At 56.5% G+C, this 114,707-nt stretch carries 113 protein-coding genes, 1 tRNA gene and 1 pseudogene (1 of these 115 running past the window's edge); 58 read left to right on the top strand and 57 right to left on the bottom strand.

The genetic code is table 11. The features are described from left to right. Positions 1-1,132: 1,132 nt before the first annotated feature. The 3 genes from rplS (at position 1,133) to DL239_RS04515 (ending at position 2,737) form a co-directional block, all read left to right on the top strand. Complete coding sequence (rplS, locus tag DL239_RS04505; RefSeq protein WP_167682763.1) at positions 1,133-1,507, top strand: 50S ribosomal protein L19; 375 nt, start codon at positions 1,133-1,135, stop codon at positions 1,505-1,507. An 11-nt stretch (positions 1,508-1,518) separates the two neighbouring features. Beyond that, positions 1,519-1,740 (top strand): 50S ribosomal protein L31, encoded by a 222-nt coding sequence (gene rpmE / locus DL239_RS04510; protein WP_167682765.1) that lies wholly within the window; start codon positions 1,519-1,521, stop codon positions 1,738-1,740. A 187-nt stretch (positions 1,741-1,927) separates the two neighbouring features. Next, a complete protein-coding gene (locus tag DL239_RS04515) occupies positions 1,928-2,737 on the top strand; it encodes a division plane positioning ATPase MipZ (protein WP_167682767.1) in 810 nt (269 codons plus the stop codon). 192 nt (positions 2,738-2,929) lie between these two features. Here the strand turns inward: DL239_RS04515 and DL239_RS04520 are convergent, their stop codons facing one another. Beyond that, entirely contained in the window at positions 2,930-4,150 is a 1,221-nt protein-coding gene (locus DL239_RS04520; RefSeq protein WP_167682770.1) for an adenylate/guanylate cyclase domain-containing protein, read from the bottom strand. Positions 4,151-4,200: 50 nt separating this feature from the next. Next, positions 4,201-4,641 carry a MarR family winged helix-turn-helix transcriptional regulator gene (locus DL239_RS04525; protein ID WP_167682772.1) on the bottom strand — a complete coding sequence of 147 codons (441 nt, stop codon included), beginning with the start codon at positions 4,639-4,641 and terminating at the stop codon, positions 4,201-4,203. Between the two features lie 72 nt (positions 4,642-4,713). Between DL239_RS04525 and hmgA the strand changes: the two genes are divergently transcribed. The 10 genes from hmgA to maiA all read left to right on the top strand — a co-directional run bounded on the left by hmgA (position 4,714) and on the right by maiA (position 13,403). Beyond that, the gene (gene hmgA, locus DL239_RS04530) at positions 4,714-6,075 is read left to right on the top strand and encodes a homogentisate 1,2-dioxygenase (protein ID WP_167682774.1); all 1,362 of its coding nucleotides are present in this window, start codon (positions 4,714-4,716) and stop codon (positions 6,073-6,075) included. A gap of 54 nt (positions 6,076-6,129) precedes the next feature. Next, positions 6,130-7,002 (top strand): MBL fold metallo-hydrolase, encoded by an 873-nt coding sequence (locus DL239_RS04535; RefSeq protein ID WP_167682777.1) that lies wholly within the window; start codon positions 6,130-6,132, stop codon positions 7,000-7,002. Further along, positions 7,002-8,258: a fumarylacetoacetase gene (gene fahA, locus DL239_RS04540; protein ID WP_167682779.1), complete on the top strand. Its 1,257-nt coding sequence runs from the start codon at positions 7,002-7,004 to the stop codon at positions 8,256-8,258. Before DL239_RS04535 ends, fahA begins: the two co-directional genes overlap by 1 nt. Before the next feature lie 3 nt (positions 8,259-8,261). Then, a complete protein-coding gene (locus DL239_RS04545; RefSeq protein WP_167682781.1) occupies positions 8,262-8,627 on the top strand; it encodes a VOC family protein in 366 nt (121 codons plus the stop codon). After that, positions 8,624-9,157, top strand: a complete 534-nt coding sequence (locus tag DL239_RS21625) for a dihydrofolate reductase family protein (protein WP_167682783.1) — start codon at positions 8,624-8,626, stop codon at positions 9,155-9,157. The genes DL239_RS04545 and DL239_RS21625 overlap by 4 nt, the downstream gene beginning before the upstream one ends. 4 nt (positions 9,158-9,161) lie before the next feature. Continuing rightward, the gene (locus DL239_RS04555) at positions 9,162-10,112 is read left to right on the top strand and encodes an MBL fold metallo-hydrolase (RefSeq protein WP_167682785.1); all 951 of its coding nucleotides are present in this window, start codon (positions 9,162-9,164) and stop codon (positions 10,110-10,112) included. 218 nt (positions 10,113-10,330) lie between these two features. Further along, a complete protein-coding gene (locus tag DL239_RS04560; protein ID WP_167682787.1) occupies positions 10,331-11,941 on the top strand; it encodes an FAD-dependent oxidoreductase in 1,611 nt (536 codons plus the stop codon). Positions 11,942-11,945: 4 nt separating this feature from the next. After that, positions 11,946-12,149: a DUF2783 domain-containing protein gene (locus tag DL239_RS04565; RefSeq protein ID WP_167682789.1), complete on the top strand. Its 204-nt coding sequence runs from the start codon at positions 11,946-11,948 to the stop codon at positions 12,147-12,149. A 4-nt stretch (positions 12,150-12,153) separates the two neighbouring features. Continuing rightward, entirely contained in the window at positions 12,154-12,696 is a 543-nt protein-coding gene (locus DL239_RS04570; RefSeq protein ID WP_167682791.1) for a VOC family protein, read from the top strand. Between the two features lie 68 nt (positions 12,697-12,764). After that, complete coding sequence (gene maiA, locus DL239_RS04575) at positions 12,765-13,403, top strand: maleylacetoacetate isomerase (RefSeq protein ID WP_167682793.1); 639 nt, start codon at positions 12,765-12,767, stop codon at positions 13,401-13,403. 67 nt (positions 13,404-13,470) lie between these two features. Here maiA and DL239_RS04580 read toward each other — a convergent pair whose 3' ends face one another. The 3 genes from DL239_RS04580 to DL239_RS04590 form a co-directional block, all read right to left on the bottom strand. Then, a complete protein-coding gene (locus DL239_RS04580; protein ID WP_167682795.1) occupies positions 13,471-15,093 on the bottom strand; it encodes a thiamine pyrophosphate-binding protein in 1,623 nt (540 codons plus the stop codon). Between the two features lie 200 nt (positions 15,094-15,293). Beyond that, positions 15,294-16,049 (bottom strand): sulfite exporter TauE/SafE family protein, encoded by a 756-nt coding sequence (locus tag DL239_RS04585; RefSeq protein ID WP_167682797.1) that lies wholly within the window; start codon positions 16,047-16,049, stop codon positions 15,294-15,296. Between the two features lie 39 nt (positions 16,050-16,088). Further along, positions 16,089-16,907, bottom strand: a complete 819-nt coding sequence (locus DL239_RS04590; RefSeq protein WP_167682799.1) for a sulfotransferase family protein — start codon at positions 16,905-16,907, stop codon at positions 16,089-16,091. Positions 16,908-17,056: 149 nt separating this feature from the next. Between DL239_RS04590 and DL239_RS04595 the strand changes: the two genes are divergently transcribed. After that, positions 17,057-18,634 carry a DUF5928 domain-containing protein gene (locus DL239_RS04595; protein ID WP_167682802.1) on the top strand — a complete coding sequence of 526 codons (1,578 nt, stop codon included), beginning with the start codon at positions 17,057-17,059 and terminating at the stop codon, positions 18,632-18,634. Positions 18,635-18,709: 75 nt separating this feature from the next. Here DL239_RS04595 and DL239_RS04600 read toward each other — a convergent pair whose 3' ends face one another. The 14 genes from DL239_RS04600 to DL239_RS04660 form a co-directional block, all read right to left on the bottom strand. Beyond that, complete coding sequence (locus tag DL239_RS04600; protein ID WP_167682804.1) at positions 18,710-19,075, bottom strand: hypothetical protein; 366 nt, start codon at positions 19,073-19,075, stop codon at positions 18,710-18,712. Positions 19,076-19,224: 149 nt separating this feature from the next. After that, positions 19,225-19,872 (bottom strand): DUF1523 family protein, encoded by a 648-nt coding sequence (locus DL239_RS04605; protein ID WP_167682806.1) that lies wholly within the window; start codon positions 19,870-19,872, stop codon positions 19,225-19,227. An 11-nt stretch (positions 19,873-19,883) separates the two neighbouring features. Further along, positions 19,884-20,150 carry a hypothetical protein gene (locus DL239_RS04610; protein ID WP_167682808.1) on the bottom strand — a complete coding sequence of 89 codons (267 nt, stop codon included), beginning with the start codon at positions 20,148-20,150 and terminating at the stop codon, positions 19,884-19,886. Continuing rightward, on the bottom strand, positions 20,151-21,533 hold the full coding sequence (locus tag DL239_RS04615) for a DUF6638 family protein (protein ID WP_167682810.1): 1,383 nt from the start codon (positions 21,531-21,533) through the stop codon (positions 20,151-20,153). After that, positions 21,530-21,946 carry a GIY-YIG nuclease family protein gene (locus tag DL239_RS04620; RefSeq protein WP_206188345.1) on the bottom strand — a complete coding sequence of 139 codons (417 nt, stop codon included), beginning with the start codon at positions 21,944-21,946 and terminating at the stop codon, positions 21,530-21,532. The genes DL239_RS04615 and DL239_RS04620 overlap by 4 nt, the downstream gene beginning before the upstream one ends. An 84-nt stretch (positions 21,947-22,030) precedes the next feature. Continuing rightward, entirely contained in the window at positions 22,031-22,381 is a 351-nt protein-coding gene (locus DL239_RS04625; protein ID WP_167682812.1) for a hypothetical protein, read from the bottom strand. Then, entirely contained in the window at positions 22,378-24,315 is a 1,938-nt protein-coding gene (locus DL239_RS04630) for an AAA family ATPase (RefSeq protein WP_167682814.1), read from the bottom strand. The genes DL239_RS04625 and DL239_RS04630 overlap by 4 nt, the downstream gene beginning before the upstream one ends. Beyond that, complete coding sequence (locus DL239_RS04635; RefSeq protein ID WP_167682816.1) at positions 24,312-24,728, bottom strand: hypothetical protein; 417 nt, start codon at positions 24,726-24,728, stop codon at positions 24,312-24,314. Before DL239_RS04635 ends, DL239_RS04630 begins: the two co-directional genes overlap by 4 nt. A gap of 90 nt (positions 24,729-24,818) precedes the next feature. Continuing rightward, positions 24,819-25,940 (bottom strand): hypothetical protein, encoded by a 1,122-nt coding sequence (locus DL239_RS04640; protein ID WP_167682818.1) that lies wholly within the window; start codon positions 25,938-25,940, stop codon positions 24,819-24,821. A gap of 500 nt (positions 25,941-26,440) precedes the next feature. Beyond that, a complete protein-coding gene (locus DL239_RS04645) occupies positions 26,441-27,523 on the bottom strand; it encodes a coiled-coil domain-containing protein (protein ID WP_167682820.1) in 1,083 nt (360 codons plus the stop codon). Positions 27,524-27,710: 187 nt separating this feature from the next. Next, positions 27,711-28,127, bottom strand: a complete 417-nt coding sequence (locus DL239_RS21630; protein ID WP_240931737.1) for a nuclear transport factor 2 family protein — start codon at positions 28,125-28,127, stop codon at positions 27,711-27,713. 84 nt (positions 28,128-28,211) lie between these two features. Next, the gene (locus DL239_RS21635) at positions 28,212-28,511 is read right to left on the bottom strand and encodes a hypothetical protein (RefSeq protein ID WP_240931738.1); all 300 of its coding nucleotides are present in this window, start codon (positions 28,509-28,511) and stop codon (positions 28,212-28,214) included. A 178-nt stretch (positions 28,512-28,689) separates the two neighbouring features. Continuing rightward, positions 28,690-29,898 carry an aminopeptidase P family protein gene (locus DL239_RS04655; protein WP_167682822.1) on the bottom strand — a complete coding sequence of 403 codons (1,209 nt, stop codon included), beginning with the start codon at positions 29,896-29,898 and terminating at the stop codon, positions 28,690-28,692. 140 nt (positions 29,899-30,038) lie between these two features. After that, positions 30,039-30,824 (bottom strand): hormone-sensitive lipase, encoded by a 786-nt coding sequence (locus DL239_RS04660; RefSeq protein WP_167682824.1) that lies wholly within the window; start codon positions 30,822-30,824, stop codon positions 30,039-30,041. A 190-nt stretch (positions 30,825-31,014) separates the two neighbouring features. Here DL239_RS04660 and DL239_RS04665 point away from each other — a divergent pair, with 190 nt between their 5' ends. Continuing rightward, a complete protein-coding gene (locus DL239_RS04665; protein WP_167682826.1) occupies positions 31,015-32,487 on the top strand; it encodes an NAD-dependent succinate-semialdehyde dehydrogenase in 1,473 nt (490 codons plus the stop codon). Positions 32,488-32,579: 92 nt separating this feature from the next. On the opposite strand, the gene DL239_RS04670 is transcribed toward DL239_RS04665, so the two are convergent. Then, on the bottom strand, positions 32,580-32,918 hold the full coding sequence (locus DL239_RS04670) for a globin domain-containing protein (RefSeq protein ID WP_240931739.1): 339 nt from the start codon (positions 32,916-32,918) through the stop codon (positions 32,580-32,582). Positions 32,919-33,290: 372 nt separating this feature from the next. Here DL239_RS04670 and DL239_RS04675 point away from each other — a divergent pair, with 372 nt between their 5' ends. After that, positions 33,291-33,827 (top strand): RNA polymerase sigma factor, encoded by a 537-nt coding sequence (locus DL239_RS04675; RefSeq protein WP_167682830.1) that lies wholly within the window; start codon positions 33,291-33,293, stop codon positions 33,825-33,827. Then, the gene (locus DL239_RS04680) at positions 33,824-35,815 is read left to right on the top strand and encodes a vWA domain-containing protein (RefSeq protein WP_167682832.1); all 1,992 of its coding nucleotides are present in this window, start codon (positions 33,824-33,826) and stop codon (positions 35,813-35,815) included. The genes DL239_RS04675 and DL239_RS04680 overlap by 4 nt, the downstream gene beginning before the upstream one ends. A gap of 167 nt (positions 35,816-35,982) precedes the next feature. Here DL239_RS04680 and DL239_RS04685 read toward each other — a convergent pair whose 3' ends face one another. The 7 genes from DL239_RS04685 to DL239_RS04715 form a co-directional block, all read right to left on the bottom strand. Then, positions 35,983-36,447, bottom strand: coding sequence for an Hsp20 family protein (locus DL239_RS04685; RefSeq protein ID WP_167682834.1), 465 nt, complete (start codon positions 36,445-36,447; stop codon positions 35,983-35,985). A gap of 131 nt (positions 36,448-36,578) precedes the next feature. Further along, entirely contained in the window at positions 36,579-37,397 is an 819-nt protein-coding gene (locus DL239_RS04690; protein WP_167682836.1) for a trypsin-like serine peptidase, read from the bottom strand. Further along, positions 37,394-38,188 carry a trypsin-like serine peptidase gene (locus tag DL239_RS04695; RefSeq protein ID WP_167682838.1) on the bottom strand — a complete coding sequence of 265 codons (795 nt, stop codon included), beginning with the start codon at positions 38,186-38,188 and terminating at the stop codon, positions 37,394-37,396. Before DL239_RS04695 ends, DL239_RS04690 begins: the two co-directional genes overlap by 4 nt. Before the next feature lie 124 nt (positions 38,189-38,312). Further along, positions 38,313-39,635, bottom strand: coding sequence for a glycolate oxidase subunit GlcF (gene glcF, locus DL239_RS04700; protein WP_167682840.1), 1,323 nt, complete (start codon positions 39,633-39,635; stop codon positions 38,313-38,315). A gap of 2 nt (positions 39,636-39,637) precedes the next feature. After that, positions 39,638-39,877 (bottom strand): CPCC family cysteine-rich protein, encoded by a 240-nt coding sequence (locus DL239_RS04705; protein WP_167682842.1) that lies wholly within the window; start codon positions 39,875-39,877, stop codon positions 39,638-39,640. Next, on the bottom strand, positions 39,874-40,986 hold the full coding sequence (locus DL239_RS04710) for an FAD-binding protein (protein WP_240931741.1): 1,113 nt from the start codon (positions 40,984-40,986) through the stop codon (positions 39,874-39,876). Before DL239_RS04710 ends, DL239_RS04705 begins: the two co-directional genes overlap by 4 nt. A 41-nt stretch (positions 40,987-41,027) precedes the next feature. Beyond that, positions 41,028-42,473: an FAD-linked oxidase C-terminal domain-containing protein gene (locus tag DL239_RS04715; protein WP_167682844.1), complete on the bottom strand. Its 1,446-nt coding sequence runs from the start codon at positions 42,471-42,473 to the stop codon at positions 41,028-41,030. An 80-nt stretch (positions 42,474-42,553) separates the two neighbouring features. On the opposite strand from DL239_RS04715, the gene DL239_RS04720 reads away from it, so the two are divergent. Continuing rightward, positions 42,554-43,264, top strand: a complete 711-nt coding sequence (locus DL239_RS04720) for a DUF599 domain-containing protein (RefSeq protein WP_167682846.1) — start codon at positions 42,554-42,556, stop codon at positions 43,262-43,264. A gap of 35 nt (positions 43,265-43,299) precedes the next feature. Further along, the gene (locus DL239_RS04725; protein ID WP_167682848.1) at positions 43,300-43,653 is read left to right on the top strand and encodes a hypothetical protein; all 354 of its coding nucleotides are present in this window, start codon (positions 43,300-43,302) and stop codon (positions 43,651-43,653) included. Between the two features lie 71 nt (positions 43,654-43,724). Here the strand turns inward: DL239_RS04725 and rlmH are convergent, their stop codons facing one another. Together rlmH and rsfS are read right to left on the bottom strand one after the other, a co-directional pair. Beyond that, on the bottom strand, positions 43,725-44,195 hold the full coding sequence (gene rlmH / locus DL239_RS04730; RefSeq protein ID WP_167682849.1) for a 23S rRNA (pseudouridine(1915)-N(3))-methyltransferase RlmH: 471 nt from the start codon (positions 44,193-44,195) through the stop codon (positions 43,725-43,727). A gap of 57 nt (positions 44,196-44,252) precedes the next feature. After that, on the bottom strand, positions 44,253-44,672 hold the full coding sequence (rsfS, locus tag DL239_RS04735) for a ribosome silencing factor (protein WP_167682850.1): 420 nt from the start codon (positions 44,670-44,672) through the stop codon (positions 44,253-44,255). A 145-nt stretch (positions 44,673-44,817) separates the two neighbouring features. Here rsfS and DL239_RS21640 point away from each other — a divergent pair, with 145 nt between their 5' ends. Genes DL239_RS21640 through leuD form a run of 3 tightly spaced genes read left to right on the top strand, consistent with a single transcriptional unit; the run spans position 44,818 to position 47,107 of the window. Further along, positions 44,818-45,033 (top strand): hypothetical protein, encoded by a 216-nt coding sequence (locus DL239_RS21640; protein ID WP_240931742.1) that lies wholly within the window; start codon positions 44,818-44,820, stop codon positions 45,031-45,033. 53 nt (positions 45,034-45,086) lie between these two features. Further along, complete coding sequence (leuC, locus tag DL239_RS04745) at positions 45,087-46,490, top strand: 3-isopropylmalate dehydratase large subunit (RefSeq protein WP_167682851.1); 1,404 nt, start codon at positions 45,087-45,089, stop codon at positions 46,488-46,490. Between the two features lie 11 nt (positions 46,491-46,501). Beyond that, complete coding sequence (gene leuD, locus DL239_RS04750; protein WP_167682852.1) at positions 46,502-47,107, top strand: 3-isopropylmalate dehydratase small subunit; 606 nt, start codon at positions 46,502-46,504, stop codon at positions 47,105-47,107. Positions 47,108-47,181: 74 nt separating this feature from the next. On the opposite strand, the gene DL239_RS04755 is transcribed toward leuD, so the two are convergent. Next, a complete protein-coding gene (locus tag DL239_RS04755; RefSeq protein ID WP_167682853.1) occupies positions 47,182-47,466 on the bottom strand; it encodes a hypothetical protein in 285 nt (94 codons plus the stop codon). A 233-nt stretch (positions 47,467-47,699) separates the two neighbouring features. Between DL239_RS04755 and DL239_RS04760 the strand changes: the two genes are divergently transcribed. The 3 genes from DL239_RS04760 to DL239_RS04770 all read left to right on the top strand — a co-directional run bounded on the left by DL239_RS04760 (position 47,700) and on the right by DL239_RS04770 (position 50,439). Next, on the top strand, positions 47,700-48,221 hold the full coding sequence (locus tag DL239_RS04760; protein ID WP_167682854.1) for an HdeD family acid-resistance protein: 522 nt from the start codon (positions 47,700-47,702) through the stop codon (positions 48,219-48,221). A gap of 332 nt (positions 48,222-48,553) precedes the next feature. Further along, entirely contained in the window at positions 48,554-49,387 is an 834-nt protein-coding gene (locus DL239_RS04765) for a hypothetical protein (RefSeq protein WP_167682855.1), read from the top strand. Continuing rightward, on the top strand, positions 49,384-50,439 hold the full coding sequence (locus tag DL239_RS04770) for an endonuclease/exonuclease/phosphatase family protein (protein WP_167682856.1): 1,056 nt from the start codon (positions 49,384-49,386) through the stop codon (positions 50,437-50,439). Before DL239_RS04765 ends, DL239_RS04770 begins: the two co-directional genes overlap by 4 nt. Here the strand turns inward: DL239_RS04770 and DL239_RS04775 are convergent. Beyond that, positions 50,368-51,291: a sugar nucleotide-binding protein gene (locus DL239_RS04775; RefSeq protein WP_167682857.1), complete on the bottom strand. Its 924-nt coding sequence runs from the start codon at positions 51,289-51,291 to the stop codon at positions 50,368-50,370. The two genes, DL239_RS04770 and DL239_RS04775, sit on opposite strands and share 72 nt — an antisense overlap. 92 nt (positions 51,292-51,383) lie before the next feature. On the opposite strand from DL239_RS04775, the gene DL239_RS04780 reads away from it, so the two are divergent. From DL239_RS04780 to DL239_RS04815, 8 genes and pseudogenes are all read left to right on the top strand, one after another. Continuing rightward, complete coding sequence (locus tag DL239_RS04780) at positions 51,384-52,277, top strand: LysR family transcriptional regulator (RefSeq protein ID WP_167682858.1); 894 nt, start codon at positions 51,384-51,386, stop codon at positions 52,275-52,277. Between the two features lie 198 nt (positions 52,278-52,475). Then, complete coding sequence (gene leuB / locus DL239_RS04785) at positions 52,476-53,579, top strand: 3-isopropylmalate dehydrogenase (RefSeq protein ID WP_167682859.1); 1,104 nt, start codon at positions 52,476-52,478, stop codon at positions 53,577-53,579. Between the two features lie 147 nt (positions 53,580-53,726). Next, entirely contained in the window at positions 53,727-54,533 is an 807-nt protein-coding gene (locus DL239_RS04790; RefSeq protein ID WP_167682860.1) for a nucleotidyltransferase domain-containing protein, read from the top strand. 172 nt (positions 54,534-54,705) lie between these two features. Then, on the top strand, positions 54,706-55,650 hold the full coding sequence (locus DL239_RS04795) for a DMT family transporter (RefSeq protein ID WP_167682861.1): 945 nt from the start codon (positions 54,706-54,708) through the stop codon (positions 55,648-55,650). Between the two features lie 56 nt (positions 55,651-55,706). Then, positions 55,707-55,783, top strand: a tRNA-Pro gene (locus tag DL239_RS04800). Positions 55,784-56,336: 553 nt separating this feature from the next. Further along, a pseudogene (locus DL239_RS04805) lies at positions 56,337-58,199 on the top strand (DUF3604 domain-containing protein). A gap of 63 nt (positions 58,200-58,262) precedes the next feature. Next, the gene (locus DL239_RS04810; protein ID WP_167682862.1) at positions 58,263-59,093 is read left to right on the top strand and encodes a peptidylprolyl isomerase; all 831 of its coding nucleotides are present in this window, start codon (positions 58,263-58,265) and stop codon (positions 59,091-59,093) included. Continuing rightward, on the top strand, positions 59,093-60,106 hold the full coding sequence (locus tag DL239_RS04815; RefSeq protein ID WP_167682863.1) for a HupE/UreJ family protein: 1,014 nt from the start codon (positions 59,093-59,095) through the stop codon (positions 60,104-60,106). The genes DL239_RS04810 and DL239_RS04815 overlap by 1 nt, the downstream gene beginning before the upstream one ends. A 133-nt stretch (positions 60,107-60,239) precedes the next feature. Here DL239_RS04815 and DL239_RS04820 read toward each other — a convergent pair whose 3' ends face one another. The 5 genes from DL239_RS04820 to DL239_RS04840 all read right to left on the bottom strand — a co-directional run bounded on the left by DL239_RS04820 (position 60,240) and on the right by DL239_RS04840 (position 66,855). Then, positions 60,240-61,508 (bottom strand): ABC transporter permease, encoded by a 1,269-nt coding sequence (locus DL239_RS04820; RefSeq protein WP_167682864.1) that lies wholly within the window; start codon positions 61,506-61,508, stop codon positions 60,240-60,242. Then, entirely contained in the window at positions 61,505-62,425 is a 921-nt protein-coding gene (locus DL239_RS04825; RefSeq protein WP_167682865.1) for an ABC transporter permease, read from the bottom strand. Before DL239_RS04825 ends, DL239_RS04820 begins: the two co-directional genes overlap by 4 nt. Before the next feature lie 11 nt (positions 62,426-62,436). Further along, a complete protein-coding gene (locus tag DL239_RS04830) occupies positions 62,437-63,549 on the bottom strand; it encodes an ABC transporter ATP-binding protein (protein ID WP_167682866.1) in 1,113 nt (370 codons plus the stop codon). A 147-nt stretch (positions 63,550-63,696) separates the two neighbouring features. Then, a complete protein-coding gene (locus tag DL239_RS04835) occupies positions 63,697-64,821 on the bottom strand; it encodes an extracellular solute-binding protein (protein WP_167682867.1) in 1,125 nt (374 codons plus the stop codon). A gap of 351 nt (positions 64,822-65,172) precedes the next feature. After that, positions 65,173-66,855 (bottom strand): Na/Pi cotransporter family protein, encoded by a 1,683-nt coding sequence (locus DL239_RS04840; protein WP_167682868.1) that lies wholly within the window; start codon positions 66,853-66,855, stop codon positions 65,173-65,175. A 254-nt stretch (positions 66,856-67,109) separates the two neighbouring features. Between DL239_RS04840 and DL239_RS04845 the strand changes: the two genes are divergently transcribed. Together DL239_RS04845 and DL239_RS04850 are read left to right on the top strand one after the other, a co-directional pair. Further along, complete coding sequence (locus DL239_RS04845; protein ID WP_167682869.1) at positions 67,110-68,654, top strand: sulfatase-like hydrolase/transferase; 1,545 nt, start codon at positions 67,110-67,112, stop codon at positions 68,652-68,654. A gap of 31 nt (positions 68,655-68,685) precedes the next feature. Further along, entirely contained in the window at positions 68,686-69,945 is a 1,260-nt protein-coding gene (locus tag DL239_RS04850; protein WP_167682870.1) for a glycerate kinase type-2 family protein, read from the top strand. A 92-nt stretch (positions 69,946-70,037) separates the two neighbouring features. Here the strand turns inward: DL239_RS04850 and hpaR are convergent, their stop codons facing one another. Further along, the gene (gene hpaR, locus DL239_RS04855; RefSeq protein WP_167682871.1) at positions 70,038-70,472 is read right to left on the bottom strand and encodes a homoprotocatechuate degradation operon regulator HpaR; all 435 of its coding nucleotides are present in this window, start codon (positions 70,470-70,472) and stop codon (positions 70,038-70,040) included. Between the two features lie 113 nt (positions 70,473-70,585). On the opposite strand from hpaR, the gene DL239_RS04860 reads away from it, so the two are divergent. The 7 genes from DL239_RS04860 to DL239_RS04890 all read left to right on the top strand — a co-directional run bounded on the left by DL239_RS04860 (position 70,586) and on the right by DL239_RS04890 (position 77,454). Continuing rightward, positions 70,586-70,984: a 5-carboxymethyl-2-hydroxymuconate Delta-isomerase gene (locus DL239_RS04860; protein ID WP_167682872.1), complete on the top strand. Its 399-nt coding sequence runs from the start codon at positions 70,586-70,588 to the stop codon at positions 70,982-70,984. Continuing rightward, complete coding sequence (gene hpaE / locus DL239_RS04865; protein ID WP_167682873.1) at positions 70,977-72,488, top strand: 5-carboxymethyl-2-hydroxymuconate semialdehyde dehydrogenase; 1,512 nt, start codon at positions 70,977-70,979, stop codon at positions 72,486-72,488. The genes DL239_RS04860 and hpaE overlap by 8 nt, the downstream gene beginning before the upstream one ends. A gap of 38 nt (positions 72,489-72,526) precedes the next feature. After that, complete coding sequence (gene hpaD / locus DL239_RS04870) at positions 72,527-73,507, top strand: 3,4-dihydroxyphenylacetate 2,3-dioxygenase (RefSeq protein WP_167682874.1); 981 nt, start codon at positions 72,527-72,529, stop codon at positions 73,505-73,507. Between the two features lie 104 nt (positions 73,508-73,611). After that, positions 73,612-75,024, top strand: a complete 1,413-nt coding sequence (locus DL239_RS04875; protein WP_167682875.1) for a pyridoxal phosphate-dependent decarboxylase family protein — start codon at positions 73,612-73,614, stop codon at positions 75,022-75,024. Beyond that, entirely contained in the window at positions 75,024-75,875 is an 852-nt protein-coding gene (locus DL239_RS04880; protein WP_167683048.1) for a fumarylacetoacetate hydrolase family protein, read from the top strand. Before DL239_RS04875 ends, DL239_RS04880 begins: the two co-directional genes overlap by 1 nt. After that, entirely contained in the window at positions 75,872-76,672 is an 801-nt protein-coding gene (gene hpaH / locus DL239_RS04885; protein ID WP_167682876.1) for a 2-oxo-hept-4-ene-1,7-dioate hydratase, read from the top strand. Before DL239_RS04880 ends, hpaH begins: the two co-directional genes overlap by 4 nt. Positions 76,673-76,683: 11 nt before the next feature. Then, complete coding sequence (locus DL239_RS04890; protein WP_167682877.1) at positions 76,684-77,454, top strand: aldolase/citrate lyase family protein; 771 nt, start codon at positions 76,684-76,686, stop codon at positions 77,452-77,454. Between the two features lie 166 nt (positions 77,455-77,620). Here the strand turns inward: DL239_RS04890 and DL239_RS04895 are convergent, their stop codons facing one another. The 4 genes from DL239_RS04895 to DL239_RS04910 form a co-directional block, all read right to left on the bottom strand. Then, positions 77,621-79,264 (bottom strand): DUF4139 domain-containing protein, encoded by a 1,644-nt coding sequence (locus DL239_RS04895; RefSeq protein ID WP_167682878.1) that lies wholly within the window; start codon positions 79,262-79,264, stop codon positions 77,621-77,623. A gap of 273 nt (positions 79,265-79,537) precedes the next feature. Further along, positions 79,538-79,870, bottom strand: coding sequence for a hypothetical protein (locus tag DL239_RS04900; protein WP_167682879.1), 333 nt, complete (start codon positions 79,868-79,870; stop codon positions 79,538-79,540). Between the two features lie 676 nt (positions 79,871-80,546). Next, on the bottom strand, positions 80,547-80,882 hold the full coding sequence (locus tag DL239_RS04905; RefSeq protein ID WP_167682880.1) for a hypothetical protein: 336 nt from the start codon (positions 80,880-80,882) through the stop codon (positions 80,547-80,549). A 132-nt stretch (positions 80,883-81,014) separates the two neighbouring features. Continuing rightward, a complete protein-coding gene (locus DL239_RS04910) occupies positions 81,015-82,037 on the bottom strand; it encodes an aspartate-semialdehyde dehydrogenase (RefSeq protein ID WP_167682881.1) in 1,023 nt (340 codons plus the stop codon). A 224-nt stretch (positions 82,038-82,261) separates the two neighbouring features. Here DL239_RS04910 and DL239_RS04915 point away from each other — a divergent pair, with 224 nt between their 5' ends. Beyond that, positions 82,262-83,407, top strand: coding sequence for a DUF3095 domain-containing protein (locus DL239_RS04915; RefSeq protein ID WP_167682882.1), 1,146 nt, complete (start codon positions 82,262-82,264; stop codon positions 83,405-83,407). A gap of 53 nt (positions 83,408-83,460) precedes the next feature. On the opposite strand, the gene DL239_RS04920 is transcribed toward DL239_RS04915, so the two are convergent. Further along, a complete protein-coding gene (locus DL239_RS04920; RefSeq protein WP_167682883.1) occupies positions 83,461-84,111 on the bottom strand; it encodes a carbonic anhydrase in 651 nt (216 codons plus the stop codon). Positions 84,112-84,265: 154 nt separating this feature from the next. Here DL239_RS04920 and DL239_RS04925 point away from each other — a divergent pair, with 154 nt between their 5' ends. The 3 genes from DL239_RS04925 (at position 84,266) to DL239_RS04935 (ending at position 86,860) form a co-directional block, all read left to right on the top strand. Then, a complete protein-coding gene (locus DL239_RS04925) occupies positions 84,266-84,646 on the top strand; it encodes a hypothetical protein (protein WP_369410537.1) in 381 nt (126 codons plus the stop codon). 91 nt (positions 84,647-84,737) lie between these two features. Further along, complete coding sequence (locus DL239_RS04930) at positions 84,738-86,120, top strand: leucyl aminopeptidase family protein (protein WP_167682884.1); 1,383 nt, start codon at positions 84,738-84,740, stop codon at positions 86,118-86,120. Further along, on the top strand, positions 86,117-86,860 hold the full coding sequence (locus tag DL239_RS04935; RefSeq protein ID WP_167682885.1) for a C40 family peptidase: 744 nt from the start codon (positions 86,117-86,119) through the stop codon (positions 86,858-86,860). The genes DL239_RS04930 and DL239_RS04935 overlap by 4 nt, the downstream gene beginning before the upstream one ends. A gap of 108 nt (positions 86,861-86,968) precedes the next feature. Here DL239_RS04935 and DL239_RS04940 read toward each other — a convergent pair whose 3' ends face one another. The 3 genes from DL239_RS04940 to DL239_RS04950 all read right to left on the bottom strand — a co-directional run bounded on the left by DL239_RS04940 (position 86,969) and on the right by DL239_RS04950 (position 89,873). Beyond that, complete coding sequence (locus tag DL239_RS04940; protein ID WP_167682886.1) at positions 86,969-87,313, bottom strand: DUF2794 domain-containing protein; 345 nt, start codon at positions 87,311-87,313, stop codon at positions 86,969-86,971. A 126-nt stretch (positions 87,314-87,439) separates the two neighbouring features. Beyond that, positions 87,440-88,129: an ArsR/SmtB family transcription factor gene (locus DL239_RS04945; RefSeq protein ID WP_167682887.1), complete on the bottom strand. Its 690-nt coding sequence runs from the start codon at positions 88,127-88,129 to the stop codon at positions 87,440-87,442. A 64-nt stretch (positions 88,130-88,193) separates the two neighbouring features. After that, positions 88,194-89,873: a Y-family DNA polymerase gene (locus DL239_RS04950; RefSeq protein WP_167682888.1), complete on the bottom strand. Its 1,680-nt coding sequence runs from the start codon at positions 89,871-89,873 to the stop codon at positions 88,194-88,196. 134 nt (positions 89,874-90,007) lie between these two features. Here DL239_RS04950 and DL239_RS04955 point away from each other — a divergent pair, with 134 nt between their 5' ends. After that, on the top strand, positions 90,008-90,484 hold the full coding sequence (locus DL239_RS04955) for a c-type cytochrome (protein WP_167682889.1): 477 nt from the start codon (positions 90,008-90,010) through the stop codon (positions 90,482-90,484). Positions 90,485-90,499: 15 nt separating this feature from the next. On the opposite strand, the gene DL239_RS04960 is transcribed toward DL239_RS04955, so the two are convergent. Then, complete coding sequence (locus DL239_RS04960; protein ID WP_167682890.1) at positions 90,500-91,117, bottom strand: TetR/AcrR family transcriptional regulator; 618 nt, start codon at positions 91,115-91,117, stop codon at positions 90,500-90,502. Between the two features lie 138 nt (positions 91,118-91,255). Between DL239_RS04960 and mbfA the strand changes: the two genes are divergently transcribed. From mbfA to DL239_RS04995, 7 genes are all read left to right on the top strand, one after another. After that, entirely contained in the window at positions 91,256-92,230 is a 975-nt protein-coding gene (gene mbfA, locus DL239_RS04965; RefSeq protein WP_167682891.1) for an iron exporter MbfA, read from the top strand. Positions 92,231-92,542: 312 nt separating this feature from the next. Beyond that, on the top strand, positions 92,543-93,484 hold the full coding sequence (locus DL239_RS04970) for an AEC family transporter (protein WP_167682892.1): 942 nt from the start codon (positions 92,543-92,545) through the stop codon (positions 93,482-93,484). A gap of 121 nt (positions 93,485-93,605) precedes the next feature. Then, the gene (gene fghA, locus DL239_RS04975) at positions 93,606-94,439 is read left to right on the top strand and encodes an S-formylglutathione hydrolase (protein WP_167682893.1); all 834 of its coding nucleotides are present in this window, start codon (positions 93,606-93,608) and stop codon (positions 94,437-94,439) included. A gap of 3 nt (positions 94,440-94,442) precedes the next feature. Then, positions 94,443-95,912: a Si-specific NAD(P)(+) transhydrogenase gene (sthA, locus tag DL239_RS04980; RefSeq protein WP_167682894.1), complete on the top strand. Its 1,470-nt coding sequence runs from the start codon at positions 94,443-94,445 to the stop codon at positions 95,910-95,912. Then, positions 95,912-96,367, top strand: a complete 456-nt coding sequence (locus DL239_RS04985) for a YaiI/YqxD family protein (protein ID WP_167682895.1) — start codon at positions 95,912-95,914, stop codon at positions 96,365-96,367. The genes sthA and DL239_RS04985 overlap by 1 nt, the downstream gene beginning before the upstream one ends. Positions 96,368-96,441: 74 nt before the next feature. Continuing rightward, positions 96,442-96,837, top strand: coding sequence for a RidA family protein (locus DL239_RS04990; RefSeq protein ID WP_167682896.1), 396 nt, complete (start codon positions 96,442-96,444; stop codon positions 96,835-96,837). Between the two features lie 18 nt (positions 96,838-96,855). Continuing rightward, on the top strand, positions 96,856-97,476 hold the full coding sequence (locus DL239_RS04995; RefSeq protein ID WP_167682897.1) for an HAD family hydrolase: 621 nt from the start codon (positions 96,856-96,858) through the stop codon (positions 97,474-97,476). Between the two features lie 62 nt (positions 97,477-97,538). On the opposite strand, the gene DL239_RS05000 is transcribed toward DL239_RS04995, so the two are convergent. Continuing rightward, positions 97,539-98,789: an MFS transporter gene (locus DL239_RS05000; protein ID WP_167682898.1), complete on the bottom strand. Its 1,251-nt coding sequence runs from the start codon at positions 98,787-98,789 to the stop codon at positions 97,539-97,541. A gap of 160 nt (positions 98,790-98,949) precedes the next feature. Here DL239_RS05000 and zapE point away from each other — a divergent pair, with 160 nt between their 5' ends. Next, a complete protein-coding gene (gene zapE / locus DL239_RS05005) occupies positions 98,950-100,020 on the top strand; it encodes a cell division protein ZapE (protein WP_167682899.1) in 1,071 nt (356 codons plus the stop codon). A 107-nt stretch (positions 100,021-100,127) separates the two neighbouring features. Here the strand turns inward: zapE and DL239_RS05010 are convergent, their stop codons facing one another. The 3 genes from DL239_RS05010 to DL239_RS05020 all read right to left on the bottom strand — a co-directional run bounded on the left by DL239_RS05010 (position 100,128) and on the right by DL239_RS05020 (position 103,416). Next, positions 100,128-101,402: a bifunctional folylpolyglutamate synthase/dihydrofolate synthase gene (locus DL239_RS05010; RefSeq protein WP_167682900.1), complete on the bottom strand. Its 1,275-nt coding sequence runs from the start codon at positions 101,400-101,402 to the stop codon at positions 100,128-100,130. 106 nt (positions 101,403-101,508) lie between these two features. Beyond that, positions 101,509-102,465 (bottom strand): acetyl-CoA carboxylase, carboxyltransferase subunit beta, encoded by a 957-nt coding sequence (gene accD, locus DL239_RS05015; protein WP_167682901.1) that lies wholly within the window; start codon positions 102,463-102,465, stop codon positions 101,509-101,511. A 60-nt stretch (positions 102,466-102,525) separates the two neighbouring features. After that, complete coding sequence (locus DL239_RS05020; protein ID WP_167682902.1) at positions 102,526-103,416, bottom strand: CPBP family intramembrane glutamic endopeptidase; 891 nt, start codon at positions 103,414-103,416, stop codon at positions 102,526-102,528. Between the two features lie 278 nt (positions 103,417-103,694). Between DL239_RS05020 and DL239_RS05025 the strand changes: the two genes are divergently transcribed. Both DL239_RS05025 and DL239_RS05030 read left to right on the top strand, forming a co-directional pair. Beyond that, the gene (locus tag DL239_RS05025) at positions 103,695-104,456 is read left to right on the top strand and encodes a DUF6478 family protein (RefSeq protein ID WP_167682903.1); all 762 of its coding nucleotides are present in this window, start codon (positions 103,695-103,697) and stop codon (positions 104,454-104,456) included. 10 nt (positions 104,457-104,466) lie between these two features. Beyond that, a complete protein-coding gene (locus DL239_RS05030) occupies positions 104,467-104,844 on the top strand; it encodes a hypothetical protein (protein ID WP_167682904.1) in 378 nt (125 codons plus the stop codon). On the opposite strand, the gene DL239_RS05035 is transcribed toward DL239_RS05030, so the two are convergent. From DL239_RS05035 to DL239_RS05060, 6 genes are all read right to left on the bottom strand, one after another. After that, positions 104,841-105,593, bottom strand: a complete 753-nt coding sequence (locus DL239_RS05035) for an isocitrate lyase/PEP mutase family protein (protein ID WP_167682905.1) — start codon at positions 105,591-105,593, stop codon at positions 104,841-104,843. The genes DL239_RS05030 and DL239_RS05035 overlap by 4 nt on opposite strands. Further along, positions 105,590-106,648 (bottom strand): bifunctional transcriptional activator/DNA repair enzyme AdaA, encoded by a 1,059-nt coding sequence (locus tag DL239_RS05040; protein WP_167682906.1) that lies wholly within the window; start codon positions 106,646-106,648, stop codon positions 105,590-105,592. The genes DL239_RS05035 and DL239_RS05040 overlap by 4 nt, the downstream gene beginning before the upstream one ends. A gap of 142 nt (positions 106,649-106,790) precedes the next feature. Next, positions 106,791-108,122, bottom strand: coding sequence for a S41 family peptidase (locus DL239_RS05045; RefSeq protein WP_167682907.1), 1,332 nt, complete (start codon positions 108,120-108,122; stop codon positions 106,791-106,793). 16 nt (positions 108,123-108,138) lie between these two features. After that, positions 108,139-109,263, bottom strand: a complete 1,125-nt coding sequence (locus DL239_RS05050; RefSeq protein ID WP_167682908.1) for a murein hydrolase activator EnvC family protein — start codon at positions 109,261-109,263, stop codon at positions 108,139-108,141. Continuing rightward, positions 109,260-110,777: a 2,3-bisphosphoglycerate-independent phosphoglycerate mutase gene (gene gpmI / locus DL239_RS05055; RefSeq protein ID WP_167682909.1), complete on the bottom strand. Its 1,518-nt coding sequence runs from the start codon at positions 110,775-110,777 to the stop codon at positions 109,260-109,262. The genes DL239_RS05050 and gpmI overlap by 4 nt, the downstream gene beginning before the upstream one ends. A 162-nt stretch (positions 110,778-110,939) precedes the next feature. Continuing rightward, on the bottom strand, positions 110,940-113,828 hold the full coding sequence (locus DL239_RS05060) for an error-prone DNA polymerase (RefSeq protein ID WP_167682910.1): 2,889 nt from the start codon (positions 113,826-113,828) through the stop codon (positions 110,940-110,942). Between the two features lie 208 nt (positions 113,829-114,036). On the opposite strand from DL239_RS05060, the gene DL239_RS05065 reads away from it, so the two are divergent. Next, positions 114,037-114,501 carry a DUF1203 domain-containing protein gene (locus tag DL239_RS05065; protein ID WP_167682911.1) on the top strand — a complete coding sequence of 155 codons (465 nt, stop codon included), beginning with the start codon at positions 114,037-114,039 and terminating at the stop codon, positions 114,499-114,501. A 120-nt stretch (positions 114,502-114,621) separates the two neighbouring features. Here the strand turns inward: DL239_RS05065 and DL239_RS05070 are convergent, their stop codons facing one another. Further along, a protein-coding gene (locus tag DL239_RS05070) for a DUF6428 family protein (protein WP_167682912.1) crosses the window boundary here: on the bottom strand, positions 114,622-114,707 show its final stretch. Its footprint extends 406 nt past the window's final position; 86 of the gene's 492 nt are visible here — the last part of the coding sequence; its start codon lies off the right edge, out of view; the stop codon is at positions 114,622-114,624.

The following is a 114,707-nucleotide window of genomic DNA, read 5'->3' on the forward strand; positions in this document are numbered from 1 at the left end:
ACTGCACTTGGCATCCCCAAGACAGAGGCGATAGGCTAAATCCGTCCGGTGTCAGGGGAGGTCCGACCTCAACCCTATTTGTGCAACAAAGCCGGGCAATACCCATATTCAGCTTCCATTTTCATCCAGCATGGTAATCCACGAACTGTTTTCAATTGGCCGGTAAAACCAGCGAATTTAGAGGGAAGTCTCGCAGACATTTTCCTATCCAACCCGGCATACTTTGCCACTGTAGATGCATCAAGCCAAAGTAAAACGTGGCTACCAGCATTGAGCAATCAGAACGAGGGATTGCCTACATCCAGTTCACCCCAATTGCTCATCTTATTTGTGTTCAAAGGTCGAGCCTAGCAAAGGCTACTTGTGCAGGGCGAAAAGCAGAACTCCACTGCAGATGAGGGGATGGTTGTGTCACGCCGAAAATGGGTTGATCGGACTTCGACTTACCGTGATTTATTGCAGCGTTGGCGTTCTATTCGGGGAATGCCGGTTAGAGGTATTGAAATCTGGGTGATTACCCACATGTGCCTAGTGCGCGGCGCGCAAGCCGAGCCCAAATGACGCAATAGAAAGCGAGTCTCAATATGAGCCGAATAATACTCTCGATAATGGCGATCGGATTTCTGACGGCATGCGATGCTAACGGACCTCAAGGAACACACACTCCACCAAAGACTGAGACACCTCAAAAGTCGGGCGTGACAATGTCAGGCAATGCTCGGGTTGGCGTAGTCTTCTGACCCTACCACTGCACAAGGCGCGCTCTGCGCGTAGCTGCCATTTGAGCAAACCGCAGCATGCAACAAATTGGGCTCAAACCAGACATTTCGAGATCGAAGCATGCCCCGTTCTCTTTGAACTTCCCGAACCCCCACAATTGCCCCTTGCCACCCTACGCTACCAGGCCTAAAAGGCGCTGTCTGGAATCACTTTGGTGGCTCCGGGCCGTTTGGTTTTGGAAGCTCATCTACTGCCCTGCCTTCTTCGGTTAATGCAGCGGGTCGTGAACCAACACACAGGAATGGACGGATCGAACTCTGGCGGGCGCTGTGGCGGACCCGGTGAAGACCAAGAGCTCTCGGACTGCATTAATCTTCGTGGAAACCCACGATCTAATAATTAGGAGTTTGCGATGAACCTGATCGCACAGCTAGAGGCGGAACAAGTTGCCGCCCTGGGAAAAGATATCCCAGATTTCAAAGCCGGTGACACCGTACGTGTTGGCTTTAAAGTGACCGAAGGGTCGCGCACCCGTGTTCAGAACTACGAAGGCGTTTGCATCTCGCGCAAGAACGGCCACGGCATTGCCGGTTCGTTCACCGTTCGCAAGATCTCCTTCGGTGAAGGCGTTGAGCGTGTATTCCCTCTGCACTCGACCAACATTGACAGCATCACTGTTGTTCGCCGCGGCCGTGTCCGTCGTGCGAAACTGTACTACCTGCGCAGCCGTCGCGGTAAGTCTGCTCGTATCGCCGAAGATACGAACTACAAAGCCAAAAAAGCGTAAGGAGTGGTATCATGAAAAAAGACATCCATCCCGAGTACCACACCATCAACGTCAAAATGACCGATGGTACCGTTCTGGAAATGCGCTCGACCTGGGGCAAAGAAGGCGACCAGCTGGCGCTGGACATCGACCCTTCGGTTCACCCTGCCTGGACTGGTGGCAACACCCGTCTGATGGACGCCGGTGGCCGTGTATCCAAGTTCAAAAAGAAATACGAAGGTCTGGGCTTCTAAGCTTACAACCTTTTCGGTTTCAGAAACGCCGCTCCATCGGGGGCGGCGTTTTTTTTGGCACTACATCCGTTAAAATGCGTGAAGATAGGCCCTAATAAAGGGGAAAGTGCGCTTTTCATCAAATCCAACCGCTTCTATAGTCGCGCCAGCAAACGCGCAGCATGGCGCGGCAACGAAGGGACATCAGATGGCGCATATCATTGTCGTCGGAAACGAAAAGGGTGGCGCAGGCAAATCCACCGTGTCGATGCATCTGGCAACCGCGCTGGCGCGGCTTGGCCATAAGGTGGCCACACTGGACCTGGATCTGCGTCAGCGTTCGATGGCGCGGTATCTTGAAAACCGACGCGATTTCATGAAGCTGTCCGATCTGGATCTGCCAACAGTGCAGTGCCACGATCTACCAGAAATCGACCCGTCCACGCTGCAGCCGGGTGAGAACATCTATGATCACCGCCTGTCTGCCGCTGTTGCCAAACTGGAGCCGGACAACGATTTCATCCTTATCGACTGCCCTGGATCACACACGCGTCTTAGCCAGGTTGCGCATTCGCTGGCAGATACGTTGATCACGCCGCTGAATGACAGCTTTGTCGATTTCGACCTGCTGGCACACATCGACCAAAAAGGCGAAAAGATCCTTGGCCCGTCGGTTTATTCAGAAATGGTCTGGAACGCCCGTCAGTTGCGCGCCCAAGCCGGATTAAAGCCGATCGACTGGGTGGTGATCCGCAACCGTGTGGGCACCCAGCGGATGGTCAACAAGGAAAAGATGGAACGCGCCATCACCATGCTGTCCAAACGTATCGGTTTCCGGGTTGCCCCCGGTTTCTCCGAGCGGGTGATTTTCCGCGAACTGTTCCCGCGCGGGCTGACCTTGCTGGATCTGAAAGACATCGGCGTCAAGCAGTTGAACATTTCCAACATCGCCGCCCGGCAAGAGCTGCGCGACATGATGAAGGCAGTGAACCTGCCCGGCGTAGACGTCGAAATCTAATCAGGACGCTGGCCGAGGGAGAAGTGGCTCCCAATCAGGCAAACACTGTTAAGTCGTGAGGGCTGTGCCCGACTTTGGGGGAGGTGCAAAGCGCCTTCCCGGGGGGAAGGTCAGGCGCAGCCCGGCATGTCGGCCAGGCTAAACATCAGAGGATTGAGAGCCTTCACTCTCTAAACCCTAGCTTAGCGCGGCTTACGCTGCCCCTTCAAAAATCGTGTACAGCTCAATCGGCTCGGCAACGCCGCGCAACATGTACCGTCCCAGTGACACCAGATCATGAGGTGACGGATGAGCGGCGCGCTGCACGACCTCTGACACGATAATGCTTTGGCCCACCTCACGGTGCTGTCCGGAAATGCGCGATGTCAGATTTACCGCAGGTCCAATTGCCGTGAAATCCAGCCGGTTCTCTGCGCCGATGTTGCCATACAGAATCTCGCCCGCATGCAGGGCCAGAGTGAAATCGGCAATCGGCAGGCCAGCTGTGGCGCGCTCGATGTTGCGCTCTGCGATTTTCGCCTTCAATTCACTGGCCGCATCCAACGCAGCCTTTGCGTCTGCCTCTATGCTGCCAAGATCGAACATGGTCAAAATGCCGTCACCCATGAATTTCAAGATATTGCCGCCATGGCATTGGATCGTTGCCACAGCGATCGCGAAGTAATCATTCAGCATGTCGATCAGATCCGGGCCCGGCAGCTGTTCGGCTAGACGGGTGAACCCCTTTAGATCAAAGTAGCAAATGACCGCATTGATCTGCTGCGAAGAGCCACGCTGAATTTCACCCGATAAAACCCGGCGTCCAGCGTCACGCCCCAGATAGACCTGTAGCAGATCACTGGCCATTTGCCGGTGCGACGAGGATTTCAGCGCCAACCCCAGATGAGGCAACAAAGTCCGGAACAGTGACAGGTGTCCGTCCGAAAACCCGCCCTCTAGATCCGATGTCCAGGACACCATCATTCCCTCAGACGGCGCATCGGGATCGGTCGGCACGTCCATCGGCTCGCCGAACATTTGCCGGGTGGCAAAATAGTCAGTAGCACCTGTTTCGGACAGGTCCTTCAACACTGGAAAATCAGTCACATCATCCGTGCCAAAAGACGACCGGAACTCTTCGTTGTCCATTTGCAGCATCCGGTAGAACGGGCTGCGCAACCAGGCGTCAATCGGGGTTTCCTGACGTTGGAAATGTTGATGTGTCAGACCTTCGGCGCGGGTCCAGCTGAATCCGATCCCACCGAATTTTGGGTGATAGGCACGTTGGGCCAGATGAAACCGTAGCAGGGGGATGTCGGCCTGAACCAGACGCTCGCAATATCCCCGTAGAATATCCTCACGACTGACACCCTGTAATCCTTGTTCGGTAATCCAGGCGATCAACGGCGCCGCAATCTTGTCAGTCTCAGTCATTCAGGCCTCTTTTGGTTAGCCCGTCATGTAGGCATGCCTAGTCGATTATACTACGTCTCTATCCCGGATAATTTCTTAAGCAAACGACGCAAAAGGACAGCCTCATCTTCACTAAACCGAGACGTCAGTTTGTCGTCATATTCTCTCGCAACTGACCGAAGGTCTCGATACGCCATTTCCCCGGCCGGTGTCAGGGCCAAATGTTCTGCACGGCGATCATTTTCATCACGGTTTCGTGTCACAAACCGGCGCTCCGCCAGTTTAGCCACAGCCCGACTAATCTTGGTCTTGTGAATCTTGGCTCGCACGCCAATTTCTTTGGCAGTCAAGCTGCCATAGATCCCCAGATGAAACAGCACCCGCCATTCCGTTCGAAGCATACCGTACCTGTTCTTGTACTCCCCTTGAAACTCAAGCGAGCACTCCTCGGCGGCTCGGTTCAGAAGGAAGGGCAAAAAATCTTGCGGCGTAAAGTCATCTTTTTCCATCATCCGGGCCTTCTATCCCTTGTTAGTTACAAAATCAACTATTATCGAAATGCTTAACAAAGGAAGGAACGCGCGATGACTCACCCTGTAGCTCCCCATAAGATGACCCAGGCACCCTCGCTTGAAGGTCCGCACGAAGGCTATATGCCCGGCTTTGGCAACGACTATGAAACCGAAGCCCTGCCCGGTGCCCTGCCCCAGGGCATGAACTCGCCGCAGAAATGCGAATATGGACTGTATGGTGAGCAACTGTCGGGCACCGCGTTCACCGCGCCCAGCCACCAGAACGAGCGCACCTGGTGCTATCGCATCCGCCCCTCGGTCAAGCACAGCCATCGGTACAATAAAATTGACCTGCCGCAGTGGAAATCAGCCCCAAATGTTGATCCAGATGTGATCTCATTAGGTCAGTACCGTTGGGACCCGCTGCCACACAGTGACACCGGCCTGACCTGGCTGACCGGCATGCACACCATGACCACGGCGGGTGACGTGAACACTCAGGTTGGCATGGCAACACATATCTATCTGGTCACCGAGAGCATGGTCGACAGCTATTTCTTCTCGGCTGATTCCGAACTGCTAGTCGTTCCACAAGAGGGTCGCCTGCGGTTCTGTACCGAGCTGGGGATCATCGACGTAGAGCCGCAGGAAATCGCCATTATCCCACGCGGATTGCTGTACCGGGTAGAGGTGCTGGAAGGCCCAGCCCGTGGCTTTGTCTGTGAAAACTACGGACAGAAATTCGAACTCCCCGGTCGTGGACCAATCGGCGCCAACTGCATGGCCAATCCTCGTGACTTCAAGGCCCCGGTAGCAGCTTTTGAAGACCGCGAAGTCGAATCAACCGTGACCATCAAGTGGTGCGGCCAGTTTCACGAGACCACAATCGGCCAATCTCCGCTGGATGTGGTCGCCTGGCACGGCAACTATGCGCCGGTGAAATACGACCTGCGCACCTATTGCCCGGTGGGCGCGATCCTGTTCGATCACCCGGACCCATCCATCTTTACCGTGCTGACTGCGCCATCAGGCCAGCCCGGCACCGCCAACATCGACTTTGTCCTGTTCCGCGAGCGCTGGATGGTGGCCGAAGATACATTCCGTCCACCGTGGTACCACAAGAACATCATGTCCGAGCTGATGGGCAACATCTATGGTCAGTACGACGCCAAGCCCAAAGGCTTTATCCCCGGCGGCATGAGTCTGCACAACATGATGATCCCACATGGCCCGGACAAGAACGCCTTTGAAGGTGCGTCGAATTCCAACCTTGGCCCCGAGAAACTGGACAATACCATGTCCTTCATGTTCGAAACCCGCTTCCCGCAGCATCTAACTTCATTTGCAGCCAATGACGCGCCGTTGCAGGATGACTATATCGACTGCTGGTCCGACATCGAAAAGAAGTTCGACGGCACTCCGGGCAAGAAGTAATGATCCTAGACAGGTCGTGCCACCAAACAGCGGCCTGAAGGGAAAGGGATATTCATGAGCAAGAACCAAGTTGTACTATTGGGCACCAAAGGGGGTCCAGCGATCCGCCCAGGTACGCGGATGCCGACCTCCATTCTGGTACAGATGGACGGGCAGACAATTCTGGTAGATGCCGGTCTTGGGGTCACGCGTGGCATCTGCGACGCAGGTGTCAAGCTGACCGATCTGGATGCAATCGTGATTACCCACCTGCATTCCGATCATTACCTGGAACTCGGCCCCCTGCTGCACACGGCCTGGACCGCAGGCCTGGCCCGGCCAATCCCTGTCATCGGCCCCAAGGGGCTGGACGCCTATTGGGCAGGGTTCCAGCAATCGATGGCGTTCGACATTTCACTGCGCCTAGGCGATGAGGGACGACCAGATTTTGCCCCCTTGGCCGACATTCAGGTGATTGAACCGGGGCAACATCAACTTGGCCCGCTAACCATGGACGTCATCCGAAATGAGCACCCGCCAATCGACGACAGCTTTGCCCTGCGCCTGACAGGAACCGACCACAGCGTTGCCCTGTCCGGTGACACTGCCCCGATCCCTGAAATGGTCGACTTTGCCAAAGGCGCTGATCTTCTGGTGCACGAAGCCATGCTCTCAGCCGGTATCGACGCGCTCTGCGCCCGCGTTGGCAACACCGACGACCGCCTGCGCCACCACCTGGAACGCTCGCACAGCCCCGCTGATCAGGTAGGCCGCATCGCCACCCAAGCAGGCGTTAAACGTCTCGCCCTAAATCACCTTGTCCCCTGTGACGATCCCGACTTTACTGAAACAGACTGGCGGGCCGAAACCTGCCGTGAATGGTCAGGTCCGCTGTTTATCGGAACCGACGGACTGGCCATTTCTCTCGACCAAAAGGAAACATCGTAATGCCTTTGATGAAAAGCTGGGTGGCCTCGGCCAACGACGCCGCGCACCCGTTTCCACTGAACAACCTGCCCTATGGTGTCTTTTCAACCGGCGAAGAAGACCCCCGCTGCGGCGTTGCCATTGGCGACATGATCCTGGACATGCAAGCCGCCGAAGAAAGCGGTTTGATCGCGCTGACCGATGAGCCGCTGTTCGAAGTCCCCTATTGGAACGACCTGATGGACGAAGGCCCCGCCGTCTGGGCCGCACTGCGCAACCGCTTGACGGATCTGCTGGCCAAGGGATCTGCGGATCAGGCCAAAGTTGAACCTCTGCTGGTGCCAATGGCGGATGCAGACATGCACATGCCGATGGCCGTCAGCGAATACACTGACTTCTACGCTGGTCGTCACCACGCCACCAATGTGGGCACCATGTTCCGTGGCGCTGAAAACGCGCTGCCACCCAACTGGCTGCATATCCCGATCGGCTATAACGGCCGCGCCTCCTCCGTTGTGGTGTCGGGCACCGAAGTCCGTCGCCCTTGGGGTCAACTAAAAGGTCCAAATGATGCAGCGCCTCGCTGGGCTCCCTGCGCACGGTTCGATATTGAACTGGAAATGGGCGCCATTGTCGGCACCACATCCGACGGCCCGATCACCGTGCAAGAAGCCGACGACAATATCTTTGGCTATGTACTGCTGAACGACTGGTCCGCTCGCGACATTCAGGCTTGGGAATACCAGCCATTGGGGCCGTTTCAGGCCAAGGCAACTGCCACCTCCATCAGCCCATGGATTGTCACCAGGGCCGCGCTGGAACCATTCCGCTGTGACACACCCGAGCGCGAGGTTGAATTGTTGGATCACATCAAAGACTGCGGTCCGATGCTGTACAACATTGACCTAGAGGTCACGATGGCACCCGAAGGCAAAGACGCCACCACCATTGCCCGCACCAACTATAACCAGATGTATTACTCGGCCGCGCAACAGTTGGCGCATCACTCGACATCTGGCTGCCCGATGAATGCGGGTGACCTGCTGGGGTCCGGCACCATTTCCGGCCCAACCAAACCCGAGCGCGGCTCGCTGCTGGAACTCAGCTGGGGCGGCAAAGAGCCGCTGACGCTGGATACCGGCGAAGAGCGGTCCTTTATCGCCGATGGCGACACACTGACCCTGAAGGGTGCAGCCAAAGGCAAAGGCTATACCATCGGATTTGGTGACTGCACCGGCACCGTGATCGCCGCACTTGACGACCCATACGCGCGCTAAGTGATGCTAGCAATTGACCATATCCAGATTGCGATCCCCAAAGGGAACGAAGATGAATGTCGCGCCTTTGGGGGTGATCTGGTCGGCCTGCGTGAAATCCCCAAGCCCGAAGCGCTGCAAGCGCGCGGCGGGTTGTGGTTTGCGCTGGCTGGCAGTGAATTGCATCTGGGTGTGGAAGAGCCGTTTGCTCCGGCGAAGAAAGCCCATCCAGGCTTTCGCTCCAACGACATTACCGCGCTGGCAGCGCGGTTTGAAACAGCAGGCCAAGACATGGTCTGGGACACCGCAATTAAGGGGCGCCAACGGTTCTTTGCAAATGATCCGTTTGGTAACCGTCTCGAATTCCTACAAGAGGAGACATCACAGTGACGGCTCCTAAGTATGTAGGCTATATCGCTATGAGCTTGGATGGGTTCATTGCCGACGCTAATGGCAGTGTCGCTTGGCTGGACCCATTCAACAAGGTGCTCGCCTCGGATGGTGGTGACGGTGGCTATGGTGACTTCATCGCCCCCATCGACGCCTTGATTATGGGCCGAACCACCTATCAGCAAGTCATGGGCTGGGGATGGCCCTATGAAAAGCGGCCCAGTTATGTCCTGACCCGCAATACGGGTTTCACGGGCGATCACATTGCGGCGGCGGGCGACATCAACATATTGCGCGCGGCCATCGAAGGCGCCGGACACAATAACGTCTGGATCATGGGCGGTGGTGAAACCCAACGTGCGGCATTGGATGCCGGGTTATTCGACACGCTGAGGGTTTTCATCATGCCGACACTACTTGGTCAGGGGCTGCCTTGTTTCGCCCCCGGCAAGCAACACAATTTGAAATTGACCTCCTCGGAACAAAAACCGGGCGGCATTCTGCAAATCGACTACGACATCGAGGACTGAACACATGGCCAAAGCATTTGCGTCCCAAGGGGACATGACGGAAAAGAAAATCACCTTCGACGAAATCGGTGAAGGGCTCTATGCCTTTACCGCCGAAGGCGACCCGAACTCGGGTGTGATTATCGGTGATGATAGCGTGATGATTGTTGAGGCGCAGGCGACACCGCGTCTGGCCAACAAGGTCATCGAATGTGTGCGCTCGGTCACTGACAAACCGATCAGCCACGTTGTACTGACCCACTACCACGCGGTACGGGTACTGGGTGCCAGTGCCTTTGGTGCCCAACAGGTCATCATGGGCGACACCGCCCGTTCAATGGTTGTTGAGCGCGGCCAAGAGGACTGGGACAGCGAATTCCAACGCTTCCCCCGCCTGTTCGAAGGTCACGAGAGCATTCCCGGTCTGACATGGCCAACGACCACATTCAGCGAAGACATGACCGTTTATCTGGGCAACCGCCGCGTTGACCTGATGCATCTGGGTCGCGCCCATACAGCGGGCGACATCGTCATTCACGTACCAGATCAGAATGTCATGTTCACCGGTGACATCGTCGAAGATCATTCCGCCTGTTACTGTGGTGATGGTCACTTTGCGGATTGGGGCGATACGCTGGACAACATCGCCTCCTTTGACGTCGACGCAATTGCGCCGGGTCGTGGCGGTGCGTTGATCGGCAAAGAAGCCGTAGCTCGCGCCATTGAAAGCACTCGTGACTTTGTCGAAAGCACCTATCGCCCAGCCGCCAAGGTTGCCGCCCGCAATGGTACATTGAAAGAAGCATGGGACGCGGTGCGGGCCGAGTGTGATCCAAAGTTCAAGGATTACGCCATCTACGAGCACTGCCTGCCGTTCAACGTTGCCCGCGCCTTTGATGAGGCCCGTGGCATCGATCACCCCCGCATCTGGACCGCCCAGCGCGATCTGGAGATGTGGGACGCACTGCAAGGCTGAAGCTGAAGGGCACTTATCAGCTTCGCCCTTAAGGCCCGAATTATCTCGGGTTTCCGCCTTCCAGGCGGAAAAATGCCAATAAAACAGGCGCAAGGCATTGATCCAGATCGTGTCGCCATAGCCTGAATAATGAGAAAATAAGCTAATACTCCCGGCGGCCTGCCGCCGGGAAACAGAGGAATTGCGTGTTGTGCACGCTCATCTAGGGAGGAGACCAGATGAACAAGATTTTTGAAGTTCCCGTGTACCCGTATGAACGCCATGCGGATCAGGATGCATCCGCGCCTGTGCGCCACAAGGTCATCGTAATTGGTGCCGGCCCCATTGGCCTGGGCGCTGCCATCGACCTGGCCCAGCAGGGCATCGAGGTTGTTGTGCTGGATGACAACGACAAGGTCAGCTTTGGTTCGCGGGCCATCTGCTTTGCCAAGCGACCACTAGAAATCCTAGACCGGTTAGGCTGCGGCCAACCCATGGTCGACAAGGGTGTGCAGTGGAATGTCGGCAAGGTGTTTTTTGATGACCGTGAAGTCTATGACTTCAACCTTCTGGACGAGGAAGGCCACAAGCGTCCCGCCTTTATCAACCTTCAGCAATACTATTTCGAAGAGTACATGGTTCACCGGGTCCGCCAGCTGCAGGCACAGGGTGCACCAATCGAAATTCGAGGCCGCAACAAGGTGTCGGCCATTGGCACTCATCCCGATCACGTCACCATCGAAGTCGACACCCCCGAGGGATCTTACAACCTCGAAGCTGACTGGCTGATTGCCTGTGACGGGGCCGGATCACCGACACGGGCGATGCTGGGCAAGGATTTCGTTGGCCGGGTGTTCGAGGACAACTTCCTGATCGCTGATGTGGTGATGGAGGCCGACTTTCCAACAGAACGCTGGTTCTGGTTTGATCCGCCGTTCAACAAGGGTCAGTCCGCCCTTCTGCACAAGCAGCCTGACAACGTTTGGCGTATCGATTTGCAGCTAGGTTGGGACATCGACAAGGAACGCGAAAAGCGGCCTGAAAATGTCATTCCACGCCTGAAGGCAATGCTAGGCGATGATGTTGAATTCGAGCTGGAGTGGGTCTCGATCTATACCTTCCAGTGTCGCCGCATGGAGAAGTTCCGCCATGGTCGGGTGTTGTTTGCCGGCGACGCCGCGCATCAGGTTTCGCCCTTTGGGGCACGTGGGGCCAACTCGGGTCTGCAGGATACCGATAACCTGTGCTGGAAACTGAAGCTGGTGATTGATGGCAAGGCTCCTGAAAGCCTGCTGGACAGCTATGATGACGAGCGGATCCATGGTGCGGATGAGAACATCCTGAACTCTAGCCGCTCGACCGATTTCATCACACCAAAATCAGAAACCTCGCGCCTGTTCCGCGATGCGGTTCTGGATCTGGCCGAGCAGTATGAGTTTGCCCGCCCGCTGGTCAACTCAGGCCGTCTGTCTGTGCCCTGCACCTATGACGGGTCACCACTGAATTCGGCGGATGCATTGGCTGGCCCCGACTACACACGCCCCGGATCAGCCTGCCCGGATGCACCGCTTGGGGATGAATTCCTGCTGCCGAAACTGGCCGACAAGTTCACCCTGCTGACCATTGATGCCGATGCCACTGACGTCATCGAAGAAGCCGGCATCACGGTGGAACGGCTGGCACTGTCGGTCAAAGACGACAAGACGCTGGCGCTAAAGGACCGTTACCTTGGCGAGCTCGAAAGTGGTGTCTACCTGATCCGTCCGGATCAGCACGTTGCGGCCCGTCGACCATCCTATGATGAAAACCTGTTCCGCGCTGCCATTCGCCGCGTCACAGGCCAGGAGTGATATCATGACAGATCAACTGACACTGACACCGAACATCGACGGAGGTGATGACTTCTATGCAGAACTCCTCGCCACTCACGAGGGCCTGAGCAAGGCAGACAGCGATGCGTTGAACGCGCGGCTGATCCTGGTGATGGCCAACCAGATTGGCGACCGCGCCATCCTATCCCAAGCGCTGGCTGCGGCCGCTCTGAAATCGGAGGAATAACGACATGAAAATCGAACAGATCCACCATGTTGCCTATCGCTGCAAAGACGCCAAGCAGACGGTGGAATGGTATAACACCATGCTCAAGATGGACTTTGTTCTGGCGATTGCCGAGGACCACGTGCCGTCTACCCACGAACCGGACCCCTACATGCATATCTTTATGGATGCAGGGAACGGCAATGTGCTGGCGTTCTTTGAGCTGCCGACGAAACCGGAAATGGACCGTGATCGCAACACGCCGATCTGGGTGCAGCACATTGCGTTCAAGGTCAAAGACCGCGACACTTTGCTGGAGTTCCGGGATCATCTTGTGGCCAATGATGTCGAAGTTCTGGGTGTGACTGATCACTCGATCTTCCACTCAATCTACTTCTTTGATCCCAATGGCCACCGGGTTGAACTGGCCTGCCCAGATCCCGCCGAAGAAGCCATGCTGGCCAAACTGGACGCGGTGAAATGGGACATGCTGGAGGAATGGTCAAAGACCAAGAAGGCACCCAAACATGCTGAATGGATGCACTCAAAAGAGTTGAGTGACGTTTAAACTAGACAGGGGTGCTTGGCAGCACGCACCCTACACAGGCTGATTGTGACACGGGTGGAGACCAAGGAATGAGTGAGACAGTTCTGTATGATTATTGGCGGTCATCAGCCAGTTATCGTTTGCGCATTGCGCTGAACCTAGCAGGTGTTCCTTATCGGGCTGTTTCGATTGATCTGGTCAAGGGCGAGCAAAAGTCGCCCGCCCATCTGGCCCGCAATCCACAAGGTCTGGTGCCGGTTCTTGAAATCGACGGGCTGCGACTGACCCAGTCGCTGGCTATTCTCGACTATCTGGACCAAACCCGCGAGATGGGCCTGCAGCCCGAAAATCCCGCGCTGCGAGTGCAGGTTCAGGCCCTGGCCCACTCGATCGCGGTGGATATTCACCCGGTGTGCAACTTGCAGGTGGTTGCCCATGCCGCGTCGATTGCCGCCGATCAGACCGGCGTCCGCGAGTTCTGGATGGCGCGGTTCATCCGGCCGGGGTTAGAGGCATTTGAGAGCTTGTTGGGCGCATTTCACCAGCAGCCCTACTGCGTTGGTCAGGAACCGGGGTTGGCTGACATCTGCCTGATGCCACAGCTGTATAACGCCCGGCGTTGGGAGGTCGATTTCTCTGATCTATCCCGGATTGTCGCAGTAGAAACAGCCTGCGCGCAGCATCCTGCCTTTTTGGCAGCACATCCAGATGCAGTTAACAACGCTTAGTCGCAATTGATGTGAACCATAGCAAGCGCCCCTTGGGGCGCCTGCCTGTATGTCTCTATCGCGCGGGTTAAATGCGCATACGTGGCACGTCGTGTGGATCAAGGCGAAGTTCGATCAGCACCGGACCTTTGCGGGTTTCAAGCGCCGTCAGAGCGGTTTCCAGTTCCTCGGCAGAGCGCACCTCAAATCCCTGACCACCTAGCGACGTGGCAATTCCGGCGAACGAAGGCCAATGGAATTCGGTCAGGCTGGGATCCATCTTGCGATCCAAGAACTGGATATGCTCGGCGCCATAGGCGGAGTCGTTGGCAACGATCACGATCAGGTCAAGGCCAAGGCGCACGGCGGTGTTGAACTCGTTGATGCCGCCCATCATGAACCCACCATCACCACTAAACATAACCACTGGCCGGTCAGGGGCCGCCAGCCCAGCACCGACAGCTTCCTGCAGGCCAAGCCCGATGGAACCAAAGTTCGCTGTAACCACAAAGCTTTGCGGATCAGGCGCCGAGATACGGCACCAGACTTCGGTCATGAAACGACCGCCGTCGGTAACCAGCACACGGTCCTTTGGAAGCGCGGTTTCCAGCCGTTCCAGCGCGTGGACATAATTCACACAGCCCTCGGCTGTTTTGTCCGGCCCGGTGGGGTGCAAGGTAAGTGTCTCGATGTCCAATTCGCGGGTAAAGCCACTGGCCGCGATTTCAGCCTCGTCCAGCCAGTACAGAATGGTTTCAGCCGTTAGCCCCGCATCGGCCACCAGTGCTGCATCAGGGTGCAACCCGCCACCAATGGCGGTTGGCTCTACATCCACCTGCACGATCCGCTTGTCCTTCATCAACTTGCCACGGTCGGTGGTAAAGTCATGCAGCGCAGTGCCGAAACAGACGATACAATCCGACTGGGCGATCAGGTCATAGGCGGCTGGCGTGGACAGGGTTCCAAAGATGTCGATGTTGTAGGGATGGTCGTTGAACAGCCCCTTGGCCTTTAGTGTTGTGGCCAGTGGGGCCTCTAGCCGGTCGGCCAGCTTGATCAACTGATCCCGTGCCGAAACAGCACCGCCACCAGCCAAGATCAGCGGACGGCGAGCCGAGGCGATCATGCCGATCGCCTCGTCCAGCGTATCGCCCTCGGCCACGCCACCGGGCGCGGTGAATACGTCGAGCACCTGTGTCTTGTGGCTTGTTGTCTCCCACATGAAATCTGCAGGCATATTCAAAACGATTGGGCGGCGTTCAACCTGTGCCCGGTAAAAGGCCCGCGCAACGTCCATTCCAACAGTGTCGGGGGCGCGCAACTGCACAAACCCAGCGCCGGATGCTTTGACCACTTCGCGCTGATCAATGCCCTGCAGGTGACGCGGGTTGGCCACCGGAGTATCCCCAGCCAGCAGAACCATTGGGATATGTCCCCGCACACCTTCGGTCAGAGCTGTCATGCAATTGGTCAGCGCCGGGCCATGGGTCACAGATGCTACGCCGACTTTGCCTGAAACTTGGGCATAGGCCAGCGCCATCAGCACCGAGCTGCCCTCGTGAGCGGCCGGAACAAACCGCCCGGCACATTCCCGCACAAAGCTGTCCACGATGAACAGGTTGGCATCGCCCATCAGCCCAAACATCGTCTCAACCCCGTGGTCACTCACCGCACGGGCAATGGCCTGATAGACATGCATTTCGCTACTCATCCGAATTCTCTCCTGTCGCGTTTGCATCCCTAATAGCTGAAAGCGCATGCGTAGAATGCGCAAATTGAAGCCCCGCGGGCGAAATAATGCAGGGATTATCCGCAAAATCACATATTGACGCGCGAATCCCGCACCCAGATCTTCATGGCTAGAAATTCGGCGCAAATCACAGGGGTCTTCGTATCATTCCCGGCGCTATCTTAGCCTAGATAGCCAGATACCCCGTCCCACAACAGTTTCAAGGCTGTGACGCACAACAGCAGATAGCAAAGACGGTAAAGTTGCGCCTGATCCAAACGTTCATGCAGCCGCCACCCCAGCCATACCCCAAAGGGAATGATCGGCAGCGACAGGCCCATCAGAACCCAAGTGGCAGCAGAGGGCTGCGCCACCCACAGCCACGGCACCACTTTGACCAGGTTTCCCGCAGTGAAGAACAGGCTTGTCGTTCCGGCATAGATTGCCTTGGGCAACCCGAGCCCCAGCATGTACAGCGCCAATGGCGGCCCACCGGAATGAGCAACCATAGTTGTGATCCCAGACCCAACACCCGCCGCTATCGCTTTGGGTGTACTGCGGGGTTTTGGTTTAATGGTTCCACCCTTGCGAAACCACATTGCCGCAAACGTCAAAGTTATCACTGCCATTGCAATTGAAACGGCTCGTGCATCCAGATGATCCAACACAATGGTGCCTATGGCTATGCCAACCAACAAGCCGGGCAACAGCAGTTTCAGGTCAACCTTGGACCAAGTTGACGGGCTCCAATACCGCAGCGCGACAACATCCATGACGACAAACAAAGGTGCCAACAGTGCGCCGGCCTGAAACGGGTCCATCACCAGTGCCAGCAACGGGATGCCAACAATTGCAAAACCGCCGCCAAAACCGCCCTTCATAAAGGCTATGACAAAGACCCCCGATAGGGTCAGCAGAATGGTTCCCGCATCAAGCATTTGGCGGCAGAGACTCTTTGCAGCTATGGTAAGAGGGCCTTAGTCGCCCAGTTTCGCGTGGACCTCGTCCAGATCAATCTCGCCAATCGGCATCTTGTTTGACGGGTCTTCGAAGTCATATTTGAACAGATCGAAATCACGTTTGTAGATCTCATAGATCAAGTGCATCGACAAATCGTCAAAGTAATCCTCGACCGGGTGCGCCCGTTTAGGGCCGTGGCCTTCGCTTTCGTTGAAACGCGGGATTGCCGTCAGATCAACCGGATGCGGAGTGTCGATTGCGCCCAGAACATCGGCCATGCCGTCGTTAAAGCTTTCGGTCCAGATGATCTTGTCATACTTGCCACCGTTCCAGATGAACGTGGACACATGGCCCGACATGGCGGACCAGTGAATGTCAGGATCCATCGGGCGGCGATAGCGAATGGTGTCACGCACAAACAGCAGGAACCGGCGGAAGCTTCGGATCTGGTCAAACTCTTGTTTGCCGTCATCACCACCAACCTCGATGCCATATTCATAGGTCAGCTTGGGAACCAGATTGCCGCGATAACGTCGTCCATTACGTTGGATGCCGCAAATTTTATCAAAGAACGAGCTGAGGACGCGGGTATAGGGATTGCGCACGCAGGTAAAGGCATAAGACTTATGCGCCTGCACATTGCGGGTGATGGGGCCCTGGCTTTCGTCCAGCGCCCATTTGTGCATGCCAGATTTGGCGTCGTGGATATCACCGTCAAAGAATTCGCCGTGATCGGAGTAATACATGATCTGACCAATGGTCGAGCAGGCGCATTTTGGGACCACGCGGTACACAACGCTTTCACTGTCCGTCATCCAGGTCCCTGGAAATCCCATATGTCCTTACCTCCATCCGTGCTGCATTTCGCGGTTCCTGACGATTGCAGACATCTATATGCAAAAACCAGAACTAACTGGTTTATTCAATCAGACTTCGCCCTTATCAAGGGATACAAAGCAAAGAAATCAGGTGTACTGTCCCTAAAATGGCAAAAATCGCATATATTCTGCTCTGCCATAAAGATCCCGAGGCAATCATCCAGCAGGCTGAGCAACTGACTGCGGTTGGTGACTACATGTCGATCCACTTTGACGCCAGCGCAGCGCCTGCAGACTATGAAGCGATCCGCGAGGCGCTGGATCACAACGACAATGTCACCTTTGTACGCAACCGCATCAAGTGTGGCTGGGGTGAATGGTCACTGGTTCAGGCGACCTTGCTTGCCGTTGAGGCCGCCGCAGAGGAATTTCCCCGCGCCACCCATTTCTACATGCTGTCCGGCGATTGCATGGCCATCAAAACCGCCGAATTCGCGCACAAGTTCCTGGACGAGAACGACAGGGATTACATCGAAAGTTTCGATTTTTTCGAAAGCGACTGGATCAAAACCGGGATGAAGGAAGAGCGGCTGATTTACCGCCACTTCTTTAACGAGCGCACACATAAGAAACTGTTTTATGCCGCGATGGACCTACAAAAACGTCTGGGGCTAAAGCGTGAAATCCCTAGCGACATTCAGGTCCAGATCGGCAGCCAGTGGTGGTGCCTGCGCCGTCGAACCATTGAGTGGATTCTGGAATTCACCCGCAAGCGCAAAGACGTGATGCGTTTTTTCCGCACGACGTGGATTCCGGATGAAACCTTCTTTCAGACGCTGGTTCGCCATCTGGTCAAAGAAAGCGAAATTGATAGCCGGACGCTCACGTTTTTAATGTTCACCGACTACGGAATGCCGGTGACATTTCACAACGACCACTACGACCTCCTGCTGAGCCAGGATTTCCTGTTCGCGCGCAAAATTAGCCCCGGTGCCAAACGGCTGAAATCCCGGTTGGGCCGGTTGTATGCCTCTCGCGATGTCGATTTTCAGATCTCTAACGAAGGCCGTAGCCTGTTCAAATTTCTAGCAGACCAAGGTCGGTCTGGGCGTCGGTTCGGGATGCGGTTCTGGGAGACCGAAAGCTCGCTTGGGCGGGAACGTGAGTTGATGATCGTTGTCTGCAAGAAGTGGCATGTAGCCAAGCGTTTGGTCGAGAACGTCAGCAAAATAACTGACATCCCAACTATCGAGTATTTGTTTGACGAAGAAAGCACCAACCTGCCCGATTTGGGGGGCATTCAATCCTCTCTGGGCAAGCGCACCCGTCACCGCCGCGCGCTGATGCGGATGCTGTTTGAGTATCATGAGAGCGACAGGCTGGTTGTCTGTATGGATCCGGCGAACCTGGACCTGATGCACGACTTCTTTTCCGACCGGTCCCTGACGCGGCTGTTGCAGATCGAATGCGAATTCACCGACGACTACCTGAGCGGCCATGCACGACGGGTTGGTCTGGCGGGTGAGCGGACATCGCAAGCCACTCTGGACCGGCTGATGCCGACGATACGCAATGACATCACCTACGAAGCTGATCGCATTCGTGACGCTGGTTTTAACCGGCATTTTCGCATCAGGCAGTCCGATAGCGCTGAAATCAATGCTACCAAGCTGACCGATTTCTTTCGTGTATCACAAGATACGGCAATGCAACTTGCGCAGACGCGCCATTTGTTTGACGACTGATGCAATCCGTTTTGACTGTCTACCGAGTAAAGTCCTTTATCCCGTGAAACGGCCCTACGGTTTTCTATTGGCTGCCTAGTCTGCCAATTCGCTAATCAGCCCCATCACAGCCAGAACTTTCATCGTGTCCGACACTCTGAGTATTTCATTGTCAACTTTGATGTACTTCTCACCACCAGACAGCGGCTTGAGTTTCCATTTGGATAGATCAGAAATTGGGTCAAAATTCACGTCGCCAGGCAGCTTTGCCCCACGGGTGTAACGTTTGATCTGCCCCGGAGGGATAGCCTTGGCGGCATTTCCGTTCCCTGCCCCAATCGAAATATTCTTGCCCGGCTTACCCCGGCCATTATTCGCGTTTTTCGCCTCAGCCAGTTCTGCAGCACCAAACGTAAATAGGCTTACAGCCGCAACCAGACCGGTCATCATCGAACGTTTCATCGTCAAACTCTCCTTAATTCAAAATCTCACTATTTAACTGAGTTCGCTCGAACTTACCTTTACCTCACTCCAGAATAACGGGGAGGTGCTTGGGCGGAAACTGATCTCATCAGTCCCACTGCAAACAAGCACCTCTCCGCCGGTTCTGATCACTTTTTCTTCCAAGTATCCAACCAGCGCCGCATGCCACTGCGCTTTTCGGAAATAGCATCACCAGCCGCATACAGACTGTCTTCCATGTCTTCGATCACCGGATCAATCCGCGCCTTGCGGAACCGCCGCCAGCGCACATAGATGGCCCAGAAAAACGCCGCCAGCAGGGTCAGGAAAACGATGTTGAACCAGTTGATAGCCGAGTAGTCAGGCCCATCCACCGGTTTGACCGCCACTGTGTTAGGGTAGATCGAATAGAATTCATTGCGCCAGCCATAGTGGCGCAGCACGACCCACTGTGGGTCAGCCTTGGTAGACGCCAAATCAGTAAGCTCGGCCTGAAGATTAGAGCTGTCGAGCTTGAAATACGGCGGCCAGCCCCAGCCGGTGTCTTCGTTGCGAAACACCATTGGGCGGCCATTTTCATAGAATGTTTCAACAAAGCGCACGTCGCGATTTATTCGTGTCGCACCTTCCTGCGCGGTGTCTTGCTGTGCCCAGAACAGTGAATTCTCACCGAAATCAACCCGGCGCACATCTGTGCCGACAATCCGCACCACATCGTGCTGTGGCAGAGTATAGTGCAACACAGACACAAACAGCACCCAGAAGGTGATCGTAAACACCCATTTGACATAGACCATCTGTGGTCCCCTCACATGAAATTCATGACATAAACCAGCAGCGCAATCGCCCCCAGTGGTATGATGTAAACCAGCAGGATCAGCTTGCGCCGGATCGAGCCATCGTATTTTTTCAACCCGCGCCGAACATAAGCATCCCGGTCCACTTTCAGGCCCTTCTGCTTCCAGTGCCGCTTCAGCTTGGACTTGCGCACGGCCCGCGAGTACAGTGAGACCACCACATAGACAACCGTCAGAACGACCAGCAGTTCGAACAACAGTATCAGCGGCGTAATCATCTAGCGTTTCCTTTCGCGGGTCACGGCACCCCATGGGCCAACCCGGTCGATCATCCGTTCACGGGACCGGACCTTGGGCATAGCACGCGGCAGTTCAGGCGCGTCGTCCCCAGACATATCAGGTTCATGACCAAAAAGCGCGTCGCGCGCGCCGGCCTTGTCCACCGCGTATTCATTGGCCAGAAAGTGCACCACATAGGCCTTCTTTTCCTCGGGCCAACTGCGGTACTGCTGATAGAACAGTGTCTTGTGACAGATGAACAACTGACGCACATCCAGCGGGCTTAGCTCGGCCAGCAGCATATTCACCAAGTTCCGATCCGGCGTGTCCGCCGCCCGCAGACTATAGAAATAGGCCGGATGATCCGAGCTGATCCGAGGCCAACGACCGCCGCTCTCGGCCCAGCGCACCATGGCTGCCAGCCCTTCATATTCTTCGGGCAAATCATGCGCATGTTTCGCCGTCAGCCGTCGCAGTTTTGATCGGTGCATCCCGGTCAGGTCATGCCCCTTGGCCGCCAGCGCATCAGCGGCGATAAAGTCCATCTTCTGCCGCAGGATCGCCGCGCCATCAACGCCACGCGCCTTGACCACCGGTTCGGTCAGTCCGTTGTAGTCGAGGAACTTAGCAATCCGGTTCCGCTCAGCCATATCAAACACATATTTGATCGGCAGTTCATCCTTGGGCTTATCGCCGCTGGCAATCACCGCCGGGTGCTCGACCCCCTGAAACAGATACAGCCCACCAAAATGCGCGGTCCAGTAATTGTCCTGCTGAAACGCCTCGTGCTTTAGCTTTACCGGGTTGCGGGTGATATCGCCCGTCTGCTTGGCGGTGCTGATCATCTCGGCAATCAGCACATCATCAAACCAGGCGTCATCCTCGCCCTTGAACCGGTCCACCAGCTCGCTCAGATGCTCGGCATGGCGCAGGGTCCCCTTGGTGGTGTCCGCCTCTATCTCGATCTTATGAATGTCAAACAACCGCGCTGGGGTGTCGATTTCGAACACCGAATTCACCAACTCACCCGCCACCGCATCGGTCGCGGTCAGGGCAAAGAGCTGGCGTTCGTTATCACTGATAAAGCGCCGCAGGATATCGCGATTGACCGAGAACTGTGCGTTCAACAGCGGTGATCGTTTCTGTTCGGTGCTCAGCAAGATAAACTGCCGGTTCACGCCCGCATGGTTCAGGTACAGATCATCGCCCAATTCATCGCCGATTTCGGGCGAGTAGCCCGAGATGTCCACATGGAAATCTGTCAGCGCGGTGGTTTTGCCGGTCAGATGCTGCAGGGCACGGTTATAACGCTCCACCAAGGCAGGTGAGGCCACATGGAACAGGTTGCCGAACATCAGGCCGTGTTGGATGAGACGTTTCATGTGTCATTGCTCCGCTCTGATAATTCGGTTTGATACTTGGGCACGCGGTTATAACCCTTGCACGGATTGTTTGCTTCTAGCTCCAAGATCAGTTCAATTTCTCGTTTCCCCACTTCACTAGGGTCGGAACTTTCAAACAAAATCTCTTTGCGAACAATGAAGTTCGCCAACTCATCTTTGGTAAAATCTTGCTCAACCAAAGCCGCATTCCACGAACCAAAATATCTAATACTGTGCCCTCCTTTACCGATGTCTTTTCCGACGTATATTTTGCCATTCGGAAAGGTCACTTTATAGACCACATGCAAGAAGCGATTTACCCCCATCCGCTCACCCCAATCCCACAAACCAGCGCGGCTGTGCCGTGCAGCCCCCTCCGTTCGAGGCGAAACGCTCCCCCAGAGCGTTTCCAAGTGCCTCTCACCCCACATGGGGAGGGGGCTTGGGTGACACTTGGCAGGTCATATCGTGATGCGGAAATGCAAATCATGCTTTTCTCATACCGCCACCCGTTTCCGCAACAGACGGACCTCCCAGACAAATGCACCCACCGTGACCGGCAGCCACAACATTGACAGGAAACTAAAAGCCTCGGGAATCTCAGGCGCCGAGGGCGCCGCTGCTCCGGTGAAAATCAGCAGGAACACCACTAGGAAATTATACACAACGTAAAGTGCGATGATCGTCACCAGCCCCAATAGCAGATAGGCCCCGCCACACAGGATCGCTGGCAGTCTGGACAACAGGGCATTAGTTGAGCGCACAAGTATCTTTGCCGCAAACACCGCAATAATCACCATGATCACTGCAATCGCAACAAACATCCCTGTATAGAACACTGAACTCATTTCTTCTCCTTCAAGTATCTTTTCTTGGCCTCTTCCTGACGGCCAAAGTCGCGCACCATGCCCTCAATCGCCACCTCGTCGGACTTGTCGGCATAGCGGAACTCGCTATCGGCATAACGGTTGATCTCCTGGATCACCATCTCCACCGTGATCGGCACCCGCAGCTCCTCGATCATCGCTTTTTTGGCGTCGTAGTCTTTGAACAGGAACAGCTCGGGGTTCTCCATCCATTCATCCGGCAGCTCAAAATCCATCGCCCGCACCTTGACCGCGTCGGTGATGTTCTTGATCGCACGGCCGGTAAACCGCTCGTCCGCCTGCTGGATCATCTTCAGATAGCTGCCCAGCTTGGCGATGGTATCAAGGCCGCCAATCTGGTTCTCGGCGCGGTCAAACACGTTCATCAACCCCGGTTCCTGCGGCTTGGCATGGGCCTCAAACGATTTGGCGACCGCCTTCTTGATCTCTTGCGCGGCGAACGGTTCGTGCTCACCCAGAGGGATACTATGGTTCTTGCCCATCAGCAGGTTCAGGATGTCGACATAATCCTCGCGCGTTTGCGGCCCATCCACCAGGAACCGCGCCCCGGCCCGCTGGCGCAGCGCGTCATCGACGTTTTCTGGATAGTTCGAGAACATGCCAAAGGTACAGTTGCCCCGCACCACCGTATTGGCCCCGGCAAAGCTTTCCATCAGCACCGCCGTGATTTCTAGCTGCCCCGCACTGGACTGCCGATCGCCGCGTTTACCCGCCAGTTGGTCAATGTCGTCAATGGTGCCAAAGCCGATCACACCGGGGTCAATGATCGAGTTGATGAATGTCTTGGCGTTCTGCCCCGACTTGCCCTGATAGCTGTCGATATTATCGGTGCTCAGGTTTTGATAGCGGAACGGATAGCCCGCCACCTGACAGTAGTCATTGACCAGCCCCGCCATCATCTGGATCAGCGTGGTCTTACCCGTGCCCGGCTTGCCATCCCCCATAAAGGTAAAGATAAACCCGCCCAACTCGGCAAAGGGGTTCAGGCGGCGGTCAAAGTCATAGGCCATCAGCATTTTCGACAGCTTCATCGCCTGATATTTGGCGATATGGTTGCCCACCACCTCGTGCGGTTTCTTAAACGTCATGGTCAGGGTGGTCGACTTGGCCTTGGCCGCAGGCTCAAAACCGCGAATGGTCAGATCATCCGCCTCGATATGCCAGGCCGCATCGGTAAACGGAGCCAGCCGCGGCGCGTTCTGCGCCCGCAACGCCGCCTTCTCCATCAACTGCTCGGCATAGGCCGCGATGGCTGCAATCAGGGCCGCATCATCCGGCGCGAACTGCGCCAGTTTCTGATCCAGCTCCCACAGCGCACCATGCAGGGCCAGCTGCGCATGATCCGTCAGCAACTCCTCAGCATCGCCCACTTCCACTTGTGTCTCGCTAGCATGGGGGGCCATTAAATAGGCCGATGCATTGGCAAAGACATGCGCCACCGCCAGTGCCTCTGCGGCCAGCAACTCACCAAACTCCCCCTTGCGCCCTGCATCCAGCGACCCCGCTAGATTAGCCCGCTTTAGCTCACTCAGCCCAGACGCCTCGGAATAGGCCTCGCCCACCGCCAAAGCCACCGCCAGCGCGCGCCGCAACACATGCTGCGCCGTCGCCTGTAGCGGCGATGTCAACGGGTCATCATCATCAGCCGCCTCGATCCGCGCCACCAAATGCACACCTTCAGGCCGCGCGGTAGACCGTGTTACCAACCCCGGAGTTGTGGACCGAAATCGCCGCGTGCGCGCAACACCCGGTGAACGTTCGGGCGCTGCCGCCTCAACCTTGGATTTGGCAATTCGTGGCGTGTGATCGAACCCCTCCAGCATCGCCGCCGCAGCGCCGTAATGCTTCTGGATCTCATCCTCACGCAGTTCCATCTGATCGCTTGTCAAACTCATTGTTTCATTGTCTCCAATGTCTCATTTGAAACTCTAAAATCACTGCCGTCCTGATAATCTGCCGCTCTCATGTCGACCGGATAAACTTCGGTCCACCGAAGCCGAAAGGAAACACCCGACAGCACGATAGGTTGCTCATCCCCCGCAAAACAAACCCGCACAAGAACGGCCCCGGCCAGCATGTTTCCACTACTCTTCCCAAAACAGGGACCTGTCGTGGGCCACGGACCCCCTGCCCCCTCACGATCCAATTGCCGATACCCGCGCCGCAACAACCATTGCTGATGCGCTTCAACATCCAAGTCGGGTTCCGCCAACCGTTGCGCCAATACGTCTGCCGAGGGCCGAACCACCGGCGTACATGCAGCGGCCAACCCCAACAGCGCAAGCACGAGCAAGTGACGTCGCTTCATAAATGAATTCCCCTCAAACATCTGGCATAACGCTTTCAATGTATGCCCAACTTCATCTGGCCAAAAATATCCCCGCCGGAGGCCTAAAATCTAATAGCGCAACACTTGCCCGCTATCGCTGACCACAAATTTGCGCACATCGCCAAAGCCGGGCGGGTCCTGTTCGGCCAGCACCTGGAACGGACGCTGTGGCAGGATGATCGACCGCTGCGTTCGCGTCGCCCCAGTATCGGCCCCACGCCCACCAAAGGGATCCAGCGCAAAGACCTCGCGTTCCACCTTGCCAAACCAGCCTGACCGCTCTTGCCGAACATCCTCGCTGGTCAGCTCCTCCATGGTCCAGGCCATTGCCCAGTCTTGCCCAGTCGGAGCATCCGCGTCCTCCAACACCCGGCGCAACGGGCCGGACTGCTCGGTATAGGCCGAGGAATACATCGGCCCCACGTGATAGCGCCGCAGCCGTTTGGGGTGCAGGTCGTCAAAATCCTCGTCAAATCCCTTGGCGATGGTCAGCAGTTTCAACCCCGCCAAACCCTGCGCCATCAAATGCGCCTGCACCTCGGGCCAGCGATATTGGTCCTTGGGTAGCGATGTTTTGCCGCTGTCCTCCAGCTCCATCAGGTAGATCACCGGCAGGTTGACCTGACTGTCATAGGCGGCCCAATGCAGCAGGAACTTGCGCCGCTCGCCATCCGCCTTGCCCAGCCATTGGCATTCGGGGTCGTTCTGGGTCCAGAACAAATCGCCCTTTAGCAGCTCCTGATAATACAGCCGTTGCGACAGGGCGAATTGTAGCTTGGTCGGCACCTCTTGGTCGGCGATGATCTTCCGGACCATGTCGTCTTTTAACTGATCCTCGGACGGCATATTGGCCAGATGCCCCTCGGCCTGCTGCGCGTCATTGGCCATGGTCATCAGCTCAGCCGCCACCGGAAAGCCGCTGTCGCGGGTGTCCATCGCCAGCGATCCAAAGAACCGCCCAGTATCGCGCCCAACCAGCAGATATTTCATGCTGAGCGCGCGAAAAGTGAAGTTCAGCCGCATCAGATAACCGGTCAACGCCTTGACGTCATGTTTGTCCAACGCGCCCTCGGCCTGCATCGTGCCGGCCACACGGGTCAGATGCTCGGTGATAATCTCAAACTTCTTGAAATACCGACGCGAGGCAAAGGTATCGCTTAGGCCGGTGTGGTCTTTGGCTAGGTCAGTCATGCTTCCCTCTTCCGTGTCGCTTGCGGCACGGACAGCGCCCGTCCGCCCCCGTCAAACCGCAGGTTTGCCTCTGGCAAAACGGCGGGCGCTTCGCTTCCGCCCGCGGACCGGCTGACATGATCTTGGGTGGGATCAATTCCGGCCACGTACAAACTTTCTATATCTAGTCCAGTCCTGACCCAGAAATCCAAAATGTTCCCGTAAGACACGTACCGCCTGTGTCACGGGCACTCCGTTATTTCTAAGCAGAGCTTCTTTCAAGTTGACCAAAGCAATCCAAATAAGTGGAAACCAAATCCGGATTACAAAATAAGCCGATATAGGAGCTTGAAGAGCTAGAAACACAACCACTAAGCCCATTAAACTATCCGGTGGCAGTCCTACAAACGTGAGCATGTTGGACATGAGCACCAGTAAACTCAATACACCTACAATTGCCCCACCATACAAAAGCATCGGCCCGTATATCAGGATAATTAATATCAGGATAGCTACCACGCTTATCCCCCATACAGGTTCTTGTCATGCTTCTCGACGATCTTAGCAAACCGGCGGGCAAAGCGCTCATCCGCCTTGGCCTTCTTCTCCAGAACGTCGCGGGCAAACACCATGTGATCCTCGTGCGCGTCCAGCATGTCGGCCATCTTCTGGTTTGTCGCCGTACCGATCGAGGCCATCGCGGTCTGCGCCTCTTGGTCGGTCTTTACGCCAATCTCGTTGATCCGGTGCGCCACATCCTGCTGCTGCGCGGTCTTCAGTGATTTGGTCAGCGCATCATAAAGCACCACCCGCTGCTGGGTGTCGGTTTGCAGCTTGTTGATCAGCACCATCTGCGTCGCCGCCTGGTTTTGCAGTGAATCGACCCAAGTTTTACCCTTCTCGATGTACCGCTCCAACGTCTGGCTCTTGGCCAGTTTGACCTGCTCGTCCTGCACCATGGCGTTATAGCCCGCGTTCAGGTCCGCCAGTTCAGTCTCCAGCTTGGTTCGCGCCGCCGCGTCCTGCTCAACCGAGATCTTGTTTTCCAACTCAATAATCTTGGGGTCCAGCGCCAGGATTTCGGCCCGCACGTTCTCTAGCTCTTGTACAGTCGCTTCACGATCATCCAGCGTCTCGGTCAGGTTCACCTGAACCTTTTCCTTCTGCTCATCCAGAACAGCCAACTGGCCCTCTAGCAGCTGAACGATAGTGTCAGACTTGGCGATCAAATCCTGCAGCTTGTCATCAATACTGGCGGTGCGCATGCGTTCTTGGCGCATCGAATCCGATTTACCAGCGCTGAAAATACCAACAAAGCTCTCCCAACCGGTCTTGTTGCGCATCTCGTCAAAGTCCTGCGAGAACGCCGAGGTCACATCATCCAGACCCATGATCAGCTCAGCAATATTGCTGTTCATCACTTCGGTATGGGCGTGCACGTCTTCGAGCGTGGCATTTTCGATATCGATGTCTGCCGCTTCACCTGCCGAGATCTTGTCGCGCGCGGCCTCGATCCGAGAGGTCAGGCCAGCAATCTTGGCCTGCGACTCTTTCACCTTGCTCTGGGTGTCTTCAACCATATCCTCAAAATTCGAAAACGACATAATCCCTGTTCCTCCCACAAAATTCTTTGCCCTCTACATAGGTATGTAAATCAAATTTACATCCCCTCGGGCCTTCTAAATCGATAATTTTAAGCAGAGTTTCGCAGACAAGGTCGCCAAAGGAAAGCCTTGGGTACAGATGGGCGGGCCACGGCCCGTGTACCGCTGGCGCACTCGGTGACCAAACCTAGAATTTGCCGTTGTCGTTTTTCCATTCGCTCTGTGGCACGACCTTTTCAGTGGTATCCCAGTGTTCCACCACTTTTCCGTCAGCGATGCGGAACAGGTCATAAAAGGCGCTGTGGTTGCCACCCAGCGTTCCCTCGCTAACGGACAGCACAAAACTGCCCTGCGCCAGAACACGATGCAGCCGCTGGTAATGGATATGTCTTTGGGTGTTGTCACCCGCCGCAAGCGCCGAGCGAAGGCTCGCACCACCGTCAGTCAAGCGCGGGTTATGCTCCACATAGGCTTCTTCATCGACAAAATCACCCAGCTGCTCAAACCGCCCTGCTATCAGAACCGTCTCAACAAAGTCCCGTACCAGCGCTCGGTTCTGTTCGGTCAGCGCCAGATCCGTCGCCTGCACTGGCCCATCCACCATACTGTGACCCGACGGGTTCGGCGGCTGACGTTCCTGAATGTTGTCCCAATGCTCAACGGCCTGACCATCCTCGAACCGAAAGACCTAGAAGCAGATCTTTCGACTGGCAAAGTCGTATTCCATATGGGCAAAAACATAATCCCCGTCCTCAAACCCGCGCACCATATTGACCCGAGGCCCTGTTTTCGACAGCCGTTGGAACAGCTGCGCCAGCCCCTCGCTGCCCTCATGGGTCTGCGGGTTGTGCTGAATATACTTGGCCTCATTGACCACAGAGATAGGACCGGGGGCGCCGGTCTCGATGCTTTTCAACAGGTCTCGAATTTGGTCTACCTTGCTCTCGGCCACTGGCTTGCGCTCCTGTTCAACGAAACAGGTAACCATAGCCGCCGCCCAACAATACCCCAAATACTAATCGCAAAGCTATCCAGAGCACATCCGCAAACCCTGCCCTGACCTTCGTCCCTAGGCACTGCGCCATGCGCAGTGCCACGCCCAACGGGAGGAACGCATCTAAGATGCGTGATCGACGGGCGGGTGAGGCCCGTCGACAGGGCGGGTGTTACCCGACTACGTTGAACTCAGGTCCATATGGGTACTTGGTGACATTCTCGTTGTCGTCTTCGTGGATCACCAGGATATCATGCTCGCGGTAACCACCGGCTCCGGGCTGACCGTCGGCAATGGTCAACATCGGCTCCATCGAGATCACCATGCCAGGTTCCAGCACTGTGTCGATGTCTTCGCGCAGTTCCAGACCAGCCTCACGACCATAGTAATGCGACAGCACACCAAACGAGTGACCATAGCCAAAGGTGCGGTATTGCAGCAGGTCGCGCTCTTCAAAGAAGGCGTTGATCTTGTGGGTGATCTCGGCGCAGCTCGCACCCGGCTTTAACAGTGAAATGCCGTATTCATGAGCCGCCACGTTGGCTTCCCAGGTCTTCAGGCTTTCGGCATCCACTTCTTTCACGAACATGGTCCGTTCCAGCGCAGTGTAATAGCCGGAAATCATCGGGAAAGTGTTCAGCGACAGGATATCGCCACGCTGCAATTTGCGGGCTGTAACCGGGTTGTGGGCGCCATCGGTGTTGATGCCCGACTGGAACCAGACCCAGCTGTCGCGGTATTCGGCATCTGGGAAGCGCTTGGCGATCTCCAGCTCCATCGCATCACGACCGGCCATCGCCACGTCGATCTCGCGCACGCCTTCTTTGACCGCATCGCGAATGGCAAAGCCACCTACGTCAGCAACTGCCGCGCCTTGGCGGATCATCTCGATCTCGGCCTCAGACTTTGCCATCCGCTGCACCATGGTCGCCTCGTACAGGTCCACGGTGGATTTCGGGTTCAGGTAGTGTTCTAGCTTACCTTTTTGCAACAACGACAGGTGATCGCTTTCATAGCCTACGACTGCATCTGGGCCTGATACGGACAGAATCGCCCGCCAGTAGTTGTCGCGCTGCCAATCTGTGTAGGTGATGTTGTCGCCATAGCAGCGTCGCCAAGGCTGACCGGCGTCGATACCGGCGGAAATTGTCACGCATTCATCAGCGGTGACAACCAGCCCATAGGGGCGGCCAAAGGCACAGTAGGTAAAGCCAGAGTAGTAGGAGATGTTGTGCATCGAGGTGAAAACAGCGGCGGTAACGCCTTTGTCCACCATGATTTTGCGCAGGCCCGCAACGCGGTTGGCATATTCAGCCTCGGTAAACTGCAAAGGTGCTTTTTCACCATTGTGAAAACGATACATTTCAGGACGTGAAGTCATATTCGACCCTTCCTTCTTACAAGAAAGGTCCCGGCGTTCAGGACGGTTTATAAGATATCTGGGCAGCATGTTGTTATGCGGCGACGCCATCGCCTGGCCCTTGGCTGGAAATTGCGGCGGATTTCTCCGCCGCGCAAGTTTTATTTTGTGAGAATTGCCACCACCTCACTGTCGATGTCGCTTAGCGCATCTATAATGTCGAAATGATGCTTTCCGGGATCGATTTTCTGATCGCACCCCCAGGCATCTGCCAGCCATTGGGCCTGATCCAGGAACGAAGGACGCTCATCTGCGCCGACCCAAACAGTGACCGAGGCTTCATAACGATCCTGCATCAGAACCGGGCTCTCGGCCTCAGCAGCGGCTTCGTCCAGCTTGAACTTCTCGTTCATCGAGGTCCGCATCAGCGGGCGTAGGTCCGACAGCGGCGAAATCGGCATCACAGTACGCAGCCTATTCCCGACCTCTGGTGCAAGCAGGCCCTTGTCCAGCATCCGCGCCACTAGGTGGCCACCAGCCGAATGCCCGGCCAGTGAGATCGGGCCCTCAACTTCCTGAGCGGCTCGCGTTACCGCCGCTGCGATTTGGGCTGTGATATCGGCGATCGAGACGTCTGGGCACAGGTCATACGACGGCATCGCGACGGCCCAGCCCTGCGCCAAGGCTCCAGCAGCCAAATGCGACCAGCTGGATTTGTCGAATAACAGCCAATAGCCACCGTGAACAAAGACAAACAGCCCTTTGGGCTTACCCTCAGGCAGGAACAGATCAAACTTGTGACGCTCACCGTCGCCATATGGAATATCCAGTTTCGCCCGTTCCCCCAGCGATGCCCGCAGCACCGCAGCCTCAGCCGCCCAACGCGGCGGATACCCATCAGCCCCGTCGATATAGGCGCCGTTGCTATATGCATCATCCAGTTCCATATCCATCCCCCAAGAATTCCTTTAAACCTAAAGGATATCCGCTGCGTCCAAATGTCAAATACTCTTACTGATCGTGCACTATCAAAAATTGTAGCACGAATATTTGATCAAATTCTGGACTCATGGTTCTTTCTGGACATATCTAGGCACAACTGTTCTGCATCCGACAAATCAATTCCGGGAGGCACCCATGCTTGACACCACCACCGAACTTCGTTCCCTTTTGAAAGACCCCAGCCTGCTGGAACACCGCGCCTATATTGGCGGGCAATTTGTCGACGGCGACGGCACCTTTGACGTCACCAACCCCGCGCGTGGCGATGTGATCGCCCAGGTTGCAGACATCAAACGCCCACAGGTCGCTGGTGCTATTGCTCAGGCAGAAGCAGCGCAAAAAGACTGGGCCAAGTGGACCGGCAAGGAACGCGCTGGCGTATTGCGCAAGTGGTACGACCTGATGATGGCGAACCAGGAAGATCTGGCCGTCATTCTGACTGCTGAAATGGGCAAGCCGCTGGCCGAAGCCCGTGGTGAAATCGCCTATGGCGCATCCTTCATCGAGTTCTTTGCCGAGGAAGCCAAGCGCATCTACGGCGAGACCATCCCCGGCCACCAGCGCGACAAGCGTATCACTGTGCTAAAACAGCCGATTGGTGTTGCCGCCTCGATCACGCCGTGGAACTTCCCCAACGCGATGATCACCCGCAAGGCCGGCCCTGCCTTGGCCGCTGGCTGTGCCTTCGTCGCCCGCCCCGCTGAACTGACGCCATTGTCGGCCACCGCGATTGCCGTATTGGCTGACCGCGCTGGCATTCCGGCGGGTGTGTTCAACGTTGTGCCATCCTCCAACGCCTCGGAAACCGGGTTGGAATTCTGCGAGAACAACGCAGTGCGCAAACTGACCTTTACCGGATCAACCGAAGTCGGCCGCATCCTGATGCGTCAGGCTGCTGACACAGTTATGAAATGTTCGATGGAGCTGGGCGGCAACGCTCCGTTCATCGTGTTCGACGACGCCGACATCGACGCCGCAGTCGAAGGCGCGATCATGTGCAAGTTCCGCAACAACGGTCAGACCTGCGTTTGTGCCAACCGGATCTATGTGCAGGCTGGTGTCTACGACGAATTCGCCGCCAAGCTAAAAGCTGCTGTTGAAAAGATGAACATCGGCGATGGTTTGGACGACGGTATCCACTTTGGCCCACTGATCAACGCCAAGGCCGTGACCAAGGTTCAGGACCACATCGCCGATGCCACCGCCAAAGGTGCCGAGGTTATTTTGGGCGGCAACCCGTCCGAACTGGGTGGCACATTCTTCCAGCCGACCATCGTGACCGGCGCCTCCAAGGACATGCTGTTCAGCACCGATGAAACATTCGGCCCACTGGCACCACTGTTCAAGTTTGAGGACGAAGACGAAGTGATTGCGCTGGCCAATGACACCATCTTTGGTCTGGCGTCATACTTCTACGCCAAGGATCTGAGCCGCGTGTACAAGGTGGCGGAAGAGCTGGAATATGGCATCGTTGGCGTCAACACCGGCATCATCTCAACCGAGCTGGCCCCATTTGGCGGCGTCAAGCAGTCGGGTCTGGGCCGCGAAGGCAGCCACCACGGCATCGAAGACTATCTGGAGATGAAATACATCTGCATGTCGGTCTAATCGACCCTTTGCCAAAACCTGTCGCGCATAGCGGCAGGCTCGCGTCTGCCCCACGGCAGGCGCATTCAGGCCAGAGTTTCACTGACTATATGTTAGTCAGTTGAACCGGCCATTTTGCCGACCAGCATCGTTGCTGCCTCGCGCCAAGCCGCATCTTCCTTTGCGGAGAAATCATCCTGCAGAACCTCTCGGAACGACAGCATCAAGGCATCGATTGCGGCTTGCCACTGATCCGCACTGATCGCCAGTGCGTCATGCTGCTCGCGCAACTTGTCGGTCAACAAATCAAGCGACTTCGGCTGCTCCAAGGTGCGCACAACCATCGTCAATATGGACGAAAATATCTCTTTCTGAATGCCGAAGTTCTGTGTGAACATGCCCTCGACTTCGGGGCGAGACAGAAAAAGATGGTGATAAAAGCTAGTGGTCAATTCCGCTTTTTTTGCAAAAACCCGCGAAAAACTAGATCGAACAGCCTCAGCTTGTTCCGTCATTCCAATTAACCCTTCCAATTCAGACATTAGATCCAGACCAAATCAACCGTTTACCTCACTACAGTGTAAGCACCGAACAGGTAATCCGTAGCGGAATAAAGTTGTGTTTCAAATATATAATAGTAAGTAAATTGCTGAATTTGCTTCAGAAAGCAGGAAAATCTCCCTCGCGTCGGCGATTTACATCCCCACGTTGAAACATACAGTAAGCGTACCACCTACCAAGACTATCCCATCGATAAATTCGCAATAAACCTGATCCGCACCAAGAAACTGGCATCGGCCTGCGTTACAATTTACGTAATGCGTATGACGGTGGATGATCAGCAACTGGCTGCGGCAGCGGCAAATGGCGACGCAGAGGCTTTTTCGGCCCTGCTGGGTCGTCACTATGATCGTGTCTTTGGCCTGGCCTTTCGGATGACCGGTCAGCGCGCCGAGGCCGAGGACCTGACTCAGGACATCTGCGCCGCGCTGCCTGACAAGATGGCGCATTATCAGCCCAGCGCTCGTTTTAGCACTTGGCTCTACCGGGTGGTGGTCAACGCCGCCCACGACCGCCGCCGCCGCGCTGCGACGCACACCAAGGCGGCCAGCGGCTGGGGCGACTGGGAGGTCGACCGACAGGCCGCCATCGCAGATACCAATAGCCAGCTTGATTGGCTAACCCGCGCTATGCAGGCATTGCCCGATGATTTGCGCGACACTCTGGCATTGATACTAGACGACGTGACCCACGCGGATGCCGCCGAGATCCTTGGCATCTCACCCGGCACTGTCAGCTGGCGAGTATCCGAGGCCAAAAAACATCTACGCGCCCTAAAAGAACAGGAGGACGCATCATGAGCGACCCCTTTGACGACCTAGACGATTTGAAAGACGCAATGCGCGCCGCCACCCCGGCGCCTGACGCCGCGCGCAAGGCAGAAAATATCGCACTAGCGGAAAAAAACTTTGCCACCCGCCAAGAAACAGCGGCGCAGGTCCGTTTCACCTCTGATCGCCCAAAACAGGGTTTCTTCAGAGGAGTATTTTCGATGTTCAAAGCTATTTCCACCCGCCAGGCGCTTACCGCTTCAACCGCTCTCGTTGCCATTGGCCTGTTTGTCTACCTGCCCGCGCTGCAGCAACCCGCCGACGTCCTAACGCCTCCACACCCTGAACCAACAATCGTCGATTCCATTGCTGGAACCCTAGAAGCCGACAGCCGTGTCCGGGTACAGGCCGAAGGCGAAGCCGAGGAAATGCTTGTCGCTCCAATGGAAGCCCCGGTAATGGCAGAGGTCGCAGACATGGCTGCGCCAACGGGGCAACTCTCGGGCGCTGCTCCGTCACCTTCGCTTTTGGCCCGACCTGCCGCCACGGCCAAACTAGAGCGGCGTAGCTTGATCGCCCCACCACCTCCTCCGGGGTATGCCGACGACACCCAAGTACGGATAGAACCCGATACCGAGGCCTTCGCCGAGGCAGAGCCCAACCCATTGAAGATCACCACCGAAGAACCGGTTTCCACCTTCTCGATTGACGTAGACACCGCCTCTTATGCGATCCTACGTTCCAGCCTGAACAACGGCCAACTGCCCAATGCGGAACAGGTGCGGATCGAGGAAATGGTGAACTATTTCCCCTATGACTATGCCACCCCATCGGACGGCGCACCGTTTTCCACTCGTGCCACAGTAATCGCGACACCGTGGAACCCGGAAACACGGCTTGTCCACATCGCGCTCCAAGGCGAGAAGCCCGCGCTGGATGAACGCCCGCCGCTGAACCTTGTTTTCCTGATCGATACCTCAGGCAGCATGGACGCCCCCAACAAACTGCCGCTGCTGAAGCAAAGCTTTCAGTTGATGCTGGCCCAATTGCGCCCCGAGGATAAGGTCGCCATTGTCGCCTATGCCGGTTCCGCTGGTCAGGTTCTGGAACCCACACAGGCCAGTGAGCGCGCTACTATTATGGCCGCCCTCGACAGGTTGGACGCCGGTGGCTCAACTGCTGGTCAGGAGGGGTTACAACAGGCCTACTCCACAGCCGAAGCCATGAGTGAAGACGGCGATGTCAGCCGGATCATTCTGGCCACTGACGGTGATTTCAATGTGGGCATCTACGACCCGGACGAGCTGAAGGACTTCATCGCTAAGAAACGCGAAACCGGAACCTACCTGTCAGTGCTTGGCTTTGGCCGTGGCAACCTGGACGATGCCACCATGCAGGCGCTGGCGCAGAACGGAAACGGTCAGGCCGCCTATATCGACACCCTGTCCGAGGCACAGAAAACACTGGTCGACCAGCTTGGCGGTGCCCTGTTCCCCATCGCCAATGACGTCAAGATTCAGGTTGAATTCAACCCCGCCCAGATCGCCGAATACCGGTTGATCGGCTATGAAACCCGCGCGCTGAAACGCGAGGATTTCAACAACGATCGCATTGATGCCGGCGAAATCGGTGCTGGTCACGCGGTGACTGCGATATATGAGGTCACACCGGTTGGCAGCCCTGCCCGGCTGAGTGACCCGCTGCGCTATCAGCCTGCGGAAGTGGCCGCGACCAGTGAAGAGTACGGTTTCCTGCGGCTGCGCTACAAACGCCCTGGCGAAGACACCAGCAACTTGATCGAAACCCCGATCCTGCCGGGCGGCGAGGCAACACCAGACATGCAGTTCGCCACAGCCATCGCCGGCTTTGGGCAGCTACTGCAGAACAGTCCGTATCTGGGTGATTGGTCTTACACTCAGGCCATTGATCTGGCCAACGGAGCCAAGGGGGACGATGCCTTTGGATATCGGTCACAGGCGGTGCAGTTGATGCGTCTGGCTGACAGTCTCAGCCAATAGATCGCCCCCTTACAACGGGAAAATCCCCTTGGTGGGCAACCAAGGGGATCCAGTCCCGGTCAACTAGGGAAAGAAGTATAGCCGGTCCTTACACGATCTCTGGCAGAAGATCGATCTGAAGCGTTCCCAGTTCATTCCGAACCGTTCCCACTACAGCTGGGAACGCGTTAATTAACTGTTTTATCCTCTACCAGATTAGACTTAGTACGCTTCGTCGAAATCTCAATACGTCGGGGTTTCAGCGCCTCGGGCACCTCGCGTTGCAGGTCGATATGCAGCATGCCATCCACATGGCTGGCCCCGGTCACCCGCACATGATCGGCCAAGGTAAACCGACGCTCAAATGCGCGGGTGGCGATACCGCGATGCAGGTAGCTGCGTTCCTCCACATCCTGGGCTTTCTTGGCGGTCACAATCAGCCCGTTTTCCTTCACTTCCACATTCAGGTCCGCCTCAGAAAACCCGGCGACAGCAATCGAAATGCGGTAGGCATCGGCATCCGTCTTTTCGATGTTGTAAGGGGGGTAACTGGGCTGCGCCACATCTGTGGTTAGGGCCCGATCCATCAGATCCGCGATCTGGTCAAAGCCAATAGAAGCTCGGTTTAGTGGTGCAAAATCAAAACTACGCATAATTCATCCTCAATCAGAGCGATACATGTTGCGCCTTCCCACATTGGGACAGGCATCTCAGATCCGAACCCCGTTAGCGGCGATCCGGATGACACTGAGATAATTACGCTATCGCGCCTTTCAAGAGGGGGTCAGCCGCCGGGCCGGACGAATTTGGCACCACCCGCGTTCATGCCGCTACCGACCCGTATCCGTTTGATCCGCCGGTCGGGTGCCGCCACCGGGTTACGACGCAGCAGCGCCTTCAGCTCGGCCACTCGATCAGCCAGCTTCATACCATAGGCAACCCTGCGCCCCTGATAGGTACCGCCACTAGAGATCACCGATAGGATCCGCCCACGCCCACCAACCATCGAAAACACCGGCGCACCGGATGAGCCAAAGGTCACATTGCAGTCAATCATCATCACCTGCTGGTATTCGCCCATCAGATTGCAGCGACGTTGCCGCGATGGGGCGGACTCGCGCCCCATACCATAAGATGTGACAGAGATTTCGTCGCCGTAGTTGCGCCCTGAATGCAATACAAATGGATCCGCCTCTGAACTGCTAATCGGGCTTTCCAGTCGGATCAGCGCCACATCATGGGTGATGTTTTCAATATTGGAATTCTGCTCGGACCGGTAACCGGGATGGGCGGCAATTTGCAGTGCCTGCCGTTCTGCAATGGCGCTGCCTTCCTGCAGTCCGGCCCTGAACTGAATCTGGTCCACGGCGCGCATTTGCCCGTCTCGGTCATAGACGCAATGGGCGGCAGTCAGCACCAGATCAGGCGCAATCAAGGTACCACTGCAATAGCCCTGCCCAGCAAAATCCAACCGTCCTACAGCTTCCCAGCCCAGCAAATCCTCGCGGTCAGAAAGCGCGCGCAGGCTGGTGCTTCCAGCCAAGGCGCCCCCGGCCAAAGACATCGCGACACATGTAGCAAGAGCTTTCAAACCTGCGCTCATTGCTTAATGAACTTTGCGCCAGTGTTGTTACGCCCATCACCAACCGTCACCCGCCCTACACCGGGCGGCAACCGGCTGCCCACCTGAACTTCGCTCAATTGGGCCTGCAGCAGCTCCAACTCTTCGGCCAGCGCCGATCCAAGAGATACCTGCTCGCCGTCGACCTCGGCCTTGGCGGAAACAACCGACACGATACGTGGGGTGCCATTGTCAAAGGAAAAGACCGGTGCGCCGGATGAGCCAAAGTCAACATCACAAGACATCACAAGAACCCCCTGCTGGCGGGCCATCACGGCACAGACCTCTTGCAACGCTGGCGCTTCGGCGCGGTCATGCGCGTAAGATACCACTCCGATTCGCGCGCCCTTGCGCGGGCGGACATCGGTTTGAAACGGAGTAACCGTGGTATTGCGAATGGGGCGCTGCAATTGCAGCAGGGCGATATCGTTGCGCACCCTCTCGGTCGAAACCTGACCATCATAGATATAGTCCGGATGCACAACAGCCCGCCGCACGGTGCGATAGGCCGAGGCACGCCCATTCCGCCAACCAGCCAAAAACTCAATGGTATCAGGGCGAAGCCGGGTCTTGGTTCGATTGTCATACAAGCAATGCGCCGCCGTCAGCACCAGATCAGGCGCAATCAGCGCTCCGGTGCAAAACCCATCGCCGTTGACGTCCAACCGGCCCACAGCCTGCCACTGGCGGCCTGCATCGGTGGTATCCATCCGCAACAAACGGCTGTCCTGTGCGGCGGCCATCATAGGCACCAAGGCCATTACACATACCATCAGCAAATGTCGCAAATACTCACCTCCAACGCTTTGTGACACGCAGGCTAGAGGCGTCTCACGGCAAAATTACGGCAAAGCGCAGATGAATGCAGGTGATTCCTGTATTTTGGTATGTGTTATGTCAGCGTAGTTGTGGAATTGTCGGCGCGCGCTTTCCCGGTTCGGTCATCGCAGGCGGTTGCGGCCCCCCGGTTGCCCAATCCAGCAGCTCCACCGTGTGCATAATAGGCAGCTCTGTCGCCGACCCGATCTGCATCATGCATCCTATATTGCCCGCCGCAATCACGTCTGGCATCTTGGCCTCCAGCGTCCGCACCTTACGGTCCTTCAACTGCCCGGAAATTTCGGGCTGCATCAGGTTATAGGTACCAGCTGATCCACAACACAAATGACTGTCCGCAGGTTCTACCACCTTGAACCCCGCGCGTTTCAGCAATGTTTTAGGGTGCGTCTTGATTTGCTGGCCATGCTGCAATGAACAGGCTGCGTGATAGGCAACCGTCAGCCCCTTGTCCGCGCTGATGGGCAGGTCCAACTGCATCAACAGCTCCGAAATATCCATCGCACGTTCCGACACCCGCGCCGCATCCGCAGCTAGCGGATCATTGCGGAACATATGGCCATAGTCCTTGACCGTGGTGCCACAGCCGCTGGTATTGATGACAATCGCATCCAACCCTTTGCCATCAATTTCACTGCTCCAGGCCCGAATGTTCTTGGCCGCCGCCGCGTGGCTCTCATCCTCGCGCCCCATGTGATGGGTCAGCGCACCGCAACACCCTGCGCCCTCGGCCACCACAACCTCACAGCCCAATCGGGTCAGCAACCGAATGGTGGCATCGTTGATGTCCGTATTCAGAGCCTTCTGCGCACAGCCCGTCATCAGCGCTACACGTTTCTTGCGTGGCTCCACGGCGGCAAAACTCTGCGGATCATCATTGCGACTAACTGGTGGAATGTGCTTTGGCGCCATCTCCAGCATCGCCTTTAGCCGTGGATCAGGCATCAGGTTGCGCAACGGCCGCGCAATTTTGGCCCCCAGCAGCGCCAACCGGAACCGCGCCGGATAGGGCAAGATCCGAGACAGGATCCACCGCAGGGCACGATCACTAAACGGTCGTTTATAGTTCGCCTCAATATAGGCCCGCGCATGGTCCACCAGATGCATGTAATGCACCCCACTTGGGCAGGTGGTCATACAGGCCAGACAGGACAGGCACCGGTCGATGTGCTTGACCGTCTTCTCATCCGGCACACGCTCATTTTCCAGCATATCCTTGATCAGATAAATCCGCCCGCGCGGGCTATCCAACTCATCCCCCAGCACCTGATAGGTCGGGCATGTCGCTGTGCAGAACCCACAATGCACACAGGACCGCAGGATCTCATTGGACCGCTGGGTCGCAGGATCATTCAACTGCTCTTTGGTAAATGTCGTTTGCATGCTTATTCCGATTGGTTTGTCTGACGATGAGAGTGAACAGGATCACTGCAACCATGGTTCAGATAATTGGTACTCGCCTGATTGAGCGACAGGTCGTTCGCCCCACCTTCGTAATCCGGCTGTTCTCTTTGGATCGGATCATCCTGCCAGCCACAGACATTACAGATCTCATGATGGCCTACCTCCTCAAACGCGCCCAGCGCGCCACGACAGGGGCAATAGCAACACTGCGAACGTTTCATCCCATCAGCCCCGAATTAAGGATCCCTCGTGGATCAAATTTCGCCCGCAACCCCGCTGAAATCGCCGCCAACGGTGCAGGCTGTGGATGGAACTGCCCCAAACGCATCCGTGTCTCGGCACTGCCACGCACCAGCGTCGCATGCCCCGAAACGCCCATACGCGCCCTCAGATCAACACCCTCCGGGACCAAGGCCCAAACCAATCCCCCGCCCCAATCAAACTGAAGCGCATCCGCCTGCAACTGGTCGGCCAGCGCCACAGCATCCGATGGCTTGACCGAGATCCGCCAAACATCCCCCTCTCGCCCATAAAACGCACTGACGTCCCGAATACCCCGCCACAGGTCCGCACTTCTTTCAACCTGCTGTGTCTCACCAAACTGCGCCAGATCAGCGCTCAACCGATCTGCCCGATAGGCAACCGAACTCGAAAAACCTTCGATCCGTACATAAGCCTTACGCGTGTCAGGGTCATACCCTGCCCCAGTCACATCATAGGGCGACCCCAACGCCGCAGACATCACTTGCACCGCCACCGACAGGCCGACATCACCAACCTGAACAGTTGCCTCGGCCTCCGGCTCCGGCAGCACCTTGAACGACACCTCGCTCAGCGCCCCCAATGTGCCATGCGCCCCTGCCATCAGCTTGACCAAATCATAGCCGGTGACATTCTTCATCACTCGGCCACCGTTCTTGACCACATGCCCAGCGCCATCGACGAACCGAACCCCCAACAGAAAGTCCCGCGCGGCCCCACATTGAATACGCCGAGGACCTGATACATTGGCAGCAAAGACACCCCCGATTGTCGGCTCCCCATCACTGCCCAACAGCCCACGATGATCCATCGGCTCAAACGCCAACCGCTGGCCGCTCTGCGCCAACAGCGCCTCAATCTCAGCCACCGGCGTTCCCGCCCGCGCCACCATCGTCAACGCACCCGGTTCATACAGCTCGACACCGCTTAACCCTCGGGTGCTTAACACCTCACCATCACTCGCAAACCCTCGGGTGCCCCCACCCTGAATGCACAGCGGGCCACCTGCATCAGCAATCACTTCTACCAATTCAGTCTCGGATTTCGGCTTCAACATCATCTTCTTCATCTGGCCCTAAATATCCTGGGGGTTTGGGGGCAAAGCCCCCATCACTTGCTCAGCTCCACAGCGCGTCGCCCTTCGGTCACCGACAGCGGAAACACCTTGGCGGGGTTCAACAGCCAATGCGGGTCAAACACATCCTTGACCTTCAACTGCGCTTCCAGATCCTCGGGGGAATATTGATGCAACATCAGATCCCGCTTCTCGACTCCGACACCATGCTCACCGGTCAGACAACCGCCAACCTCAACACAAAGCTTCAGGATATCGGCACCCATGTCCTCACACAGCTCCAGATCCCCAGGCTTGTTGGCATCAAACAGGATCAGCGGATGCATATTGCCATCCCCGGCATGAAACACATTGGCCACCCCCAGCCCATATTGCTTACTCAATTCACCAATCCGCCGCAGCACATAGGGCAGCTCGGTCACCGGGATCGTCCCGTCCAAACACATGTAGTCGTTGATTTGCCCCATCGCGCCAAACGCCGATTTGCGGCCCAACCAGATCCGCCCAGCCTCATCCGCGTCCTGCGCCTCGCGCAGCTCTACCGGATTGTGCGACCGCGCTATTTCGATGATCAGCCCCAACTGATGATCAATCTCTTCAGGGCTGCCCTCGACCTCAATGATCAACAGCGCTTCGCACATCGGATAGCCCGCCTTGGCAAACGCCTCACAAGCCTCGATACACGGCCGATCCATGAACTCGATCGCCACCGGCAAAACCCCAGCTTTGATGATATCACTGACACAGGCCCCGGCCACCTCATTGCTGTCATAGCCAATCAACACCGGCCGCGCGCCCTCGGGCTTGCGCAAAATTCGCAAAGTCGCTTCGGTCACCACACCCAACTGGCCCTCACTGCCGCAGATCACACCCAACAGATCCAATCCACCGGCATCCAGATGCGCGCCGCCAATCTCAACCACGGTACCATCCATCATCACCATGGTCACGCCCATCAGGTTGTTGGTGGTCACGCCGTATTTCAAGCAATGTGCCCCGCCTGAATTCATCGCGATATTGCCGGCAATCGCACAGGCCAATTGCGACGACGGGTCCGGTGCATAGAAAAAGTCCTCTTCCTCTACCGCGCCCGACACGCTCAGATTAGTGCGCCCAGTCTGCACCCGGATCACCCGGTTGTCATAATCCGCCTCCAGCACTTCGTTCATCCGGGCCACCCCCAAGATCACGCAGTCGGCAGTGGGCAGCGCTCCACCCGCTAGCGATGTCCCCGCCCCACGTGGCACCACTGGCACACCCATCTGGTGACAAATCCGCAAAACGTCCGAGACTTCCTGCGTGCTACGCGGCAACACCGCCAACATCGGCGGACAGCGATAAGCCGTCAGTGCATCACATTCATAGGCCCGCGTCTCGGCCTCGTCCTGTATCAACGCATCCCCCGGCAAGACTGCCGCCAGTTTAGCAACCAACTCGGCTTTGCGCGCTAGAATCACAGCACTGGGGGATGGCATATCCATGTCGGCTCTCCTTTTGGTAAATTAATATTACCAATTTATACCCTCTGGCAAGAACCATATTGTCGCGTTAGGCTGACCTCATGACATGGACAGACCGCCTTAATCTCTTTTCCTCCTTTGATTTAGTAGCTTTAGCCATTCTGATCGGAGGCTGGTTTTGGATTGGCTGGCGCATCGAGAGCCCCGCGCCTACGCGCCCTTCGGTCTCAGTCCTGATGGAGGACTTCCGCCGCGGTTGGATGCATCAGATGGTATCCCGTGATCCACGGGTCTTTGATGCCCAACTGATCGGCAGTCTGCGCCAAGGCGCCACCTTCTTCGCCTCGGCTGCGATGATCGCCATTGGTGGCGGCCTCGCTCTGATCGGCAACACCGAACAGCTCGAAGGCGTTGTTAGCGATCTCACGCTCGGTCAGGCACCGGCCTTTGTCTGGGAGATCAAACTGCTTCTGGTGCTGATGTTTCTTGCCAATGCCTTTCTGAAATACGTCTGGGCCCATCGGCTGTTTGGTTATTGTTCGGTCCTGATGGCCGCAGTTCCAAACAAACCGGACGGCGACCAAGCCTACCCGCGCGCAGCGCAAGCGGCAGAGATCTGCATCAATGCCGCCCGCAGCTTCAATCGCGGCATGCGCTCCACCTATTTTGCACTAGCCGCCGTCGCCTGGCTGGCCGGCGCCTTCGCCCTGATCGGCGCAATTCTGGTCACTCTGGCCATGCTCTATCGCCGAGAGTTCGTGTCACAGTCACGCGAAACCCTGCTGCGTATCCCGCCAGACACAACAACGTGAATCCTCTCTTCTCTCTACCCCGCTAGAGTGCGGACATGCAACATTTCATTGCCCTCATTCTCGCCACCGCTGCGTTGCCTGCCTTTGCCGACGATCCCACTGTTGAGAACGTAAGCGCACAACACTCTGGCAGCGGCTGGCAATTCCACGTCACGATTTCGCATCCCGACACAGGCTGGGATCACTATGCCGATGGCTGGCGCGTGCTGGATATGAATGAAACTGAGCTGGGCCTGCGGGTCCTCGCCCACCCTCATGAACAGGAACAACCCTTTACTCGTTCGCTGGGTCGCGTCCAGATTCCTAAGGGAACTCGGCAAGTCCAAATCCAAGCCCGCTGCCTAACCGACGGCTGGGCCACAAAAACATATCTGGTCCGCCTACCGTAACACGCCCGTACTTCTTTTTGCTAAAAATACTCGCGCCGCAGGCACGCGCCATAAGGCGCGTCCAAAGCCCCTCAGACCCGATGATACGGGCTACCACCCAATATGGTCGCCGCGCGATAGACCTGCTCGGCCAGCATCACCCGCACCAACATGTGTGGCCAGACCATCTTGCCAAAGGATATCGAAAAATCGGCTTCAGCCCGTAGGCTGGGGTCAATTCCATCGGCCCCACCGATGATCAGCGCCAAGTCCTGACGCCCCGTATCGCGCCAGCCAGCCATCTTTTGCGCGAAATCAGGCGAGGACAGCACCTTGCCGCGCTCATCCAGTGTGCAGATCACCGCGCCTTTGGGCAGCGCCTTGCGCAGCAATGCAGCCTCGGCTGCCATACCGGCGTTTTTCTTATCCTCGACCTCGACCACCCGCGCAGGCCCAAGCCCCAGGGCACGGCCACTGCGGTCAAACCGGGTCAGATAGTCATCGATCAGAGTTTTTTCAGGGCCAGCCCGCAGGCGGCCAACAACACAGAGATGTACACGCATGGTGACCTACCTCAGCAGCAGCCCGCGCGAATGCACGGGCCGATCCCCTTGTTAGGCTTAAACGGCGCTATCGCCGCCCAGCCACATTTTTTCGATCTGGTAGAACTCGCGCACTTCGGGGCGGAAGACATGGACGATGACATCGCCGGTATCAACCAAAACCCAATCGCCAGTATCACGGCCTTCGGTCTTGCAGGTAAATCCATACTCTTGCTTGATCCGCTCAGTCAGCTTTACCGCCAGCGCGGAAACCTGGCGGGTCGACCGGCCGGTGGCAACGACCATGTGGTCGCCGATAGCCGTTTTACCGCGCAGATCAATCTGCACCACATCTTCGGCTTTGTCTTCGTCAAGCGAGGACAGGATAAAGGCCAGCAGTTCATCGCTGGAAGGTCGAGGTTGAGCCGCCGTCACGGCTGCCCCACGGTCAGCGGCATCAGTCGCTTCAGATTCAGGTGACAGGACTCTGTCCTCCATTTTGGGCGCCGTCCGTCCCCCGGCGCTGGGGATAGGACAAAAATAGCAAGCCTCAGACCTGCTTTCAACGCGGCCGATAAGATTTGAGGCGAATCAAGGCGCCTCTGTGCCCGATCTGCACGGCAGAGTGAAGAGGGTAGCAGCCATGCACATAAGGAAATCGCGCAATGTTCGCTATGTTTACCGCACTTGGGCCTGTCTTTACCCCAGTTGGGCCCGTCGAACCCTTGATTGCCTAGGCCACCGCCTGTATCTGACAGCCATGATACCCGTATTGGCGCAAAAAATCGAACTGCAAGATCGCACCCGACTGCGCGAGCGATTCTTTGGTGCTGCCCGCTCGGTTTTGGCTCGGCTATAACGCCTTCCCGCCCCTCAGCCAGCTTATTGAAATACACAACGGGAGAGGACCCCATGTCCCCCAAAACGCTCTATGACAAAATCTGGGATGCGCATGTTGCGCATGAAGCCGAAGACGGCACCAGCCTGCTGTATATCGACCGCCACCTGGTTCACGAAGTAACCAGCGCCCAGGCATTCGAAGGCCTGCGCATGGCCGGCCGCAAAGTTCGCGCGCCAGAAAAGACCATTGCTGTGCCAGATCACAACGTCCCGACTACGCCAGACCGCGTTGACGGCATCAAGAACGAAGAAGGCCGCATTCAGGTTGCCGCTCTGGATACCAATGCCAAGGAATTTGGCATTCATTATTACCCAATGAACGACATCCGTCAGGGCATCGTGCACATCGTTGGCCCCGAGCAGGGCTGGACCCTGCCCGGCATGACCGTGGTCTGCGGCGACAGCCACACCGCGACTCACGGTGCGTTTGGCGCGCTGGCACACGGCATCGGCACCTCCGAGGTTGAGCACGTTCTGGCCACCCAGACACTGATCCAGCAGAAGTCCAAGAACATGAAGGTCGAAATCACCGGCAAGCTGAAGCCCGGTGTGACCGCCAAAGACATCACTCTGGCTGTCATCGGCGAAACCGGCACTGCTGGCGGCACCGGCTATGTCATCGAATATTGCGGCGAAGCGATCCGTGATCTGTCGATGGAAGGTCGTATGACCGTCTGCAACATGGCCATCGAAGGCGGCGCCCGCGCTGGCCTGATCGCGCCAGACGAAACCACCTTTGAATATGTCAAAGGCCGCCCCCACGCCCCTAAAGGCGCCCAGTGGGAAGCTGCGATGGACTGGTGGAAAACACTCTACACCGACGAAGGTGCCGAGTTTGATCTGGTTGTCACCCTGAAAGGTGAAGACATCCAGCCGGTTGTCACCTGGGGCACCTCGCCCGAGGACGTTCTGCCGATCACCGCAACTGTTCCGTCGCCCGAAGACTTTACCGGCGGCAAGGTTGATGCGGTCAAACGCGCGCTGGACTACATGGGTCTGACCTCTGGCCAGAAACTGACCGACATCGAAATCGACACAGTCTTCATCGGCTCCTGCACCAACGGCCGCATCGAAGACCTGCGCGCCGTGGCTGACGTGGTCAAAGGCAAAAAGATCAAAGATGGTATGCGCGCCATGATCGTTCCGGGTTCCGGCCTGGTCCGTGCACAGGCCGAAGAAGAAGGTCTGGGCGACATCTTTGTCGAGGCAGGCTTTGAATGGCGTCTGGCCGGTTGCTCTATGTGTCTGGCAATGAACCCCGACCAGCTGTCCGAGAACGAGCGCTGTGCCTCGACCTCGAACCGTAACTTCGAGGGTCGCCAAGGCTATAAGGGTCGCACCCATCTGGTGTCCCCTGCCATGGCCGCCGCTGCTGCCCTGACCGGCAAGCTGACCGACGTACGCGAGCTGGTATAAGGAATACGTACATGGAAAAGTTTGAAAAACTTCAGGGCATCGCTGCCCCTATGCCGCTGGTCAATATCGACACCGATATGATCATCCCTAAGGTCCACTTGAAATCAATCAAGCGGACCGGTTTTGGCAAGAACCTGTTCGACGAAATGCGGTTCAACCGTGACGGCACCGAGATCGCTGATTTCGTGCTGAACAAGCCGCAGTACCGGGATGCTGACATTCTGGTGGCCGGTGATAACTTTGGCTGCGGCTCGTCGCGCGAACACGCACCTTGGGCGATTGCTGATTTTGGCATCAAATGTGTGGTTTCGACCTCGTTTGCTGACATCTTCTTCAACAACTGCTTCAAGAACGGCATCCTGCCAATCGTTCTGCCGCAAGAGCAGGTCGACATTCTGATGGCTGACGCTGAAAAAGGCGCCAACGCGCGGATGACTGTGGATCTGGAAGCCCAGGAAATCACCACATCCGATGGTGACGTGATCAAGTTCGACGTCGACGCCTTCAAAAAGCACTGCCTGCTGGAAGGTCTGGATGACATCGGTCTGACCATGGAAAAAGCTGCGTCAATCGACACATTCGAAGAAAAGGCCGCTCAGTCACGCCCTTGGGTCTGAACTGGCGATACGCCTAAGACAAACAAAAGGCCGCTCAGAAATGGGCGGCCTTTTTTAGTACCGTCTCTGACAGATCAGTTGCTGGCGAACACTTCCCCCGCGTGAACACCTTCCATGGTCATGGTAAATTCACCTGCCGCCTGTTTTCGAACCTCAGCAATTTTCTCCTGAGCCGCTGCGGCGGTTTCAGCATCTGAATACTGGGTAATCACACACATCGTTAAATCGCCAGTGCGCACCATTTGCACACCAGTTGCCCCAACTGACATAACCAGCGGAACGTATTTCTCATTGGCAGTAGCGATCATTTCGTCTGACATTTCACTGGCAGACCAAAGGGTCAAAGTAACATAGGCCAAAACTTATTACTCCTCTCAACAAATCGACGAATCAATACGCCGAATGGCTGATCGTAGCATGAGCGCCGCAACACCTGCTGGCAGTGCGCAGCATTCAGCCGAGTCAGTAGTATACTGTCCTGGCAAACATTCCCCCTGCACGTGGCTAACAAATTAGGCCATAGTACACCCACATTGACCTCAATCACTTTGGATTGGCAGGTTTAGTAGAATGAATTTTTAGGAGAGATAATATGTCAGACTCAGCGAAATGGATGCTGCTTGGCGCTCTGTCACTGGTTTTCAGTATTCTGGTGCTAGGCAATACCGTCATCGCGACCATGGCAGTCACCACCCTAACCGGCGCAATGCTGATGGTGTCCGGCGTGTTTCAAGTCGTCGGCGGCGTTACCAGTGACGAATCGATGGGCAGCAAATTATTCGGGATACTGATGGGTCTTTTGATGGGGGTTCTTGGCACCAACTTTCTATTCAACCCACTGGAAGGGGCTATATCGCTGACCATGCTAATTCTCATCCTGCTTGCCGCTAGCGGTATTGTGCGGTTGGTCTTTGCGTGGAAGCTGCGCAGCACTGGATACTTTTGGCCAATGATCCTGTCTGGCGCCATCTCTGTACTGCTGGCAGGATATATCTGGACCAACTTCGCAGCCGCATCTTTGACTTTCCTAGGCATAATGCTGGGCATCGAATTGATGATGAACGGGTTCGGTTTGATTGTAATCGGGCTTTCAAGCCGCAGCCAAAACAACTGAGCCGGTCAATTATGACCATACATCCAGTCAGGCGGCCACTGTCATAGGTTGCCTGACCCTCCCTATGGAGAACAGGGTCAGTACCACCAGATGTAGTAGTGAAAACGAAATACCTCTAGATGCAGGGCGCTCATGATGCATTCCCGCACCACTTCCCTAACCATAACCCCGACCCAAAGCGATATTTTCCGCCCAGATCTTGAGAGGAATCGCGAAACAAGGCACAAATAAGGCGCAAATGAGGCATGGCAATCTTAATTCATCAGGGTTGCGTCAAGTTGGAACAAAGGTTCGGCAACGTATCGACCTGTCCAGTTTGAAGGGAACGAACAGTGATAACACGGATAACTGGCGCAGCAATGCGCGGCATACTTGTGGCGTTTCTGATCGCCATGCCGTCTTTGCTATTACCCAACTCGGCAACAGGTACGACCGAAATTGTAGCACTGATGGCCCTATTGGGCGGCATGCTGACATTTGCCGAATACTACTCCAGCTTCCCCAGTTTCATCGAATTCCGCGAGGCACCGCCGCTGAACCGCATGCGGTTCCTGTCGATGCTGCTGACGCTCGGCGCTCTTTGCCTGATGGCACGACACTCGTTTGACCCAACCGGCCTAACATCACTGGTGCATGGTCTGGGACTCATGCTTGGAAATGCGTTGGATTTCTCATACTCGCCAGTGCACCTGATCACCCTGATGCTGCCCGCACATACCCAGCCGGAAACCGTGAACATGGTCCGCTCGGCTGCTGGGCTGTCTTATGTAATCGGCCTAATCAGCATTGCCTGCTTCTTCTTTGCCATCCACGTCCGCAACTGGCCAGTCGCCAACGGCGCATTCAATGTCTGGGTCAACCTACCATTGTTCGACCCCACCACTGGCGGCGATGTCGTTCAACGGCTTCAGCGCGACGGTCGCGTCAACATGGTGATTGGCGTCCTTTTGCCCTTTGCCATTCCAGCCATAGTTAGCCTGCTGTCAGCAGTGCTGAACCCAGCAATATTGAACAACCCGCAAACTCTGGTCTGGATGATCGGAGCCTGGGGCTTTCTACCCGCCTCGATGCTAATGCGCGGTATGGCAATGCTGCGTGTGGCAGACCTGATCGAACAGAAACGCCGCCGCGCCTATGCCAATGCACAGGCACTGCAAGCCGCATGAGGGGATGGGCCGCAGGTCTACTGCTGCTCTTCTTTGCCCTTCCTGTCAAAGCTGATACCCTGCGCATCGCCACGTTCAACACCGAACTATCGCGTAATGGCCCCGGCGTTCTGCTACGCGATATTCAACGCGGCAAAGATCCTCAGATCAAAGCAGTCATAGATCAAATCGCTACAGTGAACCCTGATATACTGGTTCTTCAAGGTATCGACTGGGACTATGAAAAGCGTACCCTTCAGGCCCTGCAACTCCGCCTGAAACAAGCCGGAGCCACCTACCCGCATTTATTCGCCCAGCAGCCCAATTCTGGAATGGCCAGTGACTTGGATCTGGATGGCGACGGTCGCCTTGGCGGCCCAAGGGACTCGCAAGGATACGGCAGCTTCACCGGCCAAGATGGCAATGCGGTGCTGTCGCGACTGCCCATAGATCGCGATGCGGTACGGGACCTTAGCCCACTGCTGTGGCGCGACCTGCCCGGCGCCCAACTGCCACAGCACCCTGACGGCTCGCCGTTTCCATCTGCAAAAGCCCTGCGAGCCCAACGCCTGTCCAGTACGGCACACTGGGTGATACCACTAAAGACACAAGACGGCGGCACTCTGTCTCTGCTCACCTTTCAGGCCACCCCACCACTGTTCGACGGAGCCGAGGATCGCAACGGTAAACGCAATGCAGACGAAATCCGCCTGTGGCAACTGCTGTTAGACGGAGCCCTTGGCCCTACCCCTAAAACACCCTTGGTCATCGCAGGCGGTGCCAATCTTGACCCACACCGTGGCGACGGCCAACGCAGCGCCATCACCGCGCTACTGGCCGACCCACGCCTGCAAGATCCCCGCCCTACCAGCTCTGAAGCCGAGGAAAACACCGTTGAATGGGAAAACGCTGGCCGAATGAGAGTCGACTACCTGCTGCCCTCTGCTGACCTGCAGGTGCTTGATGCTGGCGTCCACTGGCCCACAATATCAAATCAGACCTCAGACCAGTCCGACTTTCTCGCCAGTCGCCACCGTCTGGTCTGGCTGGACATCTCGCTGGACCAACGCTGACGGCAGCGCCGAAGCAATTGCCTGATCCAACGGAGTGTGACGAAAGCCCGGTAACAGCGCCTCAAACCTAGCTCCATCCAACCGGTGCCCTGTGTTCCACAGATACCGCATCTCCAACAGCCCCCGCGCCATTGCCCAAAACGGCCGCGCTAGTTGCAGCGGCAACCAAGACATCGATTTCAACCTGGCCTGCTGCGAGCTCACCCGGTTCACCGCCGCCAGAAGCTCTCGTCCCGTCAGCGTATACCCTGCAAACGGCACATCCGTGAAAACGGGCAGGGCCGCACGTTTTTCAGCCAGCGCAACCGCCGCCCGCGCAAGATCAGGCAAATACCCCCAGGCATGCGGCAAATCAGGATCACCGGGATAGGTAAACCGCCCTTTGGCCAGATCCTTAATCAGGATCATGTCGAACCAATTGCCTGACGCCTGAGTGTCCAAGAAATCCCCTGCCCGCAACAAGATGGTCCGCACCCCCGACTGACGATAGGCCTTCTCCATCTCAACCCGGATTTTCCCCAGTGGGTTTTCAGCGTGATGCGGTGTGCTTTCCGACCAAGGCCCCGGCGTGTGCTGCCCAAACACATAGACATTTCCCGGCACAATCACCGTCGCCCCAACTGCGCGCGCCGACGCAATCACCTGCGCATGCAGTTCAGGCACCTGTTCGGCCCAGTCAGGATAGTTGGGATTCCAGCCATTCACGATCACCTGCGCGCCTCTGGCCGCCTGCATCAATTGGCCTGACTTGCGATCAAAATGCCTCACCTCCCATCCCGCTTGGGAAAAGGCTTCGGAACAGGCGCGGCCAATTCGACCAGTGGCGCCAAGGATCAAAACAGTGCCAGTCATTTGATAATCTCCATATTGCGTCTGACACCAAGGTAAGCATTCATAACAATATGGATATTGTCAGAATTTGCAGCTCTGCTATTCATTATCGAATGGATAACTCAACCACCCTCCCCGATTGGTCCCTGATCCAAAGCTTCCTTGCTGTGGCCGAAACCGGCTCGCTCTCTGCTGCGGCCCGTCAGCTGAACCGCAGTCAGCCCACCCTGGGCCGTCATATCCAAACGCTAGAGCAGGATCTGGGTTGCCAACTGTTTGATCGCCACCCACGCGGCCTTCAACTGTCGCCCAGCGGCACCCAACTGCTGCCAATGGCGCGCGAAATGCATGCCCAGATGAACGCCATCGCCCTCAGCGTGGCAGGCCAGTCGCAGCAGCTCAGCGGCACCGTACGCATCACAGCAAGCGTCTTTGCCTCGCATTACGTGCTGCCTCCTATCCTGGCCCAGATCCGCCAGCAAGAACCCTCGATCGATCTGGAACTGGTCCCCTCTGATAGCAGCGAAAACCTGCTGTTCCGCGCAGCAGATATCGCCGTGCGTATGTACCGACCCACGCAGCTCGACATCATCATCCGCCACGTCTGCGACCTGCCCCTTGGCGTCTTTGCCGCCCATAGCTACCTAAACCGCCGTGGCACCCCCGAAACCATTGATGAACTGCTCCAGCACGACCTTGTCGGGTACGACAGCAACGACCTGATCCTGCGCACCACCCGATCATTGGGCTGGACGGTCGACCAACATGACTTTGCCACCCGCTGCGATAATCAGGCTACCTACTGGGAGTTGGTCCGCGCCGGCTGCGGCATCGGTTTCTCGCAAACAGGCGTCGGACGACACGACCCATTGGTTCAGGAACTAGATCTGGGGCTAGAAATCCCTCCGCTTCCAGTCTGGCTGGCAGCCCATCAAGCCATGCGCCAAACCCCACGCGTCTCACGGGTCTGGACCCTCCTCGCTCAGGGCCTGACCGACCGCCAATAACCCACCCCACCTTCTTCTTGTCTATAATACCTCTGCCAGAGGCCCCCGAGGTGGCAGCCGCAAGGCTGCCGCCAAGACAAACAGCGCGCCAAAGGCGCACATTTTAACGCCCATCACCCCGGAACCGCACCCTAGCCTCATTGACCACAAGGGCCTCAACGGGTACCCCCCCTTAAAGCTTTTTCTAGGAGTATCCGCATGTCCAACCCATCGATTCTGATTCTGCCCGGCGACGGCATTGGCCCCGAAGTCATGGCGCAAGTCACCCGGATCATCGACTGGTATGGCGAAAAACGGGACCTGGCCTTCGATGTCAGCACCGACCTAGTTGGCGGCGCCGCTTATGACGCTCACGGGGTTCCATTGCACGACGACACAATGGCCAAAGCCATGGAAGTTGACGCTGTTCTGCTGGGTGCCGTTGGCGGCCCAAAATACGACAACCTCGACTTCTCGGTAAAGCCCGAGCGCGGCCTGCTGCGTCTGCGCAAGGAAATGGATCTGTTCTCCAACCTGCGTCCAGCTCAGTGCTTTGACGCCCTGGCCGATTTCTCGTCGCTCAAGAAAGATCTGGTTGCCGGTCTGGACATCATGATCGTGCGCGAGCTGACCTCGGGCGTGTATTTTGGCGAACCGCGCGGCATTTTCAACGAAGGCAACGAGCGCGTCGGCATCAACACCCAGCGTTACACCGAGTCCGAGATCGAGCGCGCAGCCCGCTCCGCCTTTGAACTGGCCATGGTGCGCAGCAAGAAACTGTGCTCGATGGAAAAAGCCAACGTGATGGAAAGCGGCATCCTGTGGCGCGAAGTTGTCAATCGCGTTGCTGCCGACTACCCCGAAGTTGAGCTGTCCCACATGTACGCCGACAACGGCGCCATGCAGCTGGTCCGCGCACCCAAGCAGTTCGACGTAATCGTCACCGACAACCTGTTCGGCGACATCCTGTCCGACTGTGCCGCCATGCTGACCGGTTCGCTGGGTATGCTGCCATCCGCCAGCCTTGGCGCCCCAATGGACAATGGCCGCCCACGCGCCATGTACGAGCCCGTACACGGCTCGGCCCCTGACATCACCGGTCAGGCCAAAGCCAACCCAATCGCCTGTATCCTCAGCTTTGCCATGGCCCTGCGCTACAGCTTTGCCGAAGGCGCCGAGGCTGACCGCCTAGAGGCCGCTGTAGAAGCCGTACTGGCCGACGGTGTCCGCACCGCCGACCTGCTGGGCGAAGAAGGTGTAACACCTGTTTCCACCAGCGAAATGGGCGACGCGATCCTGGCCGCACTGGACGCCAGCCTGTAATAGCCAGCTACAAAACAACAGACCCAGCCCCGCCTGCCCGTCAGCGCGGGGCTTTTTCTTGTCGACACCGCACAACCATAGATTTATAATCTCGACAATCGCCTGCAAGTGAATGACCAACGCAACGCACAATCTGGAAAGATTGAGATGGATCACCTTGAAGTCATTGAAACTATCAGATCTTCTCTTTCAACCGCCCCGAACGTACGTGCGCTGTACCTAAGCGGCAGCCATGGCAACGGCCTTGCGGATGAATATAGTGACATCGATTTTGTCATGGTCACAACCGACGGCGCCACCGACGAAGTTTCTAAGTTGTGGCAGGAAGCCGTTAGCAAGATCGGGGAAATTGTCCTGTGGAGGGACAGAACCACACGTCCGGTTCTGATCAATGCGATCACTGACGACTGGACACGCATCGACGCGCTGATCCTGAAACCGGATCAGATGGGACTACAAACGCAGGACAGCCTGAAGCCGCTATTTGACCACGCCGGCATTTTCGACAGCCTGGCAAAATCCGCTACTAACAAGGGGCCAAACCGCGCCCGTTTCAAATACCAGTTTGAAGAGTTCATTCGTATCCTGGGCCTTCTTCATCTGGCAGCGGGTCGCAAGGAATACATCAACGGCGTCTTAGGTGTATTCCACCTGCGCAATCTCCTCGTTGACCTTCTGATCGAGGAAACAGGTGCCCCTAATCGCGGTGGAGTACTGCACCTGAACCGGCTCATCTCAGACGAACAGAAAGAGCTGCTTACCTCGCTGCCACCCGCCGTTCCAAATCTGGACGCAATGGTAACCGCCCACTTGGCCTATGCCGCGGCCTATCTTCCACGCGCGCGCAAACTAGCACAGCAGTGGGACATCGAATGGCCGGAACGGTTTGAGGCCGCGACATGGGCGCAGCTCAACAGATCTATGTCAATTGAGCCTCCATATTCCCTCGATTAGCCCTATTGGCTCAGCAATGGGCCCTTCGCCTGACCGGCTTTCTACATGTGATAACTAATCACCTCGATCAGCATCAATTCACCTATACATAAACATTTCATATTCCCAAGTTCATGTTAGCGCTATACATGGCGACGAAACACACTCCAAAACCTTCATTCTGGTGACGCCCATGAACCTGAAAGCCGCTCTACTGGCCCTGTTGGCCTATGCGATTTTTGCGACCCATGATGTTGTGGTGAAATACCTTGGCGCCAGCATGTCACCCTTTCAGCTGGTGTTCTTCAGCAGCCTGCTGTCATTTCCACTGGTGACAGTCATGCTAGTGCAGGACACGACGTTTGGCAATTTACGCCCGATCCATCCTTGGTGGGTGGCCCTGCGATCTGCGACCATGTCAGTTGTTCCCGCCAGTGCCTTCTACGCCTTTGCGCATCTGCCGCTGGCACAGGTCTATGCCCTACTATTTGTAACCCCGTTGCTGATCACCCTGCTGTCGATTCCGATCCTGCAGGAGAAGGTAGGTCTGCCACGGATGCTGGCGGTTCTGGTCGGATTTGCTGGCGTGCTTGTGGTGCTACGCCCCGGAGGCGTCGAGTATGGTTTGGGCCACGCGGCAGCCCTGTTCGCGGCCCTCGGCTCGGCGTTCCAATCCGTGATTCTGCGCAAGATCGGCAACGAAGAACGCCGTGTTGTGATGATGGTCTATCCCCTGGTCGCCACCTTTGTGGTGATGGGCCTGGCGATGCCCTTTGTCTATGTTCCGTTTGACGCATCGGCACTCGGCGGACTTGGCATCGTCGCGATTTTTGGCTTTTGCGCCACTTTGATGATGGTCAGTGCCTTCACCATGGGTGAGGCCGCGATCGTCGCCCCCATGCAATACTCGCAAATCATCTGGGCCACATTGTTTGGCGTACTGCTATTCGACGAACAAGTTGACCTGATGACCCTAGTCGGCGCCGGTATCATTATCGCCAGCGGTATTTTCATCGTTATCCGCGAAGCCGCAGGCGGCCATTCGGACAACACACCGGTGCTGCGCACACGCACTCGGGGCTACGCGCCGGGTAGCTTTAACATCTCATTATTCCTGAAACGGAAGAGATCGAAATAACTGTCGAAAAATGGGCTTGCATATCCCATTCCAAGCGACTATTCCGCCCACACGGTCGGGCTATGGCGCAGTCTGGTAGCGCACCTGTTTTGGGTACAGGGGGTCGGAAGTTCGAATCTTCCTAGCCCGACCAATTTCCCCAACAAGACCAGCATTGACTGGCAGACACCCGCAGTGGCCGGAGTTCTGGGTATTGTTCAGAGTGAGCCCAGTCGGGCTCCTGATGTGACTTTCCTTAGTCAAATAGCCCCCCTAACACCCTGAAATTACACATCTAAAGATTATTGTTTGAAAGCAGTAGCTTGTGGTACGTGGGAACGGCTTCATTTCAGCTCACCTCCCTGTAAGATCTTACAATAAATCACTGCAAAAAATTGTACCCCTCCTGTTTTCAGTCCTACGCAATACAAGAGGGGTACATTGTATCCCCATTATCGCCGCTACCGCAAAGAGCACACAAACAATCCCTGATTGCATCAAGTTTTGTATCCCTTTCGCCTGACCTTGCTCCAGAACCCTTTAGACGGTACCGTTCGGGCAGCCTGTGCTACTTGGAAGTAGTAAATTTGTTTCATTGGGCTTTGTTCTTATCGATTGTCTGGAGGTTACCGATGCAAAAAATTCTGTTGTCTACAACTTGCTTAGCTCTCACTCTCGCATCTCCCCAAATTGTATCAGCACAGGAAATGAGCGCAGCTGAGGGTCAGCTCAATGAGCTTTTCCCCGAAGGCTCGCCCTACTCCCCATACGCAGATCGCAATTTTCCCGAACGTCCACTCTGGGGTGACAGTCACCTGCACACGTCTTTATCAATGGACGCTGGTGGATTCGGAAACCGCCTCGGCCTGGACGCGGCCTATCGCTTTGCCCGCGGCGAACAGGTCACCGCATCGTCCGGCCAAGAGGTGCGCCTGGCCCGCCCCTTGGATTGGCTGGCAATCACCGACCACTCTGACGGAATGGGGCTCATCACCGACATTCTGGCTTCAGCTCCTATCGTCACCCAATACGAACAAGGCGCACGCTGGGCCGAAGGGTTCAATGCAGGTGGTCAAACCGCCGTGGATGCAACCCTCAATCTGATCGGCACGTTTTCACAGGGGCAAATGGACCCCGAAATGTTCGCCAATTATTCGCCCGGTGCCCGCCGCTATGCGACCATCTGGGGTGACGTGATTGACGCTGCCGAACGGCACAATGATCCAGGCAACTTCACTGCCTTCATCGGCTTTTAATGGACGTCCCTGGTCAAGGGCGGCAACATGCACCGCAACGTGATCTTCCGCGACAACGGCGACCGCGCCCGTCAAGTGGTGCCTTACACCACACAAGAACCAGTGGGCAGCCCCGACCCGCTCAAGCTTTACGAGTATCTAGAAAACTACGAGGCCAAGACCAACGGCGCGGCTATGGCCTTTGCCCATAACGGCAACCTCGCCAATGGCATCATGTTCCCGGTGGATGCCCAATACACCGGTCGCGAAATCGATGAGTTCTATGTCGAGCAGCGCGCCAAGTGGGAACCCATTTACGAGGTCACCCAGATCAAAGGCGACGGCGAGGCCCACCCCTTCCTGTCCCCCGACGATGAATTCGCCGACTACGGCACCTGGGACCTTGGCAATCTGGACCTGTCCGAGGCCAAGACAGATGATATGCTGGCCGGTGAATACGCCCGCGAAGCTCTCAAAAACGGCCTATTGCTAGAAGAGCGTTTAGGCACCAACCCCTATCAGTTCGGCATGATCGGCGCGACGGATTCCCACAACTCTCTGGCAGCCGTCGAAGAAGAGAATTTCTTTGGCAAACACTCCGGGTATGAGCCCAACGCCGAACGCCTATCGCACCCCTTCTTCGAATCCGACAACGGCACACTGTATGCATGGCAGATGGTGTCTTCGGGTCTGGCCGCCGTTTGGGCCAAGGACAACACACGCGCATCCTTGTTTGACGCAATGGACCGCAAAGAGGTCTATGCGACCACCGGCCCACGGATGACCGTGCGTTTCTTTGGCGGCTATGACTTCTCGGAAAACGACCTGCGTCGCCGCGATGTCGCCGCTGTTGGCTATGCCAAGGGTGTACCCATGGGGGCAAACCTGACAGAACCCGAAGAGGGCCAGGCCCCCAGTTTCCTGGTGGCAGCACTGCGTGATCCAATCGGGGCCAATCTGGACCGGGTGCAGGTCATCAAGGGCTGGTTGGATGCCGATGGCAACACCCATGAAAAAGTCTATGACGTGGCTTGGTCCGACAACCGCGTGGCTGATGCCTCGGGCAAGATCCCAGCGGTAGGCAGCACCGTTGATGTTTCATCAGCCACATGGGCCAACACCATCGGCGCACCCGAGCTGATCACCGTATGGACAGATCCGGATTTTGATCCCAATCAACGGGCCTTCTACTACGCTCGCGTTCTCGAAATCCCTACACCGCCGTGGTACCTGTATGACGTCGTAAAATTCGGTGTCGACATGCCCGAAGGTGCGCCATCTGAGCAGCAAGAACGCGCCTATACCTCGCCCATTTGGTACAGTCCCAAAGGCTAAGCGTCATTTGCCTCGCGACCAATCGCGGGGCTTTTTACTCTACGGATAACGGACAACCGCCAAATGATTGCCCGCATACTCAAGGAACCCTTGGTTCATTTTCTCCTGATCGGGGGGCTCATCTTTGCCACCTTTTCGGTTCAGGATGACACTCCACCCGCACCAGATCGCGACCAGATTGTCATCACACAGGCTGATCTGGCGACGCTCAGCGCCCAATTTGAAGCCGCCTGGAAACGGCAACCGCAACCAGATGAGCTAAATGCCATGACCCAAGAGTTGATCCGGGAAAAGGTGTTGGTTCGTGCCGCACTGGAATTGGGCATGGACCAAAACGACGCGGTGATTAATCGGCGTCTCAGTCAGAAAATGGAGTTCTTTGCCGCCTCGATCGCCGAGGCAATAGAGCCGCAAGACGGTGAGCTTGAGGCCTTTTATCAAACCAATGCCACTGATTACCAAATCGCTCCACAATTTGCCTTGAACCAAATCTATCTTGGTCAAAAATCTACTCCAGAGACCGTCGCAACCACCCTAAGCGCACTGAAAGAGGGAGAAGATCCGACGGAGTTGGGCCAACCCACCCTTCTGCCTGCGCGTCTTGATCTGACACAATCGCGCGCGCTGGACAGCGCCTTTGGCACCGGTTTTGCGGCTGCTTTGTCGCCCCTGTCGATGGATGAATGGGTCGGTCCGGTGAAATCAGGCTATGGGGTGCATCTGGTCCAGATCACTGACAAATCACCATCAACTCTCCCGCCGCTAGATCAAGTTGCAGACAGGGTGCTATCGGACTGGCAAAGCGCAAAACGCGAAGAGGTTCAGGAACAGTACTATCAGACCCTGCGCCGGGGGTATGAGGTTACCCTGCCCCAGACAGATGGGGGTTCGTAATGCTGCGTCTTCTGGCTCTGATCGCGGCGTTGATTTCACTGGGTACCACCCATGTGCATGCTCATGCGCTGGAACCGGGGTATCTGGAAATCCAGGCCTTAACGGGCGAAACGCATAGCCTGTTTTGGCGCAAGCCCGACGTCAAAGGCAAACCGATGGCAATGGATGTGCTGCTGCCGGACAACTGTGACCTTCGCAGCCCGCCTGTTCCGCGCCATGACGGGGCCGCCTGGGTGTCACGCTGGACAGCACAGTGTACTGGAGGCTTGATCGGACAACAGATCCTGATCGACGGGTTGGAACGCACTAACACCGATGTGCTTGTCCGCTATCAAGGGGTAGACGGCGGCAGCTTTACCACCCGTCAGACACCTGATCAGCCCGGCTTTGCCCTGCCGGAAAACCCCGGCGCGCTGCGGGTACTGCTGGACTACATCCTGCTTGGTGCCGACCACATTCTGGAGGGCTTTGATCACCTGCTGTTTGTCTTTGCTCTGCTCCTGCTGATCCGTGACAAATGGCGGCTGGTCGGCGCAATCACCGCCTTTACCGTGGCGCATTCCATCACTCTGGCCGCAGCGTCGATGGGATGGCTAACTGTCCCCGGCCCTCCGGTCGAGGCTGTGATTGCGCTGTCCATCGTTTTCTTGGCGGTCGAACTGGCCAAACGGCGCGACGGTGCGATGCGATTGTCCGAGCGCTGGCCCTGGCTGGTGTCATTTTCATTTGGCCTGCTGCACGGTCTGGGCTTTGCTGGGGCTCTGCGTGACATTGGCTTGCCCGAAAGTGACCTGCTGATGGCGCTGCTTGGCTTCAACATCGGTGTCGAAATTGGCCAACTGGCTTTTGTTGCCGTTGTCCTAACCATTGCCACGTTGGCGGCAAAACTGGCACCCGCAATCGAAACGCACCTGCGCCGCAGCGACGGGCCGATCAACACTGCACTCGCCTATAGCATTGGTGGCATCGCTGCCTACTGGGTTGTCGAACGAATCTCTGGTTTCGTAATATGATGGCCACGCCCCAGATGGTGACAACTGCCAACTTCGTCCCACCAATCCCTTCCTATATCCATTAGATCAGGCGTTGCGCAGCCTGCGCTGGTATTGGAATGAAAAGAGGCGGCCCTTGGGCCGCCTCTTATGCTTAGTTGCTTTGCAGATTGCTTGGGGCAAAGATACTGCCACTTCCTGAACTATCACCAGAGTTATCCGGTTCCTCTTCAGGAGTTTCAGTACCGCCATCCTGCAGCGTGCCAGGATTAAAGACATTGCCAAAACCAGAGTCATTGGATGGTTTTGGTGCCGTATCGGTGGCAGGCGCATTTGCACCCTGCTCTGCTTCGCGCTGTGCTGCTTCTTGTGCACGACGCTCACGCAGTTGCTGGATCCGAAGCTCGGTTTCCAACCGCTTGGTCTCTTTTACGTCCGCAATACACTGCGCCGGGCTGTAGACCGTTGCAGTGCCCACAACCGCGATCGTGGCCATGGCCACAACAACCAGCAACACTGCCGCTGTGTTCGAGCTCAAGAACCCAGGCAAGCGAAGCTTACCAGTTTCCAGCTCTTCCACGGTGGCCGTTTTGCGAGCTGCAGCGACCAGTTCCTGACGACGAATTTTCGCCTCGTTGAACAGGGCTGCAAACACCGTCAGCAACACGATGATAAAGGCCAAGGCCGAAATCGCCGGAGTGATACCGTAGCGTACCTTTTGTGCCAGCTCGATGGTCAGAGTTGGGTATTCGCCAAAGGTAAAGGTTGTGGTGTTGTAGTTCTCGAACGAAGCGAGGAACGCCAGCACCGCAGCCGAGGCAATCGCTGGACGCATGAACGGCAGTAGAACCTTGCGGAACGTCTGCGCGTGACTTGCACCCAAGTCCAGTGCTGCTTCGGTCAGGGCACTGTCATACCGCTGTAGACGCGCCACCAGCACCAGCATACAGTAGCTGGCGATAAAGGTGGACTGGCCAATAACAGTCAGGAACAAACCACTGCTAAGGAAGCTATCAGCCCCCAGACCCAACATGCGATTGACGCGATCCCAGAACACCAGGGTCGAGATACCAATTACCACACCAGGCACCAGGATCGGTGCGATGATGATGGTGTAGTAAGTCGCCCGCAGCTTAGGCCAGATCTGGGTCAGCATCAGCGCCCCAGCCAGACCCATCGCAACTGACAGTGTCACTGTACCAAGACCGACCAAGATCGAGTTCTTAATACCGTTCAGGATACGCTCATCCTGAAACAGCGCCGAGAACCATTCAAAGGTCAGACACTCCCACGGGGCCGCACGAGGGAAGCTAGGCGAGTTGAAGGCGGTGACCGACATGATCACCAGCGGACCCAGCAGGTAGGCAAAGAAAATGGCCAGATAGACCCAAATGCTTATGCGCATCAAAGAGAAGTTCTTCATTTGCCGATATCCCCCATGTTCACTTTGAACACGCGCATCAGTGCCAGAACCAGCAAGATACAGGTGACCAGTAGAACAACCGCATAGGCGGCGCCTTGTGGCCAGTCGCTATTGTCGTTGAATTGCTGATAGATCAGCTGAGTGAACCACAGGCTGGACGGACCGCCCAGAATTTGTGGCGCAGCCAGAGCACCGGCTGACAGCATGAACACCATGGTACAGCCCGAGCTGATCCCTGGCTTGGCATAGGGAATAACCACCCGACGATGAATACGGGTCCAGCTTGCACCCATGTCCCGCGCCGCCTCGATCTGGTTGCGATCCAGGCTTTCGATCACGTTGTAGATCGGGAAGATCATCAGCAGGATATAGGCATAGCCCAGACCCGCATACAGCGCGATGTCATTGCGGATAAAGTCGAACGGCGTGTCAAACACACCCATGCCAACCAACAGATTGTTCAGCACACCACTTTCACCAAAGATAATCCGCAAGGCAAAGGCCCGCAGAATTTCGTTGATCCAGTAAGGGATGATCAACATCAGCGCCAGGATACGGATGTGATTGCCGTTGGTCTGAGCCAGATAATAAGCGATCGGGTAGCACAGCATCAGGTTGAACAGAGTCACAAGAACTGCTGCAATCAGAGTGCGGTAAAACACTTTTAGATCGACCGCGTTATAGTCCTGACTGCCGCCTTCGGGGCCAAAGATCAGGTACTTATAGTTCTCCAGCGTATACAGATCCTTTGGACCACCGATCTCAGGCGGTGGCAGGTTTGGCCGGAATGAAAAGTCGAGCATCGACAACTGAGGCAGGATGATCAGGCCAATGGTCCAGAACAGGACCAGACCTAGCATGATCGAGCCTAGCCCAACGCCGTTGCGGTTAAAGTATTCCCTTAGGAAGCGGGGCATCTGTTTACCCCCTATTCCGTTGCCAGCACGCCAGCAGGCAGTGCAACAGCGTTGTGAACATCATATTCCAGAGTCATCGGCTCGCCCTTGTGGCTTTCGAACGATTGACCAAGGTTGGGCAGCGAAACCTTCATTTCCTTGCCGCCCTCACCTTCCATGAAGATATTGAAGACATTGCCTTCAAACTCTTCCTTGTGGACCTCGGCGGTGACAAAGTGATCACCCTGAGTGCCAAGCGGCGCCAGAGAGAAGGCTTCGGGACGGATGAACAACATGGCGTCATCGCCCTCTTTCATCTTGCCCACATTGCTGGACGAAATGCGCGCCATCAGATCACCAGAGCGGTTGGTGTTGATCATGACTTCGTCGCCAATGACCTTTTTAACGGTGCCACGGAACACATTGTTTTCACCAACAAATGACGCAGCAAAAGCGGTATTGGGATCGTTGTAGATGGTTTTGCCATCACCAATTTGATCAATCACACCTGCGCGCATCACGGCAACGTTGTCCGACATGGTCAAAGCTTCGCCCTGATCGTGTGTGATGTAGATAAAGGTAATGCCAACACGTTTCTGAATTTCGCGCAATTCAGACCGCATGTGCTGACGCAGCTTAAGATCAAGCGCCGACAGTGGTTCGTCCAACAGCAGAACGTCAGGCTCAGCACACAGAGCCCGCGCAATCGCGACCCGCTGCTTCTGACCACCTGACAGCTCTGACGGCAGCTTGTCGCCTTGACCAGACAGAGCAATCATATCCAGCAGCTCGTCCGCGCGCTTGCGGCGTTCTTTGGCCGAGGCACCTTTGATTTCCATCGAAAAGGTGATGTTTTCCCAAACTTTCATCAAGGGGAACAAAGCCAAGTTCTGAAAGATCAAAGCAGTCGGGCGTTTGTTCGGGCCAATGCCCTTCATGTTATTGCCACCGATCAGCACGTTGCCTTCGCTGGGCTCAAGAAAGCCGGATACGGCTCTTAGAATGGTTGTTTTACCGCAACCCGACGGCCCTAGGAACGAAAAGAAATCGCCCCCGTTAATGTTCACATTTGCGTCGCGTACCGCGACGAAATCTCCAAACCGGATCCAGAGATTTTCTAGATTTACGCCAACCCCAGCACTCATGTGGCTTCCCCCTCGGTGCAGCACAGCACAAGTCCGGTGTTTTCCCACCGGTTCTCTTAGGCTGCATCCATTTTTACAATTTTGATTTTTGCGCCATAGACGCGAAAATGGCCCCCTCCAGACAGAGGGGGCCACAGGTTCAAAAGCTTAGGCGCTCTTGAATTTGTTTACAAACTCAGTCCGTACGTCTGCATACCATGGAGCTTCAGCAGGCCATGGGTTCAGGTTGGCTAAGCTGCTGCCAGGATAGGCTTCAGCAAAGTTCTTCTTGTAGTTGTCACCCGAGAAGGTGTCCGCACCCAGAACCGGCGAGTTATAGCCGTGGCTATCAATCGCAACACCAGCAGCTTCTTTGCCATAAGCAAAGTCGATGAAGGCATAGATCTGATCCATGTTCTTCGCGCCAACAGGCATGGACATGCCGTCAACCCAAGCCATCGCACCCTCAACAGGAGCTTGATAGTGCACAGGCTCGCCAGCAGATTTCAGAGCCAGCGCAGGGCCATCCCAAGTCTGACCAACGATAACACCTTCGTTCAAAAGACCGTTTTTCTGAGTATCAGCGTCGTTCCAGATCAGTTTGATGCGTGACTTACGCTCAACACACCAGTCAGCGATCTGACCCCAGACTTTACGCATGGTGTCTTCGTCGTTGTAGGCAGCCCAGACAGAGCCCTCATCCATCTGACCCGATGCTTCCATGTACAGGCCTGCACCCAGCATCATCGAGTGTGCGCGACCCATGGTCTTGCCAGCATTGGCTTCACTCCAGATGTCACCATAAGACGGTGCATCGCCTTCTGGCAGCCATAGGTCGGTGCGATATGCGACACCTTCGGTACCCCAGATGTGCGGCAGCCAGTGAACGCCAGCATCACCAAAGTTCCATGCATCCGTGCCAATTTTGGCCATAGCAGGGTTCACAGCGTCGATGTTGATTTTGTTCATGTCGAACGGCTGAAGCAGCTCCAGCGGGCCCCACTGCAGCGAACGGTTGTTTGTTGGCGATACGATGTCGAAGCCCTGGCCTTTGGTGGCCTTCATCTTGTTGATGATTTCTTCGTTCGAACCAATACCAGTGTAGTTCACCTTGATGCCGGTGGCGGCTTCAAAGTCTGCCAGGAATTTAGGAGGCAGATAGTCCGACCACATCAGAATGTTGATTTCACCCGACGACGCCAGCGCGCTTTTGGAATAAAGCGGTGCTGCCAGCGCTGCTGCGCCTGCTGTTTTCAGCAGTGAGCGGCGGGATACAGATGTTTTAGTAGTCATAGAGTTTTCCCCGTTGGAAAGTTGTTTGATGTTTTTATTGCTTTTAGAGGTTTAGTTTTGCGGGTGGATTGGCATCTCCTACAGTGACAGTTTCAATATTTGTTAAGACCAGATTCAAGAACTCAGAAAAAAAATCGGTCCAGTTATGTGAATTCCTTTGCAAGCAAGTCGAGCAACGCACCCGCGGCTTGACCGAAGTATATTCAGTCTGCGCTTGCGGAACCGTCTACGTCAACGACGTAACGAACATATGATGGATCCTGGATAATTTTTTGTATCTTCAAGGGCATAATCTCGGTCACCTTGCTGAAAAAATGTGTGCATTTCCGCAACGCAGAGACGAATCGACACTCAGGTCTCCAGCTGCTCTCCCTGCATCTCTTCGATCAGTCGGGTCTCCAATAATTGCCCATTCTGGTACAAAATCGGATAAGCAACGGCAGCAATATGACTGTTGAACTCGCGCAGAGCGCGCAGGGTTTCCAGGTGAATATCCGAAGTTTCAAAGCTATCGGCACGACCACCCTGCAACCGTTTCAGGTGCCGTTTTCGACTATCGCGCTCAGCGCGTTTCAACTCAGTTTTCTCAAGGCTCAATAGCCGTGCGCTTTCCAAGTCATCCGAAACCAGAACGTTCGAAGCCAAACGCATATTCGCCAGAATACTCTCGTGCAGCCGGGTCAATTCCATCCAGCCTTCGTCCGAGAACTTGCCGTTTTTCTTTTTCACTTCGCCTGCCAGCACCGTCAATCTCTTAGCAACCACATCACCCGCGGTTTCCAGCCGAATCGCATATTCCACCATGTCTCGCGCGGTCTTGGCGTTGGCTTTGCCTATTTCGTCTGGCGGCATGGCGGCAACAAAGGTTCGGATGCCGGACAAGCACTCGTTGACCTCACTATCCATGGCCTGCACCGCTTTTATCTGGTTTTTGTCCCCGGTCTGATACAGATCCAACACTGGTCGGAACATCGTTTCAACAAGCGCCGCCATGCGCAGCAGTTCACGCTTGAGGCTAAACAGAGCTTGGGCCGGGGGACCAACATTATCAAAATCCAACACGCAAGGCGGTGGGCCTGCCGCGACTTCGATGTCTTTGACAGCCGCATCTGGCATCAAACGCTCCATCAATCGCCGACAAGATTCACAGAACGGCAGCGCCAAAACCAGCAGTGAGGCATTAAACATCAGGTGAGCATAGACCAACATCTGACCGCCCTGCGGGTCACCCAATACCCCCGCGCGCAAGGCCATATTAGCCGCAAACAGGGTAATCACCGCCCAAGTGCCGCGCAGTAACAGGTTGGCAAATGGTATACGACGCGCCGACACATCCATCCCCCGGCTAAGCCAGACTGGAATGAAACCCGACCCAAAGTTAGCCCCCAGCACCAGCGACAAGCCAGCCGCAAATGGGATTGCATCAATCTGTACCAGCGTCACACACATCAGGATCGCGGCGACCGAGGAATGCATAACAAATGCAAGTGCGGCGCCAACCAGAAACGCAGTTATGTAGTCACGCGCTAGGTATTCCGCGATAGCTGGCAAAAAGGCACTATCCCGGATCGGGTCCATCGCCTCACGCAGAAATCGTAATGAAATCAGGATAAAGGCAACACCCAACAGTATTCGCCCCAGTTGCCGCACCTTTCTGGCCTCGACCTTGACGAACATATATCCGCCCGCGGCCAAAAGAGCCGGCACCAGCCAATCCAGTTTAAACGACAGGATTTGAATAATCAGCGCCGAGCCTAGATCGCCGCCCAGCACAATCGCCAGTCCGGTGGTGAAACTCAGCATACCGCTGGCCGCAAAACCGGCGGTCAACAGGGCCACCGCAGCCGAGCTTTGCAACACAATTGCAAGTGCCACTCCAACCATGCTGGCCTGTGTCAGGCTGCGTTGTCCGGTCAACACCCGCTGAAAAGAGGCCCCATAGCTGCGCTCAATCCCGGTGCGAACCATCCGCACAGCAAACAGCAAGAGCATGGTGGCCCCCGCCAGGCTGATCATAAAGCTCACAATTGCCATATCGGGCCCCACTCTCTGTCAGTCTTGGACAGTCTAACTCTTTATATTACCGTGACACCATGGCGGGCATGAACGAATGTTCACGCTATCGTCAACAACTGCACAGAAATGCACAAAACCCCACCAAACACAAGCCTAATGCTAAAAATCACCGCAAGCATTGACCTACATATCCCCATTTTTGCAAATTCACCTCTTTTCAACGCCCTCTTTCCGCGCTTATCTGCGCTCAGACCCGGTGAAGGAAATGCGCCATGGCTGCCCAAAAGAATGTTCTGTTCATCCTGATTGATCAGTTGCGCGCCGACTGCCTGTTTGGCGCCATGGCCGATCATGTAGAGCTGCCAAACCTGCGCAGTTTCATGCAGCAAGCGGTCACTTTTGAACGCAACTATACAGTGGTGAACCCCTGTGGTCCGTCCCGCGCCTCGCTATTGACCGGGCAATACTCGATGAACCATCGGTCCACACGCAACGGCACGCCGATGCGCCACGACACGCCTAACATCGCCACCGAAATGCGCAAAGCTGGTTACTTGCCGATGCTGTTTGGCTATACTGACGCCTCGCAGGATCCGCGTGTTCATCACCCAAATGATCCGGCAGTGCGTTCATATGAATACCCGATGAATGGGTTTCATGAAATGCTAGAGATGCGGCTGGAAATGTCCTATCCGTGGCGATCACATCTGCTGAACAACGGGTATGACTTCGGTGATTACGCCAACGTGTTCAAACCCGTTTCGCGCACTGGCGGCACTCCCCGCCTGAATGACCCTGCACTTTACAGCGCCGAGCACAGCGACACCGCGTTTCTGACCGACCAGTTTCTGGCGACGATACCTTCCTATGCCGAGCAGAGCTGGTTTGCCCACCTGACCTATATCCGGCCACATCCACCTCTGGTCGCTCCAGCGCCATATAACGACATGTACGATCCTGCGGCGCTTCCTCTACCTGCGCGTCTGCATGATCCAAGCGCCGAAGCTGCATTGCACCCTTTCTTTGCTCCGACCCAACAGGCCTATACGCCCGCAGATTTTGTCGAGGGATTTCCGGACTTGCAGCCAACCGATGAAACAGTCCAAACTCTGCGATCATTGTACCTAGGGCTGGCCACCGAGGTAGACGCCCATATTGGCCGAGTTCTGAAATTCCTGAAGGACAGCGGCCAAGAGGACAACACGATGGTGGTGATCTCGGCCGACCATGGCGAGATGCTGGGGGATCGTCACAGCTGGGGCAAGTTCACCGTGTATGACGCGGCTTACCACACACCGCTGATCATTCGACAGCCGGGTAACGACAACCGCGCAGGTTCGACCGTCTCGCAAATCACTGAATCCATCGACCTGATGCCGACCATTCTGGACTGGGCCGGTCAGGACATCCCTAACGCGGTAGATGGCCGCTCGCTGCTGCCGCTGTTGCGCGGAGAGACACCTGAAGACTGGCGGCGCTATTCATTTTCTGAGCTGGATTTCTCGCAACCCGGCGCGCCCACCCATTGGGAGCAAGCCCTGGGAACCACACCTTTGAACTCCTCGTTGGGCATTCTACGCGACGAGCGGTTCACTTTGGTCGAGTTCGCAGCCGACTTGCCACCGATGCTGTTTGATCATCACGGGCAAGGTGAGATGCAGAACGTCGCGGACCACCCAGACATGCAGGTCGATCTGATGCGGTTGACCAGAATGATGCTGCGCCACCGAATGTGCAACATGGACCACACGCTGTCGCTGGACCTGATCACCTCGGATGGGCCGGAACATTATAATAGGTGGGTGACTTCTGATTGACCTGCCCGACGATTGCGGGCACACCTTGGCCATGACTGATCTCCGCGACACCGCCATTACCCTTTTCAATGCCGCAGTAAAACGCGCCAACCCTGCCCGCGCCCTGCGCGATCAGCTTTTGCGCACGCCGTTGCCGCCCCTACCAAACGGCGGTCACACCATCATTATTGCCTTGGGCAAGGCTGCTAGCCCAATGATGCGCCAAGCGTTAGAAATGATCCCAGAGCCACGACAGGCCCTAGTGGTGACCAACCCTGAAAATCTATGCGATATCCCCGGCGCAACCACTATGGCGGGCACACATCCAGTACCTGACGAAGCAAGCGCCGCTGCCGGGCGTGCGGCGATTGACTTGCTCAAGACCGCCACAGCCAAGGACCGCGTTATCGCATTGATCTCTGGTGGAGGGTCCGCTCTGATGGTGTCGCCCGCCCCAGGCCTGACCCTCGCCGACAAGGTCGCCGTCAACGCCTCCCTGCTTGCTTCGGGGCTGAACATCAATGACATGAACCTGATCCGTCAACAGCTCTCAGACCTCAAAGGCGGCGGCTTATTGCGGCATGCGGCCCCAGCCCCGGTCACGACTTATATCTTGTCAGATGTCATAGGCGACGACCTGCGGGCAATCGCATCAGGCCCCACCGTCGGCCCCATCGGCACCCGGGCTGAGGCACGTGACATGATGCAACACGCAGACATCTGGCAGACCGCCCCCGCATCAGTACAAACCCATCTAAGTACAAAAGCGAACGCGCCCGACGACCACCCAGAGGCAAACAACACATTAATCGGGTCTAACCAGCACAGCCTTCAGGCTATGCTGGATGCCGCTATCGACTGGGACGCCCAAGTGGCCAGCGATTCCTTGACCGGCGATGTAGAGCTCGCCGCGCAGTCTGTTGTCGACGCGGCCCTTGCGGCCCCAACTGATCGCCCAATCGCACTGATTTTTGGCGGCGAGACCACCGTGAAAATCAAAGGCACAGGCCTAGGCGGCCGCAATCAAGAACTGGCGCTGCGCGTTGCCAAGTTAGGCGCAGAGCAGCTGAGTGGCGGCTGGCTGTTCTTGTCCGGCGGCACCGATGGGCGCGATGGTCCGACGCAAGCGGCCGGCGGCATTGTTACACCAGATACCTGGGCACAGATCCGCAAATGCGGCGCAAGTCCTGACGCCCTACTGGAAAATAATGATAGCAATGCGGCGCTAGCCGCTGCAGACGCATTGCTAACAACCGGCGGCACCGGAACCAATGTGGCGGATGTGCAGATCTTCCTTCGGCACCCAGACTAACCAGAAATCCACCCCAGTTTCTTTTTGCTAAAAATACTCAATCCACCATTGCTGCTAGATGGCGTCAGTGGCGGTTCCTGCCAGCAACTAGATTACAACTCGATCCCGTCCAGTTCGTTCAACAGGTCCAGCAGTGCCTCATAGCGATCGTCACCCATTTTGGCGCGCGTTTCAGCGACTAACGCAAGACTTGCCTCCAGATTGTTCGCAATGATCGCCTCGCCAGCCGGGGTGATTGTGATCACCTGCTTGCGCCGATCCCGCTCATCCTGTGTGCGGCTGATCATATTTTTATCTTCCAGCTTTTGCAGGATTCGCGTCAGGCTAGGCAACAAAAGACACGCTTGTTCAGCGATTTGGGTTGGATCAATGGCCCCACTTTCCTGCACCACACGTAACACCCGCCATTGCTGCTCTGTCAAATCAACATCACTTAGCAGTGCACGGACAGGTCCCATCACCCGTTCACGCGCACGAAGCAAAGCAATGGGGAGGGAACGGTTGGTCGTCGGTAGAGTTTTTGTCATACTCAATTATCGCCCTACCGGACCATAAAGGCAATTGCTGCCATTAAAATTCCGATATTGACCCGCCACACCGAAATTGCTACACAAGTTAAGTAATTATTCGGAAAGTACACATGCCGCACATCTCACTGGATTACTCCGCCAATCTAGAGCCTCACGTGGATATAGCAGCACTGTGCGACACGCTGCGATGTGCCGCCATCAGAACCGGAACATTTCCGATAGCTGGCGTTCGGGTGCGTGCCTTTGCAGCAACCCACGTCTCAATCGCTGACGGAGCCGCAAAACATGGCTACATCGACATTTCGGTGCGCCTGCGCGGTGGCCGTGATCTGAAAACTAGACGAATAGCAACCCAGGCAATCTTTGGTGCGGCCCGTGAATTTCTAACACCAGCACTGCAACAGCACTCAATCGCCCTGTCGTTTGAAATGCGCGACATCGACCCTGAACTTTCGCCAAAATGCGGAACGATCCGCGATCACCTGACAAAGGTTGAAACCGATGACTGAGTTGAACACAAATATCGGCAAGCTGAACGATTATCTGGAACGGTTCAGCCAGGGTGGCATTCAAAATCTGATTGGCGGCGAAAGCATGTCCGCGATATCAGGCAAGACATTTGAGACGATTTCACCCACAGACAAAAGTGTGATCTGTAACGTTGCCCAAGGAAGTGTTGCTGACATTGACGCGGCTGCACAGGCCGCCAAGGATGCCTTTCCAGCCTGGCGTGATATGCCCGCACTGGAACGCAAAGAGATCCTAATCCGCATTGCCGAAGGGATTGAGGCCCGCGCTGAGGAAATTGCATTCTGCGAATGCTGGGACACCGGGCAGGCACTGCGGTTCATGTCCAAGGCGGCGTTGCGCGGAGCCGAGAATTTTCGCTATTTCGCTGACCAGGTAACCGCAGCACGGGACGGTAAAAACCTGCAGTCCCCCACCCTGATGAACGTCACAACCCGTGTGCCAATCGGACCGGTCGGGGTGATCACCCCGTGGAACACCCCGTTCATGCTGTCGACTTGGAAGATCGCACCTGCCCTGGCAGCTGGCTGTACCGTCGTGCACAAACCCGCCGAATTCAGCCCACTGACGGCCCGTATTCTAATCGAGATTGCACATGAAGCCGGGTTGCTCGCTGGCGTCTGGAATCTAGTGAACGGCTTTGGCGAAGATGCCGGAAAACGGCTGACCGAACATCCCGCGATCAAGGCCATTGCTTTTGTCGGTGAAAGCCGTACCGGGTCGCTGATCACCAAACAGGGTGCGGATACGCTAAAACGAATGCATCTGGAACTGGGCGGCAAAAACCCGGTGGTGGTGTTTGACGATGCCGATCTGGACCGGGCGCTGGATGCGGTGATCTTCATGATCTACTCGATCAATGGCGAGCGCTGCACATCATCCTCGCGACTGTTAGTTCAGGACACCATTGCCGAGGAGTTTCAAGCCAAGCTAGTTGAGCGGGTCAATAACATCCATGTTGGCCATCCGCTGGACCCGAAAACAGAGGTCGGCCCACTGATTGCGCAGGAACATTTCGACAAGGTGACCTCGTATTTCAACATCGCCAAAGAGGACGGCGCGACAATTGCTGCGGGCGGTAAGGTTGTGGGTGACGAAGGCTATTTTGTGCGCCCTACCCTGTTCACCAATGCCAACAACAAAATGCGCATCTCCCAAGAGGAAATCTTTGGACCGGTGTTAACGGCGATCACCTTTGCCACCGAGGAAGAGGCGCTAGAGATGGCCAATGACACCCAATATGGGCTGACCGGCTATGTCTGGACCAATGACCTGAATCGTGCGCTGCGGTTCACCAACCAGCTAGAGGCAGGGATGATCTGGGTGAACTCGGAAAACGTCCGCCATCTGCCCACCCCATTTGGCGGAGTCAAAGCCAGCGGCATCGGCCGCGATGGCGGCGACTGGAGTTTTGACTTTTACATGGAGCAAAAGCACATCGGCTTTGCCCTCGGTCACCACAAAATCCCGCGCCTTGGCGCCTGAACATCACCCGGAAACGCGCGCCTTCGGAGGAGACTTTAATGCCTATTCCCGCCCCCAACCTCTATCCGCCCTTCAACATCGTGCGGCTGTCACATGTTGAATACTGTGTCACAGACCTTGCCGCCTCGAGGGCGTTCTACGTGGACACCTTGGGCCTACAAGTAACCCATGAAGACGACCAGCGCATCTACCTACGCGCGATGGAAGAACGCGGTCATCACTGCATTGTGTTGGTCCAATCCGACAAGGCAGAGGTCGGTGTACTGGGGTTCAAGCTCTATGACGAGCCGGATCTGGACAAGGCAACCGCCTTCTTTGCTTCGCGTGACCTGCCAGTGGACTGGGTGGATCGCCCGCATATGGGACGTTGTCTGCGTACCCGTGATCCATGGGGCATTCCGCTGGAGTTCTATGTCAAAATGGAACGGCTGGTGCCCATTCATCAGAAATACAAACTGTACAACGGTGTGAAGCCGCTGCGCATTGATCACTTCAACATGTTCAGCGCGGATGTAGATGCCTCGGTTGAATTCTACGGTGATATCGGTTTCCGCGTGACCGAGTACACCGCAGATGACGAGAGCGGCAAAACCTGGGCTGCTTGGATGCACCGCAAAGGGGGCGTGCACGACGTGGCCTTTACCAATGGGTTTGGGCCGCGGCTACACCACACCGCGTTTTGGGTGCCGAACCCGTTGAATATCATCGACTTGCTGGATCTGATGTCGACCACCGGATATGTCGACAATATCGAACGCGGCCCCGGTCGGCACGGTATTTCCAACGCGTTCTTCCTGTATGTCCGCGACCCCGATGGGCACCGCATAGAGATTTATTGTTCGGACTATCAGACCTGTGACCCGGATCTGGAGCCGATCAAATGGTCACTGACCGATCCACAGCGCCAGACATTGTGGGGGGCTGCTGCACCGCGCAGCTGGTTCGAGGAAGGATCGACATTTGCAGGGGCCGAGACAAAGCCAAGCGCATTGACGGCACAGCCGATTATTGCACCGTAACAACCATTGTGGACAGCGTCTGACCTTGGGGAGGCGTGAAGCACCTTCCCGGGCGGAAGGTCAGGCGCAGTCTGTGCCCTTGGCACGGACAACAGGAGACTAGCATGAAGTGGGATGAATTTTCCGAGTGGGGCCGTCGCGCCGCAGATTGGGCTCAAGAGTATCACGGTACAATCCGTGATCGGCCAGTGCGGGCACAATCGCAGCCGGGCGATGTCCTGAACGCATTGCCGACATCCGCGCCAGAGTCGCCTGAAGATATGGAAGACGTCTTCAACGATTTTGAGCAGATCGTGATGCCAGGCATGACCCACTGGCAGCACCCCCGGTTCTTTGCCTACTTCCCAACCAATGCAACGCCCGCATCGGTGCTGGCCGAATACATGATCGCCAACCTGTCGGCGCAATGCATGTTATGGCAGACTTCACCGGCGGCAACCGAGCTGGAAACCAGGGTGCTGGATTGGCTGCGTCAGGCCATGGGGCTTCCCGATGCATTCTCAGGCGTCATTCAAGACAGCGCCAGCGGCGCAACGCTTGCCGCGGTTCTGACAATGCGAGAGCGCGCGTTGAAATGGCAGGGCAACAGTCAGGGCTTGCCCGGACAGAAACCACTGCGTGTCTATGCCTCACGCGAAGTGCATACCTCGATTGACCGGGCGATCTGGATTTCTGGCATCGGCGAGGCCAATCTGGTTCGCATCCCGATTATTGGCGAAAACCGCGCCATGGATTCCGCTGCGCTGGAGGCCGCCATTGTAGCGGATAAGGCCAACGGCATGGTCCCGGCCGGAATTGTCGCCTGTGTTGGCGGCACCGGTACAGGCGCAACCGATGACATTGCCGCCGTGAGTGCCATTGCCAAACGGCATGATCTCTATCTGCATGTCGATGCGGCTTGGGCTGGCAACGCGATGATATGCCCCGAATTCCAGCCAATGTGGGCGGGCGCGGAAGAGGCAGATTCGATCGTCTTTAACCCCTACAAATGGATCGGCGGGCAGTTTGACGGGTCGGTCCATTTTGTTCGCTCCCCAGAAGATCTGACGCGCACGCTGGCAATCAGCCCAGAGTATTTGAAGACCCACGGCAAGGATGGGATCGTCAATTATTCGGAATGGTCGGTGCCGCTGGGTCGCCGGTTCCGGGCGCTCAAGCTGTGGTTCCTGATCCGGGCCTATGGGCTGGAGGGGCTGCGCAGCCGCATCCGCAATCATGTGACTTGGTCGCGCGCGTTGCACGACAAGCTGGGTGCAGTTTCGGGTTTTGAGATTGTCACCAAGCCGATGTGGTCGCTCTGGACATTTCGCCATGCGCCAAAGGGTGCGACGGATCTGGATGAGCTAAACCTGCGGCTGGTCACTGCCATCAATGATGATGGGCGTATCTACCTGACCCAAACCCGCGTTGACGGCGTGCTGGCTATCCGGTTCCAGGCCGGTCATTTTGAGGCGACAGAAGACGATGTGATGATGGCCTATGACGTTATCACTGAAATTTCTGAGGGACTGAAATGATGCGCTTTGTCACTTACTCTGCCAACGGCGAAACCTACTATGGGGCGGCGACAGATGCAGGCATGATTGCCCTGTCGCCCGACTTTCCCCAATGGCCCACGATGCGTGACGTGATTGCGGCGGGTGGATTGCCAGATCTGGAAACCGCTGCGCAAAGAAAGGAAGTCACTCACAGTGATTTCACTTATGAGATCCCTGTACCTAACCCCGAGAAGATCCTGTGTGTTGGGGTGAACTTCCCCGACCGCAATGCGGAGTACAAAGACGGGTCAGCCGCACCGAAACACATGTCGCTGTTTCCTCGATTCCCGCGATCGTTCACCGGCGCAGGCCGCCCGCTGATCCGGCCACCAGAAAATCACACGCTGGATTATGAGGGTGAAGTGGCGATTGTCATCGGCAAGGGCGGTCGCCGGATTGCCGCCGAAAACGCCTATGACCACATCGCCGCCCTGACCCTATGCAATGAGGGCACCATTCGTGATTGGGTGCGCCATGCCAAATTCAATGTGACGCAGGGCAAGAACTGGGACAACTCGGGCTCTATCGGTCCGTGGCTGGTACCGTTCACTGATGCGGCGCAATTGGATGATGCCCAGATTGAAACCCGCGTGAATGGCGAGGTGCGGCAAAGCGACAGCCTAAACCGGATGATGTTCCCGATCCGCGAAGAGATCGCCTATATCTCAACCTTTACCACGCTGGTGCCCGGCGACATTATTATCACCGGCACCCCAACAGGGGCTGGTGCGCGGTTTGATCCGCCCAAATATCTGGCACCCGGTGATGTGATCGAGGTTGAGGTCAACGGCATTGGCACCCTGCGGAACACGGTTGAGGATGAGACATGACACCTGACCAACACGCTGAGGCGGCCGAGGCCCTGTTTCGAGCAGAAATCATGGGTCAACAATGTGGACTGCTATCGCTGCGCTATCCGGGGATGACCTTGGATGATGCATATGCCGTGCAAAAGGCGTTGGTTTCACAGAAAATAGCGGCAGGTCGACGGCGGATCGGCTGGAAGATCGGGTTGACCAGCCGGGCAATGCAGGATGCGCTGAAAGTCGACACACCGGACAGTGGGGTGTTGATGGATGACATGCTATTTGAAAATGGCGCGACCGTACCTACCAGACGGTTCATCCAGCCGCGCGTCGAGGCCGAGATTGCGTTTATCATGAAGGCCCCGCTGGCTGGTGCCGATTGCACGCGCGCGGATGTTTTGATGGCAACCGAATGCGTGGCGCCATCGCTGGAGATTCTAGATACCCGCATCCAGCGCGCGGACGCCGCAAGTGGCAAGGCGCGAATTATCACCGATACCATCAGCGACAATGCGGCCAATGCTGGTGTCGTTCTGGGGGTGGAGCGCCACGAAGTTGAAGCTCACGACCTTAGGTGGGCCGGGGCAATCGTCAGCCGCGATGGCACCGTTGAGGAAACCGGATTAGGCGCCGGGGTTTTGAATGATCCGGTGACATCCGTATTGTGGCTAGCGCGACGCATGGCGACCTATGGACAACAGATCGAGGCCGGGGATATCGTTCTGTCGGGGTCGTTTATCCGCCCCATTGAGTGCCCACCGGGCAGTGAGATCTCCGCCGAGTTTGGCCCATTCGGGTCCGTAAATATTGCTTTTGCCTGAAAGGGTTTCTTATGCCTGCCCCCACAAACACGTTTAAACAGGCGCTAGCCGATGGTCAGCGCCAGATCGGTTGCTGGATGAGCTTTGCCGAGGCATCCACGGCAGAGGTGATGGGCACAGCCGGGTTTGACTGGCTGGTGATTGATGGCGAGCACGGCCCGAATGACATTCGGTCGATCCGCGACCAGTTGGTGGCGCTTGCGGCCTCAGACAGTCACCCGGTGGTGCGGGTTCCCGTGGGTGAAACGTGGATCATCAAACAGGCGCTGGATGCCGGGGCGCAGACGGTTTTGATTCCGATGGTGGAAAGCGCCGAGCAAGCGCAGGACATTGTACGGGCCTGTCAGTATCCTCCACATGGGACACGCGGCGTTGGCGCAACGGCGGCGCGGGCGACCATGTTTGGATCGATCAGCGAATACGTTCAGACAGCAGATCAAGAAATCTGCGTTTTGTTGCAGGTGGAGAACCGCGCGGGCATCGCGGCACTGGATGAAATTTTAGAGGTCGAGGGCGTGGATGGTGTATTCATCGGCCCCGCGGATCTGTCGACCGATATGGGATTTCAGGGCAATTCAGCTGCGCCCGAGGTGCAGGCGGTGATCAAGGACGCGCTGAGCCGGATTAAGGCGGCGGGAAAGGCCCCCGGTGTTCTGGGAATCGGTGAGGAAGCGATTCAAGGATATTCCGACATGGATGCGCAGTTCCTGGCCGTTGGGATTGATGTGTTGATTCTGGCGCAAGCCTCTCGCGCTTTGGCAGCACGGTGGAAAGAGACATAGGACCGAAGGGTATGGGCCGAATACTTCTGAAACAAGTGGCGCGTCTGACCTTGGGGAGGCGTAAAGCGCCTTCCCGTTTTGCTGAAGGCAAACCTTCGGTTTGACGGGGAAGATCAGGCGTGGACCGGCAAACCCCCGGGCATAGCAATACCAGTTTCCGTATAGATCAACGCAATTCCCTGCCCTCGGGCCAGCTAAGCGTGGTCTCTAGCCGGATCTTGCGGGTCTCACCCGGCTCCATCGCCAGATCCCAAGCCAGAATACCGCGACGTTTATCAAGGTTTTCCTCGGAAGGGTGTGGTGTGGCGGACCAGGTGATCTCAAGGTCTTCCTGCTCGGTATAAGGCACGCGATCGCGCAATTGCAGCGGCCAAGCCTGATCAGTCAGGTTTTCGATTTCAATCTCGACCTTTTGCACCTGCTCGTTACTGCGCGAGATGATGCCGTGACCGCCTTCGCTTTGGCCCAGAACATCACGGCTGAGCCTTAGCCCCTCGATAGGGCCAAAGCCGATTTCGCCTTCTTGGCCTGCAACCAAACCCTCGAAACTTTCAACCCCGACAAGTTTACCATCGATGTAACGCGCAGCGTATTCAGCCGGGAGCAGTTCCTCGCCAGACGTGTTGGTGAACCGTACAACCCGATAGGCACTTGTGTCCTGCAATGGAACCGCCCTCGCCGTGATTTCGCCCTGCTCGGTCAAAACATCTAATTCAAGACGTAGCGTATCTGCCCCAGAGCTGACAGAGACAGGTTGACCGAACGAATAGGTTACGCCCGGTCCATCGCTCTCGGCGCTCCACATGGAACTTGCTTCTTCCATGACCATGGCCGCTTCAATCAAGGGCTCGCTCATGCTTGCGACAGCAGAGCCATTCCGCGCCATTGGAGGAGACATAAGTACAGGTCCTGGTTCTTCAATGCGGCGATATTGTGAGTAAAGCGGACTAGGGCCTACCTGACCGATGGGCTGAACTGTCGACAGGTGCAAAGTAACATCAGTCCAGTTTTCCCCGGTTCGCTGTCGCACAATCGCACCCCGTTCAATTGCCAACTGAGGGGTATCACCCGTTTCCAACCTCAGGTCATAAACCGGTGTCCAAAAGCTCCCACCTGCGTCAAGATAATTGAGCTGAATGGTTCCATCGGTAGATTCTGGTGCCTCGATATCGACAGCAATAAAGACCCGATCCTCACTTTCCAAATCTATGGCTTCCAGTGCCTGCTCGGCATGGTCCAGCTCGTCCGCTAGATCTCTTAGTTGACGCTCTATCTCTCGCGCATTGATCTCGGCATCCAACGCAATCTGGCTTGCGGCCTCGGCCTCTTGAGAGATCATCCGGCTGATATCACGCAGAACATCTGGTCCCGAATCGGCCAAGCCTTCATTTTCGCCAAGTTTACGCAGAAACCCGATTGAGACATCAGCCGCTGCTGCCTTTAGGCTCGCCCGTTTGGCATTATCCTTGACCGATTGAATGCGCTGCTCAATCTCGTCAATACGGGCCTCGGCCTCTTGGACCCTAGGATCAGTGAATTCACGAGGCGGCGCATATTCATCGCGAAACACGGTGCTGATTTGGCGCGCGCCGGTCAGGTCGATATGCAAGAATTCCAACAGCGCTGTGTCTGGCACCCCCTGCAACACTAACCGATGCTTGCCTGCCGGGATCGCAAAACTGGCTGTTCGTATGATGGCCGCAGTTTCGGGGTACATGGTGACTTCTGTCACTTTACTGGAAACGGGAATGGTGCCGGCCCAAGCTGCTGATGTGGACAACAGGGCGAACAGGGAAAAAGAATAGCGCATAAATGTGACCTCAAATGAACCTGAGGCAAATCTTGCAAGGGGGCTGCCACATTGCAAGCGCAACCTGCGGGTTGTGAAAACTGGTCCTGAAAATGCAAAGGCGCAAGGAAGCAACCCGAAAGCTTCCTTGCGCTTGCATGCCTGAACCTGACCGCCTGCTCTTTTTTTATTATTAGCCTGCTTATTTTTTTAGTTTTGGCTGTTCTAGCTTTCACTGTCTCGTTATCTTTGCTTTTCCAACCGATCTTTTGATACGTCGGCTTGAAGAAAATACTAGGCTGTTACTGCTGCTCGTATGTTTGCGAATTTTGATGTCAGTTGGGCCGAAGGAAACCCAAGGAAGCTGCAAGAGCAAATATCTACGTTGCTGTAGGCGTCTCTTAGGCGGACGCGATTATCAACTTGCTTGAGATAGAAACCCTTGCTGACGAGGCGACGACGCAGATCCAACCAGCTACGTGCCTTGGCGAATTCTTCATAGAGGAACATCCGGAGGGAAACTGCCATTTCTGTATCCCAGCGATTGGTAGCCCGTGCGCTGGCCCACGCGGACTGCTTGAAGGTTACGTCTTGCTCTTCCTGCTCTATGGCGTGTTTAGCGAACATGACGGTCTCCTTCGTGACTGAGTGTCTCTCTATGCTTAATAATGTACCGTGAAACATGGTTAACCGTCGACAGTAGCAAAGGTCGAAGAGCTGTCTCTTTCGCGGCGCACCCTGACCAAAAGGATAGTTTTTGATGCATCATTGGTATGAGGCCGCCTGTTTTCTCAGCCAAATCTGGCGCATTTGAATCCACTGGGGCCTCTGGCAGGAGTAAGACGCCACGAAACTACTCACATCTTCTTTGTGGCTTTGCATTTGGCCAGTTCTGGCAAACGCTATTGGCGAGAGGGTGATCTACTCAGTCCATTGGGGGAGGGATGCAGGCAACCCGATAGTAGCGGACCAGCTCCACTGCGCTATGCCGCAACCGAAGCCTATCGTGAAAAGATCGAGGATTAGGTGAGGGCAAAGGAAAATTACTAGAGAACATAATTGACGTAATGAAACCAGGCGGCGGCGGTTGGCAAGCTTGGCCGATTTTTCGCACCAATCCCAGATAGAAAAAGCGCAAGGAAGCAACCCGAAAGCTTCCTTGCGCTTATATGCCTGAACCTGACCGCCTGCTCTTTTTTATTATTAGCCTGCTGCTTTTTTTGTTGGCCTGTTCAAGGTATTCACTGTCTCGTTGTCTTGGCTTTTCCAACCGATCTTTTTTGCGCCGGTTTTTGGAAAATAATTATGCTGGTACTGCTGCTGCTCGTATGTCTGCGAATTTCGATGTCAGTTGGGCTGATGGGAACCCCAGTTTACGGCAAGAGCAAATATCTACGTTGCTGTAGGCGTCTCTTAGGCGGACGCGATTATCAACTTGCTTGAGATAGAAACCCTTGCTGACGAGGCGACGACGCAGATCCAACCAGCTACGTGCCTTGGCGAACTCTTCATAGAGGAACATGCGAAGGGAGACTTCCATTTCCGTGTCCCAGCGGTTGCTGCTACGAGCGCTGGCCCATGCGGACTGCTTGAAGGTAACGTCTTGCTTTTCCTGCTCTATGGCGTGTTTGGCGAACATGACGGTCTCCTTTGCGTTAAGCTTCCTCTATGCATATTAATTTACCGTAAAACGCCGCTATCCGTCGATACGTGCAAAAGACGAAGGGGCCCCTCTTTCGAGGAGCCCCCTGATCAAAAGGATAGTTTTGGATTAACCTTTCTTGAGAACTTCCCGTCCCAAAAGCTCGGCAATCTGTACTGCGTTCAGGGCTGCGCCCTTGCGCAGGTTGTCGGAAACACACCATAGATTCAAACCGTTATCGATGGTGCTATCCTGACGGATACGGCTGATGAAGGTGGCAAAATCACCGACACATTCCAATGGGGTCACATAACCACCATCTTCGCGTTTATCGATCACCATGATGCCCGGCGACTCACGCAGGATGTCACGGGCCTCATCTTCGTCCAAGAAGTCTTCGAATTCGATGTTGATCGATTCCGCGTGGCCAACAAAGACCGGGACGCGAACACAGGTGGCTGTGACCTTGATCGCCTTGTCGACAATCTTCTTGGTCTCGGCGACCATCTTCCACTCTTCTTTAGTGGAACCATCGTCAAGGAACACATCAATGTGCGGGATGACATTGAACGCGATCTGCTTGGTGTAGACCTTGGGTTCAACTTCCTGACCGGGGACATACACGCCCTTGGTCTGGTTCCACAGCTCATCAATTGCGTCTTTGCCCGAGCCAGAAACCGACTGGTAAGTCGAGACCACAACACGTTTGATCTTGGCACGGTCATGCAGCGGCTTCAGCGCGACAACCATCTGCGCGGTCGAGCAGTTGGGGTTGGCGATGATGTTCTTCTTGGCATAGTCGTGGACAGCCTCGGGGTTCACCTCGGGCACGATCAGCGGGATATCCGGATCGTAGCGGTACAGCGACGAGTTATCGATCACCACACAGCCCGCTGCTGCGGCCTTGGGTGCGTACTCTTTAGTCGCGTCGGAGCCTACGGCGAACAGAGCCATGTCCCAACCGGTGAAATCAAAGGTGTCGAGATCCAGGGTTTTCAACGTTCGCTCACCAAAGCTGACCTCAGTTCCCAATGATCTTCTGCTTGCCAAAACGGCAAGTTCATCAACTGGAAACTGGCGCTCAGCCAGGATGTTCAGCATTTCACGGCCCACGTTGCCCGTGGCGCCGACGATTACGACGCGATAACCCATACGATCTCTCCAAAAATAAAGCCGGCCCTATGACCGGCTGCGGTCTCATATAGGGAAACCACCCCGCCGGAAAGGTCAGAAGCGCGATCAGCCACGTATACTGGTATATATATGCCCAATTGCCTGTTTTTTACGCAGTCATACCGTCAAGACCGAGGGCTGCCAGTGGACCCGCAGGCAAATTCGGCTAGGCTATTCACAGTGGTTGGTGGCATGGAAGACCTATGGGAACGTACACATTCTATGATGACCTGCCTCGCAGAGATAGATTCGCTGACCTCGCGCAATCCGACACCTTTACTCCGCTGCCGCAGGATTGGCTGGTCGGGTGTTGTGATATTGTCGATTCCACCGGGCTGATTGCCGCAGGGCAATACAAGACAGTGAACATTATTGGCGCCTCGGTGATCTCGGCATTGATCAACGCAATGCAGGGGCGTGCGTTTCCCTATGTGTTTGGTGGCGATGGAGCATCGTTTGCTATTCCCCCTTCTGAGCAAGACAACTGCCACGCGGTTCTATCTAACCTGCGCAGCTGGGTCAGTGCCGAATTCGGTGTCGAGCTGCGGGCCGCCCTGTTGCCTGTCGAATGGGTCCTCGCCGAAGGGTTAGAAGTTAGTGTCGCACGTCACGCGGTATCTGCGGATGTGGATTACGCCATGTTCAGCGGGGGAGGCATGGCCTGGGTCGAACGACAAATGAAGGTCGAAGGGTTTTCCGTTCCCCCATCCGAGCATATCACACCTCCAGACCTGACCGGTTTGTCCTGCCGTTGGAACAACATCAAGGCACGTAATGGCACTATTCTTTCCTTGGTCATGCTGCCGCGCGATAATGGTGAAAACCACGAATTCTCGCGTGTGGTTACCGACGTGCTGGCACTGGCAGCACAATTGGAACGCAGCGGACACCCGGTGCCACAAGATGGCCCGCCGCTGGGGTATCCGCCTCCAGGGTTGGCACTAGAAGCCCATGTATCACGCGGGGGCAGTCCACTAGGCCTGCGCAAAATCCGCTTACTGGTGAATACCGCAATAACAGGGTTGATCATGTGGAGTGGCAAGAGGTTCGGGTCGTTTGATCCGGTTCAGTATCGCGCCATGCTAAGCACCAATGCCGACTTCCGAAAGTTTGACGACGGGTTGAAGATGACCCTCGACTGCGATGCCAGCACCCGCAATCAGTTGCTCGATCTACTGCGGAATGCCAAGGCGGCAGGTCATATTCGCTATGGGCTGCACGAACAGGACGAGGCCATGGTCACCTGCTTTGTTCCGTCAGCTACGCGAGATGATCATGTGCATTTTGTTGACGGTGCGGCGGGAGGCTATACCAGCGCCGCCGCACGTCTCAAGGCTGAGGACGACTAAGTTCTGCCCGCCCGCACTGAGAACCAATGGGGCCGTGCTAGATTGTAAGAAGGTCAGACCTGAGAAAACGAATCCGAGTTCGGGTCATAACATTCCAGACCGCCTTCACCGATGTCAGTCCAGAGACCATGCAGGCTAAGTGAACCATCCCGCACCTTTTCCTCGATGAATGGGAAAGTCATTAGATTCTCAAGTGAGGCAACAACGGACTGGCGCTCAAACTGGCGCGCTTGCTGTTCTTCGTCTTCGATATCTTGCACCAGTTGGAATTTGGGCTTGAGGATATCCATCCAACGCCCAACAAAACTGGTTTTCTCTTCCAACTGCGGTGCCTGGCCCTTGCACATGTCAATGCAGCCCTGAACACCACCACATTGCGAGTGGCCCAAAACGATCAGGTGAGAGACCTGCAGAGCAGTTACAGCGTATTCCACCGTCGCACTTGTGCCGTGGTGGTCGCCGTCGGGCTGATAAGGTGGGACCAAATTAGCGATATTTCTATGTATAAAGAACTCTCCCTGGTCGGCTCCAAAGATCGAAGTGACGTGTACACGGCTGTCACAACATGAGATAACCATGGCACGCGGACGCTGTCCTTCGGTCGCTAAACGGCGGTACCACCCCTTATTTTCCTCATAAGACGTGGCTTTCCAGCCGTGGTAGCGCGTCACAAGATAAGCGGGGAGAGGCTTAGCAAATTCCATGGGTCGATCCCTGAGTTGTTAGGTCGGTGGGCTATTATCCTGTATTGTTAGCAAATTCGAGAGATATGATCACCCCGTAGAAACCTTTTGAAAACCAGTAGAACGCAGTGTTGGTCCCGTACCGTGGGGGTACAGAAATTTAGGGTGAACTCTGGTGGCTAATATTCTTACTGTAACACACACTGAAACGGTCCGGCTTGATCCGGCCAAACTGAACGAACTGTATGCTCAGCTGGGCGAGGCAGGCGCCGAAGATGTTGTCTGCCGTGCTATTGAAGAGCTGGCTGTGCGGCTGTCGCACTGCGAACGGTTGTGGCGTCAGGCCGACCTACCGAACCTGCGCAAAAGTGCGCGGTCGCTGGTCGCCATCGCCGATCAGATCGGCATGAGCGCCATGGCTGGAATCGCGCGGGACGTGACCCAGGCGATTGACACCGAAGATCAGCCAGCCATTGCGGCAACGCTGTTCCGGTTGCTTCGCGTAGGCGAACGCTCGTTGACTGCCGTTTGGGAACAACAAGACCTCTCGGTCTGATTTAACAGAACATTTTCGACAGGCGGGGCTTGCGGACGGCGTGGTGCCAGATACTCTAGGACGATATTGTCCCCACTTCCGGAGTATCGTGATGCCACCTGTTTTTGCCCCACCTTCGGATGCTGCATTACCGCTGCATGTTATTGATCAGGACAAATGCAAAGACTGGCTGCAACAACAGCCGGTCTTTGTTGCCGACTGGGCGCAGGCCAATGGATTTACCGGAGCCTGCGGACAGGCCCTGCTTATTCCTGGATCCGATGGCAAACCTGACATGGCACTGGCTGGCTACGGCACCCCATCGCAACGCGCCCGTCGCCGGTTTGTGCTGGCCGGTGCGGCTGAAAAACTGCCCAAGGGTGTTTACGCGATCACCTCAGGCCTAGACCAACAGGCGCTGGAAACCGAATGCCTTGGCTGGCTTCTTAGCAGTTATCGTTTTGGCCGCTACCACAGCCAAGGGGACATGGCTGCTGCACTGATGGCACCCGAAGGCGTTGATTCCGCCGCAATTGAATCGCTGGCGGCCGCCGAATGCCTGACCCGCGACCTGATCAACACACCATCGTCGGACATGGGACCGGACGAATTGCAGGCAGCGGCCGAATCGCTGGCCAAACAGTTTGGTGCCTCGATATCGGTGACACAGGATGCTGATCTGCTTGAACAGAATCTGCCGATGATCCACGCCGTTGGCCGCGCTTCGGACCGACGACCACGGTTGATTGATATGACATGGGGTGAAACTGGCCCCAAGCTGACATTGGTTGGTAAAGGCGTTTGCTTTGACACTGGTGGTTTGAATCTGAAACCCGGCGCAAGCATGGGGTTGATGAAGAAAGATATGGGCGGTTCAGCCGCTGTACTCGGCCTCGCCCGGATGATCATGACCGCGGGTCTGCCGTTGCAATTACGGGTGCTGATCCCGGCGGTTGAAAACTCGGTTTCCTGTAATGCATTCCGCCCCGGCGATGTCCTGACATCGCGCAAGGGACTAACGGTGGAGATCAACAATACCGATGCCGAGGGCCGTCTGGTGCTGGCCGATGCGCTGGCGCTGGCGGATGAAGGCAAGCCTGATCTGCTAATCTCGATGGCTACGCTAACTGGCGCGGCGCGGGTGGCGGTAGGACCTGATCTGGCACCGTTCTATACCGATAACGAAGAAGACGCGGCTGCACTTACGTCCGTGGCCAATGCCCAAGCCGATCCGGTTTGGCGGATGCCGTTCCACACTCCGTATGAGCCCAAGATCGAACCGGGCATTGCTGATCTGGACAATGCGCCGGCCGGTGGCTTTGCCGGATCGATCACCGCCGCATTGTTCCTGCGCCGTTTCGCGGGTGAAAGCCGCTACATGCACTTTGACATCTATGGCTGGAACCCCACGGCAGCCCCTGCCCGCCCCAAAGGCGGCGCAGGTCAGGGTGCACGGGCCCTGTTTGCTGCCCTACCCAAGATGCTGAACTTATGAGCAACCACCAGATCATCCAGCCCGTGGTTGACTTGCTGGGTCAACCAGACGGCCCGCGCGAGAGGCAACTGATCTGGGGCGAGCAGGTCACTGTTGAAGATGAGAACAACGGCTGGGCGCAGATTATCGCGACCAAGGATGGCTATGCCGGTTATGTGCCAAGTGCGGCATTAGGGCCAGCGGTTCAGGTCACCCATTGGGTGAGCGCGCTGGCAACCCATGTGTACACACAGCCGGATTTCAAATCTGCCGACCTGCGCAGTCTGAGCTTTGGCAGTCAGGTTCAGGTGCTGTCCCAAACGGATCGCTTTACCGAAACCCCAGAGGGTTTCATCCCCAGCTCACACCTGTCACCGCTTGAAACACAATTGGTTGACCCGGTTGCGGTGGCAGAGCTGTTTCTGGGCACCCCCTATCTGTGGGGCGGCAACAGCCGGTTGGGTATTGATTGTTCTGGTCTGGTTCAGGCCTCGCTGCTGGCCTGCGGCCTTCCCTGCCCCGGCGATAGTGGCCCGCAGGAACGAGCGCTCGGCAACTATGCTTCACCCAATGGCAGCGGCTACCTGCGCGGTGATCTGCTGTTTTGGAAGGGCCATGTCGCATGGGTGCGAGACAGCGAAACCCTGATCCACGCCAATGCATATCGTATGGCGGTGGCACTAGAGCCGCTACAGCCCGCTATCGACAGGATCCTTGACCAAGGTGACGGGCCGGTGACGGCGCACAAGCGACTGTTTTGAATATACCCGTAACGACAGAGTCTGTGGCACGCCAATGTAAGATGAGTATTTTCCCCTCCTGCAACAGAACCCGATGTCACAGTTAAAATGACGCTCATTTAAGTGTGGTTATTTCACCGCGCGGATTAGCTGGCGTTCCAGGACCCGAAGGACCGTTTTCAGCTCGTGCCCGCGCTTCAGGATCTGGCCATCCGTGCTGACAACTGAATACATTCCTTGCCGCTGACGCAGTTTCGGGTGTTTTTCAATTCGGTATAATGCGTGCTCGGCTGTTCGCTTGAACACTGAAAAGACCGCGGTTTCACGCAAGCAGGAAATCCCGTAGTCGCGCCATTCGCCTGCAGCAACCATGCGCCCATACAGTGGCATGATCACCGCGAGTTCGCGTCGGTCGAAAGAAACCTGTGGGGGGGCGGATGGGCTTGGAAACTGTGATGTTTGTTGAAAGCTCATAGGATAAGACTTGCCGCAATTGCGCAACAAATCAAGCCTGTTTGCGGATTCACCTGAGCGACAGTTGATTAAAAGCCAGTCCGTTCCAGTCAGGTCGGTTGCCCAATTTCTTGCTGGAACGTCAGCTTATCCCATTGCAACCTCGACAGGACGAAGGTCCAAGATTTGATCGAAAGCCGCCCGCCCTGGCGCCGTCACCAACAGCCCACGTTTATGGGCATGGCGCTTTAGCCAGCCTGCTTCCATCCCGTGGGTCAGGATCTGCCGTCCCAGCGGCCCTGCCACATGCGGTTGGCGTTCTGTCCAGTCCAAACAGGGACGAACAAATGGCTTTTGCCCGACGCGATCAGGGAGTGTCACTCCGATCCGGTGCCATACCTCGGATGAAACAGCGCGATAACCGCCGTTGTCCTCGACCAGCATGCCGCGGGCTAGAAACGCCTTGGTCAAGTTCACCGCCAAAGGTCCAGCAAGGTGATCATAACAACTGCGCACCGTGGCCAAATCGCCCGCCTTGCGTTGCTGATTGCGGTAGAGACTGTCCGCTGGCGCAATCGCCGCCAGCTGCTCTAGAGCCTGTGCGACCTCGGGGCTGGTAAGCCGATGATAAACACAGCGACCGCTTTTCTCTGCTGTGACCAGCCCGGCATCCTGCAACATCCGCAGATGTGCGGTGGCCGTCTGCGGAGTGATGCCGGCAGCACTGGCCAGCTCTTTGTTGGTGTAGGCACGCCCCTCCATCAGCTCGCACAGCATGCGGGTGCGGCTAGCGTCGCTGATGGCCTGGCCAATAATATCAAAACGAGGAGTTGTCATGGCAGTAGTCTATCGCGGGCTGGACTGTGACCCTATTAAAAACGTTTCGCCGGGGGACGAAATGTCAGGCAAAGCTGCCTTGGCAAAACCAACCCGACGACAACCCGCCGCCATGGGCATAGAACAGCCACAGCCGCGCCCCGGATGAGGTCAGCACGACCCAATAGTCCCGTACCCCACTGCGCCAATTGGGATCATCCAGCCACCATTCCGGGGCAATCCGTTCGGGGCCGCGCGCCTGGGCCAGCTGCCAGTCCTGCCCGCGCCAGCGAAACTGAGGGGACAACACCGGGCTGTCACTGGCATTGACCAGTTCAGGTTTCCACAACAGCAGCGGCCGTGGTTGCGGTGCGGCTGGCCAGTTCGCCGCCGGTTCGGACCAGGCGGCTGCCAGTACCTTGGCCGTCTTTTCCGGGATGTGAGTATCAACCGGGTGGTAGCGAGTGATTGATTCTAGCCCAACCCGCGCGCCCAGACGGCCAATCAGATCCTCTAACCCGTTGCCACCCTCGGCCCGCTGTTGTGCCGCCGCCCCCGCCTGTACATGCCCCGCCACCGTACGCGCGTGGATCGGTTCGACCTGCAGCGCCTCAAGCCGTAGCATATCAATGCCATAGCCCGCATCTATCTGATCCAGTTTCATTTCCAGCAATGGGCGAATACGGACCGGATCGCGCAAGGGACGGGCCAACCCCACCACAACCATTTCGGCGGCCTGATCAGTGCGATGCGCCTCAAGCCGCAGGGTGCGCACCCCCTTGCCGCGCTCTTCTAGCCGGGCACAAAGGCGTGGAAGCATGCGATCAACCCCGGCCATCAAATCGTCAATCAGCCCTATGGGTTCAGGCAATGTCAGCCGCACCGCAAAGTGATCCGGCGCAAGACCGGGTGAGACCGGTTCAGGGGCACTGCCCATTGCCTGATCCAAGCGCATCACCAGCCCACGGCCAAAGCGGCGGGCCAGACTGGCGCGGGGTTGATCCATCAATTCCCCAATCCGACGCAGACCAAGACGGTTCAACTGGGCCACCATCGCCCCTTCGATCCGCAGCGCAGCCACAGGCAGTGGGGCAAGCGCGCCGTAGGTCTGCCCCGGCTCAGCAATCCGAGCCACCCCATGCGGCAAGGCCACCATCTGCGGAGCCGCGCCACCACGGGTCCAATGCCGCCGTTTGGCGCTGTCCTTGGGGGTGCGTTTCTGCGCTCTGGCCCGTGTTGCCCGCGCTTCTTGCGAGATGGCATCCCCCGATCGATCTGACCCTGCCTGCACCCCGGCGTAGCGTGCCAAGGCCCAGGCCCCACCCAAGGTATCGGCCATGCCCAATTGCACGCCAAGCCCCATGTCGGTGCAGTCCTCCTCGATCTGGGCAAGCATCCCTGTCTCGCCGCCAAACAGATGCGCGCAGCCGGTCAGGTCAATCACTAACCCATCCGTCTCCTGCTCTGCCACCCAAGGGCTGTATTTCCCCGCCCAGCGCCGCAGCGCCGTCAGAAAAGCCGCCTCGGCCGGAACGTTACGGCTGCGGGTTAGCAGATGGCCGCACATGGCATGCGCGTCACGCACCGATTGCCCAACCGACAAGCCTTCGGACAAAGCTGCACTATTTAACGCAGAAATAACCTGTGTGTTGGAGAGTTCTTCAACCACGGCCAGCGGCCCGGCAATGCTGCCCCGTTTTGTCCGCATGATGCGATCAGCGCCTAAGCGCGGAAACCAGAGCGACAGAATACGACGATGAGACATGGCGGGTAATGTGCAGACTTCTGGCGCGTGGTGATAAATGCTAGGGTACGATTATAGGCAGGACGATGCGTGTTCTCTTTTTGTTCCACTAATTCGATTCGGTCAATGACGTCACTCAACTGCGGAGATCACCTGTGAACCATCCCCTTTTCCGCCTTCCAGTGCCTGCCATATTGGCCGTGACGTTTGCGCTGACTGTGCCCGCCCTAACAGCGCAGGAAAAAATCACCAACAAAGGTGTGAAAAAGCGTGTGGCCCTGATGCTCTCTGCCCAGGGTGCCGTAACCACCCTGACGGAAATGATGGCCGGACGCATGGTGTTTGACGCTGGTCAAGCCCGCGCAGCAAGGCGCGTTCTGGTCCAGACAAGCAGCAGCACTTCCAGACGGTTCAGAAAACCGCACCAAGACCCACTGTCTAACGCACGGCCCGATATTTGGACTTACTGGGAAGAGTTCAGCACACACGCGGATATTTCTGAGCAAGCTGCCAAACAACTCAACACATATTCACTCAGCGGGTTACAGCGCACCCTACCCAACGTGTTGCATAGCTGTCTAAGCTGCCACGAGCGGTTCCGAGAAACACCCAACGAGTTTGTAACTCACTAAAGCAGAGGAACCGTCTCAGGCCCCATACCGTGCCAGGAAGGTTTCGACTGCACCTGCAATCACCCTTTCACGCTCGGCCTCGGTGAATTCGGTATCGATGTTGAAAACCATACGCGGAAACAAGTCAGCCTTGCACAGCTCAGCCAGCTGGTCAGCCGCCAAGTCAAAATCCTTGATCCTTAGCTCGCCCCGCTCAGTCGCCTGCTCCAAATATTCTTTAACCCGCGCACGGACCATCATCGGGCCACTTTCGTAGAACTGGCGCCCAAGATCAGGGAAACGGTCCGCCTCGGCCACACAGATCCGGAACATCTTTTGCCCGAAATCCGACAGAATCACCGACAGGATTTGCCGGGCCGCCACAGTCAGGGCTTCTTGTGGCGTGCAGCAGGTTTCAACCATATCAACCGCGTCACAGGCCTGACGCGCGCACTCGTTCCGGGCCACTTCCATGAACAACAAACGCTTGTCGGGAAAATAGCTATATAGTGTGGCCTTAGACACACCAGCGGCACGCGCAATGTCATCAACGCTCGCGCCTTCGAACCCATCCGCCATGAACACATCCCGTGCGCCTTTCAACACCTGATCAAATTTGCGTCCGGTCCGCAGGATAGTGGCTGGCTGATTCATCGAATTCCCTTCAAGGCGCTGGCGGTTGTCATTTGATGTAACTTAGCCTGTCAGGGCTGCCTTCAACAACCATTCTCACACAGGCTTGTGTCCTCTCGCAAAGATGATAACTCTAGAACCATTCTAAAAGGGGTAGCCATGCGTTTCTTTTCCCACCGCAAACACTTTTCTGAGCTCAGTGAGCAGGAAATCATCGCTCTAGCCATTTCGTCCGAGGAAGATGATGCAAGGATCTATCGCAGCTTTGCTGAGCGGCTACGCAGTGAGTTTCCGGCCACAGCCACTGTATTCGACGGGATGGCCGAGGAAGAAGGCCAGCATAGAGCCCTGCTTATTACACTTTACCAAGATCGATTTGGCCCCACAATTCCATTGATTCGCCGCGAACATGTGGCTGGGTTTTACGCGCGCCGTCCAATTTGGTTGCAAAACACGTTGAGCTTGGAACGGATGCGTGGCGAAGCAAAAGCAATGGAACGAAACGCCGAGCGGTTCTACCTGGCCGCTGCTGCCCGCAGCAAGGATGCCAACACCCGTAAACTGCTAGGCGATCTAGCCGCCGAAGAAGCCGGGCACCAAATAGCCGCCGAAGGACTAGAGCAGGCACATCTGACCGAAGACACTTTGGCCCGCGAGGACGACACTGCCCGACGACAATTCATCCTGACCTGGGTGCAGCCAGGGTTGGCCGGCCTGATGGATGGCTCGGTGTCAACACTGGCACCAATTTTTGCCGTCGCCTTTGCCACACAGGACACCTGGACCACATTTCTTGTCGGCATTGCCGCCTCGGTCGGGGCTGGGATATCGATGGGATTCACCGAGGCCGCATCGGACGATGGGGCCCTGTCGGGTCGCGGCTCTCCATTCAAGCGGGGTTTCGCGTCTGGGATCATGACAACAGTCGGTGGGCTGGGACATGCCCTGCCCTATCTTCTGACTGATTTCTGGACCGCCACCAGCCTAGCAATTGCCGTGGTTTTTGTTGAGCTTTGGGCCATTGCCTGGATACAAAACCGGTATATGGAGACGCCTTTCTGGCGCGCTGTCCTGCAAGTGGTCTTAGGAGGTGCATTGGTTCTAGGCGCTGGTGTGTTGATCGGCAGTGGCTAGAACCCGCCTCTGAACGCTCCCGCGTTCACTGGCATGAACTTGGGCATGGCGCCGCGCAAGCGCGGCGCCACCGGGGCCAGCCCCAGACCCCAGAGTACTTTGAGCAAAAAGAAGGGTAAACCCTCTTTTCCAATTCAAAATACCTTAAATGCCGCGCGCTGACGCACCATGCAATGGCATGGTGCGCGGCCCAACGGGAGGAGTGTCTCCGTCAGGGGACCGACAACGGACGGGAGCGCGTGGATAAGGTCTTGTCCAGCGCAGTGGAATTAGTGCTTTGCCTGAGTTGTGTAGCGGGATACCACTTGGGGCATGATTGATATCTTCCTCAGAACACTGCCCTTTTTCGCCATTATTGGGCTTGGATATTGGGCCGGACGCACGCGTTTTTTTAGCGCTGAGGCGACGGCCTATCTGACCAAGTTCGTATTCTTCTTTGCCCTGTCAGCGATGATCTTTCGCTTTGCGGCCAACCTGTCCTTTGCCGAGATTTTTGATCTGCGGCTGATCCTTGGGTACCTGGAGGGAACCTTGGCAGTCTATTTGCTGGTCACATTGGTCGCCGCACTGCGAGGGTTGGATATGCCGACCGCTGCGGTGGAGGCGCAATGTGCAGCAATTGGCAATGTAGGATTTCTGGGCCTGCCGATGATGGTGATCCTGTTTGGCGAGGCCTCGATCGGGCCGATGATGCTGGTGCTAAGCGTCGATTTGGTGGTGTTTTCATCGCTGATTGTCATCTTGATCAATGCTGGCCGTGGCTCTGGGCTGGGACTGGACACGTTGAAAATGGTGGCAACCGGGTTGATTAAAAACCCGATGATTGTTTCGATCTGCGCTGGGTTGAGCTGGTCGGCTTTGGCCTTACCTATCCCCGCACCCGCAAATGAATTTTTGACCATCTTGGGTGGCGCGGCAACGCCGGGCGCATTGTTTGCGATTGGTGCCTCGCTAGCTGACAAATCCGCAGAAAGGGTTCAAATCGCGGCTTGGCTTGGTTTTGCCAAGCTGGCGCTGCACCCGCTGTTTGTAGCTATCGGAGTTTTGTGGTTGTTTCCGCTGGACGCCTACTCTGCCACTGTCGTTATTGCTGCGGCAGCCCTGCCTGTGGCAGGGAACGTCTACATGCTGGCACAGCATTATGGCGTGGCTCCACAGCGGGTTTCAGCGGCGATATTGCTCTCGACCATGGCCTCGATCCTGACCGTACCTTTGGTAATCACCGGGATCGGCACCTTGGTTTCTTTGCGCTGAAACAACCTATTCGCAGGCAACAGGCCAGAAATCGCACAAAAATCCCTACTGCGACTGCGCATCCTCTGGACCCTTGGGCCACCGCCCGGTAGCGGTAGGCAACCAAATCAGGAGGCGATTGATGGAAATTCTGTCAGAGAACCGAGCCTTTGGCGGCACACAGGGTGTGTACCGGCATGCCAGCACGGCAACCCAATGCGACATGACCTTTGGCCTGTTCCTGCCCGAAGAGGCAAAAGACGGCCCGGTGCCGGTATTATGGTACCTGTCGGGGCTGACCTGCACCCATGAAAACGCCATGACCAAAGCAGGTGCGCAGGCCTGGGCAGCAGAGCAAGGGATTGCACTGGTGTTTCCTGACACCAGCCCCCGTGGTGAGGGCATCGCCGATGACGAGGCCTATGATCTGGGTCAGGGCGCTGGGTTTTATGTCAACGCCACGCAGGCACCGTGGGCCCCGCATTTCAACATGTGGGATTATCTAGCGAGTGAGCTGCCCGAATTATTGGGCGAAAGCTTTGCAGTGGATCTGAATCGTCAGGCCATTACCGGCCACTCGATGGGCGGCCATGGTGCGCTAACGCTGGCGATGGGGCTGCCGGGACGGTTCCGCTCGGTCTCCGCCTTTGCGCCGATTTGCAATCCGAGCGCCAGTGACTGGGGGCGCAAGCAGCTGACCGCCTATTTGGGTGAAGACGAGGCCAAATGGGCGCGCCATGACGCCACCCAGATGATGCGCGAAACAGGGTTTGACGGGCCCGTCTTGATCGACGCCGGCACGACCGACCAGTTCATCGACCTGCTGCAACCCGAAGCCTTGGCGCAAGCCATGACAGCACGACGTCAGGAGGGCACGCTACGATTGCAGCGTGGCTATGACCACAGCTATTTCTTTGTCTCCACGTTCATCGAAGAGCACATCACCTTTCACGCCGAAGCGCTTTACCGGGACTGATCCATGACTGAATACGACTATGACCTCGTCATCATTGGCTCTGGCCCTTCGGGTCGGACCGCTGCCATCCAAGCTGGTAAACTGAAACGCAAGGTGCTGGTTATCGACCGGCAGGACCGTTTGGGCGGGGTCTCCGTTCACACCGGTACCGTGCCGTCCAAAACTCTGCGCGAAACCGTGTTAAACCTGAGCGGCTGGCGTGAGCGCAGTTTCTATGGCCGGTCCTACCGGGTGAAAGACCAGATTGCTGCCGAAGACCTGAAGGCGCGTCTGCATATGACGCTGGACCACGAAGTTGACGTGCTGGAGCACCAGTTCAACCGCAACCATGTGGAATGGCTGCCCGGACTGGCTAAATTTGTTGGCTCCAACGAGGTTGAGGTCGCGACTGAGGCCGGCGACACCACCCGTGTCACCGGCAAGAACTTCCTGATCGCCACCGGCACCCGTACCTACCGCCCTGACTATGTACCGTTCAACGGCAAGACCGTGGTAGACGGGGATGAGTTCCTGGAGATGGCCGAGATCCCTCGTTCGCTGATTGTTGTTGGCGCCGGTGTGATCGGGGTGGAATATGCCACCATGTTCTCGACCTTGGATGTGCGCGTGACCCTAGTTGAGCCACGTGATACCTTCCTCGATTTCATCGACAGCACGCTGATCCAAGACTTTACCCATCAGATCCGCGAAAATGGTGTCGACCTGCGTCTTGGCTCGGCCATCGACAAAATCGAAGACACCGGCAACCACGTCGAAGTGTCGCTGGACAACGGCCGCCATGTGCGTGGCGAGATGCTGCTGTTTGCAGCTGGTCGTATGGGCAATACCGAAGGGCTGAACCTCAAAGCGGTTGGGCTGGAAACTGACCACCGTGGGCGGATTGGCGTTACTCGCAAAACCTATCAAACTGATGTGTCGCATATCTATGCCACCGGTGATGTGATCGGGCACCCCTCGCTGGCTTCGACATCCTTGCAGCAGGGCCGCGTTGCTGCCTGTCATGCGCTGGGTGTGCCGACCGTTCCCGAAAGCCCCTGGTACCCCTATGGCATCTATTCGGTACCGGAAATGTCCACTTGTGGCATGTCCGAGGAAGAGCTGCAGGAACGCGGTGTTCCATATGAGGTCGGCGTGGCCCGCTTCCGCGAAACCTCGCGCGGGCATATCATGGGGCTGGAACACGGCATGTTGAAAATGCTGATCAGCCTGAAAACCCGCCGGGTGCTGGGCGTTCAGATCGTCGGCGAAGGCGCGACCGAGCTGATCCACATTGCCCAGGCGGTGCTGAACCTGCAGGGCACCGTGGACTATTTCGTCCAGAACACCTTTAACTACCCAACCCTAGCCGAAGCCTACAAGATCGCCGGTCTAGATGCGTTCAACCGGATGCCCATTCCAGATGAGTTCAAGGTGAGAAGCGAGCCTGAACCCGAGAAGAAACCTGCTGCAAAACCGGCTAAGGGCAAAAAGTAATGACACTCTACATCGATGCCGATGCCTGCCCGGTTAAGGACGAGGCCGAGCGGGTCACCACCCGCCATAAGCTGAAGATGTATGTGGTTTCAAACGGTGGGTTGCGCCCCTCGCGCAATCCATTTGTCGAGAATATCATCGTGGATGCTGGGGCTGATGTCGCTGACATGTGGATCGCTGAACGCTGTGGCAAAGGCGATGTGGTGGTGACCGGAGACATTCCGTTGGCCGCGAAGTGTATCGAAGCCGGTGCCCGCGTGCTGCGCCATAACGGCGAGGCCTTTACCGAGGCCAACATCGGCCAGCAACTGGCGATGCGCGATTTAATGGCCGACCTGCGCGCCGCCAACCCGCTGGGCGCAGGCGGCAGCGGTAAGGGGTTTAACAAAGCAGACCGATCGCGGTTTCTGGAGGCATTGGAGCGCGAAATACGGGCGGCGGCGCGACAGGTCTAGCCCATCCCCAAGTACCTTGATTGCTTGCCATCTAAGCGGCAATATCCCTGTAATTTTTCAAACGGGGTATTTCTATGGCCAAACGCGCAGTAATTCCTCCCAAGCTTCGAACAGCGGCAAAGCAACTAAACTTCTCTCCGGCCATTGTCTCCGGTAATCACGTTTTTCTCACCGGCTCGACCGGAAGTGACTTTGCCGGAAAAATGCCAGAAGAACCCCAAGAACAATTCAGGAATGCCTTTGACAAGATTGAGCTTGTTTTGCGAGAGGAAGGTCTAACCTTTCAATCAGTCGTCGAAATGACAACCTATCATATTGGCCTTCGCGAACACTTTGATCTTTTCGACCAAGTCAGGTTGGAGTGTTTTGACGCGCCCTACCCCGCATGGACTGCTGTAGAAGTTGCCGGTTTACGTCGCGAGGGTGCAGTGGTGGAAATTCGCGTCATTGCCTGCACCGGCGCCACTTGAAACAAAAGGAATTCACCAATGCCTATTCAAGCCGTCGTATTTGACATCGGGAATGTACTCCTGGAATGGCACCCCGAACGGTTCTATGACGCCCAGATAGGCCCAGATCGCCGCCGTGCCCTGTTTGCCGACGTGGACCTGCACGGCATGAACCTAGGCGTCGATCGCGGCGATGATTTCCGCAGCTCTGTCTATGGTCTGGCGGACCAACATCCTGAATGGCAGGACGAAATTCGCCTTTGGCACGACAGTTGGCTGCAAATGGCCGCACCGGAAATTCCTCACTCCACTCGGTTGCTCAGGGCGCTGAAGTCAAACGGCACCCCGGTCTTTGCACTCAGCAACTTTGGCATCGGAACCTTTGAGATCGCATGCAAGGCCTACCCGGTGTTAACCGAATTCGACCGCAGTTACGTGTCTGGCTATATGCAAACCTTAAAGCCCGAAGCGGAAATTTATGCCCGTCTCGAGGCGGACTGCGGTGTTGAACCCGGCCATTTGCTGTTCGCTGACGACAGGTCTGAAAACACCAAAGCAGCCGAGGCGCGCGGCTGGCAAACTCACCTGTTCACGACCCCGGATGGCTGGGCCAATCGACTTGTCCATGAAGGGCTGCTTACGGATGAACAGGCCAAATGAGCGCTCCCATTCATTAGCCTTTAAGAGCACTCGGACTGCCTGCCGTTTATTCCCAACGGAGCCTAGGCCGTTACAGCCGACACAGGCCCATCCTTTGGGGTCTCACGAATTGGCAGATGCACGATTGCACTAAATGCGCCGATGCCAACGCCAATCCACCAGACCAGCGTGTAATCACCATACATGTCGTACATCCGGCCACCCAGCCATACGCCAAGGAAGCTGCCCAGTTGGTGGCTAAAGAAGACGATCCCGTAGAGTGTCCCCATGTAGCGCAGACCATAGAGGTGCGCGACCAGACCAGAGGTCAGCGGCACGGTTGCCAACCACAACGAGCCCATAACCACCGAGAATACAATTACCGACATTGGTGTGATCGGCATCATGATGAACAGTGCCGCCGCAATGGTTCGGCCTGTATAAATACCCGCCAGCAGGTATTTCTTGGAGTACCGGTTACCAAGCCAGCCCGCCAACAAGGTGCCGCCAACATTAGCCGCGCCGATCAGCGAGATCGCAACAGCCCCCAGCGCCGAAGTTGTGGTGATCCCCAGGCTGTGCAAGGCCCCACCGGGAAGGATCGGACCACACATCTCTGTGATAAAGGCGGGAAAGTGCGCCGTGACAAAGGCCAGCTGATAGCCGCAACTGAAGAACCCCAGAAAGATCATGGTATAGGATGGATCTTTGAACGCCTTGATCAGAATCTGGCCCATGCTCTCTTCCAGCTCGGCTTTTGAAGCAGCGACCGGTGATCGCATTAATGGCAAAGTCAGTATCAACGTCAGAACGACGCCCGCAAAAATCATGAACACCTGCTGCCAGCTGAGAAAGCTGAGCATCCATTCGGCCGTTGGAGCGCCAAAGATCTGACCACCTGATCCGGCGGCGGTGACAATTGCCAGAGACATTGATCGGTTCGCATCAGAACTGGCTCGGCCGACCACAGCCAAAATAACTCCAAACCCGGTACCAGCGATGCCAAAGCCAACAAGCCATTCATAGGCTTGCATTTCAAACGGACTGGTAGACCCTGCACTGAGCACCAGACCTGCTGCATAGATCAACGCACCAAGCACAATTGCTTTTCGATCCCCGATCTTTTCAGCCAAGGCACCGAACAGCGGCTGGCCAATCCCCCAGGCTAGGTTCTGAATGGCAATTGCCAGTGAAAACTCGCTGCGTGCCCAGTTGAATTCTTCGGCGATCGGGATCTGGAACACCCCAAAGGATGCCCGCACAGCAAAGCTGACCATAATAATCGCACAGCCGACGATCAGAACCGGAGTGAATAGGGGCGTCTGGCGCGGCATATGGGATCTCCTGATAGGCGTTCGGCGACCCTAACGACAAGAAACCCACCTCTCAAATCAAGACTTTTGCGGCATCACATCAGAATATTTGATGTGAACAGCCCAGTACGACTGCGCCGCAGTGCTTTCCAACCAATCCGAGCCGGGTTATGGCTGGCACATGACCAATTTGACCACTTTGTACCGCGACAAGATCGCAAAGGGTGAATTGCACCCGGATCCGGCGCAAGAAGCCGTGTTGCCGCATTTCGACCGGATCAGCGATGGCCTTCGTGCCGCGCCCATTAAGCGTGGTTTGTTTCGTAAGGTGCGACCGCCGTCGCCCAAGGGCCTATATCTTTGGGGTGGCGTAGGGCGCGGCAAGTCGATGTTGATGGACCTGTTCGTTGACAGTCTGGGTGACATTCCAGTGCGTCGGGTGCATTTTCATGCCTTCATGCAGGAAATTCATGCGGCAATGCATCAGGCCCGCCAAGACGGCGTCGAAGACGCGCTGGCCCCGGTAGCAGCAAGGATTTCTGACAGTGTTCGCCTGTTGGCGTTCGATGAGATGCAGATCAGTGACATCACGGATGCCATGATTGTCGGACGCTTGTTTGAAGCGCTGTTTGAGGCGGGAGTTGTGGTTGTCACCACATCTAACCGGGTGCCGGAAGATCTGTACAAAAACGGGTTGAACCGGCAATTATTCCTGCCGTTTATCAAACTGATCAAAGACAAAATGGTCCCTTGGGAGATGGTCAGCCCGACCGATTACCGCCAGAACCGGCTACAAGGGTCAAAGGTCTATTTCACACCCAATGGACATGACGCCACGGTCGCCATTCAGGCGATTTGGCATGACCTTTCTGGCGGTGACGCGCAGCCGTTGGTGCTGCAGGTCAAAGGGCGTGAGGTCACCCTGCCCGCGTTTCGCAACGGGGTGGCGCGAGCAACGTTTTACGACTTGTGCGGCAAGATGTTGGGACCCGGTGATTATCTGGCTATTGCAGCTGAAGTGAAAGTACTGGTGCTGGAGGATATTCCCAGCCTGTCGCGTAGCAACTTCAACGAGGCCAAGCGGTTTGTCACATTGATCGACGCGCTGTACGAGGCCCAGGTGCGGCTGATCTGTTCAGCTGCGGCGGAGCCCGAGATGTTGTACATAGAGGGCGAAGGGACATTTGAATTTGAACGCACCGCCAGCCGTTTGCGTGAGATGCAAGGTGAAGACTGGGGGCACGAAGCCTAAGCCTGCGGCTCTTGTAGCTAAGCGGGGGCTCTGCCCCCGGCGCGGCAGGCCGCCCCTCCCCCGGGATATTTTTGGCCAGATGAAGAGCGGATGGGACGAGTATACTGTCAGCCGTTTTCTCGCAGAATGGCCCCTGCAAGATAGAGTGAGCCGCAGATCAGAACCCTTGCTTCGGGCTCTTGCGCCGTGATGGCGGCAAGCGCGGACGCAGCAGAGTCAGCAGTTGTTGTGGCCATACCTACCTTGGCAGCGGCAGCCGAGGTGTCTTCGGCGGATAGAGTATTAATCTCATCTGGGATCGAGATTGCAGTAAGGCTGGCGGCGTGTTTGGCCAGTGGCGCCATATAACCGGTCACATCTTTGGTGTTCAGCATGCCGCAGATCAGGTGAGTAGGACGCTTGGGCAATGTGGATAGCACATCTGCCAGTGCCTGCCCGGCGGCCGCGTTATGACCGCCATCGAGCCAAAGTTCAGCCTGTGGTGCCGCGTCAACCAGTGGCCCAGTTTTAAGGTGCTGCATTCGGGCGGGCCAAACTGCCTGAGTCATGGCAGCCTCGCAGGCGGCCTCATCCGCGCCGAGGTGACGCAGAACGGCCAGAGCTGCGCCAGCGTTCTGGATCTGGTGTGCACCCAGAAGCGCGGGCAGTGGCAGGTCCAGCAAGCCGCGTTCATCCTGAAACACCAATCGGCCAAATTCGGTATAAACATGCCAATTCTGGCCGTGCGCGATCAAGGGCGCGCCGAGCCGGGCTGCCGTTGATTCGATGACCTCCATTGCCTCGTCCGGCTGCGGACCAACCACGCAGGGCACACCGCGTTTGATGATACCCGCCTTTTCGGTGGCGATTTTGGTCAGGGTATCGCCGAGAAACTGTTCATGGTCGATCGAGATGGGCGTGATGACAGTCACCTCTGGCTTGTCGATCACATTTGTGGCGTCCAGCCGCCCACCCAAGCCGACCTCGAGCAGGGTGTAATCTGCCGGGGTACGAGAAAACGCCAGCAAGCCTGCCACGGTCGTAATTTCGAAGTAGGTGATGGTTTCACCACCGTTCTTTTCATAACACTCGTCGAGGATCTTGGTCAGATGCACTTCGGTGATCAACTCTCCGGCCAGACGGATGCGTTCGTGAAACCGGGCCAGGTGCGGCGAGGTATAGGCGTGGGCGGACTTCCCCATGCCCTCGATCCCTGCACGAATCATCGCTTGGGTTGACCCTTTGCCATTGGTGCCTGCCAGATGAATGACTGGCGGCAGTTTTTTCTGCGGGTTGTCCAACGCTTCAAGCAGTCGCCAGACCCGGCCCAGCGTCAGATCCATCAGCTTAGGATGCAATGCCATCATGCGGGTCAGGATGATATCAGAGGAGGCTTGGGGCATTGGTATCAGATCCCTGTGGCAGATCGCTTAAAAGAAAACCGCCCACCATTTCAGGCAGGCGGTAAAATAAGGCGGGGCTTCCCGCTGTAGGTACAACCTATCGCAGTTAAGTCGCTGCGGCTTCGGTTTCTGCGGCGTCCTGAGGCTCGCTTTCGACCTCTGGTGTTGGCTCGTCCACTTTTTCCGGTGCAGGCAGATCGCCGACAACCTGAGGAGACAGCCCCATAAGCATACGAACAATTGTGACCAGCTCTTTACGCAGCTCGGTGCGCTTGGTCACGCGGTCCAGAATGCCGTGATCCAGCAGGTATTCAGCGCGCTGGAAACCTTCGGGCAGCTTTTCACGAATGGTTTGTTCGATGACCCGCGCGCCGGCAAAGCCGATCAGTGCGTTGGGTTCAGCGATGTGAACGTCGCCCAGCATCGCATAAGACGCCGTTACACCACCTGTCGTCGGGTGTGTCAGCACAACGATATAAGGCAAATTGGCCTGCTTTAGCATTTGAACCGCAACCGTTGTTCGCGGCATTTGCATCAGGCCAAGGATGCCTTCTTGCATCCGTGCGCCACCAGCAGCGGAGAACAGGATCAAGGGACGCTTCAGCTCAACTGCGCGCTCGGCAGCGGCAAGAATCGCGTTACCGACATACATGCTCATCGAGCCGCCCATGAACGAGAAGTCCTGCGCGGCGGCAACGATAGGCGTGCGGCCCATTTCGCCCTCAGCGACCAGCATCGCTTCGCTTTCGCCAGTCTTTTTCTGCGCCGCCTTCATCCGGTCAGGATAACGCTTCTGATCCTTGAACTTTAGCGGGTCGGCGATTGGTTCGGGAACGTCGATTTCTGTGAAAATACCACCATCGAACAGTGCATCAAAGCGGGCCCGAGGCGTGATGGCCATGTGGTGATCACAGTTGGTGCAGACATTCAGATTGTCGCTCAACTCACGGTGAAACAGCATGGTTCCGCACTCTGAGCATTTCTGCCACAGGTTCTCGGGGACTTCGCGACGCGAAAAGATCGAATTGATCCGCGGTCGGACGTAATTGGTAATCCAGTTCATAGCAGGCCTCTGCAGGGGCAGTTTGTCCCCCCAGATAATGCGACCCGACGGCAATTGCAATCAGCGGCGTATCGCAAGTCGCGCTGCAAGCCAGCAAACGCCCATCATGACAAAGTCCACAACCAGCCAGGGCCGCAGCGCCTGTGCGTCGGACATTTCATACGGAAGCAGGTAGAGCGCCAAACTGTTGAGGCTGGTCGGCGACGCAAAAAGCAGCAAGGCGGCAATATTATTAAAGAAATGCACTGCAATTGCAGGCCCCAATGTTCCCGCGCGGGCGGTGAGGTCAGCCATCAAGAAGCCAAACAATCCGGCCCAGATGGCAATCAACGTCGCATTCTCTCCTGCTTCGGCAGGCACATAATGGCCCAATGCAAACAGTACAGAGGGCACCATCAACCAGATCAATGGGTGACGGAAGCGCGCTGCAATTCCCTGCTGGATATAGCCCCGAAACAGAATTTCCTCAGCTCCAGTTTGTACCAGAACCACTGTGAGTGACAGTGGAAGCAAGGCCAGCCATGTCAGCGCCGGAAGGTTGGAAACCATTGGGGCACCCAGCTGGTAGGGCGGCAGCAATAGAAGCACCCCACCCAAGGCAATGAGATAAAGGCTGACCCATGCAAATTGCCGCGCCGCAGTCCGAGGCGGACCTGTAATGCTAAATACTGAACGCTTTTGTAGTATCCGCGCGGCCACGGACACCCCGACGATGGCGAACCCAAATCCACCAAGCAAAACCAGCATGGCGGCCGGGTTCGATCCGTCCTGAAGCCCCGCCATCCAAGGACCGGGAAACAGATTTCCAATAATGGTATGCGCCAAAGATGACAGCAGAATGACAACCGCGATGACAACAATCAGTCCAAGGACCAGCCGCCATAGCTGAGGGCGCACGCGGGCGGCGGTGACAAGTGCTTCGTGCGCTGTGTAGCGTGGGTTAAAGGGCATTGGAGTTAGGTCTGAACACATCTAAAATAAAAGTCATAACCGATCCAATTTTGCGTAGCCTATCATGTCCAAGGCTCGTCAATTTACGATAGGCACGATTAGTTTCGAACACAAGTTGGAGGGCAGATCTGCCCCAGAACGCTGACCATGCGTCTAGGCTTGGGGACCACGGTTTTCCCAGTCGCCGGTCAAGAAAGCGAATTGCCGGCTTGGGTAACTAGCGTTACATTGCGTCGAAACAATTGGGCAAAACACCCGCTGAATAATTTGAGGGCATCATGGGCAGGATACTGGATCGGCTGTTTCACCACCGCACCTTGAATTTTTGGCGCAAGAACGCGCGACAGGCAGATGCTGCTCCATTGAGTGAGTTGAGAGCGCAACGCAATCATGCGCGACAGTTACGGACACATCTTGATCGCTTGATCCACGTGGCGGACGGACGGTTGGCACTGCCGCAAATTGGATCGTCGTACTTTCCTAAGCCCCATGGCACCGACTGGTCCTGGCGGCCAAACCTATGGCGCGGGCCATTGCCAGTTCCGGGCATTTCCTCAGCCGCGTCTAAATCAATGTTGGGCGACGAAGTACAGGTTTTCCACGACTGCTCCTTTTCCGAACTGACCCTGCGCCAGTTGCGAAATACTAGGGAACAAGATCTGGCACCGTTTGGCCTGCGTATGGATGTGTTCCAGTTTGACGGCTCATTCCTGTCGCTGGTGATTGAACTTCCACCTGAGGCCACCGAGGGTTTGACTCGACAGCACTTGTTACGTTTTGACACCATTATCGAGACCGAGAAGCCGCAGGAAATATTTGCGCGCCTTAACATCAAACATGGCCCCAATACTGAACAATTGGTACGTGAGTTGCCGTTGGACAAGACCACTGCAATGGTCGAGTTTGATCTCGCCTATTCCCGTCTCAATGAAAAACGAATTGAAAAAATCTGGCTTGATCTGATTTTTGAGTCTCCTGACATGAACCAAGTGATCCTGCGCGATCTCACCTTCTCGCGCCATCACCGCGCCGCTATTTAAGGACCCCACCATGAGCGAGTTGTCACTGAGCAAGATCCGCTTTCTTAACGGCGTTTGGGAAGGCAAAGTTACCAATGCCCCCGACACCGGAACGCGGCCCGACATTCAGGTGCGCTATTTGGATCAGGTTGTTGACGGTGTAATCCTAAAGGAAGGGAACACCGGCAGCGAATGGGACCTGCACGTTCCAGTACCCAGCCACGCGGTGGCCGATGGGGTGCACAGCTTTGTAATCTATGACAGTGCTACAGATCGCAAACTCGGTGACTTTACCATCATTGCCGGCGAAGTCGCCGCGGATGATCTGCGTGCCGAGGTCGAACTGCTACGGGCCGAACTCGACATGCTGAAACGCGCCTTTCGCCGTCATTGCCTGGAGACCAGTTAAGTCAGGGTCAAATATGCTTCGGCAAGGGTTTGCATCGACTGAACAAATGGCTGAGGTCCATAGCTGCAACGTGCCACTCCGGCCTTGGCCACAGCCTCGCGCGTCATAGCCTCGCCGCGCATCATCACGTTGACCGGCAACGGGCTATCCCGGCAGATCTGAGATATCAGGTCCAGATCCGTCAGCCCCGGAACAAACAGACCACTGGCCCCTGCCCCAGCAAAGGCCATGGCGCGCTCTATAGTTTCATCCAGCAGGTTAGCATGTTGACTGGTGTCTTTCTGCTTTAGAAACAGGTCTGTGCGCGCGTTAATGAACAGGCTGGCATCCGCGGCCCGGACAGCACGTATTCGCTCTGATTGCTCTTCGATCGAATACAACCCATTGCCGCCGACGATCTGATCCTCAAAGTTGATGCCAACAGCACCAGCCGAAACTATGCGAGCGACATTTTCCGTCAGCTCGGCCCCGCCCGTCGCATAGCCACCTTCGAAATCGACACTCAGCGGTGCGTCGACAGTTTGGGCGATGCGTTCAACGATTTGCACCAGAAATGACAGCGGAAGTTGCTCTCCATCGCCATACCCCTGCGCCTCGGCCACTGACCAGCTACCTGTCGCGACAGCTGCAGCACCCGCATTGGCTACCGCATTGGCGCTACCTGCATCCCAAATGTTGTATAACACCAAGGGATCGCCTGGCACATGCAAGGCCGCGAAATCCTGTGCCCTTTTGGTCTGGTCTGTCACTTTGCTTCTCCGTAACTTTGTTCAATCTCTATCAACCGCTGTTTGCGCCATAATCCACCGCCATACCCTGTCAGAGATCCATCTGCCGCGATCACGCGATGGCAGGGCACAATTAGGGCCAACTGGTTGGTCCCATTTGCCCGCGCCACCGCACGTACCGCCGATGGGCGCCCAATATCCTGCGCCAGTTGCGAGTAGCTGCGGGTTTCACCAGCTGGAATTTCCCGTAGAGCGGTCCAAACCTGCTGCTCAAACTCTGTCCCGTTCATAGCCAGTGGCGTCGAAAACTGCGCGTTATCTCCTGCAAAAAAGCGCCCCAACTCTTCAGCCACCTGTACGGTTGGATCAGGGCGGCCAAAGCCAATGCCACCATTTGTGCTTTTCTGTAGTTTGGCCAATTCACGCGGCAGGGCCTTGCGGTCAATGAACTCTAACAAGTGCAGCGCATGGCGACAGCTAACCGCGATCATTGAACCCAGTGGAGTTTCGATCCAGTCCGCCATCAGCAAGGCATCGCGACTGAACTGCCCCGGAGACTGCCCGAGCAGCCGGGCAAATGCGTCACGAAAGGCGCTGGCGGATTCGAAACCGGCATCAATCTGTGCAGCGATGACAGGGTCGCCAGCGCTAAGGGCGGTGAACCCTTCCCGCAGGCGGCGCTGACGGGCCATTTCCAGAAATGTCATGCCAAAGTGCCGTTTAAAGCTACGCCGTACGGTCGAGGCATCCAGCCCCATTGCGCCGAGATCATCCTCTGACCAACGATATCCCGGGCGGGCCTCAAGAGACTTCAACAAACGATCAACCAACGGATCAGCCTCGGCCATAGGGGCCAGTGGGTGACAACGCTTACAGGCCCGAAACCCTGCATCTATGCAGGCTCCAACCGTTTCAAAGAACTGGCAGTTTTCCGGCTTAGGCTTGCGCGCTGGACACGTCAGGCGGCAGAAGATCCCAGTTGAGGTTACCCCAACATAGGCCCTCCCATCATAGCGCTCATCCCGCGCTACAAGGGCGTCATACAGTGTGGTGAATTCTGGCATATCAAACATCATTCCACGGTAATACCGAATGCAGCCCCGACCCGTAGCCGGAAATCGGGCGTGGATGTAAATTATGAAATACAAATCTCACCCGGCAAACAAAAAAAGACCGCCCCAACCGGGACGGCCCTATTCTTACGTCTATCTACACGGCTTACTTTGCCAATGCAGACAGGCCTTTGAGCACATCAATGGCGTAGGCCAGCTGATAGTCATTTTCACGCAGATCAGCCGCAGCCTCAGCCTTGGCGCGATCTTCTTCGATCTGGCGAATTTCATCTTCGGACAGGCTGTCATTGTTCAAGCTGCCACGTAGATCTGCCTCGGAACGGATACGGCGTGCTTCAGCGGCCTCATCCTCTTCGCTTGCGGGTACGCGACGTGGCTGTTCAACGACGATGTCAGGTGAAACACCCAGCGCCTGAATCGAACGCCCAGACGGAGTGTAGTAGCGGGCTGTGGTCAAGCGCATAGCCCCATCACCACGCAGTGGCATCACGGTCTGGACCGACCCCTTACCAAAGCTCTTGGTGCCGACAACGATTGCGCGACGGTGGTCTTGCAATGCACCGGCAACAATTTCAGAGGCAGAGGCAGAGCCGCCGTTGATCAGAACCACAATCGGCAGACCTTTAGCCAGATCACCAGGTGTCGCGTTGAAACGCTCGCCATCTTCCGGATTACGGCCACGAGTCGAAACAATTTCACCGCTTTCCAGGAATTCATCCGAGACACGGATCGCCTGATTCAACAGCCCACCTGGGTTGTTACGCAGATCCAGCACCACGCCATTGACCTTATCAATGCCGCCAGCTTCTTCGATCTGCTCATGCAGACCAGAGATCAGGTTCGGCGTTGTCTGATCGTTAAAGGTAGAAATCCGCAGCACCACGGTCGAGCCTTCAGTGCGGGCACGAACGGCTGTCAGCTTAATGGTGTCACGGATGATCGAAACATCAAACGGCTCGTCCTCGCCTTCACGTACCACGGTGATAATGATCTCGGACCCAACCGGCCCCCGCATCATGTCGACAGCTTCGTCCAGCGACAGGCCCAGCATGCTTTCGCCATCGACGTGTGTGATAAAGTCGCCGGCTTCCATGCCAGCTTCATCCGCCGGGGTGCCGTCCATCGGCGACACAACTTTAACAAAACCCTCTTCCTGGGTCACTTCGATTCCCAAGCCGCCAAATTCGCCGCGCGTCTGCACCCGCATCTGGGTCGCGTCATCGGGCGACAGATAGCTGGAATGTGGATCGAGTGATGCCAGCATACCGCCAATGGCTGCTTCGATCAGCTCGGTCTCATCAACCTCTTCTACGTACTGTACGCGAATGCGCTCAAAAATATCGCCAAATAGGTCCAGCTGCTCGTACACGGTAGACGCACGCGCGTCTTCCTGTGCCAACAGCGGCCCCGCCACATAGGTGGTCGCAAGGATTCCTGCCAGCGTTCCGCCAACAGCTGCCATCGCAAACTTTTTCATATGCTTTTATCCATCCTTATTCGGTACGGAACCAAATTTCAGGGTCCACCGGAGTATCATGCAGTCTAACTTCTATATAGAGCGTTTCTGTTCGGTCAGTTCCAGCCCCATCACCACTTAGTGACAATATCGCACCAATTTCTGGTGTTACGCCGCCCATTAGCCCCACAGGAGTCCCCTTGGGGATCACCTGCCCCGCCTCTCCAAACACTTCGGCGAGTCCAGATAGAACAAACAACATGTCTGATTGAGGTTCAAGAATCACCACGTTGCCCAAATCCAACAACGGACCACGATAGCGAATAGTGGCGGCAGTAGGGGATGAGACCAAGGCCCGAGGCCGGGCCGCAATCAACATGCCAGGGCGTGAGATGCCAGCAGCATCCTGCGCTCCAAATTTGCGCAAGACCAACCCCTGAACAGGCAAGGAAACCTCTCCCTTTTGGGTGCTGATGTCTGCGGTAGTTTCAACAATTTCACCCTCGACAATGTTAGCAAGCCCACTGGCAAACCCCTCCAATGTCTCGGTCGAAGATATCAAAATCGAGGTGCGGACTGGATCTTGGGTAAATCGCTTGGGCAAGTCGCTGCGATCTGCAATGGCCGTCGACAACGATGCACGCGCTTGTTGAACGCCGGCCAAACCACTTTGCAATGCACCCGCAGCATTCTGCTGCAACAGACGTAATGTCTGCACTTCTTCCAGATCCCGTTTCAACGCCTCGGCACGCGCATGTAACCCGGGGGTTACCTCGGCCAGCATCATCGCCGAACGGGCAGACCCAAGCGGCCCAGACGGGTGTAGCAGCAAAACCGGTGGTGCCGAGGTTTCGATTGTCTGCAAAATACCCAGCAGATCAGCAACCTCATCTTCACGCGCCTGTAATTGAGCAACCAGTTGCGCCTCACGCCGCGCCACCCGGCGCAGACCATCCCGCATTGCGGCCAAACCCGCCTCATAGGCGCGCACAGTTTCGGTTAACGCCTTGACCCTATCACGTGCACTATCAGCATTCTGTAGCCGCTCAGTCGCCGCTTCCAATTGCACGCTGGCCGCGCGGGCAGCATTGGCCGGATCCTCGGCAGCAATAGCCCCTTGTCCAACCAGACAAAGCACTAGAATGGCGGCGCGCAGCATCATGCCAGCAGACTCTCCCCAGTCATTTCCTCAGGCTTATCCAACCCCATCAGATCCAGCAGCGTTGGTGCCAAATCTGCCAAACGCCCATCGCGCAATGTGGCACCTTCTGGTCCGCCAATCAAAGCTACTGGCACCAGGTTCAGTGTATGCGCCGTATGCGGTTCACCTGTTTCCGGATCCACCATCACCTCGCAATTGCCGTGGTCCGCAGTCACCAGCATCGCGCCACCAGCTTTTTCCAGCGCAACCACCACCGCAGCCAATCCCTGATCCACCGCTTCGCAGGCCTTCATTGCCGCCTGTAGATCACCAGTATGGCCAACCATGTCGGGATTGGCGTAGTTGGTCACAATCAGATCATAACCGGCCTCGATCGCCTCAACAAATTTGGCCGTCACCTCAGGTGCTGACATCTCTGGCTGCAAATCGTAGGTCGCCACATTGGGTGACTTCGGCATGTAACGATCTTCGCCTTGCTCAGGCTCTTCTTTGCCACCGTTCAGGAAAAACGTGACATGCGGATATTTCTCGGTCTCGGCCAGCCGGAACTGGCGCAGCCCCTGTTTGGCCACCCATTCACCTAAGGTATTGACGATCACCGCCTTGGGATAGGCAACGGTCATATAGGTGTTGTGATCATCCGAGTACCCCACCATACCCAATAGCGCTGCCAGTTTCGGCCGTTTGCCGGTGTCAAAGGCCTCAAAATCCGGCTGTCCAATGGCTGCCAGAATCTCGCGCGCGCGGTCAGCACGGAAGTTCAGGCAAAAGAACCCATCGCCATCGCGAACACCCGGGTATTCCCCCACAACCGAGGCCGAGATGAATTCATCTGTTTCATCCTGCTCATAGGACTGAGAGACAGCCGCCTTGGCATCCATCACAAAACGTCCACCACCATTGATCATCGCCGCATAGGCCTGACTGACCCGCTCCCAACGATTGTCACGATCCATGGCATAGTAGCGCCCGGTAACAGTGGCGACTTCGGCATTCGCTGGCAAACCCGCTTGCAACGTATCAAAATACTCCAGCGCTGATTTGGGTGCCACATCCCGCCCGTCGGTAATGGCATGCAGCCAAACTGGCACGCCCGCATCCGTAATCGCCTTTACGGATGCCAGAATGTGGTTGATATGGCCATGCACCCCACCGTCAGACACCAGCCCCATCAGATGCGCGGCACCACCGGTGGCCTTCAGCTTGGCAATAAACTCCAGCAAAGCCACATTCTCAAAGAACGAGCCATCCTCGATCGCCAGATCAATTTGCCCCAGATCCATCGCCACCACGCGACCGGCCCCAATATTGGTATGGCCCACCTCCGAGTTACCCATCTGCCCACTGGGCAGCCCAACATCTGGCCCGTGCGTGATCAACCGCGCCTGCGGCCCCTGCGCCATTAGCGCATCAAACGTAGGAGTCTGCGCCAGATGCGGCGCATTTGCCGTGTCAGATTCACCGCTCCCCCAGCCATCAAGAATACACAGGACAACAGGTTTGGGCGTGGACATGTTAGGGCTCCGGGGCAAGGGTATTTCCTGCCTTTTACAACCTCCTAGCAGCGGGGGAAACCGCTGTTCTCTGACAACGCAACATAGCCAAGGACACCCGAGACTTCTTTTTGCTTCAAATACTCAAATTCCGCCCTCTCACCCTCCGATGGTTCTGATGTTCTACGGTGTCAGCCGATCCCTCAGCAACGCCAACGGATGCGCCTTCAGCGACAGCCGCATGGCAACGTAATCCTCTACCACCTCTTCCCCCAGCGACATCTTGGGGAGCAGCGCAGCAGGTTCATCTATCGCCTCACCCTCTAGCCCCTGGGCAAACAATGGCAATGGCTTGACCGAGGCAATCGCCTTGGCCGCCCACAGCGCTTCGCGACGTTTCATTCCTAACGCAGCAAAGGCATCGGCCTCGGCCAGTCGTTCGATCACCCCGGGGGCCAACCCTGCCTTACGCCAAACATCATCAATCTCAGTATAGCCATTGCCACGCGCTGCGGTCAGCCAACCGGCGTCCTCTTCCCGCAATCCCTTGATCTGGCGTAGCCCCAGCCGCAGCGCCAACCCGCCACGTCCATCCGGCTCCATCACGTTATCCCAGAAGCTGGCGTTGATGCAGATCGGACGCACCTCGACCCCATGTTCCCGCGCATCCCGCACAATTTGGGCCGGGGCGTAAAACCCCATCGGCTGCGCATTCAACAACGAACAGGCAAAGATGCCGGGATGGTGACATTTGATCCAGGCGCTGGCATAGACCAGCAGTGCAAAACTGGCCGCATGGCTTTCCGGAAACCCATAGGACCCGAAACCCTCAATCTGACTAAAACACCGCTCGGCAAAGTCAGTCTCGTAGCCGTTGCGCGCCATGCCGCGTAGAAAGAGCGTCCGGAATTCACTGACATTGCCGTGTTTCTTAAACGTCGCCAGCGAGCGGCGCAAACGGTCGGCCTGCTCGGGGGTGAACCCCGCTCCGACAATGGCAATCTGCATCGCCTGTTCCTGAAACAGCGGCACCCCCATCGTCTTGCCCAGCACATCCCCCAGCGCATCCGACGGCAATGTCACCTTCTCCTCGCCATTGCGCCGACGGATATAGGGGTGCACCATATCCCCTTGGATCGGGCCCGGACGGATGATCGCCACCTCGATCACCAGATCATAGAACTCACGCGGCCGCATGCGCGGCAGGAAATTCATCTGCGCCCGGCTCTCTACCTGAAACACACCGATGCAGTCCGCCTTGCACAACATATCATAGACCACCGGATCCTCGGGCGGCAGGCTGGCCAGGTTCCAGCTTTGGCGGTGATGGGTGTGGATCAGATCAAACGCTTTGCGGATACAGGTCAACATTCCCAGGCTCAGCACATCGACCTTAAGAATGCCCAATGCGTCGATGTCGTCCTTGTCCCAGCAGATCACCGTACGCCCCTCCATGGTGGCGTTCTCAATCGGCACCAGTTCGTCCAATCGGCCATCCGTGATGATGAAGCCGCCCACGTGCTGGGATAGGTGTCTCGGAAACCCGATGATTTGATAGACCAGATCCATGGTCTGGCGCAGACGTAGGTCACTGGCATCCAACCCGATTTCGGCCATCCTCTGCGCCTCTAGCCCCTTGGCGCTAAAGAACCCCCACAGCTGTGACGACAGCGCCGAGATCGTATCATTGCTCAACCCCATTGCCCGCCCCACCTCGCGGATTGCCCGTTTACCCCGGTAGTGAATCACCGTCGCGCAAAGCCCTGCCCGTTCGCGGCCATAGTGTTCATAGATGTGCTGGATCACCTCTTCTCGCCGCTCGTGCTCAAAGTCCACGTCGATATCGGGCGGCTCGTCCCGGGCCTCGGACACAAAGCGTTCGAACACCATGGTGCCGATTTCAGGGCTAACCGAGGTCACCCCCAGACAATAGCAAACCACCGAATTTGCCGCCGAGCCACGCCCCTGGCACAGGATGCCACGGCTGCGGGCGAAATCCACGATGTCGCGCACGGTCAGAAAATAAGGTTCATAGCGCAACTTGCCGATCAGGGTTAGCTCATGCTCTAGCATGTCCCGCACTTTGGCTGAGGCCCCCCCGGGATAACGCCAAGCCAGCCCTTCCAGCGCCAACCTACGCAACCTTTCCCCCGGTGTTTCGCCAGCGACCGCCTCGCTGGGATAATCATAACGCAGCTCGTCCAGTGAAAAACTCAACTGCTGCGCCAGCGCCCCGGCCCGGTCTACGGCGTCCTCATACCCCGCAAAAATCCGCCTCATCTCAGCCTCGGATCGCATCCGCTGTTCGCCGTTGGCCAGCGCCGAGCGGCCCAGTGCCTCGACCTTGCTATGCAGCCGGATCGCGCTTAGCACATCCGCCAACCGCCGCCGCGCGCCGTGATGCATCCGCGGCGCAGCACTGGCCAACGTGGGAACACCCAGTTCGCCAGCCCAAGTTGCAACCTGTGCAAACCGCACACCGTCAGTGCCATCGTATGCCGGGGCCATCAACATATGCATCCGCCTACCAAAGCGGCGCGTCAGGCCATTTATATGCGGCAACCACCCGCCCGCACCGCCCTGCCCCCGTTGCGGCTGTGGCACCAACAGTAGGTGAAGATCCTCGGCAAACTCCAACAGATCACACAAATGCAGGATGCAACCCCCCTTGTCTGCTCTCAGCCGCCCCCGTGAGATCAGCCGACATAGATTGCCCCATCCCACACGGGTTTCGGGCAAGACGATCACAGGTGGCGCATCAGTGACCACCAGCTTGGCCGCCGGGATCAGGCGCGGCACGTCATAGATCGGAAAGCTGTCAGGCCGGGCAGCGCCATCCGGACAAGGCGGCCCAATCGGGTCATTGTCCTTATCCCAAGCCAACCGCTCACGTACTCGACGCGCGATGTCCCGCGCCTCGGTATGGGCACGGACGATACCGCTAACCGAATTCTCATCCGCAATTGCCAGCGCCGGAATGCCCAGCACCAATGCACGCTGAACATACTCCTCCGGGTGAGACGCCCCGGTGAGGAAGGTAAAGTTAGAAAGATTCGCAAATTCGGCAAACATACTCGATACAGTATTCTCGTTTTGTTCTCACTTCGAGTCCCCTCGTGCATTCACTCGCACCGGGCCGCAGGCACGGTGCCACGCCCAACGGGCGGAGCCACAGACAGCGGCGACAACGGGCGGGAGCCCTTCGTTCAAATGCGCAGGATACGGGTCGATCAGGATGCCAGAACTCTGGCAGTACTTCAGCAACAAACGGAGACATCACATGACCAAAATCACCGCCCTACCCACCGACATTGTCCGCGCCCTGCAAAATGGTAGGCAAGATGCACACGGCCAACCCCCTGAACACGCAGTCTCGGATGGTGGCGGAAATCCCTGCCGTCATTGCCTGAAATACATTCCCAAAGGTGCCGGGATGCTGATCCTCGCCCACCGGCCGTTCCCGGAGGCACAGCCCTATGCAGAAACCGGGCCAATCTTTCTCTGCGCGGACACCTGCGAGCAACACCAAGGCGATCAAATTCCTGAGGTCTTTACCCAGTCGCCTGACTATCTGATCAAAGGCTACAGTCACGATGATCGCATCGTCTATGGCACCGGAGTAGTCATCGATAAAGATCGAATGATGCAACAGGCCGAAGAAATTCTAGAAGATGAGCGGGTGGACTATGTGCACATCCGATCCTCCCGCAACAATTGCTATCAGGCTCGGATAGATCGGGGATAGGACATACAGCGTTTGCCAAGGATGTTCCATCAGATTGACTGAACTGGCCAAGGCACTCACCTCGACCAACGGTTACAACCTTGGCCCACCAAGAGGAACGGGCCAAGGTTTCTTTTCTACCTAGGCACAACAGGCCGTTTGCACATTCCCCGCGCCACAACAGGCTGTGGAATTGGCAGCCAGTTCGCCCGCCGAGGCAGGTTTGC

The organism is Parasedimentitalea denitrificans, assembly GCF_011813015.1.
GTDB lineage: Bacteria > Pseudomonadota > Alphaproteobacteria > Rhodobacterales > Rhodobacteraceae > Parasedimentitalea > Parasedimentitalea denitrificans.

Bases quoted from the DNA above. Each gene is read 5' to 3' on its own strand.
- DL239_RS04895 (WP_167682878.1), bottom strand. From the start codon at position 79,264: ATGCGCTATTCTTTTTCCCTGTTCGCCCTGTTGTCCACATCAGCAGCT.
- DL239_RS04710 (WP_240931741.1), bottom strand. From the start codon at position 40,986: ATGAAGAAGATGATGTTGAAGCCGAAATCCGAGACTGAATTGGTAGAA.
- DL239_RS04610 (WP_167682808.1), bottom strand. From the start codon at position 20,150: ATGATTACGCCGCTGATACTGTTGTTCGAACTGCTGGTCGTTCTGACG.
- DL239_RS04605 (WP_167682806.1), bottom strand. From the start codon at position 19,872: ATGGTCTATGTCAAATGGGTGTTTACGATCACCTTCTGGGTGCTGTTT.
- DL239_RS05060 (WP_167682910.1), bottom strand. From the start codon at position 113,828: ATGTTTGCCGAATTTGCGAATCTTTCTAACTTTACCTTCCTCACCGGG.
- DL239_RS05010 (WP_167682900.1), bottom strand. From the start codon at position 101,402: ATGCCCCAAGCCTCCTCTGATATCATCCTGACCCGCATGATGGCATTG.
- DL239_RS04585 (WP_167682797.1), bottom strand. From the start codon at position 16,049: ATGCTTGATGCGGGAACCATTCTGCTGACCCTATCGGGGGTCTTTGTC.
- DL239_RS04780 (WP_167682858.1), top strand. From the start codon at position 51,384: ATGGATAACTCAACCACCCTCCCCGATTGGTCCCTGATCCAAAGCTTC.
- DL239_RS04890 (WP_167682877.1), top strand. From the start codon at position 76,684: ATGCCTGCCCCCACAAACACGTTTAAACAGGCGCTAGCCGATGGTCAG.
- DL239_RS05065 (WP_167682911.1), top strand. From the start codon at position 114,037: ATGACCAAAATCACCGCCCTACCCACCGACATTGTCCGCGCCCTGCAA.
- zapE (WP_167682899.1), top strand. From the start codon at position 98,950: ATGACCAATTTGACCACTTTGTACCGCGACAAGATCGCAAAGGGTGAA.
- DL239_RS04820 (WP_167682864.1), bottom strand. From the start codon at position 61,508: ATGAAGAACTTCTCTTTGATGCGCATAAGCATTTGGGTCTATCTGGCC.
- DL239_RS04900 (WP_167682879.1), bottom strand. From the start codon at position 79,870: ATGTTCGCTAAACACGCCATAGAGCAGGAAGAGCAAGACGTAACCTTC.
- DL239_RS04825 (WP_167682865.1), bottom strand. From the start codon at position 62,425: ATGCCCCGCTTCCTAAGGGAATACTTTAACCGCAACGGCGTTGGGCTA.
- DL239_RS21630 (WP_240931737.1), bottom strand. From the start codon at position 28,127: ATGGTGGATGGGCCAGTGCAGGCGACGGATCTGGCGCTGACCGAACAG.
- DL239_RS04690 (WP_167682836.1), bottom strand. From the start codon at position 37,397: ATGAGCGCAGGTTTGAAAGCTCTTGCTACATGTGTCGCGATGTCTTTG.
- DL239_RS04940 (WP_167682886.1), bottom strand. From the start codon at position 87,313: ATGAGCTTTCAACAAACATCACAGTTTCCAAGCCCATCCGCCCCCCCA.
- DL239_RS04715 (WP_167682844.1), bottom strand. From the start codon at position 42,473: ATGGATATGCCATCCCCCAGTGCTGTGATTCTAGCGCGCAAAGCCGAG.
- DL239_RS04555 (WP_167682785.1), top strand. From the start codon at position 9,162: ATGGCCAAAGCATTTGCGTCCCAAGGGGACATGACGGAAAAGAAAATC.
- DL239_RS04920 (WP_167682883.1), bottom strand. From the start codon at position 84,111: ATGGAATTTGCTAAGCCTCTCCCCGCTTATCTTGTGACGCGCTACCAC.
- DL239_RS21640 (WP_240931742.1), top strand. From the start codon at position 44,818: ATGCACATAAGGAAATCGCGCAATGTTCGCTATGTTTACCGCACTTGG.
- DL239_RS04580 (WP_167682795.1), bottom strand. From the start codon at position 15,093: ATGAGTAGCGAAATGCATGTCTATCAGGCCATTGCCCGTGCGGTGAGT.
- DL239_RS04875 (WP_167682875.1), top strand. From the start codon at position 73,612: ATGAAGTGGGATGAATTTTCCGAGTGGGGCCGTCGCGCCGCAGATTGG.
- fghA (WP_167682893.1), top strand. From the start codon at position 93,606: ATGGAAATTCTGTCAGAGAACCGAGCCTTTGGCGGCACACAGGGTGTG.
- DL239_RS05000 (WP_167682898.1), bottom strand. From the start codon at position 98,789: ATGCCGCGCCAGACGCCCCTATTCACTCCGGTTCTGATCGTCGGCTGT.
- DL239_RS04945 (WP_167682887.1), bottom strand. From the start codon at position 88,129: ATGACAACTCCTCGTTTTGATATTATTGGCCAGGCCATCAGCGACGCT.
- hpaD (WP_167682874.1), top strand. From the start codon at position 72,527: ATGCCTATTCCCGCCCCCAACCTCTATCCGCCCTTCAACATCGTGCGG.
- DL239_RS04905 (WP_167682880.1), bottom strand. From the start codon at position 80,882: ATGTTCGCCAAACACGCCATAGAGCAGGAAAAGCAAGACGTTACCTTC.
- DL239_RS04660 (WP_167682824.1), bottom strand. From the start codon at position 30,824: ATGGAACTGGATGATGCATATAGCAACGGCGCCTATATCGACGGGGCT.
- DL239_RS04720 (WP_167682846.1), top strand. From the start codon at position 42,554: ATGACATGGACAGACCGCCTTAATCTCTTTTCCTCCTTTGATTTAGTA.
- DL239_RS04520 (WP_167682770.1), bottom strand. From the start codon at position 4,150: ATGACTGAGACTGACAAGATTGCGGCGCCGTTGATCGCCTGGATTACC.
- DL239_RS04615 (WP_167682810.1), bottom strand. From the start codon at position 21,533: ATGAAACGTCTCATCCAACACGGCCTGATGTTCGGCAACCTGTTCCAT.
- DL239_RS04600 (WP_167682804.1), bottom strand. From the start codon at position 19,075: ATGAAACGTTCGATGATGACCGGTCTGGTTGCGGCTGTAAGCCTATTT.
- hpaH (WP_167682876.1), top strand. From the start codon at position 75,872: ATGACACCTGACCAACACGCTGAGGCGGCCGAGGCCCTGTTTCGAGCA.
- DL239_RS04635 (WP_167682816.1), bottom strand. From the start codon at position 24,728: ATGAAGCGACGTCACTTGCTCGTGCTTGCGCTGTTGGGGTTGGCCGCT.
- hmgA (WP_167682774.1), top strand. From the start codon at position 4,714: ATGACTCACCCTGTAGCTCCCCATAAGATGACCCAGGCACCCTCGCTT.
- DL239_RS04640 (WP_167682818.1), bottom strand. From the start codon at position 25,940: ATGACTGACCTAGCCAAAGACCACACCGGCCTAAGCGATACCTTTGCC.
- leuB (WP_167682859.1), top strand. From the start codon at position 52,476: ATGTCCAACCCATCGATTCTGATTCTGCCCGGCGACGGCATTGGCCCC.
- DL239_RS04845 (WP_167682869.1), top strand. From the start codon at position 67,110: ATGGCTGCCCAAAAGAATGTTCTGTTCATCCTGATTGATCAGTTGCGC.
- DL239_RS04990 (WP_167682896.1), top strand. From the start codon at position 96,442: ATGGCCAAACGCGCAGTAATTCCTCCCAAGCTTCGAACAGCGGCAAAG.
- DL239_RS05050 (WP_167682908.1), bottom strand. From the start codon at position 109,263: ATGATGCTGCGCGCCGCCATTCTAGTGCTTTGTCTGGTTGGACAAGGG.
- DL239_RS04835 (WP_167682867.1), bottom strand. From the start codon at position 64,821: ATGACTACTAAAACATCTGTATCCCGCCGCTCACTGCTGAAAACAGCA.
- hpaR (WP_167682871.1), bottom strand. From the start codon at position 70,472: ATGACAAAAACTCTACCGACGACCAACCGTTCCCTCCCCATTGCTTTG.
- hpaE (WP_167682873.1), top strand. From the start codon at position 70,977: ATGACTGAGTTGAACACAAATATCGGCAAGCTGAACGATTATCTGGAA.
- leuD (WP_167682852.1), top strand. From the start codon at position 46,502: ATGGAAAAGTTTGAAAAACTTCAGGGCATCGCTGCCCCTATGCCGCTG.
- DL239_RS04515 (WP_167682767.1), top strand. From the start codon at position 1,928: ATGGCGCATATCATTGTCGTCGGAAACGAAAAGGGTGGCGCAGGCAAA.
- DL239_RS04995 (WP_167682897.1), top strand. From the start codon at position 96,856: ATGCCTATTCAAGCCGTCGTATTTGACATCGGGAATGTACTCCTGGAA.
- DL239_RS04930 (WP_167682884.1), top strand. From the start codon at position 84,738: ATGCCACCTGTTTTTGCCCCACCTTCGGATGCTGCATTACCGCTGCAT.
- DL239_RS04705 (WP_167682842.1), bottom strand. From the start codon at position 39,877: ATGAAACGTTCGCAGTGTTGCTATTGCCCCTGTCGTGGCGCGCTGGGC.
- DL239_RS04860 (WP_167682872.1), top strand. From the start codon at position 70,586: ATGCCGCACATCTCACTGGATTACTCCGCCAATCTAGAGCCTCACGTG.
- rsfS (WP_167682850.1), bottom strand. From the start codon at position 44,672: ATGGAGGACAGAGTCCTGTCACCTGAATCTGAAGCGACTGATGCCGCT.
- DL239_RS04810 (WP_167682862.1), top strand. From the start codon at position 58,263: ATGATTGCCCGCATACTCAAGGAACCCTTGGTTCATTTTCTCCTGATC.
- DL239_RS04815 (WP_167682863.1), top strand. From the start codon at position 59,093: ATGCTGCGTCTTCTGGCTCTGATCGCGGCGTTGATTTCACTGGGTACC.
- DL239_RS04915 (WP_167682882.1), top strand. From the start codon at position 82,262: ATGGGAACGTACACATTCTATGATGACCTGCCTCGCAGAGATAGATTC.
- DL239_RS04770 (WP_167682856.1), top strand. From the start codon at position 49,384: ATGAGGGGATGGGCCGCAGGTCTACTGCTGCTCTTCTTTGCCCTTCCT.
- DL239_RS04655 (WP_167682822.1), bottom strand. From the start codon at position 29,898: ATGACTTCACGTCCTGAAATGTATCGTTTTCACAATGGTGAAAAAGCA.
- DL239_RS04630 (WP_167682814.1), bottom strand. From the start codon at position 24,315: ATGAGTTTGACAAGCGATCAGATGGAACTGCGTGAGGATGAGATCCAG.
- gpmI (WP_167682909.1), bottom strand. From the start codon at position 110,777: ATGTCCACGCCCAAACCTGTTGTCCTGTGTATTCTTGATGGCTGGGGG.
- DL239_RS04570 (WP_167682791.1), top strand. From the start codon at position 12,154: ATGAAAATCGAACAGATCCACCATGTTGCCTATCGCTGCAAAGACGCC.
- DL239_RS04830 (WP_167682866.1), bottom strand. From the start codon at position 63,549: ATGAGTGCTGGGGTTGGCGTAAATCTAGAAAATCTCTGGATCCGGTTT.
- DL239_RS05045 (WP_167682907.1), bottom strand. From the start codon at position 108,122: ATGAAAAAGTTTGCGATGGCAGCTGTTGGCGGAACGCTGGCAGGAATC.
- DL239_RS04985 (WP_167682895.1), top strand. From the start codon at position 95,912: ATGACACTCTACATCGATGCCGATGCCTGCCCGGTTAAGGACGAGGCC.
- DL239_RS04525 (WP_167682772.1), bottom strand. From the start codon at position 4,641: ATGATGGAAAAAGATGACTTTACGCCGCAAGATTTTTTGCCCTTCCTT.
- maiA (WP_167682793.1), top strand. From the start codon at position 12,765: ATGAGTGAGACAGTTCTGTATGATTATTGGCGGTCATCAGCCAGTTAT.
- DL239_RS04960 (WP_167682890.1), bottom strand. From the start codon at position 91,117: ATGAATCAGCCAGCCACTATCCTGCGGACCGGACGCAAATTTGATCAG.
- DL239_RS04680 (WP_167682832.1), top strand. From the start codon at position 33,824: ATGAGCGACCCCTTTGACGACCTAGACGATTTGAAAGACGCAATGCGC.
- DL239_RS04880 (WP_167683048.1), top strand. From the start codon at position 75,024: ATGCGCTTTGTCACTTACTCTGCCAACGGCGAAACCTACTATGGGGCG.
- DL239_RS04560 (WP_167682787.1), top strand. From the start codon at position 10,331: ATGAACAAGATTTTTGAAGTTCCCGTGTACCCGTATGAACGCCATGCG.
- rplS (WP_167682763.1), top strand. From the start codon at position 1,133: ATGAACCTGATCGCACAGCTAGAGGCGGAACAAGTTGCCGCCCTGGGA.
- rlmH (WP_167682849.1), bottom strand. From the start codon at position 44,195: ATGCGTGTACATCTCTGTGTTGTTGGCCGCCTGCGGGCTGGCCCTGAA.
- mbfA (WP_167682891.1), top strand. From the start codon at position 91,256: ATGCGTTTCTTTTCCCACCGCAAACACTTTTCTGAGCTCAGTGAGCAG.
- DL239_RS04790 (WP_167682860.1), top strand. From the start codon at position 53,727: ATGGATCACCTTGAAGTCATTGAAACTATCAGATCTTCTCTTTCAACC.
- DL239_RS04695 (WP_167682838.1), bottom strand. From the start codon at position 38,188: ATGGTATGTGTAATGGCCTTGGTGCCTATGATGGCCGCCGCACAGGAC.
- DL239_RS04970 (WP_167682892.1), top strand. From the start codon at position 92,543: ATGATTGATATCTTCCTCAGAACACTGCCCTTTTTCGCCATTATTGGG.
- DL239_RS04935 (WP_167682885.1), top strand. From the start codon at position 86,117: ATGAGCAACCACCAGATCATCCAGCCCGTGGTTGACTTGCTGGGTCAA.
- DL239_RS04910 (WP_167682881.1), bottom strand. From the start codon at position 82,037: ATGGGTTATCGCGTCGTAATCGTCGGCGCCACGGGCAACGTGGGCCGT.
- DL239_RS05020 (WP_167682902.1), bottom strand. From the start codon at position 103,416: ATGCCCTTTAACCCACGCTACACAGCGCACGAAGCACTTGTCACCGCC.
- DL239_RS05040 (WP_167682906.1), bottom strand. From the start codon at position 106,648: ATGATGTTTGATATGCCAGAATTCACCACACTGTATGACGCCCTTGTA.
- DL239_RS04795 (WP_167682861.1), top strand. From the start codon at position 54,706: ATGAACCTGAAAGCCGCTCTACTGGCCCTGTTGGCCTATGCGATTTTT.
- DL239_RS05030 (WP_167682904.1), top strand. From the start codon at position 104,467: ATGAGCGAGTTGTCACTGAGCAAGATCCGCTTTCTTAACGGCGTTTGG.
- DL239_RS04840 (WP_167682868.1), bottom strand. From the start codon at position 66,855: ATGGCAATTGTGAGCTTTATGATCAGCCTGGCGGGGGCCACCATGCTC.
- DL239_RS21635 (WP_240931738.1), bottom strand. From the start codon at position 28,511: ATGGTTACCTGTTTCGTTGAACAGGAGCGCAAGCCAGTGGCCGAGAGC.
- DL239_RS04545 (WP_167682781.1), top strand. From the start codon at position 8,262: ATGCTAGCAATTGACCATATCCAGATTGCGATCCCCAAAGGGAACGAA.
- DL239_RS04625 (WP_167682812.1), bottom strand. From the start codon at position 22,381: ATGAGTTCAGTGTTCTATACAGGGATGTTTGTTGCGATTGCAGTGATC.
- DL239_RS04675 (WP_167682830.1), top strand. From the start codon at position 33,291: ATGACGGTGGATGATCAGCAACTGGCTGCGGCAGCGGCAAATGGCGAC.
- sthA (WP_167682894.1), top strand. From the start codon at position 94,443: ATGACTGAATACGACTATGACCTCGTCATCATTGGCTCTGGCCCTTCG.
- DL239_RS04950 (WP_167682888.1), bottom strand. From the start codon at position 89,873: ATGTCTCATCGTCGTATTCTGTCGCTCTGGTTTCCGCGCTTAGGCGCT.
- accD (WP_167682901.1), bottom strand. From the start codon at position 102,465: ATGAACTGGATTACCAATTACGTCCGACCGCGGATCAATTCGATCTTT.
- fahA (WP_167682779.1), top strand. From the start codon at position 7,002: ATGCCTTTGATGAAAAGCTGGGTGGCCTCGGCCAACGACGCCGCGCAC.
- DL239_RS04595 (WP_167682802.1), top strand. From the start codon at position 17,057: ATGGCAAAAATCGCATATATTCTGCTCTGCCATAAAGATCCCGAGGCA.
- DL239_RS05025 (WP_167682903.1), top strand. From the start codon at position 103,695: ATGGGCAGGATACTGGATCGGCTGTTTCACCACCGCACCTTGAATTTT.
- glcF (WP_167682840.1), bottom strand. From the start codon at position 39,635: ATGCAAACGACATTTACCAAAGAGCAGTTGAATGATCCTGCGACCCAG.
- DL239_RS04725 (WP_167682848.1), top strand. From the start codon at position 43,300: ATGCAACATTTCATTGCCCTCATTCTCGCCACCGCTGCGTTGCCTGCC.
- DL239_RS04760 (WP_167682854.1), top strand. From the start codon at position 47,700: ATGTCAGACTCAGCGAAATGGATGCTGCTTGGCGCTCTGTCACTGGTT.
- leuC (WP_167682851.1), top strand. From the start codon at position 45,087: ATGTCCCCCAAAACGCTCTATGACAAAATCTGGGATGCGCATGTTGCG.
- DL239_RS04775 (WP_167682857.1), bottom strand. From the start codon at position 51,291: ATGACTGGCACTGTTTTGATCCTTGGCGCCACTGGTCGAATTGGCCGC.
- rpmE (WP_167682765.1), top strand. From the start codon at position 1,519: ATGAAAAAAGACATCCATCCCGAGTACCACACCATCAACGTCAAAATG.
- DL239_RS04590 (WP_167682799.1), bottom strand. From the start codon at position 16,907: ATGGGATTTCCAGGGACCTGGATGACGGACAGTGAAAGCGTTGTGTAC.
- DL239_RS04685 (WP_167682834.1), bottom strand. From the start codon at position 36,447: ATGCGTAGTTTTGATTTTGCACCACTAAACCGAGCTTCTATTGGCTTT.
- DL239_RS04535 (WP_167682777.1), top strand. From the start codon at position 6,130: ATGAGCAAGAACCAAGTTGTACTATTGGGCACCAAAGGGGGTCCAGCG.
- DL239_RS04645 (WP_167682820.1), bottom strand. From the start codon at position 27,523: ATGTCGTTTTCGAATTTTGAGGATATGGTTGAAGACACCCAGAGCAAG.
- DL239_RS04850 (WP_167682870.1), top strand. From the start codon at position 68,686: ATGACTGATCTCCGCGACACCGCCATTACCCTTTTCAATGCCGCAGTA.
- DL239_RS04565 (WP_167682789.1), top strand. From the start codon at position 11,946: ATGACAGATCAACTGACACTGACACCGAACATCGACGGAGGTGATGAC.
- DL239_RS04665 (WP_167682826.1), top strand. From the start codon at position 31,015: ATGCTTGACACCACCACCGAACTTCGTTCCCTTTTGAAAGACCCCAGC.